This window comes from Burkholderia sp. BE12 (assembly GCF_002959955.1).
Taxonomy (GTDB): domain Bacteria; phylum Pseudomonadota; class Gammaproteobacteria; order Burkholderiales; family Burkholderiaceae; genus Burkholderia.
In genome coordinates this window covers 1-113,080 of record NZ_PREY01000018.1, presented here as the reverse complement: position 1 = coordinate 113,080, position 113,080 = coordinate 1, and the positions used below count along the sequence as shown (strand labels likewise).

Annotated in this window: 103 protein-coding genes and 2 pseudogenes (1 of these 105 cut by a window edge); 33 read left to right on the top strand and 72 right to left on the bottom strand. The window is 68.4% G+C overall.

The window, feature by feature from the left end:
• The 3 genes from cydB to C4B30_RS21005 form a co-directional block, all read left to right on the top strand.
• Positions 1-153, top strand: the end of a protein-coding gene (gene cydB, locus C4B30_RS21020; RefSeq protein ID WP_027785483.1) for a cytochrome d ubiquinol oxidase subunit II. 984 nt of this gene lie to the left of the window's left edge; the window shows 153 of its 1,137 coding nt (coding positions 985-1,137); its start codon lies off the left edge, out of view; it ends in the stop codon at positions 151-153.
• Between the two features lie 61 nt (positions 154-214).
• Positions 215-337 carry a cytochrome bd-I oxidase subunit CydX gene (gene cydX / locus C4B30_RS21015; protein ID WP_006483737.1) on the top strand — a complete coding sequence of 41 codons (123 nt, stop codon included), beginning with the start codon at positions 215-217 and terminating at the stop codon, positions 335-337.
• Positions 338-915: 578 nt separating this feature from the next.
• On the top strand, positions 916-3,402 hold the full coding sequence (locus tag C4B30_RS21005; protein ID WP_027785484.1) for a family 20 glycosylhydrolase: 2,487 nt from the start codon (positions 916-918) through the stop codon (positions 3,400-3,402).
• Positions 3,403-3,560: 158 nt separating this feature from the next.
• Here C4B30_RS21005 and nagE read toward each other — a convergent pair whose 3' ends face one another.
• The 11 genes from nagE to C4B30_RS20950 all read right to left on the bottom strand — a co-directional run bounded on the left by nagE (position 3,561) and on the right by C4B30_RS20950 (position 19,766).
• A complete protein-coding gene (gene nagE, locus C4B30_RS21000; RefSeq protein ID WP_027785485.1) occupies positions 3,561-5,324 on the bottom strand; it encodes an N-acetylglucosamine-specific PTS transporter subunit IIBC in 1,764 nt (587 codons plus the stop codon).
• 87 nt (positions 5,325-5,411) lie between these two features.
• On the bottom strand, positions 5,412-7,994 hold the full coding sequence (gene ptsP / locus C4B30_RS20995) for a phosphoenolpyruvate--protein phosphotransferase (RefSeq protein ID WP_027785486.1): 2,583 nt from the start codon (positions 7,992-7,994) through the stop codon (positions 5,412-5,414).
• 15 nt (positions 7,995-8,009) lie between these two features.
• Complete coding sequence (locus C4B30_RS20990) at positions 8,010-9,026, bottom strand: SIS domain-containing protein (protein ID WP_027785487.1); 1,017 nt, start codon at positions 9,024-9,026, stop codon at positions 8,010-8,012.
• Positions 9,019-10,122 (bottom strand): N-acetylglucosamine-6-phosphate deacetylase, encoded by a 1,104-nt coding sequence (gene nagA / locus C4B30_RS20985; RefSeq protein WP_027785488.1) that lies wholly within the window; start codon positions 10,120-10,122, stop codon positions 9,019-9,021. The genes C4B30_RS20990 and nagA overlap by 8 nt, the downstream gene beginning before the upstream one ends.
• A gap of 115 nt (positions 10,123-10,237) precedes the next feature.
• Positions 10,238-10,972 carry a GntR family transcriptional regulator gene (locus tag C4B30_RS20980; RefSeq protein ID WP_027785489.1) on the bottom strand — a complete coding sequence of 245 codons (735 nt, stop codon included), beginning with the start codon at positions 10,970-10,972 and terminating at the stop codon, positions 10,238-10,240.
• 307 nt (positions 10,973-11,279) lie between these two features.
• Complete coding sequence (locus tag C4B30_RS20975) at positions 11,280-14,495, bottom strand: error-prone DNA polymerase (RefSeq protein WP_027785490.1); 3,216 nt, start codon at positions 14,493-14,495, stop codon at positions 11,280-11,282.
• Positions 14,496-14,501: 6 nt separating this feature from the next.
• A complete protein-coding gene (locus C4B30_RS20970; RefSeq protein ID WP_027785491.1) occupies positions 14,502-16,007 on the bottom strand; it encodes a Y-family DNA polymerase in 1,506 nt (501 codons plus the stop codon).
• Positions 15,940-16,647 (bottom strand): translesion DNA synthesis-associated protein ImuA, encoded by a 708-nt coding sequence (gene imuA / locus C4B30_RS20965; RefSeq protein ID WP_027785492.1) that lies wholly within the window; start codon positions 16,645-16,647, stop codon positions 15,940-15,942. The genes C4B30_RS20970 and imuA overlap by 68 nt, the downstream gene beginning before the upstream one ends.
• A gap of 321 nt (positions 16,648-16,968) precedes the next feature.
• Positions 16,969-17,763, bottom strand: coding sequence for an ABC transporter ATP-binding protein (locus tag C4B30_RS20960; protein ID WP_027785493.1), 795 nt, complete (start codon positions 17,761-17,763; stop codon positions 16,969-16,971).
• A 1-nt stretch (position 17,764) separates the two neighbouring features.
• A complete protein-coding gene (locus C4B30_RS20955) occupies positions 17,765-18,661 on the bottom strand; it encodes an ABC transporter permease (protein WP_027785494.1) in 897 nt (298 codons plus the stop codon).
• Positions 18,662-18,800: 139 nt separating this feature from the next.
• Positions 18,801-19,766, bottom strand: a complete 966-nt coding sequence (locus C4B30_RS20950; protein ID WP_027785495.1) for an ABC transporter substrate-binding protein — start codon at positions 19,764-19,766, stop codon at positions 18,801-18,803.
• Positions 19,767-20,098: 332 nt separating this feature from the next.
• Between C4B30_RS20950 and C4B30_RS20945 the strand changes: the two genes are divergently transcribed.
• A complete protein-coding gene (locus C4B30_RS20945; RefSeq protein WP_027785496.1) occupies positions 20,099-20,407 on the top strand; it encodes a VF_A0006 family four-cysteine protein in 309 nt (102 codons plus the stop codon).
• Between the two features lie 79 nt (positions 20,408-20,486).
• Here the strand turns inward: C4B30_RS20945 and C4B30_RS20940 are convergent, their stop codons facing one another.
• Together C4B30_RS20940 and C4B30_RS20935 are read right to left on the bottom strand one after the other, a co-directional pair.
• On the bottom strand, positions 20,487-21,302 hold the full coding sequence (locus tag C4B30_RS20940; RefSeq protein WP_006477742.1) for a MetQ/NlpA family ABC transporter substrate-binding protein: 816 nt from the start codon (positions 21,300-21,302) through the stop codon (positions 20,487-20,489).
• A gap of 213 nt (positions 21,303-21,515) precedes the next feature.
• Positions 21,516-23,153, bottom strand: a complete 1,638-nt coding sequence (locus C4B30_RS20935) for a methyl-accepting chemotaxis protein (RefSeq protein ID WP_027785497.1) — start codon at positions 23,151-23,153, stop codon at positions 21,516-21,518.
• A gap of 240 nt (positions 23,154-23,393) precedes the next feature.
• Between C4B30_RS20935 and C4B30_RS20930 the strand changes: the two genes are divergently transcribed.
• Complete coding sequence (locus C4B30_RS20930; RefSeq protein WP_027785498.1) at positions 23,394-23,684, top strand: YciI family protein; 291 nt, start codon at positions 23,394-23,396, stop codon at positions 23,682-23,684.
• 139 nt (positions 23,685-23,823) lie between these two features.
• Here C4B30_RS20930 and C4B30_RS20925 read toward each other — a convergent pair whose 3' ends face one another.
• From C4B30_RS20925 to C4B30_RS20905, 5 genes are read right to left on the bottom strand one after another with little or no spacing between them, the layout of a single operon-like run.
• Positions 23,824-24,441 carry an SCO family protein gene (locus tag C4B30_RS20925; protein WP_027785499.1) on the bottom strand — a complete coding sequence of 206 codons (618 nt, stop codon included), beginning with the start codon at positions 24,439-24,441 and terminating at the stop codon, positions 23,824-23,826.
• Between the two features lie 18 nt (positions 24,442-24,459).
• Positions 24,460-25,362: a heme o synthase gene (gene cyoE / locus C4B30_RS20920; protein ID WP_027785500.1), complete on the bottom strand. Its 903-nt coding sequence runs from the start codon at positions 25,360-25,362 to the stop codon at positions 24,460-24,462.
• An 8-nt stretch (positions 25,363-25,370) separates the two neighbouring features.
• Positions 25,371-26,483: a COX15/CtaA family protein gene (locus C4B30_RS20915; RefSeq protein ID WP_027785501.1), complete on the bottom strand. Its 1,113-nt coding sequence runs from the start codon at positions 26,481-26,483 to the stop codon at positions 25,371-25,373.
• Positions 26,484-26,508: 25 nt separating this feature from the next.
• Positions 26,509-27,135, bottom strand: a complete 627-nt coding sequence (locus C4B30_RS20910) for an SCO family protein (protein ID WP_027785502.1) — start codon at positions 27,133-27,135, stop codon at positions 26,509-26,511.
• 60 nt (positions 27,136-27,195) lie between these two features.
• The gene (locus C4B30_RS20905; protein WP_034185444.1) at positions 27,196-27,906 is read right to left on the bottom strand and encodes an SURF1 family protein; all 711 of its coding nucleotides are present in this window, start codon (positions 27,904-27,906) and stop codon (positions 27,196-27,198) included.
• A gap of 84 nt (positions 27,907-27,990) precedes the next feature.
• On the opposite strand from C4B30_RS20905, the gene C4B30_RS20900 reads away from it, so the two are divergent.
• A complete protein-coding gene (locus tag C4B30_RS20900) occupies positions 27,991-28,200 on the top strand; it encodes a twin transmembrane helix small protein (protein ID WP_006752055.1) in 210 nt (69 codons plus the stop codon).
• A gap of 182 nt (positions 28,201-28,382) precedes the next feature.
• Here the strand turns inward: C4B30_RS20900 and C4B30_RS20895 are convergent, their stop codons facing one another.
• The 8 genes from C4B30_RS20895 to C4B30_RS20865 form a co-directional block, all read right to left on the bottom strand.
• The gene (locus C4B30_RS20895) at positions 28,383-29,240 is read right to left on the bottom strand and encodes a cytochrome c oxidase subunit 3 (RefSeq protein WP_027785504.1); all 858 of its coding nucleotides are present in this window, start codon (positions 29,238-29,240) and stop codon (positions 28,383-28,385) included.
• A gap of 152 nt (positions 29,241-29,392) precedes the next feature.
• Positions 29,393-29,593 (bottom strand): DUF2970 domain-containing protein, encoded by a 201-nt coding sequence (locus C4B30_RS20890; protein ID WP_027785505.1) that lies wholly within the window; start codon positions 29,591-29,593, stop codon positions 29,393-29,395.
• A 16-nt stretch (positions 29,594-29,609) separates the two neighbouring features.
• Positions 29,610-30,221, bottom strand: a complete 612-nt coding sequence (locus C4B30_RS20885) for a cytochrome c oxidase assembly protein (protein WP_027785506.1) — start codon at positions 30,219-30,221, stop codon at positions 29,610-29,612.
• Between the two features lie 35 nt (positions 30,222-30,256).
• Complete coding sequence (locus tag C4B30_RS35685; RefSeq protein WP_006486385.1) at positions 30,257-30,397, bottom strand: cytochrome oxidase small assembly protein; 141 nt, start codon at positions 30,395-30,397, stop codon at positions 30,257-30,259.
• A 91-nt stretch (positions 30,398-30,488) separates the two neighbouring features.
• Positions 30,489-32,096, bottom strand: coding sequence for a cytochrome c oxidase subunit I (gene ctaD / locus C4B30_RS20880; protein WP_027785507.1), 1,608 nt, complete (start codon positions 32,094-32,096; stop codon positions 30,489-30,491).
• A gap of 43 nt (positions 32,097-32,139) precedes the next feature.
• A complete protein-coding gene (coxB, locus tag C4B30_RS20875) occupies positions 32,140-33,747 on the bottom strand; it encodes a cytochrome c oxidase subunit II (protein ID WP_027785508.1) in 1,608 nt (535 codons plus the stop codon).
• A 56-nt stretch (positions 33,748-33,803) separates the two neighbouring features.
• A complete protein-coding gene (locus C4B30_RS20870; RefSeq protein WP_051421408.1) occupies positions 33,804-34,328 on the bottom strand; it encodes a DUF2244 domain-containing protein in 525 nt (174 codons plus the stop codon).
• A 195-nt stretch (positions 34,329-34,523) separates the two neighbouring features.
• Positions 34,524-35,489, bottom strand: a complete 966-nt coding sequence (locus C4B30_RS20865) for a methyltransferase domain-containing protein (protein ID WP_027785510.1) — start codon at positions 35,487-35,489, stop codon at positions 34,524-34,526.
• 81 nt (positions 35,490-35,570) lie between these two features.
• On the opposite strand from C4B30_RS20865, the gene C4B30_RS20860 reads away from it, so the two are divergent.
• Together C4B30_RS20860 and trmL are read left to right on the top strand one after the other, a co-directional pair.
• A complete protein-coding gene (locus C4B30_RS20860; protein ID WP_027785511.1) occupies positions 35,571-36,368 on the top strand; it encodes a ComF family protein in 798 nt (265 codons plus the stop codon).
• Positions 36,369-36,470: 102 nt separating this feature from the next.
• Positions 36,471-36,941: a tRNA (uridine(34)/cytosine(34)/5-carboxymethylaminomethyluridine(34)-2'-O)-methyltransferase TrmL gene (gene trmL, locus C4B30_RS20855; protein ID WP_027785512.1), complete on the top strand. Its 471-nt coding sequence runs from the start codon at positions 36,471-36,473 to the stop codon at positions 36,939-36,941.
• Positions 36,942-36,977: 36 nt separating this feature from the next.
• Here trmL and C4B30_RS20850 read toward each other — a convergent pair whose 3' ends face one another.
• The 5 genes from C4B30_RS20850 to C4B30_RS20830 form a co-directional block, all read right to left on the bottom strand.
• On the bottom strand, positions 36,978-37,502 hold the full coding sequence (locus C4B30_RS20850) for an O-acetyl-ADP-ribose deacetylase (protein ID WP_027785513.1): 525 nt from the start codon (positions 37,500-37,502) through the stop codon (positions 36,978-36,980).
• Between the two features lie 92 nt (positions 37,503-37,594).
• The gene (locus C4B30_RS20845; RefSeq protein ID WP_027785514.1) at positions 37,595-38,593 is read right to left on the bottom strand and encodes an NAD(P)H-dependent glycerol-3-phosphate dehydrogenase; all 999 of its coding nucleotides are present in this window, start codon (positions 38,591-38,593) and stop codon (positions 37,595-37,597) included.
• Positions 38,594-38,618: 25 nt separating this feature from the next.
• The gene (secB, locus tag C4B30_RS20840; RefSeq protein ID WP_027785515.1) at positions 38,619-39,110 is read right to left on the bottom strand and encodes a protein-export chaperone SecB; all 492 of its coding nucleotides are present in this window, start codon (positions 39,108-39,110) and stop codon (positions 38,619-38,621) included.
• Between the two features lie 107 nt (positions 39,111-39,217).
• Positions 39,218-39,478, bottom strand: a complete 261-nt coding sequence (gene grxC, locus C4B30_RS20835) for a glutaredoxin 3 (protein WP_006477722.1) — start codon at positions 39,476-39,478, stop codon at positions 39,218-39,220.
• Complete coding sequence (locus C4B30_RS20830; protein WP_027785516.1) at positions 39,475-39,897, bottom strand: rhodanese-like domain-containing protein; 423 nt, start codon at positions 39,895-39,897, stop codon at positions 39,475-39,477. Before C4B30_RS20830 ends, grxC begins: the two co-directional genes overlap by 4 nt.
• Before the next feature lie 135 nt (positions 39,898-40,032).
• Between C4B30_RS20830 and gpmA the strand changes: the two genes are divergently transcribed.
• From gpmA to C4B30_RS20815, 3 genes are all read left to right on the top strand, one after another.
• Positions 40,033-40,779 (top strand): 2,3-diphosphoglycerate-dependent phosphoglycerate mutase, encoded by a 747-nt coding sequence (gene gpmA / locus C4B30_RS20825; RefSeq protein WP_027785517.1) that lies wholly within the window; start codon positions 40,033-40,035, stop codon positions 40,777-40,779.
• Positions 40,780-41,053: 274 nt separating this feature from the next.
• Positions 41,054-42,607 carry a S41 family peptidase gene (locus C4B30_RS20820; protein ID WP_027785518.1) on the top strand — a complete coding sequence of 518 codons (1,554 nt, stop codon included), beginning with the start codon at positions 41,054-41,056 and terminating at the stop codon, positions 42,605-42,607.
• Between the two features lie 100 nt (positions 42,608-42,707).
• Positions 42,708-43,460, top strand: a complete 753-nt coding sequence (locus tag C4B30_RS20815; protein WP_027785519.1) for a HesA/MoeB/ThiF family protein — start codon at positions 42,708-42,710, stop codon at positions 43,458-43,460.
• A gap of 68 nt (positions 43,461-43,528) precedes the next feature.
• Here C4B30_RS20815 and ptsP (C4B30_RS20810) read toward each other — a convergent pair whose 3' ends face one another.
• From ptsP (C4B30_RS20810) to C4B30_RS20780, 7 genes are all read right to left on the bottom strand, one after another.
• Positions 43,529-45,301 carry a phosphoenolpyruvate--protein phosphotransferase gene (gene ptsP, locus C4B30_RS20810; protein ID WP_027785520.1) on the bottom strand — a complete coding sequence of 591 codons (1,773 nt, stop codon included), beginning with the start codon at positions 45,299-45,301 and terminating at the stop codon, positions 43,529-43,531.
• Positions 45,302-45,502: 201 nt separating this feature from the next.
• On the bottom strand, positions 45,503-45,772 hold the full coding sequence (locus C4B30_RS20805; RefSeq protein ID WP_006477716.1) for an HPr family phosphocarrier protein: 270 nt from the start codon (positions 45,770-45,772) through the stop codon (positions 45,503-45,505).
• A gap of 73 nt (positions 45,773-45,845) precedes the next feature.
• On the bottom strand, positions 45,846-46,316 hold the full coding sequence (locus C4B30_RS20800) for a PTS sugar transporter subunit IIA (protein ID WP_027785521.1): 471 nt from the start codon (positions 46,314-46,316) through the stop codon (positions 45,846-45,848).
• A 231-nt stretch (positions 46,317-46,547) separates the two neighbouring features.
• Entirely contained in the window at positions 46,548-47,504 is a 957-nt protein-coding gene (gene gshB, locus C4B30_RS20795; RefSeq protein ID WP_027785522.1) for a glutathione synthase, read from the bottom strand.
• A gap of 27 nt (positions 47,505-47,531) precedes the next feature.
• Positions 47,532-48,821 carry a glutamate--cysteine ligase gene (gene gshA / locus C4B30_RS20790; RefSeq protein ID WP_027785523.1) on the bottom strand — a complete coding sequence of 430 codons (1,290 nt, stop codon included), beginning with the start codon at positions 48,819-48,821 and terminating at the stop codon, positions 47,532-47,534.
• 243 nt (positions 48,822-49,064) lie between these two features.
• Positions 49,065-50,588 carry an ammonium transporter gene (locus C4B30_RS20785; RefSeq protein WP_027785524.1) on the bottom strand — a complete coding sequence of 508 codons (1,524 nt, stop codon included), beginning with the start codon at positions 50,586-50,588 and terminating at the stop codon, positions 49,065-49,067.
• Between the two features lie 37 nt (positions 50,589-50,625).
• Positions 50,626-50,964, bottom strand: coding sequence for a P-II family nitrogen regulator (locus tag C4B30_RS20780; protein WP_006398175.1), 339 nt, complete (start codon positions 50,962-50,964; stop codon positions 50,626-50,628).
• A gap of 355 nt (positions 50,965-51,319) precedes the next feature.
• Here C4B30_RS20780 and C4B30_RS20775 point away from each other — a divergent pair, with 355 nt between their 5' ends.
• From C4B30_RS20775 to C4B30_RS20770, 3 genes and pseudogenes are all read left to right on the top strand, one after another.
• Positions 51,320-51,571 carry an accessory factor UbiK family protein gene (locus C4B30_RS20775; protein WP_006489451.1) on the top strand — a complete coding sequence of 84 codons (252 nt, stop codon included), beginning with the start codon at positions 51,320-51,322 and terminating at the stop codon, positions 51,569-51,571.
• A 271-nt stretch (positions 51,572-51,842) separates the two neighbouring features.
• A pseudogene (locus C4B30_RS36320) lies at positions 51,843-52,248 on the top strand (magnesium chelatase domain-containing protein); the annotation flags it as partial.
• Positions 52,249-52,316: 68 nt separating this feature from the next.
• Positions 52,317-53,453: pseudogene (locus C4B30_RS20770) on the top strand (YifB family Mg chelatase-like AAA ATPase); the annotation flags it as partial.
• Positions 53,454-53,786: 333 nt separating this feature from the next.
• Here C4B30_RS20770 and C4B30_RS20760 read toward each other — a convergent pair.
• Complete coding sequence (locus tag C4B30_RS20760) at positions 53,787-54,359, bottom strand: hypothetical protein (RefSeq protein ID WP_027785526.1); 573 nt, start codon at positions 54,357-54,359, stop codon at positions 53,787-53,789.
• Positions 54,360-54,516: 157 nt separating this feature from the next.
• Here C4B30_RS20760 and C4B30_RS20755 point away from each other — a divergent pair, with 157 nt between their 5' ends.
• On the top strand, positions 54,517-55,053 hold the full coding sequence (locus C4B30_RS20755; RefSeq protein ID WP_027785527.1) for a peroxiredoxin family protein: 537 nt from the start codon (positions 54,517-54,519) through the stop codon (positions 55,051-55,053).
• A gap of 98 nt (positions 55,054-55,151) precedes the next feature.
• Here C4B30_RS20755 and C4B30_RS20750 read toward each other — a convergent pair whose 3' ends face one another.
• The 9 genes from C4B30_RS20750 to C4B30_RS20710 form a co-directional block, all read right to left on the bottom strand.
• Complete coding sequence (locus tag C4B30_RS20750) at positions 55,152-56,504, bottom strand: sigma-54-dependent transcriptional regulator (protein WP_027785528.1); 1,353 nt, start codon at positions 56,502-56,504, stop codon at positions 55,152-55,154.
• Between the two features lie 82 nt (positions 56,505-56,586).
• Complete coding sequence (locus C4B30_RS20745; protein WP_027785529.1) at positions 56,587-58,596, bottom strand: sensor histidine kinase; 2,010 nt, start codon at positions 58,594-58,596, stop codon at positions 56,587-56,589.
• Positions 58,597-58,600: 4 nt separating this feature from the next.
• The gene (locus C4B30_RS20740) at positions 58,601-59,890 is read right to left on the bottom strand and encodes a dicarboxylate/amino acid:cation symporter (RefSeq protein WP_027785530.1); all 1,290 of its coding nucleotides are present in this window, start codon (positions 59,888-59,890) and stop codon (positions 58,601-58,603) included.
• Between the two features lie 368 nt (positions 59,891-60,258).
• A complete protein-coding gene (locus C4B30_RS20735) occupies positions 60,259-61,944 on the bottom strand; it encodes a cation acetate symporter (protein WP_027785531.1) in 1,686 nt (561 codons plus the stop codon).
• An 11-nt stretch (positions 61,945-61,955) separates the two neighbouring features.
• Positions 61,956-62,261 (bottom strand): DUF485 domain-containing protein, encoded by a 306-nt coding sequence (locus C4B30_RS20730; protein ID WP_027785532.1) that lies wholly within the window; start codon positions 62,259-62,261, stop codon positions 61,956-61,958.
• A gap of 103 nt (positions 62,262-62,364) precedes the next feature.
• Positions 62,365-63,570 (bottom strand): CaiB/BaiF CoA transferase family protein, encoded by a 1,206-nt coding sequence (locus C4B30_RS20725; protein WP_027785533.1) that lies wholly within the window; start codon positions 63,568-63,570, stop codon positions 62,365-62,367.
• Between the two features lie 29 nt (positions 63,571-63,599).
• A complete protein-coding gene (locus C4B30_RS20720; protein ID WP_027785534.1) occupies positions 63,600-64,736 on the bottom strand; it encodes an acyl-CoA dehydrogenase family protein in 1,137 nt (378 codons plus the stop codon).
• A gap of 14 nt (positions 64,737-64,750) precedes the next feature.
• Positions 64,751-65,947, bottom strand: coding sequence for an acyl-CoA dehydrogenase family protein (locus C4B30_RS20715; protein ID WP_027785535.1), 1,197 nt, complete (start codon positions 65,945-65,947; stop codon positions 64,751-64,753).
• A 29-nt stretch (positions 65,948-65,976) separates the two neighbouring features.
• On the bottom strand, positions 65,977-68,103 hold the full coding sequence (locus C4B30_RS20710; RefSeq protein ID WP_027785536.1) for a 3-hydroxyacyl-CoA dehydrogenase NAD-binding domain-containing protein: 2,127 nt from the start codon (positions 68,101-68,103) through the stop codon (positions 65,977-65,979).
• Between the two features lie 159 nt (positions 68,104-68,262).
• Here C4B30_RS20710 and C4B30_RS20705 point away from each other — a divergent pair, with 159 nt between their 5' ends.
• Together C4B30_RS20705 and ggt are read left to right on the top strand one after the other, a co-directional pair.
• Complete coding sequence (locus C4B30_RS20705; RefSeq protein ID WP_027785537.1) at positions 68,263-69,225, top strand: LysR family transcriptional regulator; 963 nt, start codon at positions 68,263-68,265, stop codon at positions 69,223-69,225.
• Positions 69,226-69,302: 77 nt separating this feature from the next.
• On the top strand, positions 69,303-71,177 hold the full coding sequence (gene ggt / locus C4B30_RS20700; RefSeq protein ID WP_027785538.1) for a gamma-glutamyltransferase: 1,875 nt from the start codon (positions 69,303-69,305) through the stop codon (positions 71,175-71,177).
• A 234-nt stretch (positions 71,178-71,411) separates the two neighbouring features.
• Here the strand turns inward: ggt and C4B30_RS20695 are convergent, their stop codons facing one another.
• The 7 genes from C4B30_RS20695 to C4B30_RS20665 form a co-directional block, all read right to left on the bottom strand.
• Positions 71,412-72,827, bottom strand: coding sequence for an amidase family protein (locus C4B30_RS20695; protein WP_027785539.1), 1,416 nt, complete (start codon positions 72,825-72,827; stop codon positions 71,412-71,414).
• Between the two features lie 288 nt (positions 72,828-73,115).
• Positions 73,116-74,090, bottom strand: a complete 975-nt coding sequence (locus C4B30_RS20690; protein ID WP_027785540.1) for an ABC transporter permease subunit — start codon at positions 74,088-74,090, stop codon at positions 73,116-73,118.
• Positions 74,090-74,887 (bottom strand): taurine ABC transporter ATP-binding protein, encoded by a 798-nt coding sequence (locus C4B30_RS20685; protein WP_027785541.1) that lies wholly within the window; start codon positions 74,885-74,887, stop codon positions 74,090-74,092. Before C4B30_RS20685 ends, C4B30_RS20690 begins: the two co-directional genes overlap by 1 nt.
• Positions 74,888-74,927: 40 nt before the next feature.
• On the bottom strand, positions 74,928-75,944 hold the full coding sequence (gene tauA, locus C4B30_RS20680; protein WP_027785542.1) for a taurine ABC transporter substrate-binding protein: 1,017 nt from the start codon (positions 75,942-75,944) through the stop codon (positions 74,928-74,930).
• Between the two features lie 255 nt (positions 75,945-76,199).
• Positions 76,200-77,192, bottom strand: a complete 993-nt coding sequence (lipA, locus tag C4B30_RS20675) for a lipoyl synthase (protein WP_006477693.1) — start codon at positions 77,190-77,192, stop codon at positions 76,200-76,202.
• Positions 77,185-77,931 carry a lipoyl(octanoyl) transferase LipB gene (gene lipB / locus C4B30_RS20670; RefSeq protein ID WP_027785543.1) on the bottom strand — a complete coding sequence of 249 codons (747 nt, stop codon included), beginning with the start codon at positions 77,929-77,931 and terminating at the stop codon, positions 77,185-77,187. Before lipB ends, lipA begins: the two co-directional genes overlap by 8 nt.
• 83 nt (positions 77,932-78,014) lie before the next feature.
• Complete coding sequence (locus tag C4B30_RS20665; RefSeq protein WP_027785544.1) at positions 78,015-78,341, bottom strand: DUF2917 domain-containing protein; 327 nt, start codon at positions 78,339-78,341, stop codon at positions 78,015-78,017.
• A 102-nt stretch (positions 78,342-78,443) separates the two neighbouring features.
• Between C4B30_RS20665 and C4B30_RS20660 the strand changes: the two genes are divergently transcribed.
• Positions 78,444-79,433, top strand: a complete 990-nt coding sequence (locus tag C4B30_RS20660; protein ID WP_027785545.1) for a transcriptional regulator GcvA — start codon at positions 78,444-78,446, stop codon at positions 79,431-79,433.
• Positions 79,434-79,457: 24 nt separating this feature from the next.
• On the opposite strand, the gene C4B30_RS20655 is transcribed toward C4B30_RS20660, so the two are convergent.
• The 10 genes from C4B30_RS20655 to C4B30_RS20610 form a co-directional block, all read right to left on the bottom strand.
• Positions 79,458-79,766, bottom strand: coding sequence for an HP0495 family protein (locus tag C4B30_RS20655; protein ID WP_027785546.1), 309 nt, complete (start codon positions 79,764-79,766; stop codon positions 79,458-79,460).
• Positions 79,766-80,692 carry a D-amino acid aminotransferase gene (locus tag C4B30_RS20650; RefSeq protein WP_027785547.1) on the bottom strand — a complete coding sequence of 309 codons (927 nt, stop codon included), beginning with the start codon at positions 80,690-80,692 and terminating at the stop codon, positions 79,766-79,768. The genes C4B30_RS20655 and C4B30_RS20650 overlap by 1 nt, the downstream gene beginning before the upstream one ends.
• Before the next feature lie 48 nt (positions 80,693-80,740).
• On the bottom strand, positions 80,741-82,051 hold the full coding sequence (locus C4B30_RS20645; protein ID WP_027785548.1) for a D-alanyl-D-alanine carboxypeptidase family protein: 1,311 nt from the start codon (positions 82,049-82,051) through the stop codon (positions 80,741-80,743).
• Between the two features lie 503 nt (positions 82,052-82,554).
• The gene (locus tag C4B30_RS20640) at positions 82,555-83,199 is read right to left on the bottom strand and encodes an alpha/beta hydrolase (RefSeq protein ID WP_006485236.1); all 645 of its coding nucleotides are present in this window, start codon (positions 83,197-83,199) and stop codon (positions 82,555-82,557) included.
• Positions 83,200-83,212: 13 nt separating this feature from the next.
• Complete coding sequence (locus tag C4B30_RS20635) at positions 83,213-83,530, bottom strand: (2Fe-2S) ferredoxin domain-containing protein (RefSeq protein WP_027785549.1); 318 nt, start codon at positions 83,528-83,530, stop codon at positions 83,213-83,215.
• 158 nt (positions 83,531-83,688) lie between these two features.
• Positions 83,689-84,840, bottom strand: coding sequence for a VanZ family protein (locus tag C4B30_RS20630; protein WP_027785550.1), 1,152 nt, complete (start codon positions 84,838-84,840; stop codon positions 83,689-83,691).
• A gap of 19 nt (positions 84,841-84,859) precedes the next feature.
• Complete coding sequence (locus C4B30_RS20625) at positions 84,860-85,480, bottom strand: ABC-type transport auxiliary lipoprotein family protein (RefSeq protein ID WP_027785551.1); 621 nt, start codon at positions 85,478-85,480, stop codon at positions 84,860-84,862.
• A gap of 38 nt (positions 85,481-85,518) precedes the next feature.
• On the bottom strand, positions 85,519-86,448 hold the full coding sequence (locus C4B30_RS20620) for an MlaD family protein (protein ID WP_027785552.1): 930 nt from the start codon (positions 86,446-86,448) through the stop codon (positions 85,519-85,521).
• A gap of 17 nt (positions 86,449-86,465) precedes the next feature.
• Entirely contained in the window at positions 86,466-87,440 is a 975-nt protein-coding gene (locus tag C4B30_RS20615; RefSeq protein ID WP_234015450.1) for an ABC transporter ATP-binding protein, read from the bottom strand.
• On the bottom strand, positions 87,437-88,561 hold the full coding sequence (locus C4B30_RS20610) for an MlaE family ABC transporter permease (protein ID WP_027785554.1): 1,125 nt from the start codon (positions 88,559-88,561) through the stop codon (positions 87,437-87,439). Before C4B30_RS20610 ends, C4B30_RS20615 begins: the two co-directional genes overlap by 4 nt.
• 406 nt (positions 88,562-88,967) lie before the next feature.
• Between C4B30_RS20610 and C4B30_RS20605 the strand changes: the two genes are divergently transcribed.
• From C4B30_RS20605 to C4B30_RS20580, 6 genes are all read left to right on the top strand, one after another.
• A complete protein-coding gene (locus C4B30_RS20605; RefSeq protein ID WP_027785555.1) occupies positions 88,968-91,037 on the top strand; it encodes a bifunctional 2',3'-cyclic-nucleotide 2'-phosphodiesterase/3'-nucleotidase in 2,070 nt (689 codons plus the stop codon).
• An 8-nt stretch (positions 91,038-91,045) separates the two neighbouring features.
• A complete protein-coding gene (locus C4B30_RS20600; RefSeq protein WP_027785556.1) occupies positions 91,046-91,891 on the top strand; it encodes a tetratricopeptide repeat protein in 846 nt (281 codons plus the stop codon).
• A 60-nt stretch (positions 91,892-91,951) separates the two neighbouring features.
• Entirely contained in the window at positions 91,952-92,650 is a 699-nt protein-coding gene (locus C4B30_RS20595) for a hypothetical protein (RefSeq protein WP_227789628.1), read from the top strand.
• Positions 92,651-92,774: 124 nt separating this feature from the next.
• A complete protein-coding gene (locus C4B30_RS20590) occupies positions 92,775-93,695 on the top strand; it encodes a biotin--[acetyl-CoA-carboxylase] ligase (protein WP_027785558.1) in 921 nt (306 codons plus the stop codon).
• Positions 93,692-94,492 (top strand): type III pantothenate kinase, encoded by an 801-nt coding sequence (locus C4B30_RS20585; RefSeq protein WP_027785559.1) that lies wholly within the window; start codon positions 93,692-93,694, stop codon positions 94,490-94,492. The genes C4B30_RS20590 and C4B30_RS20585 overlap by 4 nt, the downstream gene beginning before the upstream one ends.
• Before the next feature lie 213 nt (positions 94,493-94,705).
• On the top strand, positions 94,706-94,948 hold the full coding sequence (locus tag C4B30_RS20580; RefSeq protein ID WP_027785560.1) for a hypothetical protein: 243 nt from the start codon (positions 94,706-94,708) through the stop codon (positions 94,946-94,948).
• A 16-nt stretch (positions 94,949-94,964) separates the two neighbouring features.
• Here the strand turns inward: C4B30_RS20580 and rfaE2 are convergent, their stop codons facing one another.
• The 6 genes from rfaE2 to C4B30_RS20545 form a co-directional block, all read right to left on the bottom strand.
• Positions 94,965-95,450: a D-glycero-beta-D-manno-heptose 1-phosphate adenylyltransferase gene (gene rfaE2 / locus C4B30_RS20575; protein WP_027785561.1), complete on the bottom strand. Its 486-nt coding sequence runs from the start codon at positions 95,448-95,450 to the stop codon at positions 94,965-94,967.
• A gap of 150 nt (positions 95,451-95,600) precedes the next feature.
• Positions 95,601-96,479 (bottom strand): diiron oxygenase, encoded by an 879-nt coding sequence (locus C4B30_RS20570; RefSeq protein ID WP_011353352.1) that lies wholly within the window; start codon positions 96,477-96,479, stop codon positions 95,601-95,603.
• A gap of 465 nt (positions 96,480-96,944) precedes the next feature.
• Positions 96,945-98,171, bottom strand: a complete 1,227-nt coding sequence (locus C4B30_RS20560; RefSeq protein ID WP_027785562.1) for a patatin-like phospholipase family protein — start codon at positions 98,169-98,171, stop codon at positions 96,945-96,947.
• Positions 98,172-98,195: 24 nt separating this feature from the next.
• A complete protein-coding gene (locus tag C4B30_RS20555; protein ID WP_027785563.1) occupies positions 98,196-98,951 on the bottom strand; it encodes a PhaM family polyhydroxyalkanoate granule multifunctional regulatory protein in 756 nt (251 codons plus the stop codon).
• Between the two features lie 81 nt (positions 98,952-99,032).
• Complete coding sequence (locus C4B30_RS20550) at positions 99,033-99,860, bottom strand: enoyl-CoA hydratase/isomerase family protein (RefSeq protein WP_027785564.1); 828 nt, start codon at positions 99,858-99,860, stop codon at positions 99,033-99,035.
• A 131-nt stretch (positions 99,861-99,991) separates the two neighbouring features.
• Positions 99,992-100,984 (bottom strand): fumarylacetoacetate hydrolase family protein, encoded by a 993-nt coding sequence (locus C4B30_RS20545; RefSeq protein WP_027785565.1) that lies wholly within the window; start codon positions 100,982-100,984, stop codon positions 99,992-99,994.
• 129 nt (positions 100,985-101,113) lie between these two features.
• Between C4B30_RS20545 and C4B30_RS20540 the strand changes: the two genes are divergently transcribed.
• From C4B30_RS20540 to metH, 5 genes are all read left to right on the top strand, one after another.
• Positions 101,114-101,980 (top strand): IclR family transcriptional regulator, encoded by an 867-nt coding sequence (locus C4B30_RS20540; protein WP_027785566.1) that lies wholly within the window; start codon positions 101,114-101,116, stop codon positions 101,978-101,980.
• A 114-nt stretch (positions 101,981-102,094) separates the two neighbouring features.
• A complete protein-coding gene (locus C4B30_RS20535) occupies positions 102,095-103,357 on the top strand; it encodes a DUF3108 domain-containing protein (RefSeq protein ID WP_027785567.1) in 1,263 nt (420 codons plus the stop codon).
• Between the two features lie 244 nt (positions 103,358-103,601).
• Entirely contained in the window at positions 103,602-103,859 is a 258-nt protein-coding gene (locus C4B30_RS20525) for a BTH_I0359 family protein (RefSeq protein ID WP_006477667.1), read from the top strand.
• Between the two features lie 202 nt (positions 103,860-104,061).
• Positions 104,062-105,129 (top strand): homocysteine S-methyltransferase family protein, encoded by a 1,068-nt coding sequence (locus tag C4B30_RS20520; RefSeq protein WP_027785568.1) that lies wholly within the window; start codon positions 104,062-104,064, stop codon positions 105,127-105,129.
• Positions 105,130-105,169: 40 nt separating this feature from the next.
• A complete protein-coding gene (gene metH, locus C4B30_RS20515; RefSeq protein ID WP_027785569.1) occupies positions 105,170-107,887 on the top strand; it encodes a methionine synthase in 2,718 nt (905 codons plus the stop codon).
• Between the two features lie 111 nt (positions 107,888-107,998).
• On the opposite strand, the gene C4B30_RS20510 is transcribed toward metH, so the two are convergent.
• Positions 107,999-108,322: a DUF1840 domain-containing protein gene (locus tag C4B30_RS20510; protein ID WP_027785570.1), complete on the bottom strand. Its 324-nt coding sequence runs from the start codon at positions 108,320-108,322 to the stop codon at positions 107,999-108,001.
• A 199-nt stretch (positions 108,323-108,521) separates the two neighbouring features.
• Here C4B30_RS20510 and argS point away from each other — a divergent pair, with 199 nt between their 5' ends.
• The 4 genes from argS to C4B30_RS20490 all read left to right on the top strand — a co-directional run bounded on the left by argS (position 108,522) and on the right by C4B30_RS20490 (position 112,851).
• Positions 108,522-110,303: an arginine--tRNA ligase gene (gene argS / locus C4B30_RS20505; RefSeq protein WP_027785571.1), complete on the top strand. Its 1,782-nt coding sequence runs from the start codon at positions 108,522-108,524 to the stop codon at positions 110,301-110,303.
• 151 nt (positions 110,304-110,454) lie between these two features.
• Positions 110,455-111,345, top strand: coding sequence for an SPOR domain-containing protein (locus tag C4B30_RS20500; protein ID WP_027785572.1), 891 nt, complete (start codon positions 110,455-110,457; stop codon positions 111,343-111,345).
• A 74-nt stretch (positions 111,346-111,419) separates the two neighbouring features.
• A complete protein-coding gene (locus C4B30_RS20495) occupies positions 111,420-112,058 on the top strand; it encodes a thiol:disulfide interchange protein DsbA/DsbL (protein WP_027785573.1) in 639 nt (212 codons plus the stop codon).
• 19 nt (positions 112,059-112,077) lie between these two features.
• On the top strand, positions 112,078-112,851 hold the full coding sequence (locus tag C4B30_RS20490; protein ID WP_027785574.1) for an SDR family oxidoreductase: 774 nt from the start codon (positions 112,078-112,080) through the stop codon (positions 112,849-112,851).
• Positions 112,852-113,080 lie beyond the last annotated feature (229 nt).

Below are 113,080 nucleotides of genomic sequence, written 5' to 3'. Positions count from 1 at the left end.
TCGACGTCGAGCCACATGACGCTGCAGGTGATGCTGTTCGCGGTGATCGTGTTCCTGCCGATCATCCTGATCTACACGAGCTGGGTGTACCGCGTGATGCGCGGCAAGGTCACGCACCAGTCGCTCGAAGAGAACAAGCACTCGATGTATTGACGCATTGAACCGGGCCGGGCGCGCAGGCGCGCTCGCCCACCGTTTCGCAAGGAGTCGGATCATGTGGTATTTCAGCTGGATTCTCGGTATCGGCGTCGCGCTGTCGTTCGGCATCGTCAACGCGATGTGGCTCGAAGCGCGGCAGAAGCCGCAGGAAGCGCCGGTGCGTGCACGCCGCGACTGACGCACCAACGCGCGATACGCGCGCGGCCGATCGCGCCGGCCGCCGCCGTCCGGAAGGAAAGAACCTCGCTTCGCGCGAGGTTTTTTTTCGTCCCGGCCGCGCTGGCAGGCATCGCACGGCGATGCCAATTTAGCGCCAGATTGATACCACTTGAATACCAATAAAAGGTTTCATAAGATCGTTGGACACGGCCGCTGACAGGCCGATTCCTTCTGGGTGGGGGGAGACATGCGAATCCCGTATGTGGCGTGCGCCTGCGCGCCGTGTCGACGTGCGTGTGCCACGGCGCGCGCCGTCGTCGCGCTCGTGCGCGACCGGACGAATGCCGCCGGCTGCCGCCACCTCGCCGGCGTGGCGATTGCCGCGTACCGCCGATGAATCCGCGCCCGGCGCCGCGCCGGTCCGATCGGCACGCATGCCCGCCTCCCGTTCCGTAACGCACGCTCCCGCGTGCCGAATGCGCGCGGGGCACCCGCATCGCCCCGCGTGCTGGTATCTCCCGCAGCTCCACTGAAAGACCCGCTCGCAGCGACGTCGCGTCACGACGTCGCTACGCCCCCTTTTTCTCAGGAGTTCGAATGAAGCTTACCTTGCCCTCCCTCATTGCCGGTCTGCTGATCGCGGCGCTGTCGCCGGCCGCGATCTCGGCGGTGCCGGCGTCGGCCGCCGCTGCCACGAGCGCCGGCACCGCGCAATCGGCCGCCGCCCAGGCGGCCAGTCTCGCGACGCTGCTGTCGAACGGCCTCGCGTTGCGCGTGGCCGTCGACAACAACCACGCGGCCGCGGCCGGCGTGCCGTGCGCCGATCTCGGCGCCGACGGCGCCGCCTGCGCGACCGGCCGCCTGATCCTGCAGAACCGCGGCCACCAGGCGATCGCCGACGGCGGCTGGAAGCTCTACCTGCACAGCATCCGCCGCCTGCTGCGGATCGATCGCCCGGGCTTCGCGCTGCGGCGGCTCACCGGCGACCTGTACGAACTGACGCCGCAGCCGGGCTCGGTGCGGCTCGCGCCCGGCGAGCGCATCGAGCTGCCGTTCGTCGCCGAATACTGGCTGCTGCGCTACAGCGACGTGATTCCGCGCCCGTATGTCGTCGTCGACGGGGCGCCGCCGGCCGTGCTGCGCTACAACGACACCGACAACGAACTGCGCTACGTCGAATCGCTGCCGGCCGACGCGCAGAACAACTCGACCGGCAACGCGCCGCCGGTGGCCGCACGGCCCGATCCGGGCCGCGCGCTGCCGAGCGTGAAGCGCGAACAGCCGCTGCCCGGCACGCTCGAGCTGCGCGGCGTCGAACTCGCGCTGCCCGACCTGCCGGACGCACAGGTCGCGGCGCTGCGCGAGCGCGCGGCGACCCTCGGGCTCGACGGCGCGCGCGTGCCGGTTCGCGGCGCCATCGCGCCGCGCCGGCTGCCGGCCGACATCGCGACACCGGGCGGCTACCGGCTCGCGATCGGGCCGCGCGGCGTGCTGATCGAAGGCTACGATCGCGCGGGCCTCTACTACGGCGTGCAGACGCTCTACTCGCTCGCGCCGGCCGGCGGCGGCCCGATCCCGGCGATGCTCGTCGAGGACGCGCCGCGCTTCACGCATCGCGGCATGCACGTCGACCTCGCGCGCAACTTCAAGCATCCGGCGACGCTGCGCCGCCTGATCGACCAGATGAGCGCGTACAAGCTCAACCGCCTGCACCTGCATCTGTCCGACGACGAAGGCTGGCGCATCGAGATTCCCGGCCTGCCCGAGCTGACCGAGATCGGGGGACGCCGCTGCCACGACCCGAGCGAGACGCGCTGCCTGCTGCCGCAGCTCGGCTCCGGCCCCGACAACCGCTCGGGCGGCGGCTACCTGACGCGCGACGACTACGTGGCGCTGGTTCGCTACGCGGCCGCGCGCTTCGTGCAGATCATCCCCGAGATCGACATGCCCGCGCATGCACGGGCGGCCGTCGTGACGATGGAGGCGCGCTACCGGCGGCTGCATGCGGCCGGCCGCGAGCAGGAAGCGAACGCGTACCGGCTGCTCGACCCGCAGGACACGACGAACCTGACGACGGTGCAGTTCTACGATCGGCGCAGCGACCTGAACCCGTGCGTGCCGGGCGCGCTCAACTTCGCGTCGAAGGTGATCCGCGAGATCGCGGCGATGCACGCGGACGCGCAGGCGCCGCTGCAGACCTGGCACTACGGCGGCGACGAAGCGAAGAACATCTTCCTCGGCGGCGGCTTCCAGCCGCTGAACGGCACCGACCCGAACAAGGGGCGCATCGATCTGGCCGCGCAGGACAAGCCGTGGGCGCGCTCGCCCGCGTGCACGGCGCTGCTCCAGCGCGGCGAGATCAAGTCGATCGACGAACTGCCGACGCGCTTCGCGAAACAGGTGAGCGCGGCGGTCAACGCGAACGGGATCGGCACGATGGCCGCGTGGCAGGACGGCATCAAGCATGCGAACGGGCCGCAGGATTTCAGCACGCGCCACGTGATGGTGTCGCTGTGGGACACGATCTTCTGGGGGGCGTCGGACAGCGCGCGCGACCTGAGCGGCAAGGGCTATCTGACGGTACTCGCGCTGCCCGACTACCTGTACTTCGACTTCCCGTACACGCTCAATCCTCGCGAGCGCGGCTACTACTGGGGCTCGCATGCAACCGACGAGTACAAGGTGTTCTCGTTCGCGCCGGAGAACCTGCCGCAGAACGCCGAAGTGATGGGCGACCGTGACGGCAATCCGTTCGAGGTGACGGGCACGGGCCCCGCGCCGCGCATCGAAGGCATGCAGGGCCAGGCGTGGGGCGAAGTGATGCGCAACGACACCTTCCTCGAATACATGGCCTATCCACGGCTGCTCGCGCTCGCCGAGCGCGCGTGGCACCGGGCCGACTGGGAGCTGCCGTATGCGGCCAGCGTGCGTTTCAAGCGCGGCGACACGCACCACGTCGACATCGCCGCGCTGCAGCGCGACTGGGCCGGCTTCGCGACGCTGCTCACGCAGCGCGAATTGCCGAAGCTCGACCGCGCCGGCGTCGGCTACCGGAAGCCGACCTTCACGCTGACGAATCCGTGAACGGCTGAAGGTATCGGGTAATGCGCGATGCGGGCAAACGCATCGCGCCTCGCCCGCCCCCCAAAAAAAACGGCTTGCGACGCGTGCGTCGCAAGCCGTTTTCGTTTGACCGCCGGCCCGGATCCGCCGCGCGGATCGATCAGGCCGGCTTCACCGCATCACGCCGGTTGTGCGGCCGCCCCGCCGCCCGACGGCGGCAGGCGCGCGCCGAGCTGTTCGGCATAGCGAGCCGCCGCGTTGCCGCAGACGATGTGGAACGTGTCGAGCGACACCCATGCGACGTCGAGCGTGCCGAGACGCTCCTGATCGACCGCCGACGGATCGCGCACGACCACGCGCAGGCGCGTGGTGGCCACCACCTCGAGCGACGCGACGTTGGTCGCCCCGCCGAACACCGCGAGCCAGCGGGCCGGCTCCGGATCGAGCGGGCCGGCGGCCGCGCCCGTGACGGGCTGCGCGGCAGCGCCGGTTGCGGCCGATGCGGCACCGGTCGCGCCGCCGCCGATCGCGGCACGCATCTCGTCGGCGATGATGTCGGCCTCGGGCCCGATGATCACCTGCACGCTGTTGCCGCCGCGCTTGAGCACGCCGCGTGCGCCGATCGACTTCAGTTCCGGCTCCGATACCTTCTCCGGATCGACGACGCTCAGGCGCAGGCGCGTCGTGCACGCGTCGACGACCGACAGGTTGGCCGCCCCGCCGAGCGCGGCGATGTAGCGTTGCGCACGCGGTGCGGCAGCCGTTGCAGCCGCGCCCGGCGCGACGAAGCCGCCCGATGCGTACGACTCCGCGGCTGCATCGGTCGATGCCGGCTCACGGCCCGGCGTGGCCATGTTGAACTTGCGGATGAAGAAGCGGAACAGCCCGTAGTACGCGACGCCGTACGCGATGCCGAGCGGAATCGCGATCCAGCCCTTCGTCGACAGCCCGTAGTTCAGCACGTAGTCGATCGCGCCGGCCGAGAACGTGAAGCCGAGCTTCACGCCGAGGATCTGGCAGATCGCGAGCGACAACCCCGTCAGCACCGCGTGGATCACGTACAGCACCGGCGCGAGGAACATGAAGCTGAACTCGATCGGCTCGGTCACGCCGGTCAGGAACGACGTCAGCGCCATCGAGAACAGCAGGCCGCCGACCATCGCGCGGCGCTCCTTCGGCGCTTCATGCAGCATCGCGAGACACGCCGCCGGCAGGCCGAACATCATGATCGGGAAGAAGCCGGCCATGAAGGTGCCCGCGGTCGGGTCGCCCGCGAAGAAGCGGTGCAGGTCGCCGTGCACGATCTCGCCGCCGGCGGGCGGCGTGAAGTTGCCGAACACGAACCACGCGAGCGAGTTGATGATGTGGTGCAGGCCGGTGACGAGCAGCAGACGGTTCAGGAAGCCGAACACGAACGCACCGATCGCGCCCGCCGTCGTCAGCCACTGGCCGGCCGCATCGATCGCATGCTGGATCGGCTGCCAGACGTACCCGAACGCGATGCCCAGTATCACGCAGACCAGCCCCGTGATGATCGGCACGAACCGCTTGCCGCCGAAGAACGCGAGGTAGTCCGGCAGCTTGATGTCCTTGTAGCGGTTGTACAGCAGGCCCGCGACGACACCCGCGATGATCCCGGACAGCACGCCCATGTTCAGCTTGGGATCGATGTCCTTCATGATCGCGGTTTCGATCAGGTAACCGATCGCGCCCGCGAGCGCCGCCACGCCGTTGTTGTCCTTCGCGAAGCCGACCGCCACGCCGATCGCGAACAGCAGCGGCAGGTTGTCGAAGATCGCGCCGCCGGCGTCGGCGATCATCTTGATGTTGAACACGTCCGGCTGGCCGAGCCGCAGCAGGATGCCGGCGACCGGCAATACCGCGATCGGCAGCATCAGCGCCCGGCCCAGGCCCTGTATTTTCAGAAACGGATTCCCGTTCATTCAGTCCTCCAATCCTTGTCTCGTCATTAATCGTCGTTGAACTACTTGCCTTCGTCGTGAAACCGGTCGCGAACCTGCCGTCGACGCTCAGTCGAGCGGCCAGACCTCGCGGCTTGCTGCCCTTACCGCCTGTGCCGAATCGAGCGCGAGCAGATCCTGCGCGCGCTGACGGCACAACTGGTAATCGAGACGGCGCACACGCGCCTTGATGCCCGGCACCGACACCGGGTCGACCGACAGTTCGGTCACGCCGAGGCCCACCAGGACCGGCACCGCCAGCGGATCGCCGCCGAGCGCGCCGCATACGCCGACCCACTTGCCGTGCTTCGCGGCGCCGCGCACCGCGATGTCGATCAGGCGCAGCACGGCCGGATGCAGGCCGTCGGACTGCGCGGCCAGGTCGGCCTGGCAGCGGTCCATCGCGAGCGTGTACTGGGTCAGGTCGTTGGTGCCGATCGACAGGAAATCCGCGTGCTGCGCGAGCTGGTCGGCCAGCAGCGCGGCCGACGGCACCTCGATCATCACGCCGACCTCGATCGGCTCGGTGCGGCCCTGCGCGCGCGCGAATTCGTCGATGCGCTTTCTCAACCGCACGATCTCGCCCGCGTCGGTCACCATCGGCAGCAGGATGCGCACCGCGCCGAACGGCTTCACCGCGAGCAGGCCCTGCAATTGATCGTCGAGCAGATCGGGGCGCACCTGCGCGAGACGGATGCCGCGCAGGCCGAGCGCCGGGTTCGGTTCGGGCGGCAGCGTCAGGTAGTCGACTTCCTTGTCCGCGCCGACGTCGAGCGTGCGGATGATCGCCGTGCGGCCCTGCAGCGCGTCGATGATCGACTGGTAGCTCTGCTGGTGTTCGACCGCCGTCGGCGCGGCCTGGCGATGGATGAACATCAGCTCGGTGCGCAGCAGGCCGACCGCGTCCGCGCCGTTGTCGACCGCGGTGTTCGCGTCGTCGAGCGTCGCGATGTTCGCGGCGACCTCGATCGCGCGGCCGTCGACCGTCGCGGCCGCCTCGCCGGCCTGTTGCCGGTTCGCCTCGCGCACGCCGTCCAGGCGCTGGCGCTCGTGCCGCGCGCGCTCGACGTCGAGCGCGGTCGGGGCATGTTCGAGCCGGCCCGCGCTCGCATCGACGACGACCTGCGTGCCGTCCGGAATCGCGTACAGCGCATCGCCGACCGCCACCAGCGCCGGAATGCCGAGCTGCCGCGCGATGATCGCCGCGTGCGACGTCGCACCGCCGCGCGCCATCACGAGCGCGGTCACGCGCTCGCGATCGAGCGACGACAGGTCGGACGGCGTAAATTCCTCGGCCGCGAGCACGGCCTCGTCGGGCAGCACACGCGCGGCGCCGTTCGTGTGGCCGAGCGCGCGCAGCACGCGTTTCTCGATGTCGCGCAGGTCGGCCGCGCGTTCGGCGAGCAGCGCGTCGTCGAGCTTCGACAGCGTGTCGATCTGCGTGCGGATCGTCGCGCGCCACGCGAAGCCCGCGCCCTTGCCGAGGCTGATCAGGTCGCGCGCCGCGTCGATCAGCGTCGGATCCTCGAGCAGCACGCGGTGCACCGCGAAAATCCCTGCTTCGCCGACCGCGCCGCGCGCCGAGGCGCTGCGTACCGTTTCGTCGAGTTCGGCGTCGACGGCCTTCAGCGCCTGATCGAGCCGTCGGCTTTCCGTAGCGGGCGTGCCGGATGCCTGCTCGGGCGGCACGATGTCCGCATCGTCGAGACGCACCAGCGCGCCGACCGCGATGCCGGGCGCCGCGCATACGCCCGCGAGCGTGTTCGGATCGATGGGTGCGCCGACGTTGCGTGCGACCGTCCGCGGCGCGGGCGATTTCAGCCGCGCCGGCTGTTCCTCGACTTCGCCGTGCGCTTCGCGCAGCAGCTCGCGCTCGACCGCATCGACGGCCTGTTGCGCGTGCGCGCCGCGGCCGACCAGTTCGACCGTCGCGCCTTCGCCGGCACCGAGGCCGAGCAGGCCGACGACGCTCGCGATCGACGCCTTGCGGCCATCGAACAGCACGTCGACGGCCGCGTCGAACCCGCGCACGGCTTCACGCGCCCGGGCCGCCGGCCGCGCATGCAGGCCGCCAGGCTGCGCGAGCACGATCTCGCGGCGCACTTCGTTGTGCGCGGCCGCGCCGGCCTGCGCCGCCTGCGCGGCGGCCTCGCCCTTGCCGCGCAGCGCGAGCAACGGCGTCTCGCCGGCGGTCGCGAAACCGCTCGCGCGATCGACCACCTCGAACGCGTCGGAATTCGCGATCGCGATCACCGACACGAGCGAATGCGCGTGGCGCGCCACCGTGTCCTGGTCGAACTCGATCAACAGCGCGCCCGCCTCGACGCGCGCGCCGGCTTCGACGTGCGCGATGAAGCCCTGCCCGTTCAGCTCGACGGTGTCGATGCCGATGTGCAGCAGCACTTCCGCGCCTTGCGGCGTCGTGATCGTCACCGCGTGGCCGGTGCGCGCCAAATGCGACACGACGCCCGCGCACGGCGCGACGAGCCGGCCCGCGAGCGGGTCGATGCCGATGCCGTCGCCGAACATCCCGCCGGAGAACACCGGATCGGGCACGTCGGCCAGGGCGACGATCGGCCCCGTCAACGGGCTGAGCAGAACGATCTGATCGGGGGTGGGGCTCTTCAACTGGGATTCCTCGGCGCGTCTCATCGGCTTTCTCGGCTATCAGTGCGTTTCGGTGACTTTGTTCAGGTGGCGCGGCGTGTCGGGATTGCGGCCGCGTGCGACGGCGAGATCCGCCGCCATCACGTAGAACGAAAGAATGGCGGCGATCGGGTCGAGCGCCGAATGGGCGGACTGCGCGAGCGGCAGCACGGTGCCCGATACGCCGGGCGTGCCGGCGGGCGCCGCGAGCAGCACGGCGGCGCCGCGGGCGCGCATGTCCGCGGCGAGCTGCAGCAGGCCGGCCTGCTCGGGCCCGGGCGGCGCGAACACGAGCAGCGGATAGTCGCGGTCGATCAGCTCCATCGGGCCGTGGCGCACTTCGGCGCTCGAGAACGCCTCGGCCTGGATGCCGGACGTTTCCTTCAGCTTCAGCGCGGCTTCCTGCGCGATCGCGAGGCCCAGGCCGCGGCCGATGACGATCATCCGTTCGACGCCCGCGAGCGCCGCGACGGCCTGCGACCAGTCGAGCCGGCCGGCCTGCGCGAGCACGTCGGGCAGGCCGCGCAGCGCGGTGATCAGCGCGGCGTCGCGCTGCCAGTACGCGACGATCTGCGCCGACAGCGACAGCATCGCGATATAGCTCTTCGTCGCGGCGACCGACAGTTCGGGGCCGGCGAGCAGCGGCAACTGATGCTCGCATGCGTCGGCGAGCGGCGACGGCAGGACGTTCACGGCGGCGACGGTTCGTGCGCCGGCTTCGCGCAGTGCGGCCATCGTATTGACGAGATCGGGGCTCTTGCCCGACTGGGAAAACGCGATCGCGAGCTGATCCTGCACCTTCAGCGGCGCCTGCTGCAGCGTCGCGACCGACATCGGCAGCGACGCGACCGGCACGCCGAGGCGGCTCATCGTCAGGCTCGCGAAATAGCTGGCGGCGTGATCCGAGCTGCCGCGCGCGACCGTCAAGGCGACGGCCGGCGGGTGGTCGAGCAACTGGCCGGCGAGCGCTTCGACGCGCGTGGTGTCGGCGATCTGCGCGGCGACGACCTGGGCGGACTCGCGCGCTTCCTTAAGCATATTCGACAATCGATTCTCCTTCGACGTAGGTCGCGGTGAGGTTCAGGTCGCGATCGAATACCGCGAGGTCGGCCCATGCGCCGCGCTCGAGGCGACCGCGATCGGCGACGCCGAGGTAGTCGGCCGCGTAGCGCGACATCCGGTTCGACACGTCGGCGAGCGGCAGGCCGAGCGACACGAGGTTGCGCAGCGCCTGGTCCATCGTCAGCGTGCTGCCGGCGAGCGTGCCGTCGGCGAGCCGCACGCCGCCGAGGCATTTCGTCACGTGCTGGCTGCCGAGCCGGTATTCGCCGTCGGGCATGCCGGTGGCGGACGTGCTGTCGGTCACGACGTACAGGCGCGGGATCGCGCGCAGCGCCGCGCGAATCGCGCCGGGGTGGACGTGCAGCAGGTCGGGAATGATTTCCGCGTATTCGGCATGCGCGAGCGCGGCGCCGACGAGGCCCGGGTTGCGGTGATGCAGCGGCGACATCGCGTTGAACAGGTGCGTGAAGCCGCATGCGCCGTGCTTGAGCGCGGCGACCGCGTCGTCGTAGGTCGCGAGCGAGTGGCCGAGCTGCACGCGCACGCCGCGCGCGGCCATCTCGCCGATGATCTCGATGTGGCCCGCGATTTCCGGCGCGAGCGTGACGACGCGGATCGGCGCGATCGACAGGTACTTCAGCACCTCATCGAGCACGGCCGACACGGCCGCGTCGGGCTGCGCGCCGAGCTTGCCGGGGTTGATGTACGGCCCTTCGAGATGCACGCCGAGCACGCGCGCGCCGCCCGGCGTGCGGGTGCGCGCGACGGTGCCGAGGTTCGCGACGACCTCCATCAGTTCGTCGCGCGGCGCGGTCATCGTCGTCGCGAGCAGGCTCGTCGTGCCGAATTGCGCGTGGGTGCGGACGATCGTTTCGATCGCGTCGCCGCCTTCCATCACGTCGGCGCCGCCGCCGCCGTGCACGTGCAGGTCGATGAAGCCGGGCAGGATGTACGGTGCGTCGTTCGTCGCGGGATCGGCGGGCGTGCCGTCGAGCGTGGTGATGCGGCCGTTCTCGCTATCGAGCGAGCCGTGAATCCAGCCGTCGGGGGTAAGGATGTTGCCAGTCAGCATGACGTTCTCTTGATGATCTGGTGACGCGGGCATCCGCGTCGTGATTTGCCAATTCGTTGCGATTCATCGCGCGCGATTGCGTTCCATCGCGCGTGGTGGCGGGCAGTCTCGCGCGTCAGCGTTTCAGTTCGGCGACGAAGTCGTAATAGTCGTCGCGGCAATACGTTTCGCTCATTTCGATCGCGCGCTGGTCGACGCCGTAGCCGATCCGCGTGATCACCAGCAGGGCCGAGCCCGGCTTCACCGCCATCCATTTCGCGATCGCGTGCGTCGCGTTCGCCGCGCGAAAGTGCTGCAGCGCGCGCACGACGGTCGTGCCGCGCGCCTCGAGGTATTCGTACAGCGACGCGCCGAGCACCTGCGGATCGGGCACCACCGCGGCGGGCAGCGTCGAATGCTCGACGGCCATCACGATGCCGTCCGCGCGGCGCAGCCGTTCGAGCCGCGCCACCGTCGCGCCCGGTGCGAGGCCGAGATGCGTGATCTCGTCGCGGCTCGCGGCGCGCAGCGTGCGCGACAGCCACACCGAATCGGGCACGAAGCCGCGCTGCCGCATCTTCGCGGTGAAGCCGACGAGATGCGACAGCGGATCGGCGACCCGCGGCGTGATGAAGCTGCCCGCGCCGCGCACCCGCTTGATCAGCCCCTGCTCCACCAGCAGCGCGAGCGCACGACGCGCGGTGATCCGCGACACGCCGATCGACACCGACAGCAGCCGCTCCGACGGCAGCGCCTCGCCGGCCCGCCACGCGCCTGCGTGGATCGCGCTCGCCAGCTTGCGGGCGAGCTGCAGATAGAGCGGCGTGTCGTCGAGGGGGTCGGGCGCCAGTTCGGACCAGCCGGTTTCCATGTGCCTCCGCGTGTCGGACGACGATCACGGACCGTCGAAAGTGAACGCATTATATAACCACCATAATACCAGTCAACGAACTGGTATTAGCGTCGTGGAAATCGCCGAAAGCCTTGTGCGGCAAGCGTTTTAGTGCCGGCAAAGCCTTTGTTTACAACGCAGTGCGGGATAGGGATTTACCCGAGGTGGTATGCAAGGGGACGGTTCCAGTGCGCGATTCAGCCGGGTTTCGGGTGTGGATATGAGACCGAAATAGAACCAGTTGAGCCAACTGGTATGCATCGCCGGGCGGCATGCGTCGGTGGAGTCAGTGAAATTCCCGGCTCGACGTACGCAGGCCACCAAGCAGCGGCGTCAGATCCTCGAAATGCTGCGCGACGAGGTGCCTCACGTCGCTCACGACCTGCCACACACCTGACGCCGCGAGCAGCCGCGAATCGAGTGTTTCACGACGCTGCCGCGCGAGCAGTTCGGGCCGGACGATCACGTTCACGCAGCCGGTTTCGTCCTCGAGCGTCATGAACATCACGCCTTTCGCAGTGCCCGGCATCTGTCGAGCGGTCACAAGCCCGCAGGCGCGCGCGAGCCGGCCGTCGGCGCGGTCGTGCAGCTCTGCCGCGGACGACAGCCGCCGCGCGCGCAGCGCGGTCCGCAGCAGCGCGACCGGATGGCGGTTCAGCGTAAGGCCGGTGGTGTCGTAATCGGCGAGGATCTCGTCGGCTTCGGACGGCGCGCCGAGCGCGGGCTTGTCCGGTTCGTCGATCGGCGCGGCGGCGAGCAGGTCGCGCTCCGGCGCGGCGGCGACGGCCTGCCATAGCGCATCGCGGCGATGACCGGCGAGCGTCGCGAGTGCATTCGCGGCGGCGAGCGCTTCGAGGTCGCGGCGTTCGAGTTGCGCGCGGCGGGCAAGTTCGTCGACATTCATGAATGGGCCAGCTACGCGCGCGGCTTCGATCCGGCGCGCGGCGGCTTCGCCGAAGCCACTTACGAGCGACAGACCGAGCCGCACAGCCGGCTGACCGTGTGGAGGTGGCTGGCCGGGCAGCGCTTCGAGCGATGCTTCCCAACCGCTTTGCGTCACGTCGATCGGCAGGACCTGCACGCCGTGGCGCTTTGCATCCTGCACAAGTTGCGACGGCGGATAGAAACCCATCGGTTGGCTGTTCAGCAGCGCGGCGAGAAAAATCGCCGGTTCGTGGCATTTGAGCCAGCTGCTCGCATAGGCCAGTTTCGCGAAACTGGCCGCGTGGCTCTCGGGGAAGCCGTATTCGCCGAAGCCCTTGATCTGCTCGAAGATCTGTTCGGCGAATTCGCGCGTGTAGTTCCGCTCGAGCATCCCGTCGACGATCTTGTTGTAATACTTCTCGAGGTTGCCCTTGCGTTTCCACGCGGCCATCGCCCGGCGCAGGTCGTCGGCCTCGCCGGGCGTGAATCCGGCGGCGACGATCGCAATCTGCATCACCTGCTCCTGGAAGATCGGCACGCCGAGCGTGCGTTCGAGCACTTCCTTGAGCGCGTCGCTCGGGTACGTGACCTCGCCCTTTTCTTCGCCTGCCATGATCCTGCGCCGTTTCAGATACGGATGCACCGCGCCGCCCTGGATCGGGCCGGGCCGCACGATCGATACCTGAACCACCAGATCGTAATAGTCGCGCGGCCGCAAGCGCGGCAGCATCGACATCTGCGCGCGCGATTCGATCTGGAACACGCCGACCGTATCGGCGCGGCAGATCATGTCGTAGGTCGCTTCGTCATCCTGCGGGATGTGCTTCAGCGTGAACGGCTTGCCGTCCTTCGCTGGGCCGCGCCACGCGGTGCGCAGGTCGAACGCGCGATGCAGCGCCGACAGCATGCCGAGCGCGAGCACGTCGACCTTCATCAGCCCGAGCGCTTCGAGGTCGTCCTTGTCCCACTGGATCACGCGCCGCCCGTCCATCGCCGCGTTCTCGACCGGCACGAGCCGCGTGAGCTTGCCGCGGCTGATCACGAAGCCGCCGGAGTGCTGCGACAGATGGCGCGGAAAGTTGAGCAGACGCGCGGCGAGTTCGGCCCATGCCTGAATGATCGGCGTGCCGGGATCGAGATCGACCGACGCGAATTGCTTCAGCAGATCGCGGCTGCCGTCGAACCAGCGGTGCCCTTTCGCGACGCGATCGATCAGCATCGGGTCGACACCGAGCGCCTTGCCGGTTTCGCGCAGCACGCCACGCGGACGATACGTCGAGACGGCAGCCGCGAGCGCGGCGCGATCGTGTCCGTATTTTTTGTAGATGTGCTGAATCACTTCTTCCCGACGCTGATGCTCGAAGTCGACGTCGATATCCGGCGGCTCGCCGCGCTCCACGCTGATGAAGCGCTCGAACAGCATCGTGCTCTGGTCGGGATTGACTTCGGTGATGCCGAGGCAATAACAGACCACCGAGTTCGCAGCCGAGCCTCGCCCTTGGCACAAGATGTTCTGGCTGCGCGCATATTTGACGATGTCGTAGACGGTCAGGAAGAACGGCTCGTATTTCAGTTTCTCGATCAGGGCAAGCTCATATCGAATCTGCTTCGCCACTTTCGCCGGTACACCATTCCAATAGCGTCGGGCTACACCTGCCCACGTCTCCTGCTTCAGGTAACTGGTCGGCGTGTGTCCGCGCGGCACGAGTTCGAGGGGATATTCATACTTCAGATCGGCGAGTTCGAAATTGCATGCATCGAGCATCGCACACGTCTCCGCGATCTCCACCGCCGAAAACAACTTCGCGATCCGCCCGCGCGAACGCAGATGCTGTTCCGCGTTCGGTGCGAGCGCATGGCCGCATTCAGAGACCGGCATCCCAACGCGGATCGCCGTCATCACGTCCTGCAGCGGCTTGCACGAGCGCCGGTGCATCGTCACGTCGCCCAGCGCGACGACGCGCACGCCGCGTCGCTCGCCGGCCTCGCGAATCTCGTCACGCTGCACACCATCCAGCGCGCGCTGCAATTGCACGAGCCCGAGCCGCGCCCGCTCGCCGAACGTCGCGCGGAACCACGCGACCTGCGCATCGAGCACATTCGCGCGAACGGGATACGCCGGCACGAGAATCGCGAAGCAATCGGGCATGCCGCGCAAGTGTGCGAATTCTGCCGGCGGCGCCGACAGCATTCGCGGCGTCAGCGTGTACGTCCCCTTAGGTGCCGCCATCCGCCGCCACGAAATCAGCTCGGAAAGATTGCCGTACCCCTCGCGGTTCTGCGCGAGCAGCACGAGCCCGAACGCACCGGGGCCCGGATCGTGGCCGGGCGCGACGTCATCCGGCGTGACGTCGAAGTACGATCCGATGACGAGCGGCAATTCTTTCGCCTTCGCCGCGACATGCATGCGCGGCGCACCCGCGAGCGAGCATTCGTCGGTGATCGCGATCCCGCGATAGCCGAGTTCCGCCGCACGCTCGATCAGTTCCTCCGCATGCGACGCGCCATGCAGGAACGAGAAATTCGAGCGGCAGAACAACTCCGCGTAATCGGGCAGCCCGCTGAAATCCGCAACCATCTTCGTTCACCCGAACAGGCCGTGCAGGAACCAGTGTGGTTCGGACTCGCTTCCCGCTCGCTCCCTGAACACCCAATAGCACGCACCGGCTTCGTCCTGCGCGACGTGGTAATCGCGCGCAGCGAGCTGACCGTCGAACCACCCTGCCTCGATCCGCTCCGGCGACGACATCATCCGCAGCGGCGTATGAAATACCGGCCGCTCGCCGCGCATCAGCAACGGCAGCGGTTCGGCAAGCAGCCACGCGGGACGCGGCGGCACGGCCGGCGGGCCACCTGCCGACTTGCCCGCTTGCGTATCGAGCGGCAGCCAGCGGTTCGCAACCTCGGGCCGGTAATCGGCGACAGGCGCCGCGTGCAATACATTCTCCGCACCGAGCCGCGCGACCAGCAGCTCGAACAACCGCTCGCGGGTTTCCCGCGTACCGCCCGGCTCGGGAAAGAGATCGTCGGCCGGCGGCGCGACCGATTCGACGCGCGTGGCCTTCAGACGCACCGCGATCACCGCGGCCGGCAACTCGACGCGTGCGAGCCGCTCGCCGAGCAGCCGCATGAAATGCACCTCGTCGCGCACGGGTGCGGCGAACGCGAGCTCCAGTGGCGTCGGCGGCACGGCCTGTCGGCCGCGCTCGTGCTCGAGATCGAACGTCATCGCGGCCAGCGATAGTTGCCGCGCGGCCAGCCAGCCGCATAGCTGCACGACGAGCCGCCGCGCGGCGAACAGCACGGCCTCCGCGTATTCGACACGCTCCGGCAATTCGAGCCGCACATCGAACACGGGCGGCACCGCCATCCATGCGAGCGGCTCGACCGCGTCGCCGTACGCGCGATCTAGCGCGGCCAGCAGCGCGGGACCGCAGCGCCGCTGCAGCCCCGCGCGCGGCAGGCGGCGCAGATCGGCGAGCGTGCGACAGCCAAGGCCGTCGAACCAGCCCGCATACGGACGCGCATCGGGCAACAGCACGCACGGCAGCCCGTCGAGCGTGCGGACGAACGAGGCCTGGCGCGCGACGCGGCGCCGGATCCGCGCACGAGCCGATACGCGTGCCAGCAGCCATGCGCCGCACCCGGTCGGTGCGGCGGACAGGCGCGCGGCATAGCCGAGCGCCGCAAGCGTTGCGCGCACCTGGCGGCACAGCGACGGCAGGCCGCCGAACAGCCGCAGGCTCGGGCCGACGTCGACGATGAGCGTGGCTTCGCTGTCGAGCGCGACGCACGGCGAAAAGCGCAGCAGCGCGAGCGCGACCGCGCGCAGCGCATCGGCTTCGCGTGCGGGATCGCGTTCGACGAGTTGCGTGTCGGGCGCGAGCGTGAGCACGCCGCCGCGCTTCATGCCCGCGCGCACGCCCTGCCGGCGCGCGGCCGCATCGGCGATCAGCACGACACCCTGTTCGAGCACCGCGCAGCCTGCGTCGTCAGCTTCACCTGCGTCGCCCGCGCTGCCGTCAGACGGCGGCGGGGCGCACACGTCGAGCGGCAGGCGCGGCAGATGGATGCCGAGCAAGACGCGCATAGCGGCTCTCCACGATGGGTGACGGCAAATCGAGCACGAGCGGCTCTCCGCGCGCGGGCCCGCGACGCTTGACGATGTCGAGCGACACGCCGCCCGGCACCGGATACAGCGCGACGCGCAGCACGGCCGGCGACGGCTGCCGCGCGGCCGACAGCGACCGCAGCATCACGAACAGCGTATCGCCGGTGCGCGCGGCCGCGAGATGCAGGCGCCGCAGCGCATCGGGCCGCGCGTCCTGCCAGAGCAGCAGCGCGCCGCAGCAGCCGGTCTTGAGCGCCTGCTCGGCGGCCCACAGCGCATCGGTGCGGCTTCCCGCGCGCAACCACAGCAGCGCGTCGGCCGGCACGCCGAGACTGGCGAGCGCGGTGGCATGCGGCGACTGCGGCGGGGCGACGAGCGCGAGCGGCCGCCGTGCGCTGACGCTGTGGGCGAGCGCGGGCGCGAGCAGCCGCATCTCGCCGCAGCCCGGCTGCGCGGCCAGCAGTTCGACGAGGCCGCCGACCGGCCAGCCGCCGCCCGGCAGTTCGGCGGACAGCGATGCGAAACCCGTGTCGATCGTGCGCGGACCGCCGCGCGCAAGCTGCGAGCCGCGCCACAGCGACGGATGAAGGGTTTCGGGGGACAGGGATGACGCGGACATCATGCGACTCGATGCTGTATGGATATACAGTATAGAGGATCGCGCCGGGCGCTGTCAGGTCTCAACAAAAAGGGACATGCAGATCGTCGGGAAGGCCCGGGAGGGCCGGAACGCACGCGTCCGCCGCCGCGGAATCGAAGGTCGTGCCGACATGACGGAACGGCCCCATTCCGCATACGAAAACGGACCGCTCGACCGACGCGAAACCTGCGCGCCGGCCGGGGCGGCCCGAGCAGCCGTCCGGTCGATCAGCCCGGATCAGCCAGAATCCAGCGAAAGCAGCCGGGAACACCCGAGAGACCCAGCCGAAAGCAGCCCAAATCACCCCAGCAACAACGCGTCGTCGTCGAGCTGCTCGTGCCGCACCTTCTCGAACATCTGCAGCAAGTCCGGCACGTCGAGTCCCTTGCGCGCGTCGCCCGCCACGTCGAGCACGACCTGCCCCTGGTGCAGCATCACCGTGCGGTCGCCGTAGTCGAGCGCCTGCCGCATGCTGTGCGTGACCATCATCGTCGTCAGCTTGCTGTCGGCGACGATGCGCGCGGTCAGCTCCAGTACGAACGCGGCCGTCTTCGGGTCGAGCGCGGCCGTGTGCTCGTCGAGCAGCAGGATGCGCGACGGCCGCAGCGATGCCATCAGCAGGCTCACGGCCTGCCGCTGCCCGCCCGACAGCAGCCCGATCCGGTCGGTCAGCCGGTTTTCCAGCCCGAGGTTCAGGAGCCGCAGCTTGTCGCGGAACAGCTCGCGCGACGGGCGATCGAGCGCGGCCCGGAAACCGCGCCGCACGCCGCGCGCCATCGCGAGCGCCATGTTCTCCTCGATCGTCAGCGCCTCGCAGGTGCCGGCCATCGGATCCTGGAACACGCGCGCGACGAGGTGCGCACGGTCCCACGCGGCCTTGCGCGTCACATCCGTGCCGTCGATCGCGATACGCCCCGAATCGACGCGCTGATCGCCGCTGACCGCATTGAGGAAAGTCGACTTGCCGGCGCCGTTCGAGCCGATCACCGCGACGAACTGGCCGTCGGGAATCTCGAGCGACAGCCCGCGCAGCGCGCGTGTCTCGATCGGCGTGCCGGGATTGAACGTGAGTTTCAGGTCTTGTGCGGACAGCATGTCATGCCCCTCCGTTCTTGCGCGCGAACAGCTTCTTGCGCGTCGCCGGCAGCACCAGCGCGATCGTGACGAGCGCGGCCGTCACGAGGTTCAGGTCCTGCGCCTTCAGGCCGATGAATTCGCTGTTCAGCGCGAGCGCGATGAAGAAGCGGTAGACGATCGCGCCGAGCACGACGGCGAGCGTCGTCAGCACCAGCCGGCGCGCGGGCAGCAGCGTCTCGCCGATGATCACCGCGGCCAGCCCGATCACGATCGTGCCGATCCCCATCGAGATGTCGGCGCCGCCCTGCGTCTGCGCGAACAGGGCGCCCGCGAGCGCGACGAGCGCGTTCGACAGCGCCATCCCGGCGAGCGTCGCGCGGCCGGTCGCGATGCCTTGCGCACGCGCCATCCGCGGATTCGCGCCGGTCGCGCGCATCGCGAGGCCGAGCTGCGACGAGAAGAACCAGTCGAGGCCGAGCTTCGCGATCACGACGACGATCGCGAGCAGCGCCGGGCGCAGCACGTAATCGGGCATCCAGTCGGGCTGCAGCATGGTGAACAGCGTCGGCTCGGTGATCAGCGGCACGTTCGGCCGGCCCATGATCCGCAGGTTCACCGAGTAGAGCGCGATCATCATCAGGATACTGGCGAGCAGATCCATGATCTTCAGGCGCACGTTCAGCCAGCCTGTGACGAAGCCGGCCAGCGCGCCCGCGACGATCGCGAGCAGCGTCGCGGAAACCGGGTCGTAGCCGGCCGAGATCAGCGTCGCGGCGACGGCGCCGCCGAGCGGAAAGCTGCCGTCGACGGTGAGGTCGGGGAAGTTGAGGATGCGAAACGAGATCAGCACCCCGAGGGCGACGAGGCTGAAGATCAGGCCGATCTCCAGCGCGCCCAGAAACGAGAACAGAGACATGATGGGGAAATCCTGTTGCTTCCCGGCCGGACGTGTACGGCCGGGCGAAACGAACGGACGGCCCCGGGTGGGAGCCGCCCGTCCGGCGATATCGTCGAGACCCGGATCGGGCCTGCAAGCGCGGCGGTCGGGCCGCGGCTTACTTGATGACCGTCTTCGCTTCCTTCACGAGATCCGGCGCCAGCGTGACGCTCTGCTTCGCGGCCGCGCCGGTGTTCACGAACAGTTCGAGGTTGTTGCTCGTCTCCGATGCGATTGCGCCCGGCTTCTCGCCCTTCAGGATCCGCGCGACGACCTTGCCGGTCTGGCGGCCCAGATCGCCGTAATTGATGCCGAGCGCCGCGATGCCGCCGCGCTTCACGCTGTCGGTATCGCCGGCGACGAGCGGAATCTTCGCTTCGTTCGCGACCTTCACCAACGCTTCGTACGCCGACACGACGTTGTTGTCCGTATTCGTGTAGATCACGTCGACCTTGCCGATCAGGCTCTTCGCGGCCGGGCCGATGTCGACGGTGCGCGGCGCGGCCGCTTCCTTGAGCGTCATCCCCTGCTTCGCGAGCAGTTCCTTGAGCGCCTTCACGACGACGACCGAGTTCGCCTCGCCCGGGTTGTAGACCATGCCGACCGTCTTCGCATTCGGCACGACGCGCTTGATCAGCGCGACCTGGCGATCGAGCGGCAGCTTGTCGGACACGCCCGTCACGTTGGTACCCGACGGGCCCCAGCCTTTCACGAGCTGCGCGGCGACCGGGTCGGTCACGCCCGAGTAGACGACCGGCACGCTCTTCGTCGCCGCGACGACCGACTGCGCGGCCGGCGTCGCGATCGCGACGATCACGTCGGGACGGTCGCCGACGAACTTGCGCGCGATCTGCGCGGCCGTGCCCGTGTTGCCCTGTGCGCTCTGGTATTCCCATTTGAGCTTGTCGTCGCCGTAGCCTTGCGCCTTCAGTTCGGCGCGCACGCCGTCGCGGATCGCGTCGAGCGCCGGATGATCGACGATCGACAGTACCTTGACCGTCTGCGCGTGCGCGGCGCCGGCCAGCGCGAGTGCGGCCGCGCCGGCCGTGATCGAGCGGATCGCGAAAGTCTTGAAACGATTCATGGGTGAGTCTCCCCCGTATTGTGTCGGTTCTGGATGATGGATTCCCGCCGCCGTCATGCGGGCGTCGCCGCACGTGCAACACGGCGGCGGCCGGCCCATGCGCCCCGGGAAGGCGTACAGCGGCGAACGCATGAGGATACCATTTCAGCAGACCACCGCCTGACTCCGAGCTTTCGCGCGAGCGGCCGATGCGCGGCACCGCCGCACCGCCATGAAATGCCTGGAAAGCCCGGCTGGCGGCGCTCCGCGCCGGTCCCGACGCAACGCGTCAGCCGCGTTCACAGCTTTACGTTATGCTGTCCGCCGACCCGATCCACTCTATCGGAGAGGACATGAAACGAACGATTCGTGCGATCGCATTCGCGGCCGTCGCGCTGGCGCTGCCGGGTGCGGCATTCGCGCTGACCGACAGCAGCGCGCAATACGACGACTGCATGCTCAATGCGCTGCGCGAGAGCCGCAACGGTGCCGCCGCGCAGCTGATCCAGCGTTCGTGCGACGCGCTGTACCGCAACAACGCGATGCTGCTGCCGCGCGAACGGCGCTTTCACGAGTGCGTCGTGCAATCGCTGCCCGGCGTGCGCGACAACTACGCGATCCAGCAGATCATGTCGATCTGCTCGCGGCGCGGCGAGATGTAGGCGCGGCTGCCACGCCAACGAAAAAAGGGCCTGCGCGATGCAGGCCCTTTCGTTCAGCGGTCCGACCGGTGAGCGGCGTTCAGAACGACGCGACCATCGATCCCTTGAACTGCTTCTTGATGAACTCCTTCACTTCCGGCGACTGGTACGCCTTGACCAGCTTCTTCACCCACGGCTGATCCTTGTCCTTCGCGCGCACGGCGATCAGGTTCGCGTACGGGCTCGTCAGCGCTTCGAGCGCGATCGCGTCCTTGGTCGGCTGCAGGTTCGCGGCGAGCGCGTAGTTCGTGTTGATCACGGCTGCGTCGACGTCCGACAGCACGCGCGGCAGTTGCGCGGCGTCGAGCTCGGAGATCTTCAGCTTCTTCGGATTCTCGGCGATGTCGAGCACCGTCGCGTTGTTGCCGCCCGTGCCCGCGCCGGCCTTCAGCTTGATCACGCCTTGCGTCTGCAACAGCAGCAGCGCGCGGTTCTCGTTCGACGGATCGTTCGGCACCGCGAGCTTCGCGCCTTGCGGCAGATCCTTCAGCGACTTGAACTTCTTCGAATACACGCCGATCGGCGAAATGTACGTCAAGCCGGCGCTGACGATCTTGTAGCCGCGCTGCTTCACCTGGCTGTCGAGGTAGGGCTGGTGCTGGAAGCTGTTCGCGTCGAGGTCGCCCGAATCGAGCGCCGCGTTCGGCTGCACGTAGTCGTTGAACTCGATGACCTTCACGTTCAGGCCTTCCTTCTCTTTCGCGACTTTCTGCACGACTTGCCACACTTCCGAATCCGGGCCGGCGACCGTGCCGACCTTGATCACCTTGTCTTCGGCGTGCGCGCCTGCCGACAGCGTCAGCGCGGCACCGGTAGCCAGTACGGAAAATACCTTCAGGAGACTGCGACGCTTCATCTGTTTCTCGCTTTCTTGCTTACTTGAAATGGGGCGCGATACGGGTATGTCCCGACTCGCAGGAAGGGCCAAATGGTGTCACAGGATCGACGCGAAGTGAAATACATCCCGCTCATATGGGTATGCACCGGCGCAGTGCTTTGGCGGCCGATGCACGACCCGGCCTTTAGTTGCATTTCCTTCTCGGTGCTTTACCCCATCGGCCGACATGCGTCACGCCGCCACCGTCTCGTTGGTCGCCTGTGCGCCGAAGGCCGGTTCGGCCGCCCGCGCGCCGGTCCCGCGCGGCGACGGGCCGCCGGTATTGCCGACCCGGAATGCGCCGACCGCATCACGCAGCCGCGCGGCCTGTTCCTGCAGCGATGCGGCCGCCGCGGCGGCTTCCTCGACCAGCGCCGCGTTCTGCTGGGTCACCTGGTCCATCTGCGTGACCGCGCGCCCGACCTGCGTGATGCCGCTCGCCTGCTCCTCGGACGCGGCAGCGATCTCGCCCATGATGTCGGTCACGCGCGCGACCGCCTGCAGGATCTCGCCCATCGTCGTGCCGGCCTGGCCGACCAGCGTCGACCCGTTGCGCACGCGCTCGACCGAATCGACGATCAGCTCGCGGATTTCCTTCGCGGCCGTCGCGCTGCGCTGCGCGAGCGAGCGCACCTCGCCCGCGACCACCGCGAAGCCGCGGCCCTGCTCGCCCGCGCGCGCGGCCTCGACCGCCGCGTTCAGCGCGAGGATGTTGGTCTGGAACGCGATGCCCTCGATCACGCCGATGATGTCGGCGATCTTGCGCGAGCTGTCGTCGATCTCGCCCATCGTGCCGATCACGCGGTTCACGACGTCGCTGCCCGTGCGCGCGATGTCCGATGCATTGTTCGCGAGCCCGCTCGCCTGCCGCGCGTTGTCGGCGTTCTGCTTCACCGTCGCGGTCAGTTGCTCCATGCTCGCGGCCGTTTCCTCGAGCGACGCGGCCTGCTCCTCGGTGCGCTGCGACAGGTCGTCGTTGCCGGCCGAGATCTGGCGGCTCGCCGACGCGATCGCTTCGGCCGACTGGCGAATCCCGCCGATCGTCGCCTGCAGCCGCGCCTGCATGTCGTGCATCGCGGCCATCATGCTCGTGCGGTCGCCCGCGCGCACCGGCACCGGCTGCGTCAGGTCGCCCTGAGCGATGCGCGTCGCGAGCGCGGCCGCTTCGTCCGGCTCGCCGCCGAGGCTGCCGCGCACGTTGCGGATGATCACCAGCATCGCCGCGCTGATCACGAGGCCGATCACGAACACCACGGCCAGATGGCCGAGCAGCGTCCGGTAGTAGACGGTGTCGATGTCCTTCAGGAACACGCCGCTCGAGATGTTCCAGTCCCATGGCGCGAACCGCGTGACGTAGCTGATCTTCGGCACGGCCGTCTCGCTGTGCGGCAGCCGCCCGCGATATTCGGCGAACCCGCTGCCGGTCGCCTTCGCCGCGTTCAGAATCGTCACGAACAGCGGCTTGCCGTCCGGATCGAGATAGTCGCCGACCTGCGTGTCGACGAGCTTCGGCAGCGTCGGATGCATCAGCACGACCGGCTTCGAATCCATCACGAACACATAGCCCGAATCGCCGTAGCGCATCGCGGCGAGGCGTGCGAGCGCGTCGCGCTTCGCGTCGGCCTCGGGCAGCGCGCCGTTCTGCGCGAGCGTGTAATAGGCCTTCACGATGCCCGCCGCCGAGTCGACAAGATTCGCGATGCCGGCCTTGCGTTCGGCGAGCATCGTCGCGCGCGTCTCGTAGGCGCTCCATGCGCCGACACCCAAAAGACCGATCCATACCAGCGCAAGCGCGAGCCACAGCTTGCGGTTCAAACTCATTCTGCTCATCTGCGTGCCTCTGTCGATGTCGATGCATCCGACGCGCGAACGGCCTGTCGCGCGCAAACGGTTGCTCCTTTATTTACGGCAGCGAGGCTTACATCTTGAATACACGTCGCCGCGGCGAACCGGCGAGCGACGGGCACGCCGCCCGTCGCGAGGCCGCGCCCGCGCGACAGCCCGCGTCCGCTGTGCTAAAAAGACCGGCTGGCCGGTGCGCGAAGCGCCGGCATCATTCCAGGGCCATCCATGTACGTCATCGACATCCACTACACCGCGTCGCTCGAGCGCATCGACGACGCGCTCGAACGCCACCGCGCGTACCTGCAGCCGCAGTTCGACAAGGGCATCTTCATCGCGGCGGGGCCGAAGGTGCCGCGCGAAGGCGGCGTGATCCTCGCGGCCCGCATCGATCGCGACGCGCTCGACGCGATCCTCGAGACCGACCCGTTCATCACCGAGGGGCTCGCCACGTATCGCGTGGCGGAATTCCGGATCACGCGCGCCGCCTCCGGCTTCAACGTGCCGGCGCTGCCGTAACGCGGCTTCGGCGCAACGCGCGAGCATGCCGACGCGCCGCCCGACGGGCAGCGCATGCACACAACGATGAGGGAAAGAAAACGTGACGACGCGGAACGGCCGTCACGCGATCGCCGGGCCGGCGCCCGGCGGCTGCCGGTCAGTCGACCAGCAGCTTCAGGTCGTGGACCCACGGGGCCGGGCCCTGGCCGTCGCGCACGAACAGGCGCAGCTTGCCGTCGCGGTCGAACACGTAGCTCGCGGCCGTGTGATCCATCGTGTAGTTGCCGGGCGTCTTGCCGGGCACCTTCGCGTAGTACACGCGGAAATCCTTCGTGACTTTCTTGAGTTGCGCTTCGTCGGCCGGCCGCAGGCCAATGAACGACGGATCGAACGCGGGCACGTACTGGCCGAGCAGCGCCGGCGTGTCGCGCTCCGGATCGACGGTGACGAACAGCACCTGCACGCGCTTCGCGGCATCCGGCCCGAGCTGCTTCAGCGCCTCGGACAATTCGGCCATCGTGGTCGGGCACACGTCCGGGCAATGCGTATAGCCGAAGAACATCACGACGGCACGGCCCTTGAAGTCGGCGAGGGTGCGGACCTTGCCGGTCGTATCGGGCAGCGAGAAGTCGCTGCCGAACTGCGTGTTGCCGGTGATGTCGAGATTCTGGAATTTCGGCGCGTTGTCGCATCCGGCGAGCAGCAGCGCTACCGTGAATGCGCACGCGAGCATCCAGCCCTGGCGCGCGCGGCGCCCAAACCGTGATTGGAGCATTGCGTTCAAACCGTGCGGTTACACGCCGAGCAGCGGGCGTGCATAGTGATCGACGAGCAGCGCGGCGAACAGCAGCGACAGATAGACGATCGAGTAGCGGAAGGCCTTGCGGGCGAGTGCGTCCGAATAGTCGCGATGGATCTTCCACGCATACGCGAGGAACACCGCGCCGAGCAGCACCGCGCTCGTCAGGTAGACGACCCCGCTCATCCCGGAGATGAACGGCATCAGCGTGACCGCGAACAGGATCACCGTGTACAGCAGGATGTGCAGCCGCGTGAACTTCTCGCCGTGCGTGACGGGCAGCATCGGCAGTCCGGCGTTCTCGTAATCCTTGCGGCGATAGAGCGCGAGCACCCAGAAATGCGGCGGCGTCCATACGAAGATGATCAGCACGAGGATCCACGCGTCGCCCGGCACCGCGCCGGTGACCGCGGCCCAGCCGAGCGCCGGCGGCATCGCGCCCGACGCGCCGCCGATCACGATGTTCTGCGGCGTCATCGGCTTGAGCAGCAGCGTGTAGATCACCGCGTAGCCGACGAACGTCGCGATCGTCAGCCACATCGTCAGCGGGTTCGTGAACGTATAGAGCGTCCATGCGCCGACGCTGCCGAGCACGGCCGAGAACAGCAGGATCTGCGGCGTCGTGATCTCGCCGCGCGCGGACGGGCGCCACGCGGTGCGACGCATCATCGCGTCGATCTTCTGCTCGACGAGGCAGTTGATCGCGAACGCGGCGCCGGCCAGCAGCCAGATGCCGACGGTGCCGCCGATCAGCACATGCCACGGCACCATGCCCGGCGTCGCGAGGAACATGCCGATCACCGCGCAGAACACCGCGAGCTGCGTGACACGCGGCTTCGTCAGCGCCATGTACTGGGAAAAGCGGTTACCGGACGATTGGGAGAGGGTGCTTTGCATGGGGGCGGTCACGCCGGGGCGGCGTCGCGCGCAGGCAGCGCGACACGGCCGGGGCGACTTGAAAGGATGCGAAAGTTTAACATGACGACGAGCAGCAGCAGGATCGCGGCCCCGCCGTTGTGCGCGACCGCCACCGGCAGCGGCCACTGCAGCACGATGTTGGTCAGGCCCGTCACGAACTGCAGCAGGACGACCAGCAGCACGCCGTTCGCGGGCCGCCGCAGCGATTCGAAGCGGCGCATCTTCAGCGCGAACGCGACCAGATACGCGACCACGACGAACGCGAACGTGCGGTGCGTCCAGTGGATCGCGACCAGCGCGTCCTGCGTGATCGCGTCGCCGTCCTTCGTCATCCCGAGCGCGCGCCACAGGTGGAAGCCGTGCTGGAAATCCATCGGCGGAATCCACTGGCCGTTGCAGGTCGGGAAGTCGGTGCACGCGAGCACCGCGTAGTTGGTGCTCACCCAGCCGCCGAGCGCGATCTGCACGACCAGCAGCACGAGCGCCGCGAGCGCGGCCGCACGGTAACGCCCGGCCTCCGGGTCATGCGACGGCAGCGGGGTCTGCCGCGCCGCGAGCCAGCCCAGCGTGCCGAGCAGCGTGAGGCCGAGCAGCAGGTGGATCGTGACGATCACCGGCTGCAGCTTCATCGTGACCGTCCATGCGCCGAACGCGCCCTGCACGAGAATCAGCAGCAGCAGGCTCGTCGGCCACCACGGCGACACGTGCAGCGGGCGGCGGCGCAGCCGCGCGGCCCACGCGATCACCACCTGCGCGATGATCAGCACGCCGATCGCCATCGCGAAATAGCGGTGGATCATCTCGATCCACGCCTTCGTCATGCTGACCGGCCCGGTCGGCATCGCCTGGTGCGCGGCCGTGATCGCCGCGTGCGCGATGAACGGCGACGACGTGCCGTAGCAGCCGGGCCAGTCGGGGCAGCCGAGCCCGGAATCGGTCAGCCGCGTGAACCCGCCGAACATCACGAGGTCGAGGGTCAGGAACGTGGTGATCCACACGAGCTTGCGGAACTTGTCGTCGTCGGCCTTCACCCACACGTACGACAGCGGCAGCAGCGCGATGCACAAGCCGATCAGGCCGAGTTGCAGTAGATACGACATCGGAATGGTGCCTCGTTCTCTCGCCTTAACCGATGCTCGACCACTTCAGCAGCTTCGTCACGTCCGACTTGATCTTGCTGGGATTCGGGTCTTTCGGGAAACGCATCATCAGGTTGCCGTTCGGATCGACCATGTAGATGTGGTCGCTGTCCTTCGTGCCGGCATCGGCCGGCAGCCACGCGGCCACCGCGGCCGGATCGGCGACGAGCCGGCGCGTGTCCGGATACGCGTCCAGCACCTTTTGCGGCGTCGCGCCCGCATCGCTGCGCAGCCACACCATCGTGATCCGGTGCCGCTCGCCCGCCTGCGTGACGCGGATCTGGCGCATGAAATAGAGCTTCTGCGCGCAGGCGTCGTCGCACGCGCTGCGGTCGGTCATCACGAACAGCCAGACACCGCGCAGCGACGACAGCGGCACCGTCTTGCCGGTTTCGTCGGTGACCTGCAGATCCGCCGGGATCGGGCGCTGCGGCTCGATCAGCGTGCCGTAGTTCGTCGATCCGCCCTTCGGCTTGATCACGTAATAGGTGAAGTACGACGCGATCATCGGTGCGGCGCACACGAGACCCAGCAGCACGAGCATCCAGCGGCCGCGCTTGCGGGCCGCGGGCGACACCGGCGCAGCGGCCGGACCTTGACGGGAAGATTGCATGGACAAATCAGACCTCTCGAAACGAACCCGCGGCGCCGGCGCCGCGTCCTGGCATGACGCTCACGCGCCGGCCGACTTCTTCGCCGCACGCCGCGCGGCGTACAGGCCGAAGCCGAGCGCGGCCGCCGCCATCGCCCACCACTGAAACATATAACCGTAATTGCGCTCGACGCCGGTCGTCGCCGCCGGCCAGTCGCGCACGAGCTTGTCGCCGTCGTCGCTCGTCTGCTGGATCACGAACGGCTGCAACGGCAGCCCGGTTTCCTTCGCATACGCGGCGACGTCGAGGTTCTGCCGGATCTTCTGGTGCGCGGCCGACCCGCCTTCGCCGAGCTCGAACGCGCGCGACGCATCGGCGCGCGCGATGCCGACGATCTCGACGTCGCCCGCCGGCGTCGCGAACGGCTCGATCGCTGTGCGATCGGCGACGTTGCGCGGCAGCCAGCCGCGGTTCACGAGCACGACGCCGCCGCCCGTGAGTTTAAACGGCATCACGACGTAAAAACCCGGCTGGTCGTTATACGGCCGATTGTCGAGGAACACCGCTTGCTCGGGCATGAAACGGCCTTTTGCCCGCACGCGATGAAACTCGATCGACGCGAGCGGAACCGGCTGCGCGCCGATATCGATCGGCGCCGCCTGCTCGTAGCGCGCGATGCTCGCCTGCAGCGCTTCCTTCTGGTGCGCGCGGTCGCGTTGCCAGAAACCGAGACGGATCGTGACGGCGACGACGACGAGAATCAGCAGCGCGGGCAGCCAGCGAATCTTCATCGTGCGCCCCGCCCGGCACATGCGCGAAAGCGAAGTGCGATAATTATCCTCTCCCTTTCGAATTGCCGTCGTCCGGTTCGTGTCATGCACATACTCGTTCCCATCGCCTTCGTCCTCATCATCGCCAGCATGGGCTCGGCGCTCTACTTCATGATGCACGACCGCGGCCATACGAAGCGCATGGTCTGGTCGCTCGCCACCCGCGTCGGGCTGTCGGTGTCGCTGTTCCTGTTCATCCTGTTCGCGAACTGGATGGGCTGGATCCATTCGACCGGCCTGCCGATCGGACGTTGATGGCGTTGCCGTGCCGGCGGCTGTCACCGCTGTGACATTTCGCCGCACGGCCGCGCCACCAAGCAAAAGCGCCGCCTGACTGAGTCGCGGCGGCGCCGGGGTGGTGGCGCCCGCGGCTTCGCCGCCGCGCCCACCCACCAATGAAAACGACCCGCGCATCGCTGCGCGGGCCGTTTTTCCATTTACAGCCAGTAGACGACGACGTACAGGCCGAGCCAGACGACGTCGACGAAGTGCCAGTACCACGCGGCGCCTTCGAAGGCGAAGTGATGATCGGGCTTGAAGTGACCACGAATCATCCGCACCAGCACCACCGCGAGCATCGTGCCGCCGAGGAACACGTGGAAGCCGTGGAAGCCGGTCAGCAGGAAGAACGTCGAACCGTACACGCCCGAGTTCAGCGTCAGGTTCAGTTCGTTGTACGCGTGGTAGTACTCGAAGCCCTGCAGGAACAGGAAGCAGATCCCGAACACGAGCGTCGCGGCCAGCCAGGCAATCGCCTTCTTGCGATGATCGTCGCGCAGCGCGTGGTGCGAGATCGTCAGCGTCACGCCCGACGACAGCAGGAACGCGGTGTTCAGCGTCGGGATCGGCCACGGGCCCATCGTCTTGAAGTGACCGGCGAGCGCGGCGGGGCCTTCGTTCGGCCACACGGCGGAGAAGTCCGGCCAGATCAGCTTGTAGTCGAGGCTGCCGAGCTGGTGCAGCGCGATTTCGCGCGCATAGAACAGCGCGCCGAAGAACGCGCCGAAGAACATGACTTCCGAGAAGATGAACCAGCTCATGCTCCAGCGGTACGACTTGTCGACGTTCTTGCCGTAATGACCGCCCTCCGATTCGGCGATTGCGTCGCCGAACCAGTGATACAGCGTGAAGAGCAACCACAGCAGGCCGAGCAGCGCCGTAAACGGCGCCCAGTCGTGACCGTTGATCCACAGCGCTACCGACCCGAGCATGACCAGCAGGCCGATGGCCGCGCTGATCGGATGCTGCGACGGATGCGGCACGAAATAGTACGGGGTCTGGTTTTGACCGCTCATGCTTGATTCTCCACTTCAGTCCAATTTGTGTACCGGAAACCGCTCCGGCTTTATTTCTTGCGCGGCGAGACCGCCGCCGCGCTTTCCCGCACGCCGCGCCGTGGCGCCGCGCACTGCATTCTTTCGTGGCCGCGGGCCGCTAGCCGCGCGCCTCAGCCCACGACGGCACGCACGATCAGGATCAGCACACCGATGAACACGCCGGCCGCGATCAACGCGACGATCAGCACGTGCAACGGATTGAGCTGCGTCGCGTCGGCCTCCAGGTCGCGCCGCTTGCGCACTCCGAAGAACGACCACAGCACCGCTCTCAGTGCCTGACCGAACGTTCCACTCCGCTTGACCTCCGTCATCGCCCCGCCTCCATCGTCATGCGTCCGGCTTTGCCGCACCCTGCGCCGCCGCCGTACTGCGCTGCGCCGGTGCCGGCGTGGCCGGCGTATTCAGTTCGAAGAACGTGTACGACAGCGTGATCGTCTTCACGTCCTTCGGCAATTTCGGGTCGATCACGAACACCACCGGCATCTTGCGCGATTCGTTCGCGGTCAGCGTCTGCTGCGTGAAGCAAAAGCACTCGATCTTCTTGAAGAACTCCGTCGCCTGCTTCGGCGCATAGCTCGGAATCGCCTGCGCCACGACCGGCCGGCCCTGCCCGTTCGTCACGTCGTACACGATCGTCGTCAGTTCGCCCGGATGCACGTCGAGACTGTTGTGCTCCGGCCTGAACCCGAGCGGCCCGCGTGCATTCGCATCGAACTCGACCGACACCGTGCGGCCATAGTCGACCTGCGAATTCTTCACCTCGCGCTCGCTGACATCGCGCTGCACCAGGTTGTTGATGCCGGTGATCTGGCAGATCGCCCGATACATCGGGATCAGCGCGAAGCCGAAACCGAACATCAGCCCGGCCACGACGAAGAGCTTCACCAGCATCGAACGATTGAACGCACGATCCACGGCGCCCTCTTCCGGCTTCGACATACGACGACTTCCTCGCTACTGCGTCAATTACTGCATCAGTGGGTGGACAGCCACCACTGCTTGATCACGACACCCACAAAAAAAACGGCGGCGATGACGAGCAGGGTGAGGCCGAGCCGCTTGTTGCCCGCGCGGATCTGCTCGGGCGTTCGTCTTTCTTGTGGATTCCGGGTCATCTGCAACTTCGCTGAAACTTCGCTGATCCATCGATTCGGCGCCCGCCGCGCCTGCCTGCGGGGCAGGCAGCGGCGGAACGCCGGGTGAAACTTACTCGACGTGCGGCGGTTGCTCGAACGTGTGGAAGGGAGCCGGGCTCGGCACCGTCCACTCGAGGCCCGTCGCGCCATCCCACGGCTTGTCCGACGCCTTTTCCAGCTCGCCGCCGCCGCGGTAGGCCGGCAGCGCGACCGCGAACAGGAAGTACACCTGCGCGAGGCCGAAGCCGAATGCGCCGATCGTCGCCACCTGGTTGAAGTCCGTGAACTGCGCCGGGTAGTCCGCATAGCGGCGCGGCATGCCCGCGAGACCGACGAAGTGCATCGGGAAGAACGTCAGGTTGAAGAAGATCATCGACGCCCAGAAGTGGATCTTGCCGCGCGTCTCGTTGTACATCCAGCCCGTCCACTTCGGCGCCCAGTAGTACCAGCCCGAGAACAGCGCGAACAACGAGCCGGCCACCAGCACGTAGTGGAAGTGCGCGACCACGAAGTAGGTGCCGTGATACTGGATGTCGAGCGGCGCCATCGCGAGCATCAGGCCCGTCAGGCCGCCGAACGTGAACACGAACAAGAAGCCGATCGCGAACAGCATCGGCGTTTCGAACGTCATCGAGCCGCGCCACATCGTCGCGAGCCAGTTGAACACCTTCACGCCCGTCGGCACCGCGATCAGCATCGTCGCGTACATGAAGAACAGCTGGCCGGTGACCGGCATGCCCGTGGCGAACATGTGGTGCGCCCAGACCATGAACGACAGGATCGCGATCGATGCCGTCGCGTACACCATCGAGCTATAACCGAACAGCGTCTTGCGCGCGAACGCCGGGATCACCTGCGACACGATCCCGAACGCCGGCAGAATCATGATGTACACCTCGGGGTGGCCGAAGAACCAGAAGATGTGCTGGTACATCACCGGGTCGCCGCCGCCTGCCGCGTTGAAGAACGACGTGCCGAAGTGGCGGTCGAACAGCACCATCGTGATCGCGCCTGCCAGGACCGGCATCACGGCGATCAGCAGGTAGGCGGTGATCAGCCACGTCCACGCGAACATCGGCATCTTCATCAGCGTCATGCCCGGCGCGCGCATGTTCAGGATCGTCACGACGATGTTGATCCCGCCCATGATCGACGACGCGCCCATGATGTGGACCGCGAAGATCGCGAAGTCCATGCCCGGGCCCATCTGCGTCGACAGCGGTGCGTACAGCGTCCAGCCGGCCGCCGTCGCGCCGCCCGGCGCGAAGAACGAACCGACCAGCAGCACGGCCGCGACCGGCAGCAGCCAGAAGCTGAAGTTGTTCATCCGCGCGAACGCCATGTCGGATGCGCCGATCTGCAGCGGAATCATCCAGTTCGCGAAGCCGACGAAGGCCGGCATGATCGCGCCGAACACCATGATCAGGCCATGCATCGTCGTGAGTTCGTTGAAGAACTCCGGACGCATGATCTGCAGGCCCGGCTCGAACAGCTCGGCACGGATGCCGAGCGCCATCACGCCGCCCGACAGGAACATGATGAACGAGAACAGCAGGTACAGCGTACCGATGTCCTTGTGGTTGGTGGCGAACAGCCAGCGACGCCAGCCGTGCGGGGCTCCGTGCGCGTGGTCGTCGTGCGCGTGGTCCGCGGCTACGTCGTGCCCGATGCTAGACATGAGAATCTCCTAATGCGAATACGTCGACTAACTCAGCGACACGTCAAGCCGCCGGGCCGATCTCGACACGCCGGGCTTCCTTCGCGTCAGCCCCGCCCGTGATCGTTTCCGGCTTTTTGAGAATAATGTGGTCTTCCGCCACGCCTGCTGTCTTCAGCGCATCGCGCACGGCCTGAGCCCGATGCTTCGCCAGTTCGGCGTTCGCGTCGGCCGAGCCCGACTTGTCGGTGAAACCCGACAGCGCGAGCTTCGCGTCCGGATGCGCCTTCGCATAGTCGGCCGCGGCGGCGATCGCCGCCTTCGCGTCGGCCGGCAGCACGCTCTTGCCCGTCTCGAAGTAGATCGTCGACAGCGCGGCCGATGCCGCCGCCGATGCCGCCGCCGACTGCTCGGCACCCGACGCGGCTTGCGCCGGTGCCGAAGCCGCTTCCGCCGGCGCCGCGGCCGTTGCCGCGCCCGCCGCGTCTTCCGGCATCTTGCCGTTGCGCGCGTCAGCCACTTGCTTCGGCTGCAGCAGGTCGTTCTTGTGGTTGCCCCACGAGTTGCGTTCGTACGTGACGACCGAGGCGATGTCGAGGTCCGACAGCGACGCCCACGACGGCATCGCGCCCTTGCCGTGCAGCACGCGCTCGACGTGAGCCGCGATCGGGCCGTTCGCGATCGGGCTGCCGTCCATCGCCGGGAACGCGCCGAGGCCCTTGCCGTTCACCTGGTGGCAGGCCGCGCAATTCGCCTTGTAGACTTCCTCGCCGTGCGCGACGAGTTCGGCCATCGTGTAGACCTTGTTCGGATCGACCGCTGCGCTGGCGAGCTTCGCCTTCTGCGCCGTGACCCACTTCGCGTAGTCGTCGTCCGACAGGACTTCGACGACGACCGGCATGTACGCGTGTTCCTTGCCGCACAGCTCGGTACAGAACCCGCGGAACGTTCCGACCTTGTCGGCCTTGAACCACGTGTCGCGCACGAAGCCGGGGATCGCATCCTGCTTCACGCCGAACGCGGGCACGTACCACGAGTGGACGACGTCGTTCGCGGTCGTGATGATGCGGATCTTCTTGTTGACCGGCACGACGAGCGGATTGTCGACTTCCTGCAGATAGGTGTCGGTGATCGGCTTCTTGCCCATCACTTCGTCGCGCGGGGTGGTCAGCGTCGACAGGAAACCGATGCCCTCGCCCGGGCCCTTCACGTAGTCGTAGCCCCACTTCCACTGGTAGCCGGTGACCTTGATCGTGAGATCGGCGTTCGTCGTGTCCTTCATCGCGACGACGGCCTTCGTCGCCGGCAGCGCCATCAGCACGACGATGACGAACGGCACGATCGTCCAGATGATCTCGACGGTCGTGCTTTCATGGAAATTGGCGGCCTTGTGGCCCTTGGATTTGCGGTGCGCGAAGATCGAATAGAACATCACGCCGAACACGCCGACGAAGATCACCGTACACAGGATCAGCATCATCGTGTGGAGATCGTAGAGCTCCTCGGCGATTTTCGTGACCGGCGGCTGAAAGTTGATCTCGTTGACACGGGGGCCGCCCGGGCTATCACCGACCGCCAGGGCCGCACCGGCAAAGAGCAATCCGCTGCATGCCAGCACGCCCGCGAGGGCTCGCTTGATTGTTTTCATAGCATCCTTACCCAAAATTTCCATTCAAACCCTCCCCCGTCGCAAGCCGCCGGCCTGTTCCGGCCGATGACTGCGCCTCGTCAGCCGCAGCGCCTGAGCGACACGCGCAGTTCGTCGGCGAACTGCGCACGCTTGTACTGCGCGAGATGCTGCCCGATTACGACGGTCTGCCCGCGCGATACCAGCCGAATCGGATCGCGTGGCGTCGCACCCGGCTCGACCCGCACCCAGCGCGGGTTGAATTCGATCTGCGTGAGCCGCTCCGCATCCATCCGCTCGATCACGAGCCGGTGCGGAAACAGCCTGATGCGCTCGTAATCGACCGCATGGCGAGCATAGATCGCAAATGCGACACCCACCGCCAGCAACTCGATGCCGGTGAAGGGCATGACGAGCCAGACCCCTCTCCACATCAGCAACGCCGCGATCGCCAGCGAGAAGCCCGCGAGCGACGCGTAAAACAGCACGAACTGGCGTGGCGACACCGAACAGTTGCGTTTCATGAGCCAGTCTTCGAGGACCGGTTCGCTGTCCGCCGTCTCCGCCAAAACCCTCGCTGCTCCCATCGCCGCCTCACGCGAATGGCATGCGATGCATGCCTGCATCGGACTCGTCGCCCCGTATTGCGGGGACCCCGGGACGACAAGCTGACGCATTATAGGCGGGTTCAATGGCATCCACAAGCAAGCGCCTATCGCCCGCCAAGCCAAGCGCGACAAGCTTTCCGGCCGTTTTGGGCGCTAATTCGACCCCGCTTTGCGCCGCTAATTTCGGACATAACAAAACCCCTCTTTACCGCTTTACCGATTCTTCGGACGCCCCTTGCCGATATCCTCGATGCGCACGATCCCGTGCCCTTCCGCGGTCGTGCGCGGCACGGCCTTCCACGCGTGGCCGTAGATCACCTCGAAGGTCAGCGGGATCGTGCCGTCCTCGCGCCGGCGCGCGTCCAGCGCGTCGCCGAGCGCCGCGCGAAAGCGCCGCGTCGCGTGCTGGGGCGCCATGCGCTCGAACGGGTAGGCGCCCCAGCGGCGCACGTCGGCCAGCAGGGAATCAGCGGATTTGTAGGTGACGGTCAGCACTTCCTGGTCCATCACGGGAATCTCGAAGCCGCTCTCGACGAGCATGTCGCCGAGGTCGTGCATATCGACGAAATCGATCACGCGCGCGGTGGGCGGCGCAATGCCGAGCGCCGCTTCGGCATCCGCGCAGGCCGCGCGCAGCTCGCGCAGCGTGTCGGGGCCGAGCGTGCTGAACATCAGCAGCCCGTTCACGCGCAGCACGCGCTGCCATTCGGGCAGCACGGCGTCGGGACGCGAATGCCAGTGGAGTGCGAGATTCGACCAGATCAGGTCGAACGCGCCGCCGGGAAACGGCAGCGCGGCGAAGTCGGCCTGCGCGACGCGCGGGCCGCGCTGGCCCAGCGCCCGGCCGAGCGATGCCGGCAGCCAGCGGCGCCAGGTGGTCTGCTCGACTTCGCGCTGACCGGCCCGCGCGAGCATCGCGCCGGACAGGTCCACGCCGAACACCGGCGCTTCCGGAAAGCGCGCGCGCAGCGCCGGGAGATCGTCGCCCGGGCCGCAGCCCGCATCCAGCACGGCCGCGGGGCTCACCTTGATGTATTCGAGACGCTCGTTCATCCGCTGCGCGATCTCGCGCGGCAGGAACGCAACCGCGTCGAACGTGGCGGCACGGCGGTCGAAGATCCGCCGCAGGCGCCGGGTGTCATTGGCCGGACGGCCGGTTGAAGTCGAAGCTGGGGACATGTCGGGCACACTGGCGAAGAGCCCGAAGTATACTCGCTCGCCTCGCAAGCTTCATCGAGGCGGCGTGCCAGGAGTGTTGCGATGGTCCGTGGTTCCGCCGAGCGCACGATGCGCGTCGTTTTGTCGCAGGTCAGAATACGGGTCGCGCGCGTTGCCGCGATCGCGTTGCCGAATCGGTGCGCGCTATGCGGCAATTTGTCACATGTCGTGATTTGCGGCGCCTGCGATGCCGCGTACTGGAATGAAGCGCGGCTGCGCTGCGACGTCTGCGCGTTGCCGCTCGGCGTCGGGCAGGCGCGATCGCCCGGCGGCGGTCGCATCGGCGCCGGCCGCGCGGCCGCGTACCGGTGCGACGCGTGCCGCACCGCGCCGCCGCCATTCGATGCGACGCTCGCGCTCGCCGATTACCGCGCGCCGCTCGACGGGCTCGCGCGCGGCCTGAAGTTTCATGCACGGCTCGCGCTCGGCGGCGAATTCGCGGCCCGGCTCGCACGGCTAGTCGACGATACGCGTGGCGCGCGCGACTTCGACCTCGTCGCGCCGGTGCCGCTGTCGCACCGGCGGCTCGTCGCTCGCGGCTACAACCAGGCGTGGGCGATCGCGCGTCCGCTCGCGCGCCGGCTCGGCGTGCAAGCGGAGGCAGCGTTGCTCGCGCGCGTCGCCGATACCGCGCCGCAGTCGCGGCTCGACCGGCACGCACGACGCGACAACGTGATGGCGGCTTTCGCGGTGGCAGGCGGCGTCGCCGGGCGCCACGTCGCGCTCGTCGACGACGTGATGACGTCCGGCGCGACGCTCGCGGCGGCCGCGCAGGCGCTGAAGGCGGCGGGCGCCGCGCGCGTGACGAATCTGGTTGCGCTGCGCACCGCCAGGGATTAATTAGATAGAGAGGCCGGCCGCCGGCGTGCGGCCGTCACGAACCGGCCGGCCGGATGCACGCGCGCCTTTGCGCCGCTCCGGCCGCCCCAGCCAAACCGAAACATGTTCAACGTCGTTCTCGTCGCCCCCGAAATTCCGCCGAACACCGGCAACGTGATCCGTCTGTGCGCGAACACCGGTGCGCGCCTGCACCTGATCGAGCCGCTCGGCTTCCCGCTCGACGACGCGCGGATGCGCCGCGCCGGCCTCGACTATCACGAGTATGCGCAGATGCGCGTGCACCGCGACTGGGACGCGTTCGTCGCCGCCGAAGCGCCCGACCCCGCGCGGATGTTCGCGTTCACGACGCGCGGCTCGGGCCGCTTCCACGATCGTGCGTTCCTGCCCGGCGACTGGTTCGTGTTCGGCTCCGAAACGCGCGGCCTGCCCGCCGAGCTGCTCGAACGTTTTCCGAACGAACAGCGCGTGCGCCTGCCGATGCGGCCGGACAACCGCAGCCTGAACCTGTCGAACACGGTCGCGGTGGTGGTGTTCGAGGCGTGGCGTCAGGCCGGCTTCGAAGGTGGCGCCTGACGCGCTCGCCGGATACGACCCGCGGCGCCGAACGCGTCAGGTTCGCGCGAGCCGCGCGCGGTACAGGTCGTAGATGTCGGGGGAAAAGCAAGCGAACACGACGCGGGCAAGGTTCGGCGCCTGCGCGAGCATCTCGGCGACGGTACCGACCGCGATGTCGACGGCGGCTTCAGCCGGATAACGGTAGATCCCGCAACTGATCGCCGGAAACGCGATCGACGTCGCGGCGACTTCTTCGGCCAGCTCGATCGCGCGCCGGTAGCACGACGCAAGCAGCTCGGCCTCGCCGCGCGCGCCGCCGTACCACACGGGGCCGACCGCATGAATCACGTAGCGCGCCGGCAACCGGTGGCCGCGCGTGAGCTTCGCGTCGCCGGTGTCGCAGCCGCCGAGCGTGCGGCACTCGGCGAGCAGCCCGGGGCCGGCCGCGCGATGAATCGCGCCGTCGACGCCGCCCCCGCCGAGCAGCGAGCCGTTCGCGGCGTTGACGATCGCATCGACGTCGAGCGTCGTGATGTCGACGACCTGCGCATCGAGCGTGGTGGAATGGATCTGCAGCATGACGACCTCGCGGAACGCCGGAGACGCTTCAAGCGTAGCTCGCTTTGGCGCCGCGCGCCCGGCGCGACCGTGCCGGGCGATGCCCGCCCGTGCTACTCCGCGCGCGCGTCGCGGCGCAGCAGGCCGCTGACCGCGTCGCGCGGCGCGATGCCGTCGAACAGCACGCCGCACACGGCTTCCGTGATCGGCATTTCGATCGACTGCGCGCGTGCGAGCGCCAGCACGGCCTGCGCGCAGCGCACGCCTTCGGCCACGTGGCCGAGCGCGCCGAGGATGTCGTTCAGCGTGCAGCCGGCCGCCAGTTGCAGGCCGACCGTGCGGTTGCGCGACAGGTCGCCCGTCGCGGTGAGGATCAGGTCGCCGAGGCCCGTGAGGCCCGTGAAGGTTTCCGCGCGGCCGCCGAGCGCCACGCCGAGCCGCGACATTTCGGCGAGGCCGCGCGTGATCAGCGCGGCGCGCGCGTTCAGCCCGAGGCCGAGACCGTCGGAAATGCCGGTCGCGATCGCCAGCACGTTCTTCACCGCGCCGCCGACCTCGACGCCGACCACGTCGTCGCCCGTATAGATCCGCATCGCGCCGTGATGGAACGCGGCGAGCGTGCGCTCGCGGCATTCGGCCGACGTGCTCGCCACCGTCAACGCGACGGGCAGCGACTGCCCGACCTCGCGCGCGAAACTCGGGCCCGACAGCACGCCGTTGCTCCGTTGTTCGGGCAGCTCGGCCGCGATCACCTGATGCGGCAGCAGATGCGTGTCGGCGTCGAAGCCCTTGCAGACCCAGACGATGTGCGCCGGCACGCAGCCTGCGTCGCGCATCGCGCGACACAGCGTGCGCAGCCCGGCCACCGGCGCGGCGATCACGCACAGCGCGTCGTCCGCGGCGCCATGCGCGAGCGCGGCGCCGAGATCGGCGTCGTAGCGCAGCGCGTCAGGCAGCGCGATGCCGTCCAGATAGCGGGAATTTTCGTGCCGGGCCTGCAGCCCGGCGATGAGCGCGGCATCGCGCGCCCACAGAAGCGTATCGTGCCGCGCGGCCAGATGGCCCGCGAGCGCGGTGCCCCAGGCACCGGCGCCGAGAACGGCTACTTTCATACCCAGCACCGGTCCGAGCGAAGCGTCAGTTCAGCGTCGTGCCATTCGGCGCGCCGTTCGGCGCTGCTGCGCCGCCGGCCTGCTGCTGAAGCTGCGCGAGACGCTGCTCGTACAGCGCCTGGAAGTTGATTTCCGCCAGGTGGATCGGCGGGAAGCCGGCGCGCGTGATCGCGTCGGCGATGTTCGAGCGCAGGTACGGGAACAGGATCGTCGGGCATGCGATGCCGACGAGCGGGTCGAGTTGTTCGTCCGGAATGTTGCGAATGTCGAAAATGCCGGCCTGCTTCGCTTCGATCAGGAACGCGACCTTGTCCTTCACCTTCGCGGTGACGGTACCCGACACGACGACTTCGAACACGCTTTCCGCGAGGCGGTCAGCCTTGACGTCGACTTCGACTTCAACCGACGGCATGTCCTGCTCGAGGAAGATCGCCGGCGAATTCGGCTGCTCGAGCGACATATCCTTCAGGTAGACGCGCTGGATGTTGAAGAACGGTTGGTTTTCGACGTCGGACATGGTGTTTCCCTAAAAGTGGTGACGGGGCGGCCCGGCTGTTCGCCGGCCGCCACGGATGAATCCTGCGCGCCCAAGCCGCGGCGCGGCCGGCGGCCATTCTGCCCTAATCAGGCCGCTTGCAGAAGCGGCACGAGGCCGCCTTCGCGGTCGAGCTTCGACAGATCGTCGTAGCCGCCCACGTGCGTGTCGCCGATATAGATCTGCGGCACCGTGCGGCGCCCCGTGCGCGTCATCATTTCCTCGCGGCGGGCCGGATCGCGGTCGATCAGCACCTTCTCGATCTGCTCGACACCGCGCAGCTTCAGCAGGCGCTCGGCCTGCATGCAATACGGACACACCTGTGTGCTGTACATCAAAACCTTGTTCACTTCGCCACTCCTTGTTTGACGACCGGCATCCCGGCCTGCTGCCAGGCGGCCACGCCGCCTTCGAGCACGTGCACCTCGGCGTAACCCGCCGCCTCGACCTCGCGCGCCGCCTTCTGCGACTGCTGGCCGTTCTGGCAGACGAGCAGCACCGGGGTGCTCTTGTTCTTCGCGACCTGCGCAATTTTCGCGCCGATCTCGCCCGCCGCGACCTGACGCGCCGACGGCAGGTGGCCGGCGGCGAAATCGGAGGCGGCGCGCACGTCGATCACGACCGCGTTGCGACGGTTGATGAGTTGCGTGGCCTCCGCGGCAGACAGGCCGCCGCGGCCGCGGCGGAGTGCGGGCCATGCGAGCAGGCCGCCGGAAACCACCAGGATCGCGATAAGGGCCAGGTTGGTGTAATTGGTAAAGAACGTCACGGAATTCCGCCGGAAGAAGAGAAATCGGATGAGGACAATCCTGCCATTATAAAATAACCGCCTTGCGCGATGGCGGGCCCGGTCAGGGTGCCGCGCGACGCGCCCCGCTTCCCTTCACTACCGACCGCAAGATCCATGTACAAACTCGTTCTCATCCGCCACGGCGAATCGACGTGGAACAAGGAAAACCGCTTCACCGGCTGGGTCGACGTCGACCTGACCGAACAGGGTCGCAACGAGGCCTACCAGGCCGGCGAATTGCTCAGGGAGGCCGGCTACACGTTCGACATCGCGTACACGTCGGTGCTCAAGCGTGCGATCCGCACGCTGTGGCACGTGCAGGACAAGATGGACCTGATGTACCTGCCGGTCGTCCACTCGTGGCGCCTGAACGAGCGCCACTACGGCGCGCTGTCGGGCCTGAACAAGGCGGAAACGGCCGCGAAGTTCGGCGACGAGCAGGTGCTCGTGTGGCGCCGCAGCTACGACACGCCGCCGCCCGCGCTCGAGCCGACCGACGAGCGCGCGCCATTCAACGACCCGCGCTATGCGAAGGTGCCGCGCGAGCAGCTGCCGCTCACCGAGTGCCTGAAGGACACGGTCGCGCGCGTGCTGCCGTTGTGGAACGAGTCGATCGCGCCGGCGGTGCGCGCCGGCAAGCAGGTGCTGATCGCCGCGCACGGCAACTCGCTGCGCGCGCTGATCAAGTACCTCGACGGCATCTCGGACAGCGACATCGTCGGCCTGAACATCCCGAACGGCGTGCCGCTTGTCTACGAACTCGACGAGAACCTGAAGCCGATCAAGCACTATTACCTCGGCGACCAGGAAGCGATCGCGCAGGCGCAGGCCGCCGTCGCGAAGCAGGGCAAGGCGGGCTGACGCCCGGCGCGGCGGGCAGGCCGCGTTCCGGCGCGGCGTGCAGGGCCCCGGCCTCGCCGTCGACGCCGGTCCGCACGCCGCGCGAACCTTCGCGGCCCTGCCGCGGTCGAATGCGCTTTCGAACCCCGCAGCGCGCCCGGCGGCGGCCCGCCGGGCCCTTTGCGGCCTTTTCGACGCTTTTCGCGCCGTTCCACTGAGTTATCGGACGAACAGTTATACTTGTCCGCTACATCCCCGCTACCGCCACGCGCTTCCCGACCGCACCAGACTCTCTATGCGAATGAATTTGAAGAACATCGGCCTGATTGCCGCGGGCCTCGCCACGGGCGTGTTCGCCACGCTGCAGGTTTCCGCATCGGCCGAGCAGACCGCCACGGCGCCGCTTCCCCTCGACCAGCTCCGCCTGTTCGCGGAAGTATTCGGGCAGATCAAGCGCGAGTACGTTGAACCGGTCGACGACAAGAAGCTGCTGACGGCCGCGATCAAGGGCATGGTGTCGAGCCTCGATCCGCACTCGTCGTTCCTCGACAAGACCGACTATGACGAGCTGCAGGAGCAGACGAAGGGCCGCTTCGCGGGCCTCGGCATCGAGATCTCGCAGGAAGACGGCCTCGTCAAGGTGATCTCGCCGATCGAGGACACCCCCGCGTTCCGCGCCGGCATCCGTCCGGGCGACCTGATCACGCGCATCAACGACAAGCCGGTGCGCGGCATGACGCTCGACAAGGCCGTGAAGCAGATGCGCGGCGAGCCGGGTACCAAGGTCACGCTGACGATCTTCCGCAAGAGCGACGACCGCACGTTCCCGGTCACGGTCACGCGCGCGATCATCAAGGTCCAGAGCGTGAAGCTGAAGATGCTCGACCCGGGCTACGCGTACATCCGCATCACGAGCTTCCAGGAGCGCACGACGCCGGATCTCGCGCAGAAGCTGCAGGACATCGCGCGCCAGCAGCCGAACCTGAAGGGCCTGATCGTCGACCTGCGCAACAACGGCGGCGGCCTGTTGCAGAGCGCGGTCGGCGTGGCCGGCGCGTTCCTGCCGCCCGACTCCGTCGTCGTGTCCACCAACGGCCAGATTCCCGATTCGAAGCAGGTCTACCGCGATACGTACGACAACTATCGCCTGCCGTCCTTCGACGGCGATCCGCTGAAGAATCTGCCGCCGATCTTCAAGACCGTGCCGATGATCGTGCTGACGAACGCGTATTCGGCGTCCGCGTCGGAAATCGTCGCCGGTGCGCTGCAGGATTCGAAGCGCGCGCAGATCATGGGCAAGACGACGTTCGGCAAGGGTTCGGTGCAGACGGTCCGCCCGATGACGGCCGACACCGCGCTGCGCCTGACCACCGCGTACTACTACACGCCGAGCGGCCGTTCGATCCAGAACAAGGGCATCACGCCCGACATCCCGGTCGATCAGTACGCGGACGGCGATCCCGACGACGTGCTCGTGACGCGTGAGGTCGACTATTCGAACCACCTCGCGAACACGCAGGATCCGAACGAGAAGAAGGAACAGGAAGAGCGCGATCAGCGCCGGATGGATCAGCTGCGCGTCCTCGAAGAGCAGAACGACAAGAAGACGCCGGAGCAACGCCAGAAGGATCGCGATCGCAAGCCGATCGAGTTCGGCAGCGCCGACGACTTCATGATGCAGCAGGCGCTCAACAAGCTCGAAGGCAAGCCGGTCCAGGAATCGAAGTCGCTGATCGCCGAGAGCGTGACGAAGAGCCCGGCCGGCAAGGCCGCCGCGGCTGCGAAGGCATCGGGCGCAAGCGCCGCGAAGCCGGCTTCCGCACCGAAGCCGGCATCCGCGCCGAAGTAAGCGCCGGCCGGCATCCAACGGGCCATCGCGGGAAGACCGCGATGGCCCGTTTTTCATGCGCGCCTAAAATAACGAACGTCCGCCTCGCTCACGATTGCCCATGAACGACGATCAACTCCTTCGCTACTCCCGCCACATCCTCGTCGACGAGATCGGCATCGAGGCGCAGCAGCGCTTTCTCGACGCGCATGCGATCGTCGTCGGCGCGGGCGGCCTCGGCTCGCCGGCCGCGATGTATCTCGCGGCATCGGGGGTCGGCACGCTCACGCTCGTCGACGCCGATACGGTCGACCTCACGAACCTGCAGCGGCAGATCCTGCATGTGACGGCATCGGTCGGCCGCAGCAAGGTCGAATCGGGGCGCGACGCGCTCGCGCAACTGAACCCCGAGGTGACGGTGAACGCGGTCGCGGCGCGCGTCGACGATGCGTGGCTCGACACGCACGTGCCGCACGCAAGCGTCGTGCTCGACTGCACCGACAACTTCGCGACGCGGCACGCGATCAACCGCGCGTGCGTCGCGCACGGCGTGCCGCTCGTGTCGGGCGCCGCGCTGCGCTTCGATGGCCAGATCAGCACGTTCGACTTCCGCGACGCGGCCGCGCCCTGCTATGCGTGCGTGTTTCCGGAAGACCAGCCGTTCGAGGAAGTCGCGTGCGCGACGATGGGCGTGTTCGCGCCGACCGTCGGGATCATCGGCGCGATGCAGGCGGCCGAGGCGCTGCGCGTGATCGGCGGCATCGGCAAGACGCTGAACGGGCGGCTGATGATGCTCGATTCGCTGCGGATGGAATGGACGACGATGAAAATCGCGCGCCAGGCCGACTGCCCCGTGTGCGGGGGCCGGCACTGACGCGCGACGGGCATGCGCGGGGCCGCGCATGCGTGACGCTTCGCTATAATTAGCGGCGCCGAAACCGCCTAAGCGGCCGCATCCGCCCGCGGCTCGGCGACCGACAGCCGCTGCAGCGCCGCCTGCACCTCTTCCGGCTCGAACGCGGCCAGCACGTCGGCCGTCGGCTTTTCGAGCGCCTTCAAATGCGCGCGCAGGATTTCCTGCTTGACGACGAGCAACTGGCTCGGGTGCATCGAGAACTCGGTGAGCCCCATTCCGAGCAACAGGCGCGTGAGCGCCGGGTCGCCCGCCATCTCCCCGCACACCGACACCGACACGCCCGCGCGCTTCGCTTCGCGCAGCGTGTACGCGATCAGATGCAGCACGGCCGGATGCAGCGGGTCGTACAGGTGCGCGACCGCGTTGTCGGCGCGATCGATCGCGAGCGTGTACTGGATCAGGTCGTTCGTGCCGATCGACAAGAAATCGAAGCGCTTCAGGAACAGCGGCAGCGCGATCGCCGCGGCCGGAATCTCGATCATCGCGCCGAGGCGCACGTTCGGATCGTATGCGAGCCCCGCGTCGTCGAGCTGGCGCTTCGCCTCGCGGATCAGGTCGAGCGTCTGGTCGATCTCCTGCGCGTGCGCGAGCATCGGGATCAGGATCTTCACCTGGCCGAACGCGGACGCGCGCAGGATCGCGCGCAACTGCGTGAGGAACATCTGCGGCTCGGACAGGCTCCAGCGGATCGCGCGCAGGCCGAGCGCCGGGTTCGGCGCCGTTTCGTAGCCTTCGTCGAGCGCCTCGAGCGGCTTGTCCGCGCCGACGTCGATCGTGCGGATCGTCACCGGCATGCCCTTCATCCACTCGACGGCGCGCTTGTACGCGGCGAACTGCTCCTCCTCTTCGGGCATCTCCTTCTGATGCATGAACAGGAACTCGGAGCGGAACAGGCCGACGCCGACCGCGCCGGCCTCGACGGCCGCCTTCGCGTCGTCGGGCAGCTCGATGTTCGCGTACAGGTCGATCTTCGTGCCGCACAGCGTTTGCGTCGGCGAGAACTTCAGGCGCTGCAGCTTGCGTTGCTCCAGCAGCTTCTCGGACTGGCGGTACGAATACTCCTCGAGGACGATCGGCGCCGGATCGACGATCACGATGCCCTGGTCGCCGTCGACGATGATCAGGTCGTCCTGGCGAATCAGCGCGCTCGCATGCTGCACGCCGACCGCGGCCGGAATGCCGAGGCTGCGCGCGACGATCGCCGTGTGCGACGTGCGCCCGCCGAGATCGGTGACGAACGCCTGGAACGACTGCGTCTTGAACTGCATCATGTCGGCCGGCGCGATGTCGTGCGCGACGACGATCATCTCGCTCGTGCCGTTCCTGGCCGCGCGGCCGAGCGCTTGCGACGCGGACGGCGCACCGGCGAGCGCCTTCAGCACGCGCTCGACCACCTGCTCGATGTCGGCCTTGCGCTCGCGCAGGTATTCGTCCTCGATGTCGTCGAAATGGCGCGTGAGCAGTTCGAGCTGCTCGGTCAGCGCCCATTCGACGTTGTAGCGGCGCGTGCGGATCAGGTCGATGGTTTCCTGCACGAGCATCTCGTCGCTCAGGATCATCGTGTGGACGTCGATGAATGCGCCGACTTCGCTCGGCGTGTCGACGCTCAGGTCGGCGCGCAGCGCTTCGAGCTCGCGACGCACGACGTCGAGCGCCGTGCGGAATCGCTCGACCTCGGCGTCGGTCTGGTTGGTCTCGATCAGGTAATGGGCGACGTCGAGCGCCGCCGGCGCGATCAGATACGCTCGCCCGATCGCGATACCTCGTGAGACGGGAATGCCTTGCAGCGTGAAGGACACGCGCACCTCCTCTGGACAAGTAAAGCCGCGGCACACTGCTGCGATGCGCTTATGACCCCGGTTAGCGATTATAAATTCCGCGACTCCCTACTGACTGCATGCAGCGCAGCATTGCGCTTTCCGCATCAATGCTTCCGACGAAAAAAATGCCGCGACATCCGCGGCATTCTGACTGGAAACGGCAATGATTCCGCGCAGCGCTCACTGGCCTTCGCCGAACTTGTCGGCGATCAGCTTCAGCAGTGCGTCCATCGCTTCCCGCTCGTCGGGCCCTTCGGTCTCGATCGTCACGGTGCTGCCGATGCCGGCCGCCAGCATCATCACGCCCATGATGCTCTTCGCATTGATCTTGCGCCCGTTGCGTGTCATCCAGACTTCCGACTGGAAGTTGCCGGCCAGTTGCGTAAGCTTGGCCGATGCGCGCGCATGGAGCCCCAATTTATTGACGATGGTGGTTTCTTGTTGAAGCATGATTCTCGGTCGGGTCGGTCGGGACCACCGGCGGCGCGCGCCGGCGGGTCGGTCTAAAACGGAAAACGGACGCTCAGTGCGATTCGGTGCGCGGCTGCGGTTCGGGCGGAATCGGCGCGCACTGGCCGCAGCCGGTTTCCGTCGGCGGCGGCGGCGTGCCGGACGACACCTCGTGGACGCCCTTCGCGCCGCCGGACAGCGCCTTGTCGACCAGCTTGTCGAGCGGCACGGTGCGGTAGCAGACGGCCCGCACGAGCATCGGCAGGTTCACGCCCGCCAGCACGCGCACGTTGTCGAGCTTCGCGAGCTGGCCCGCGATGTTCGCGGGCGTCGCGCCGTACATGTCGGTCAGCACGACCACGCCGTTGTCTTCCCGCAGCCGTGCGAGTTCCGCGTGCGCAAACGCCATCACCTGGGTCGGATCGCTGTCCGCGGTCACGTCGATGCAGCCGATGCGGGCGGGCACGCCGCCGTAGATGTGCGCGATGCAGTCCCGCAGCGCGGTGGCGAGCGGAGCGTGCGCGATGATCAGAATCCCGGCCATGTCAGATCGCTCCCGGCCGCCCGTGGCGGGCCGATACCCCGCGGCGGGGCAATGAGCGTAGCGAGTATGGGGAACGTTTCATGTTCAGCCTTGCAACAGTGTCGGCCCGACCGCCGGGCCTTCGGTGCGCCGATCACGGCACCGGGCAAGCGGGCATTGTAGCAGGCCGGTCAAGCTGCTCCGGCGACGGGGGACCTGCGCGGCCGCCGCCGGGGTTGCGCGGGAGGCGGCCTACGCGGCCGCGCGCTCCAGCGCGTCAATGAACATCGCGGCGACGTCGAAGCCCGTCTGCTCCATGATCTCGCGAAAGCACGTCGGGCTCGTGACGTTCACCTCGGTCAGCCAGTCGCCGATCGCGTCGAGGCCGACCAGCAGCAGCCCGCGCGACGCAAGCACGGGCCCGAGCGTCGCGGCGATCTCGCGATCGTGGGCCGTCAACGGCTGCGCGACGCCGAGCCCGCCCGCGGCGAGATTGCCGCGCACCTCGCTGCCCTGCGGAATCCGCGCGAGCGAATACGGCACCGGCTCGCCGCCGATCAGCAGGATGCGCTTGTCGCCGGCCTTGATCTCGGGGATGAACTTCTGCGCCATCACCGAGCGCGTGCCGTCGTGGCTCAGCATCTCGACGATCGAACCGAGGTTCATGCCGTCCGGCTTCACGCGGAACACGCCCATGCCGCCCATTCCGTCGAGCGGTTTCAGGATCACGTCGCCATGCTCGGCGTGGAACGCGCGCAGCCGCTTCGCGTCGCGCGTGACGAGCGTCGGTGCGACGAACTGCGGAAACTCGCCGATCGCGAGCTTCTCCGAATGATCGCGGATCGACTGCGCCCGGTTGAACACGCGGGCGCCCGCGCGCTCGGCCAGCTCGAGCAGCCACGTCGACGTCACGTACTCCATGTCGAACGGCGGATCCTTGCGCATCAGCACCGCGCCGAACGATTCGAGACGGCGCGCATCAACCGCGCCCGCGTCGAACCAGGTGTCGCGATGCAGATCGTCCAGTTCGCCGACGAACGTGATGCGCCGCACGTCGGCCTCGACGGCCGAGCCCGTCCACGCGAGGTGGCGCGGTTCGCACGCGTACACCGCATGCCCGCGCCGAGCGGCCTCCGCCATCATCGCGTAGGTCGAATCCTTGTAGATCTTGAAATGCTCGAGCGGGTCGGCGATAAAAAGAATGTCCATGCGGGTCCTGTACGTAGCGAAGGTCCGTTACACCTGGATGGCTTCGGGGTCGGTCTTTTCCAGTTCGATCGACGACGCGATCAGCGACAACCGCGCGACGACGCCGTACATGTAGAAACGGTTCGGCGGCGCGGCCCCCGGCTTCGCGCCGGCATCCGGCAGCGCGGTGTGCTCGAAGCCGAGCGGCACGTAGTGCATGCCGGGCGCGTTCAGGTTCTGGTCGCGCTCGCGGCCGCCGTGCGTGCGGTAGAAGCCGCCGACCACGTAGCGGTCGATCATGTACACGACCGGCTCGGCCACTTCGTCTCCGACGCGCTCGAACGTGTAGACGCCTTCCTGCACGATCACGTCGTGCACCGCGAGGCCGGCTTTCGATTCGGCCATCTGTGCGCGCTCGGCCTTCGTCATGCGGCCGATCTCGGCCGCGTCGTGCACGGTCATCACGCCGCGGCCCGCGGTGCCCGCGTCGGCCTTCACGACGACGTACGGTTTCTCGCTGATCCCGTATTCGCGATACTTGCGCGCGATCTTCTTCAGCACGCCGTCGATCGCGTCGGCGAGCGCCTGCTCGCCTTCATGCGCCTGCCAGTCGACGCCTTCCACATGCGCGAAATACGGATTCACCATCCACGGATCGACGCCGACCATCTTCGCGAACTTCTTCGCGACGTCGTCGTAGCACGCGAAGTGCGTCGACTTGCGGCGCACGGCCCAGCCCGCGTGCAGCGGCGGCAGCAGATACTGCTCGTGCAGGTTTTCCAGCACGGCCGGGATGCCGGCCGACAGGTCGTTGTTCAGCAGGATCGAGCACGGATCGAAATTCTTCAGGCCGAGGCGGCGCTGCGAACGCTCGAGCGGTTCGAGCACGATCTTCTGGCCGTCGGCCAGCGTGATCGGCGTCATGTCGGTGATGCTCGGGTCGAGCGAGCCGAAACGCACGTTCAGGCCGGCCTGACGCATGATCGTCGCGAGGCGCGCGACGTTTTCCAGGTAGAACGCGTTGCGGGTCGGCAGCTCGGGAATCACGAGCAGATTCTTCGCGTCCGGGCAGATCTTCTCGATCGCGGCCATCGCGGCCTGCACGGCGAGCGGCAGCACTTCGGACGGCAGATTGTTGAACGCGCCGGGAAACAGGTTCGCGTCGACGGGCGCCAGCTTGAAGCCGGCATTGCGCAGGTCCACCGAACAATAGAACGGCGGGGTGTGTTCCTGCCATTCGAGCCTGAACCAGCGTTCGATCGCAGGCGTCGCGTCGAGGATCTTCTGCTCGAGCTCGAGCAGCGGACCGTTCAACGCGGTAACGAGGTGGGGAACCATGAATCACTCGCGAGCGGGAGAATGAAGATTGTAGAGCAATTGCCCTGCCCATTTGGGGATTGTTCCCGGCTTCGCAAGGGTTTGGAGGAAGTTTTCGGCTATTGACCCGATAGCGCGCAGGGTTATCCGCTACGGCAGCGGGTGACGGGAGAAAAAAAGCCCGCCGGGTAGGCGGGCCGAAGTCGCTGCGCTCATTCGGAGCGGGCGCCGCCGTCGCGGCGGCGCGCCGTCGATTCGTGTGACTTATTCCACGTGCTCGCCGTGCAGCACCACGTCGAGGCCTTCGCGCTCTTCCTCTTCGGACACGCGCAGGCCGATCGTCAGATCGATCAGCTTCAGCAGCACGAAGCTCAGCACGCCGCTGTACACGAGCGTGATCAGCACGCCCTTGGCCTGCAGCAGCAGGCTGCCGTCCATGCCGCCGATGTCCTTGACCGCGAATACGCCGGTCAGCAGTGCGCCGAGAATCCCGCCCACGCCGTGCACGCCGAACGCGTCGAGCGAATCGTCGTAGCCGAGCTTCGACTTGAGCCACGTCGCCGACCAGAAGCACACGACGCCCGCCGCGATACCAATCACGAGCGCGCCCGCCACGCCGACGAAGCCGGCCGCCGGCGTGATCGCCACCAGACCCGCGACCGCGCCCGACACGATGCCGAGCACCGACGGCTTGCCCTTCGCGATCCATTCGGCAAACATCCAGCCGAGCGCCGCGCAGGCCGTCGCGACCTGCGTCGTCAGCATCGCGAAGCCGGCACGGCCGTCGGCGGCGACCGCGGAACCCGCGTTGAAGCCGAACCAGCCGACCCACAGCATCGAGGCGCCGATCATCGTCAGCACGAGGTTGTGCGGCGCCATCGATTCGCGCCCGTAGCCGACGCGCTTGCCGAGCACCAGGCACGACACGAGGCCCGCGATACCGGCGTTGATGTGCACGACGGTGCCGCCCGCGAAGTCGAGCACGCCGTCCGCCGACAGCCAGCCGCTCGGCTCCCACACCATGTGCGCGATCGGCACATAGACGATCAGCGACCAGAGCGCCATGAACACGAGCATCGCCGAGAACTTCATGCGATCGGCGAACGCGCCGCAGATCAGGGCCGGCGTGATGATCGCGAACGTCATCTGGTAGACGAAGTAGACCGACTCGGGAATGGTCGTCGCGAGATGGCTGACCGTCAGCGTCGTCGCCTTGTCGCCCTTCACGTAGGACATACCGTGCAGGAACACGCGCGACAGGCCGCCGATGAAGCCGTTGCCCGGCGTGAACGCGAGGCTGTAGCCGACCACCGTCCAGAGCACCGTGATCAGCGCGGTGATCGCGAAGCTTTGCATCACGGTCGCGAGCACGTTCTTCTTGCGGACCATGCCCGCGTAGAACAGCGCGAGGCCGGGGACCGTCATGAACAGCACGAGCGCGGTGGACGTCAGCATCCATGCGGTGTCGCCCGCGCTGATCTTCGACGAATCGACCGAGAACGGCGCGGTGGGTGCGGCCGGCGCGGCCGGTGCGGAAGCGGCGGCGGCCGATGCCGCTGCGGCGGCCGATGCGTCGGTCGTGCCCGAAGCCGGAGCGGCGGCGGCAGCGGCGGATGCGTCGGCGGCCGGCGCCGAAGCGGCCGGTGCGGCAGCGGCCGATGCGTCGGAAGCAGTGGCGGCGGGCGCGGAAGCAGCCGCGGCGGACGCCGCGTCGTCGGCGAGCGCGGAGCCGACGCCGGTCGCGATCAGCGAGCCGGTCATCAGCAGGGACATCAAAAGTTTGCGCATCTTGGGTTTCCTCTTGTCGCTTGTCTTGTCTGTTCTGTTAGAGCGCGTCCGCGCCTGTCTCCCCGGTGCGAATCCGGATCACTTGTTCGATCGGCGTGACGAAGATCTTGCCGTCGCCGATCTTGCCCGTGCGCGCGGCCCGCTCGATCGCCTCCACCGCCTGGTCGACGAGATCGTCGGAGACGGCCGCCTCGATCTTCATCTTCGGCAGGAAATCGACCACGTATTCGGCGCCGCGGTACAGCTCGGTATGCCCTTTCTGGCGCCCGAACCCTTTCACCTCCGTCACCGTGATGCCCGAGACGCCGAGCGCCGACAGCGCCTCGCGCGTCTCATCGAGCTTGAACGGCTTGATGATTGCGGTAATGAGTTTCATGAAGTCCTCTCGCTGGGTTGTCCCGTCGAATTGGTTGGAATGTTGTAACGGACTCTTCTCAGCAACTCGCATGCCATGTTGATCCGAGCACCGTCTCGAAGGGCTTCATGGCGGGGTCGCATCCCGTGATGTAAGGCGCGGAAGCCCGGCCGAATGGCCAACATGGCCCGGTTTGCTGGCGCGGCGAAAGGATCGTTGCTAGAGTGCACGCACGTCCCGAATCGCCGGGGCATTCACCCATGCGGGCGCCATGCCCGGAATTCGCGCCTCCGGCGCACCATTTCCGGTCATGCGTGCATCATGGGCACGTACGCAACTGAAGATGCACATTTTTTGTGCAAGGAAGGGGAATTACATGAAGCAACCCAGCGACGTTTTCAACGATCTGCAGTCGCGTGTCAGCGATTTGCTGAAAAACTCGCCGGCCAAGGACGTCGAGCGCAACGTGAAGGCCATGCTGTCGCAAGGCTTCTCGAAGCTCGATCTCGTCACGCGCGAGGAATTCGATACCCAGGCACAGGTGCTCGCCCGCACCCGCGTGCGCCTCGAGGAACTCGAAAAGCGCGTCGCGGAACTCGAGCAGAAGCTCGCCGCCCCGCAGGCCTGACGCCCCACCCGGCCGCAAGGTCCGGGCGCGGGCCGCCTCGTGCGGCCCGCGCCCGCCACCCCGAAGCCGTTTCGCCTTTCGCCACGCTTCGTCGTCCGTCGTTCCTCGCAGCACCCTCCGCTCTTCGCAGTTCGTCGCTCTTCGCAGTTCGTCGTTCGCAACACCCCGTTCTTTTCCCGCGCCACGCCGGCAAGCGCGCATCCGATTCCTCCGATTCCCGCGGCATGCGGCCCCGAACGGCCGTCGTCCGCCTGTTTACAGGAGCCTCGCCATGTCGCTCGCCGTGGTGCGCAGTCGCGCGCCCGCCTCCGGCCGCGCGCCGGACGTCACCGTCGAAGTCCATCTCGCCAACGGGTTGCCGTCGTTCTCGATCGTCGGGCTGCCCGATCTCGAAGTCCGCGAAAGCCGCGAGCGCGTACGCGCCGCGCTGCAGAACTGCGGATTCGAATTCCCGGTGCGCCGCATCACCGTCAATCTCGCGCCGGCCGACCTGCCGAAGGAATCGGGCCGCTTCGATCTGCCGATCGCGCTCGGCATCCTCGCCGCGAACGGCCAGATCCCGGCCGACGCGCTGGCCGGCCGCGAATTCGCGGGCGAGCTGTCGCTGACGGGCGCGCTGCGGCCGATGCGCGGCGCGTTCGCGATGGCGTGCGGCGCCGCGCGGGACAGGCGGGCGGAGGATTCCGGCGCGGGGCTCGCCGGCGGCCCCGGCCTGGGCCCGGATTCCGGCGTCCCGCGCGATTCGACCGCGACAGCGCGTCCGCCCGAGTTGTACCTGCCGCTCGACAGCGCCGCCGAGGCCGCGCTCGTGCCGGGCGTGACCGTATTCGGTGCGCGCGATCTACCGGCGCTGTGCGCGCATCTCGCCGATGCACCGGACGGGCGGCTCGCGCCGGTCGCGGCGCCCTGTCTCGACGGCCTGCCGGCACCCGCCGGGCCCGATCTCGCGGACGTCATAGGCCAGCGCGGCGCGCGTCGCGCACTGGAAGTCGCCGCCGCGGGCGGCCATCACATGCTGATGGTCGGGCCGCCCGGGGCCGGCAAGTCGATGCTGGCGGCACGGCTGGCCGGCCTGCTGCCGCCGCTGACCGACGACGAGGCGCTGACCTCGGCCGCGCTCCTTTCCGCGAGCCGGCTCGGCTTCTCGCCCGCGCAATGGCGCCGCCGGCCGTTCCGCGCACCGCATCACTCGTCGAGCGCCGCCGCGCTGGTCGGCGGCCGCAACCCGCCGCAGCCGGGCGAAATCACGCTCGCGCACCTCGGCGTGCTGTTTCTCGACGAACTGCCGGAATTCGACCGGCACGCGCTGGAAATGCTACGCGAGCCGCTCGAAGCCGGCCGCATCACGATCTCGCGCGCGGCCCAGCAGGCCGACTTCCCCGCCGCGTGTCAGTTGATCGCCGCGATGAACCCGTGCCCGTGCGGCTGGCACGGCGATCCGTCCGGGCGCTGCCGCTGCTCGCCGGACGTGGCCGCCCGCTATCTGCGCAAGCTGTCGGGGCCGCTGCTCGACCGCATCGACATCCAGATCGACCTGCCCGCGCTGTCGCCGGCCGAACTCGCAACCCGCGCGACGGCGCCCGGCGAGCCGAGCGCCGCGGTGGCCGCCCGGGTCGCGCGGGCGCGTGCACTGCAGCTCGATCGGCAGGGCAAGACGAATCACATGCTGAGCGGCCGCGAAACCGACGAGCTGTGCCGGCCGACCGACGAAGGCGAGCGGCTGCTGCGCGAAGCCGGCGAGCGCTTCGGCTGGTCGGCGCGTGCGTATTTCCGCGTGCTGAAAGTCGCGCGGACGATCGCCGACCTGGCCGGCGACCCGCTGCCGACGGCCGCGCAGATCGCCGAGGCGATCCGCTACCGGCGCGCGCTGACGACGCTGTGAGCGGCGTTGGAGGACAAAATCAGGCTGTCAAGACTTGACTTATACACAATTTCGCGAATCCGGCCCCGGATCACGGCTCGTCGCGGCCTTTGCCGGGCAGAATTCGTATCCCGTTGTTTTTATTGATTTTTATCAGAATGCGAACGGACGACCAAACGGGCCGGAAGGCCGTCCCGCGTGGCTCTGCGGGAAATATCGGCAACTTTTCAACAAAGTTATCCACATGCGCTGTGGATAGCCGAAAAACCCTCGCAAAATCCGGCGATTAGCGTCGAAAGCTGCGAATGAACTTTCAGTTGTCACGGGGTGTCTGAGCGCCCTCGCCGGCCGTCGTCAATCGAGTTTGAAGGAGCCGAAAAACTGGTCGAGCTGCTCCTGCGCGAGCGGCCCGTCGGCGATCACGACTGCCTGGTAAGCGTGCCGGCCGCGTGCCACGAGCCGCGCGACGATCGTCTTGCGCGCGCGATCGCCGCCGGCCGCGGCACCCGCGATGCGCAACTCGAGCCCGTTCACCGCGCCGCCGGCCGCGAGCGGCACGGGCACCGCCGCCGTCTGCGGCGCACCTTCGAGGTTGCGCGACAGCCCCGTCCGCAGGAAGTCGAGCGCCGCGCGGCGCGTGTCGTCGCGATCGTCGGGCAACGTCAGCGTGCCGACCGCAAACACTGCACCGTCGACGTGCGCGGCCTGCATTCGCATCGGCATCGACGTACCGCCGAGCGCCACCGGCTGCTCCTCGACGGTCGGCTTCGCCGGCAGGTCGATCGTGTAGCCGGCGTCGTTGTGCAGCGTGCGCCAGTCGTACGACGGCGAGCACGCGGCCAGCGCGGCGCTCAGGCAGGCCAGCGCGGCGAAGTGTCGCAGCGGGCGAAAAAGGGGGCGCAACGAATCGGTGACTTCCTTCGGCATGGCGTGAATTGGGGCAGGCAAAACGATCATTATCCGTCGAACCGGAAAACCGGCATACGCGGCGGCCGCCGGTGCGCGCGCCGCATTCGCGCTAAAATGGGCGCCGAATTTCGACGTCCTTTGCATCGATCAGCGTCATCGACTCCGAGAGCACCAGATGAACACCACGCCTTCCGCCCGCCGCAGTACCGGCCCCGTGCGCTACCTCGTCGCGGCCGCCGTCGTCGCGGCGATCGCCGTCGCCGGCTTCTTCGCATTCAACGGCAAGTCCAGCGTGCCGGACGCGACGTTCACGCTGCTGTCGGGCCAGAAGGTCTCGACCGCCGGCGACCTGAAGGGCAAGGTCTATCTCGTGAACTTCTGGGCGACGAGCTGCGCGACCTGCATGCAGGAAATGCCGCAGATGGTCGACACCTACAATCGCTTCAAGGGCCAGGGGCTGGAATTCGTCGCGGTCGCGATGAACTACGATCCGCCGATGTACGTCGCGAACTACGCGCAGACGCGCCAGTTGCCGTTCAAGGTCGCGCTCGACGATGGCAGCGTCGCGAAACAGTTCGGCAACGTGCAACTCACGCCGACGACCTTCGTCGTCGACAAGGACGGCAAGATCCTGAAGCGCTACGTCGGCGCACCGCAATTCGCGGAACTCGACGCGCTGCTCAAGAAGGCGCTCGACGGCAACGCGGCCTGAGCGCCGCCGGATCCGGCTGGAAGGCACGCGCACCGCGCCCTTCCAACAAGAAACGGACCGCATGACCGGGCAACCCGGTTCCGCGGTCCGTTTGCTTTTCAGCGCTCGGTTTCGCCTTTCGCCGACAACCCGTAGCGCTTCATCTTCTCGTACAGCGTCGCCTTGCCGACATGCAGCCGGTCGGCCGTTGCCGCGACCGCGCCGCCCGTCTGGTTCAGCGCCTCGGCGATCACCGCGCGCTCGAATTGCTCGATGCGCTCCTTCAGCGTCTGGTCGTTGTCGGCGCCGTCGCCCGCACCCGTTTCCGGCGGCATGTCGGCCACGCCGAGCACGAAGCGGTCGGCCGCGTTGCGCAGCTCGCGCACGTTGCCCGGCCAGTCGCGCTGCATCAGGCTCGCGCGCTGTCGGTCGGTCAGCACCGGCGCGGGCCGCCCGTAGCGCACGGCCGCATCGAGCATGAAGTGCTCGAACAGGGGCACGATGTCCTCGCGGCGCTCGGCGAGCGGCGGCAGCGCGATCGTCACGACGTTGAGCCGGTACAGCAGGTCGCGCCGGAACGTGCCTGCCGCGACGAGCTCGCTCATGTCGCCCTTCGCGGCCGCGACCACGCGGCAGTTCACGCGGATCGGCTGGTTCGAGCCGAGCCGCTCCAGCACGCCGTCCTGCAGCACGCGCAGCAGCTTCACCTGCAACGCGAGCGGCATGCTTTCGATTTCGTCGAGGAACAGCGTGCCGCCGGACGCATATTCGAGCTTGCCGACGCGCCGTTTCGCGGCGCCGGTGAACGCGCCGGGCTCGTAGCCGAACATCTCGGACTCGAACATCGGCTCGGGCAGCGCGCCGCAGTTCACGGCGATGAACGGCTTGTCGCGGCGCGGCGACAGCTCGTGCAGGCTGCGTGCGATCAGCTCCTTGCCGGCGCCCGTGTCGCCGTTGATCAGTACCGACGCGTCGGTCGGCGCGATGTTCGCGATCAGCTTGCGCACCTGCTCGATCGCGGGGCTGCGGCCGATGATGCGCGGCGCGACGACGTTCTGTCCGGCCAGTTCGCGCCGCAGCGCATGGTTCTCGAGCACGAGCTCGCGGCGCTCGAGCGCGCGGCGCACCGTCTCGATCAGGCGCTCCGCCGCGAACGGCTTTTCGATGAAGTCGTACGCGCCGTCGCGCATCGCCTGCACGGCCATCGAGATGTCGCCGTGCCCGGTGACGAGAATCACCGGCACGTCGGGCACGCGCTCGCGGCACTGCGCGAGCACGTCGAGCCCGCTCGCGCCGGGCAGCCGGATGTCGCTGACGATCGCGCCGGCGGTATCCGCGACGATCGCCTTCTCGGCCGCTTCGGCCGACTCGAAGCCGACGACGTCGAAGCCCGCCAGTTGAAGGCTCTGCACGCTCGCCCGGCGCACGAGCGCATCGTCTTCGATATAGATCACTTGCAGCCGGTTGGCCATCGTACTCACTTGCTCCTGACGAGCCGCGCGGCACGCGCGGCTCTCGTTGATGCCGGTCGTTCGCCGACCGGGCCTGCTCATGCTAATGCGAGCCCGCCGGCTCGGACACGGAGTCCGGATGATGCGTGCGCGCGCGCCGCAGCGTCAAGACGAACAGCGCGCCGCCCGACGGTGCGTTGCGTGCGGTCAGCGCGCCGCCCGCGTCGCTCGCGATCGACGACGAGATCGCGAGGCCGAGCCCGAGCCCGCGCCCCATTTCCTTGGTCGTGAAGAACGGCTCGAACAGGCGCGGCAGCAAATCGGGCGCAATGCCGGAGCCGTTGTCGCGCACCTCGACCGCGAGCGTCGCGGCCGACACCGCGATCGTCACCTCGATGGCCGGCGCCGCGACGCCGGCCACCGCGTCGAGCGCGTTGCCGAGCAGGTTGATCAGCACCTGTTCGAGGCGCAGATCCTCGCAGCGCGCGACGAGTTCGGGATAGTCGTGCGCCAGATCGAGCGGCACGTCGCGCGCGGGCGAGACGGTCGCGTCCTGCAGCGTCAGCGTGAGCGCGACGCCGCGCAGGCGCTCGTCGAGCAGCGATAGCACGCTGCGCAGCGCGCGCACGACGAGTGCCTGCTCGTTGCGCGGCTTCGCGCGGCCGACGAACAGCTTCAGCTGGTTGGTGATCTTGCCCATGCGCTCGGTGAGCGCGGCGATCGCCTCGAGATTCTCGCGCGCGGCGGCCTGCTCGCCGCGATCGAGCAGCACGCGCGTGTTGTCCGAGAAGCTGCGCAGCGCCGCGAGCGGCTGGTTCAGTTCATGCGTGATGCCGGCCGCCATCTGGCCGAGCGCCGCGAGCTTGCTCGCCTGGATCAGTTCGTCGTGCGCGGCGCGCAGTTCCTGCTCCGCGCGGATCCGGTCGCCGACCTCCTTCTGCAATTGCTCGTTCGCCTCCGACAGGTCGGCCGTGCGCTCCTCGACGCGCCGGTTCAGCTCCGCGTATGCCTGTTGCAGCAGCGCGCGGCCGCGGATCATCTCGCGCACGCGGGCGCGGCGCATCCGCCAGTAGAACGCGAGCAGCGCGACCGACACGAAGCCGAAACCGGTGACGATCGTGGCGTTGCGCGCATCGGCATCGATCGGCGCGATCGGCGCGAGCGTGACGAGCAGCCAGTCGGGCTCGCCGATCCGGCGCTTGCTGGCGAGGAAGCGCGGCGCGCGCCGGCCGGCGCCGAGGCGCACGATTTCCGCATCGGCGCCGAGCGTCTGCTCGACGCGCAGCGGCAGCGGCGTGACCGGTTGCTGCGCGTACTGGCGCGTTTCGTAGATCGACGCGGCGACGGGCCCCGTGAGCGGGCGCAGCGTGTGGTACTTCCATGCGGGCACGGACGACAGGAATACGACGCCGTGATCGTCCGCGACGACGAGCGGCTCGGACGCGTCGGCGCCCTGGAACCATTCGAGGTTGAGCTTCACGACGACGACGCCCGCGATCCGGCCGTCGCGCCACACGGGCTGCGAGATGTAGTAGCCGGGGTCGCGCGAGATCGTGCCGATCCCGAAGAAGCGGCCGACCTGGCCGTTCATCGCATCGAGGAAATACGGGCGGAACCGGTATTCGATCCCGACGAAGCTGTCGGGCGCGCGCCAGTTGCTGGCGGCGACGCACAGGCCGTCCGCGCCGATCACGTAGGTGACGGTCGCGTGCGCGTGCTCGTTGAGGTCTTCGAGATAACGGTTGACGCGGGCGGTGTAATCGCCGCGCTTCGGCTCGGCGAGGAGGTCCTGCACGTACGGATGGCTGCCGAGCAGATAAGGCAACGACTCGTAGCGGTCGAGCGTGCTCTTGAGCGCGTTGGTGGTGCGATCGACGCGCACCGCGGCATTGCGCTGCAGCTCGGCGACGCCGCGCTGCCAGGTGATCGTCCACGTGAGCGCGCACGCCGCGGCGAGCGCGGCGGCAAGCACGACGAGGATGAGCAGGCGGCGCGTCACGGTCGAGGCTTCCTGGCGATGCGGATCGCCTATTGTGTCATAGGCCTGCGCATCGATGCCCCGGCCGCCGCGGGCCGCATGGCCGGCGGACGGCGCCGCCGCCTGCTCGCTCATCGCGTCAGACGCCGGCCGTCTCGGTCGGCGCGACTTCGGCGCCGCCCTTCAGCGCCTGGCGCAGCTTGTTGCGGTCGAGCTCCTTCTCCCACGCCGACACGACGACGGTTGCCACGCCGTTGCCGACGATGTTGGTCAGCGCCCGGCATTCGCTCATGAAGCGGTCGATGCCGAGGATCAGCACCATGCCCGACAGCGGGATCGTCGGCACGACGGCCAGCGTCGCGGCGAGCGTGATGAAGCCCGCACCGGTCACGCCGCTCGCGCCCTTCGACGTCAGCATCGCGACGGCCAGCAGCGTGAGCTGCTGCATCCACGTCAGCTCGATGTTGGTCGCCTGCGCGATGAACAGCACGGCCATCGTCATGTAGATGTTGGTGCCGTCGAGGTTGAACGAATAGCCGGTCGGCACGACGAGGCCGACGACCGAACGCGAGCAGCCGGCTTTCTCGAGCTTCTCCATCAGCTGCGGCAGCGCGGCTTCCGACGAGCTCGTGCCGAGCACGATCAGCAGTTCTTCCTTGATGTACGACACGAAGCGGATGATCGAGAAGCCCGTGAAGCGCGCGATCGTACCGAGCACGACGAGCACGAACACGACCGACGTCAGATAGAACGTGCCGATCAGCTTGAGCAGCGGCACCAGCGAGCCGACGCCGTACTTGCCGATCGTGAACGCCATCGCGCCGAACGCGCCGATCGGGGCCAGCTTCGTGACGATGTGCACGATGCCGAACAGCACGCGCGTCAGGCCGTCGATGAAATCGGTGACCACGCGACCGCGCTCGCCGAGGTGCGCGAGCACGCTGCCGAACAGCAGCGCGATCAGCAGGATCTGCAGGATTTCACCCTGGGCGAACGCGTCGACCATCGTGTTCGGGATGATGTGCATCAGGAAGTCGACCGTCGACTGCCCGTGCGCCTTCGCCGCGTACGACGCGACGGCCTTGCCGTCGAGCGTCGCCGGATCGATGTTGAAGCCGACGCCCGGACGCAGCAGGTGCGTGGCCGCGAGGCCGAGCAGCAACGCGAAGGTCGACACGATCTCGAAGTACAGCAGCGCCTTGCCGCCGACGCGGCCGACCTTCTTCATGTCCTCCATGCCGGCGATGCCGGTGACGACCGTACAGAAGATGATCGGGCCGATCACCATCTTGATCAGCTTGATGAACCCGTCGCCGAGCGGCTTCATGTCGGTGGCGAGCGCCGGGTAGTAGTGGCCGAGGATCACGCCGACGATGATGGCGAAGATCACCTGCACATAGAGCACTTTGTAGAAGGGTTTCTTCTTCACGATGATTCCTGCTGAAGTAGATGATGAGCCGGTGGAAACGGCGTCACGCGCGCAGGGATGAATGAGAACGGGGGCAATCCCCCCGGAGCCAATCGCCCGCGCGGCTGCCGTGCCGCAACAAGCGATGCCTCAGAACATCCGGAAGGGGAGGAAGGCGCTGGTCATCGATTGTCTCCTTGATTTAATAGTCAGGCCGAGGGCGGCCATGCGCTTTACATTGCAAGGTCGATGCCAGGTTTCCGGAACCCCTCAAGCCGTTGTTTTCATTGTATTTCCCATAATGCGGCAGGCAAGGAAATCCGGGATTCCGGATTTCCGGAAAATATCCGTCCGGCGATCCGGACGGATCGGCACATTGATCCGACGAATCAGTGCTGCACGGCCCGGCTCGCGAGCACGCCCGTCTGCGCGTAGAACTCCTGCCGCGCGAACGCGTCGCGCTCGCGGCGCGCGCGCTCGCCGCGATCCGCAAGCGAGCCGACGACGATCCCGACGAACGCGAGCGGCACCGACACGAGCGCCGGGTTGTCGAGGAACACCGGCGCGTGGGCGTGATGCAGCACGTCGACCCACACCGACTTCGACAGCACCGTGAGCGCGACCGCCGACACGAGGCCGAGGCCGCCGCCGAGCACCGCGCCGCGCGTCGTCATCCCGCGCCAGAAGATCGACATCGCGAGCACCGGGAAATTCGCGCTCGCGGCCACCGCCGCGACGAGCCCGACCATGAACGCGACGTTCACGTGCTCGAACAGGATCGACAGCGCGATCGCGACGGCCGACAGCACGATCGTCGCCGCGCGCGAGATGCGCATTTCCAGCCGCTCGTCGGGCTTGCCGCGCGCCCACATCTGCGCATACAGGTCGTGCGAGATCGTCGTCGCGCCGGCGAGCGTCAGGCCCGCGACCACCGCGAGGATCGTCGCGAACGTGACGGCCGCGATGAACCCGTAGAACCAGTTGCCGCCGACCGCCTGCGCGAGCTTCACCGCGACCATGTTCGAGCCGCCGAGCAGGTCGTGCGTCAGGTTGAACGTGCCGTTCGCGCCGAGCCGGAAGAATTCCGGATGCTGCGCGAGCAGCACGATCGCCGAGAAGCCGATCACGAAGGTCAGCAGGTAGAAATAGCCGATGAAGCCCGTCGCGTAGAGCACCGACTTGCGCGCCTCCTTCGCGTTCGGCACCGTGAAGAAGCGCATCAGGATGTGCGGGAAGCCGGCCGTGCCGAACATCAGCGCGATGCCGAGCGACAGCGCATTGGCCGGATCGCGGATCAGCTTGCCGGGCCCCATGATCGACAGCGCGCCCGGATGCACGGCCACCGCGCGGCGGAACATCTCGTCGATGCTGAAGCCGAATTCGCCGAGCGCGAGCAGCACGAGCAGCGTTGCGCCGCACAACAGCAGCACGGCCTTGATCATCTGCACCCAGGTCGTTGCGGTCATCCCGCCGAAGAACACGTAGACGACCATCAGCACGCCGACGATCAGTTCGGCCGTGCCATATGACAGCCCGAACAAAAGCTGGATCAGCTTGCCCGCACCGACCATCTGCACGACGAGGTACAGCACCACGATCGTCAGCGAATTCGCGGACGTCAGCAGCCGGATCGGCCGCTGCGCGAAGCGGTACGCGACGACGTCGACGAACGTGAACTTGCCGAGGTTGCGCAACGGTTCGGCGATCAGGAACATCACGAACGGCCAGCCCACCAGGAAACCGATCGAATAGATCAGCCCGTCGAAGCCGAACATGAACACCATGCCGGACAGCCCGAGGAACGACGCGGCCGACATGTAGTCGCCCGCGATCGCGAGCCCGTTCTGCAGCCCGGTGATGCCGCCGCCGGCCGTGTAGAAGTCGCGTGTCGAGCGCGTGCGGCGCGCGGCCCAGCGCGTGAGCGCGAGCGTCGCGAACACGAACGCGAAGAACATCCCGATCGCGACCGGGTTCAGCTCGACCTTGTCGGGCATCGGGCCGGCGACGCCGGTCGCATGGGCGGCGGAGGAAACGAGAACGGCCAGCGCGACGAGCGCGCTCGAAATGCATCGCATGTCGGCCTCCGTTACGAGCGCTGCAGGATCGCGTCGACGCGGCGGTCGAACGCATGGTTCGCGCGCAGCACGTAGCACGCGGTCAGGCCGATCGCGACGAGGATGATCGCGACGCCCGCGGCGATCCCGACCGTCGTCGTCGCGCCGCGGTACAGCGGCGCGGCGAGCACGTGCGGCGCGAGCGCGACGAGCAGGATGAAGCCGTAGTACGTGGCGATCATCAGCGCCGTCAGCGTGAAGCTGAAGCGGCGCCGTGCCCGCACGAGCTGCTGGTAGTCGCGGCGCGCCGTGACCGTTTCGATGACGGAAAGCTCCATGTTGTCTCCAATATCGTCTCGTCGTATCGCGAGCGCTGTCTTGTGGATGGTCGGCGCGTATCGACTGCTCCGCCCGCGCCGCGGCGGCAACCCATGAAATGCGTTACACGACGCGATCCGCACGCAGCCGCGCGACCTCGTCGGCCGACATCCCGAGCCAGCCGCCGAGCACCGCCTCCGTATCCGCGCCGAGCACCGGCGGCGCACCGCGCACCGGCAGCCGCGCGCCATCGAAGCGGTACGGCGGCGCGAGCACGTCGACCCCGCCCGCGACCGGATGCGGCTGCCGCGTGACGAGCCCGGCGCGGGTCGCGCGTTCGGACGTCAGCGCTTCGTGCAGCCCGAGCACTTCGCCGCACGGAATGCCCGCATCGGCGAGCGCCGCCAGCAGCGCCGCACGCGAGCGGCGCGCCAGTTCGCGGCGAATCTCGGGCAGCAGGTCGGCACGATTCTCCGAGCGGCCGAGGTTGGTCTTGTAGCGTTCGTCGGCCGCGAGATCGGGCCGCTCGATCGCGTCGCAAAAGCGCGCGAACTGCGTGTTGTTGCCGACCGTGATCACGAGCGGGCCGTCGGCCGCATCGAACACGCCGTACGGCACGATCGACGGATGCGCGTTGCCGTAGCGCGGCGGGTCCTCGCCCATCAGCAGCGCGTCGAGCCCGTAGTACGCGGTGATCATCAGCCCGCAGTCGAACAGCGCCATCTCGATGCGGCGACCGCGCCCCGTCGCATGGCGTTCGTACAGCGCGGCGAGGATCGCCTGCGCCGAATACATGCCGGTGAACAGGTCGACCGCCGCGACGCCGAACTTCAGCGGCGGCTGGCCGGCCTCGCCGTTCAGCGCCATCAGCCCGGCCTCGCCCTGTACGACGAGGTCGTAGCCCGGCCGCGCGGCCTCGGCGCCCGATCGGTCGTAGCCCGAGATCGCGCAGTGCACGAGGCGCGGATTCAGCTCGGCCAGCGCTTCGTAGCCGAGCCCGAGCTTCTCCGCGCCGCCGAACTTGAAGTTGTGGAGCACCACGTCGGCCTGGGCGGCCAGTTCGCGTGCGATGCGCTGGCCGGCTTCCGTCTGCAGGTCGACGCAGATCGACCGCTTGCTGCGGTTCACGCTGTTGAAATAGGTGGTTTCGGTGTCGCCGATCCGCAGCCCCCAGTCGCGCGTATCGTCGCCGCGCGCCGGATGCTCGACCTTGATCACTTCCGCGCCGAAATCGGCGAGCACCATCGCGCACCACGGGCCCGCGAGCACGCGCGAGAAATCGAGCACCTTCACGCCGGCCAGCGGCAACGCGCGCGCTTCGTTCGTCATCCTTGTCTCCTCCATTCGCGTTTGCACCGTTACCGTTTCGACAGCGCGATGTAGCGCGCGAGATGGTGATCCTCGTCGCCGAGCTGGTGATCGATCATCACGAGCCGCTTCGCGTAGTGCGACAGCGGCAATTCCCACGTCATCCCGATTCCGCCGTGCAGCTGGATGCTTTCCTCGGCGACGAGCGTGCCGATCCGGCCGATGCTGTATTTCGCCGCCGCGAGCGCGCGCTCGCGCACCGCGCGCGGCGCATCGAGCTGCGCGGCCGCGTTGATCACGGCCGAGCGCGCCTGCTCGACTTCGAGCAGCAGGTCGGCCATGCGGTGCTGCAGCGCCTGGAAGCTGCCGATCGGCAACCCGAACTGCCTGCGCGTGCGCAGATACTCGAGCGTCGCTTCCTTCGCGACGTCCATCGCGCCGAGCGCTTCCGCCGACAGCGCGAGCAGCCCGTAGCCGAGCACACGCTCGAGCAGCTCGGCGCCCGCTTCGCCGTCGTGCGTGCCGAGCGCCGCATCGGCCGGCAGCGCGACGCGTTCGAAGCGCACTTCGGCCGCGCGGCCGCCGTCGATCTTCCGGTAGTCGCGCAGCGACACGCCCGGCGCATCGGCCGGCACGACGAACAGGCCGATGCCGGCCGCGTCGTCGTCGCGGCCCGACACGCGCGCGCTGACGACGAAGAACGCCGCCTGCGCGGCCTGGTCGACGACGCCCTTCGCGCCCGTCAGCACCCAGCCGTCGCCCGAGCGTTCGGCGCGCGTGCGCACGGTCGTCAGTTCGTAGTGCGAGCCCGGCTCGTCGTGCGCGAACGCGGCGCTCGCGCGGCCGTCGATCAGCGCGGCGAGCCTGTCGCGATGCGCATCGCCGCCCGCGAGCGACAGCGCGCGGCCGGCCAGCAGCGCGCCGAGGAACGGCTCGACGACGAGCCCGCGCCCGAGGCATTCGAACACCACGGCGATGTCGAAGCCCGCGCCGCCGAAGCCGCCGTCGGCTTCGCTGAACAGCGCGCCGACCGTGCCGAGTTCGGCGAAGCGCTGCCACATCGCGCGGTCGAAGCCTTCGGCCGACTGCGCGATGCGGTCGCGCACCGGGAACGCGTACTGGTCGGCGATGAAGCGGTTCAACGTGTCCGCCAGCATCCGGCGGTCTTCTGTGTGCTGGAAATCCATCGTCGCGTCCCTCGTTACAGCCCGAGCATCATCTTCGCGATGATGTTCTTCTGGATCTCGTTCGAGCCGCCGAAGATCGACAGCTTCCGGTTGTTGAAATACTGCTGCGCGGCGCTGGCGGCTTCGTCGGGGCCGACCGGTTCGCCGGCGTGGTCGGCGTCGAGCGCCTCTTCGATGAACGGCTGCGCATACGGCCCCATCGCGCGCCGCATCAGCGCGGTGATCTCCTGGCGAATCTGCGTGCCGCGGATTTTCAGCATCGAGCTTTCCGCGCCCGGCACGCCGCCGCCCGCGACCGAGGCCAGCACGCGCAGGCTGGTCGTGCGCATGTTCTCGAGCTCGATCTCGACGCGCGCGACGCGTGCCGCGAAGAACGGATCGTCCGCGAGAGGCCGGCCGTTCTTCGTGACCTTCGCGGCCACCGCGCGCAGCCGGTCGAGGGCGGCGGTCGAGAAGCCGATTCCGGCGATGTTGGTGCGCTCGTACGTGAGCAGGTATTTCGCGTAGGTCCAGCCGCGGTTCTCTTCGCCGACGAGGTTTTCCGCCGGCACGCGCACGTCGGTGAAGAACACCTCGTTCACCTCGTGCTCGCCGTCGAGCGTGATGATCGGGCGCACGTCGACGCCCGGCGTATTCATGTCGATCAGCAGGAAGCTGATGCCTTCCTGCTTGCGCACGTCGGTCGCGGTGCGCACGAGGCAGAAGATCATGTTCGCGTAGTGGCCGAGCGTGGTCCACGTCTTCTGGCCGTTCACGACGTAGTGATCGCCGTCGCGCACCGCGCTCGTCTTCACCGCCGCGAGATCGGAGCCCGCGCCCGGTTCCGAATAGCCCTGGCACCACCAGTCGGTGCCGTCGAGAATGCGCGGCAGCCAGTGGCGCTTCTGCGCGTCGCTGCCGTACTTGATCAGCACGGGGCCGAGCATGTTCACGCCGAACGGCACGATGCGCGGCGCGCCGGCGAGCGCACATTCGTTGTCGAACAGGAACTTCTGCGCGACGCTCCAGCCGGGGCCGCCGTATTCACGCGGCCAGTGGCTCGCGAGCCAGCCGCGGGCATTCAGGATCGCGTGCCATTCGCGCATGTCGTCGCGCGTGAGGTGCAGGCCGCCCTTCACCTTGCGCGCGATGCGCTCGGGCAGTTCGGCTTGCAGGAAGCGCTGCACTTCCGAGCGGAAGGCTTCTTCTTCGGGCGTGAAATCGAGGTCCATCTTCGGTCCGTTGCAAATGCGGTTGGCGTTCAGTCGAGGCGGTTCAGGCTCGCGAAATCCGCGCCGCGCGCGACGAGATCGACGAGCAGCGGCGACGGCTTCCAGAACAGCGGATCTTCCTTCGCGAACGCGCGGATATCGGCGAGCACGTTCGCGAGGCCGACCGTGTCCGCGTAGTGCATCGGGCCGCCGCGATAGCGCGGGAAGCCGTAGCCGTACAGGAACACCGCGTCGACGTCGAGCGGGCGCAGCGCGATCTTCTCGTGCACGACGTTCGCGCCTTCGTTGATCATCGCGGCGAGATAGCGGCGCAGGATCTCGTCGTCGGTGAACATGCGCGGCGTGACGCCCTTCTTCGCGCGTTCCTGCGCGACGATCGCGTCGACTTCCGGATCGGGCGTGCCGACGCGCGCGCCGTCCGGATACAGGTAGTAGCCGCGGCCGGTCTTCTGCCCGAACCAGCCGCGCTCGCACAGCCGGTCGGAAATCTCCACGTAGCGCGCGTTCGGATCGCGCGTCGCCGCGCGGCGCTTGCGGGTCGCCCAGCCGATGTCGCCGCCCGCGAGATCGACCACCTGGAACGGGCCCATCGGGAAGCCGAACTCGCGCACCGCGCGATCGATCTGGTACGGCGACGCGCCGTCTTCCATCAGGTAGTCGGCGGCCGTCCGGTAGACGGCGAGGATCCGGTTGCCGATGAAGCCGTCGCATACGCCCGCGCGCACCGGCGTCTTCTTCAACTGCTTCGCAAGCGCGAACGCGGTCGCGACGACGTCCGCGCTCACGCGCGCCGGCACGACGATCTCGAGCAGCTTCATCACGTTGGCCGGCGAGAAGAAATGCAGGCCGATCACGTCGGCCGGCCGCTCGATGCTCGCGGCGAGCGCGTCGATGTCGAGATACGACGTGTTGGTCGCGAGCACCGCGCCCGGCTTGCACACGCGGGCCAGCTCGGCGAACACGGCCTGCTTCACGGCCATGTCCTCGAATACGGCTTCGATCACGACGTCGGCCTGCGCGAGCGCGTCGTACGACGTGCTGCCCTTGAAGCGCGCGAGCCGCGCCGCATGCGCGGCCGGCGTCATCCGCCCTTTCGCGACGAGGCCGTCGTACACCTTCTCGACGTGCGCCCGGCCGCGCGCGAGCGATGCTTCGTCGCGCTCGATCATCGTCACCGGCAGCCCGGCGTCGAGCGCCGCGACCGCGATGCCCGCGCCCATCGTGCCGCCGCCGACCACGCCGATCCGCTCGACCGGCCGTGCGCTCCCGCGCCGCGCCTCGGGCGCCTTCGCCGCTTCGCGCTCCGCGAAGAACGCATGCACGAGGCCCGCGCGCTGCGGGCTGTCGATGCACTGCAGGAACAGGCTGCGTTCGAACTTCATCCCCGCGTCGAACGACTGCGTGAGCGCGGCCTCGACCGCGTCGACGATCTTCGCCGGCGAGAAGAGGCCGCGCGACTTCTTCGGCAGTTCCGCGCGCGCCGTGTCGATCGCGACCTGCGCGGCCGCGCGGTCGGCCAGGCCCTGCGCGTCGCGCGTGCGGCGCACGGGGGCGCCGAGCGACACGAGTTCCTGCGCGTAGGCGAGCCCTTCGGCCAGCGTGTCGTCGCTGTGCGCGATGCGGTCGACGAGGCCGAGCGCGAGCGCTTCCTCGGCGCTCGCGTGGCGGCCCGTCAGCATCAGGTCGAGCGCGGCCTTCGCGCCGATCAGGCGCGGTGCGCGCTGCGTGCCGCCCGCGCCGGGCAGCAGGCCGAGCGTCACTTCGGGCAGCCCGAGCTTCGCGCCGGGCACCGCGAGCCGGTAATGCGCGGCCAGCGCGACCTCGAGCCCGCCGCCGAGCGTCGCGCCGTGCAGCGCGACCACGACCGGCTTGGCGCCCGATTCGATCCGTTCGCACACGTCGGGCAGCGACGGCGGCACGGGCGGCTTGCCGAATTCGCGGATGTCGGCGCCCGCGATGAAGTTGCGGCCGGCGCCGACGATCAGCACCGCGCGGATCGCGTCGTCGGCCTGCGCGGCGTCGATCGCGTCGGCGAGGCCGCGCCGTACGTCGGCGGACAGCGCGTTGACGGGCGGATGGTCGATCGTGACGACGAGCACCTTGTCGCGCCGCTCGCGCGTGACCGTGCCGGTGGGAGGGGTAGCGGGGGAATTCATGGCGTCTCCTGTCGAAGCTGTCGATGCAGCAGGCATGACCCGATTCTCGATTGATCGAGATTCATTGACAATTCCCGCAGGCCTTTACAAGCTGTCAAGTCTGACTTGACACTGAATGTTTTCCGAACGTTAAGCGGGGCAGATCATGAGACGACAGACATGGACCTGAACGCGCTGACGCTGCTCGTCGAGATCCTCGACGCCGGCAATCTCAGCAAGGCCGCGCAGCGGCTCAAGATGAGCCGGGCGAACGTCAGCTACCGGCTGAACCAGCTCGAGCGCTCGATCGGCCAGCAGCTCGTGCGGCGCACGACGCGACGCATGGAGCCGACCGAGATCGGACTGAAGCTGTACGAGCACGGCCGGCGCATCCGCAACGAACTGCTCGCCGCGCAGGAATCGGTGACCACGCTCGGGCAGGACCTGCAGGGCCGCGTGCGGTTGTCCGTGCCGAGCGGCTACGGGCAGATGGTGATGTCCGAATGGCTGCTCGCGTTCAAGCGGCGGCATCCGGGCATCGTGCTCGACGTCGTGTTCGAGAATCGGGTGGAAGATCTGATGCGCGACGAAGTCGACATCGCGATCCGCGTGATGTCGGAGCCGCCGCAGAATCTCGTCGCACGCGACATGGGCGCGGTGCGCTACATCGCGTGCGCGTCGCCCGCGTTCGCGGCTGCGCACGGGATGCCGTCGAGCCTCGGCGCGCTTGCAGCCGCGCCGGTCGTCACCGCGACGGTGATGGGCCGGCAACTCCGGATCGCCGCGTATCTCGGCGACGAGCGCCACGAGGTGCTGCTCGAGCCCACGCTGATTTCGGAGAACTTCCTGTTCCTGCGGCAGGCGATCCTCGCGGGAATCGGCGTCGGCATCGTGCCCGACTACGTGATGCAGGACGATATCCGGGGCGGCGCGGTCGTCACGTCGCTCGACGCGTACCGGCTCAGCATCTTCGGCACGCACATGTATATGCTCTACATGCCGAACCGGCACCACACGCGCGCGACGTCGACGTTCATAGAGTTCATCCTCGAACAGGCCGGAAAGACCGGCCGGGGCGGGCCCGGCGCGATGCGTCAGGGTTTCCTGTCGGGTGACAATCCGCCGGGCACGCGGCGACAATAGCGCGCCGGGGCGGGCAGCGCCGTTGCGCCAACGTCGACGCCGCCGTCTCCTTCGAATTCACTGCTGCCGAGGGTTCAATGTTCGACCGGATTCGTCCGCATTCGCGTCCCTGGACGCTGCTCGCCGCCGTCGCGCTCGTCGCGTTCAACGCCGGCTGCACGTCCCCGTCCGCGCCGTCGGGCGCCGTCGTCCCGGTCGCCGCCGCCTCGGGCGCGGCCGTCCCGCTGCCCGGCGTTCACGCGCCCGAACTGTCGTCCGGCTGGACGGACAAGCCGGGCTGGACCTCGCAGCACTTCATGATCGCGGCCGCGAACCCGCTCGCCACGCAGGCCGGCTACGACATGCTGAAAGCCGGCGGCACCGCGATCGACGCGGCCATCGCGACGCAGATGGTGCTCGCGCTGGTCGAGCCGCAATCGTCGGGCATCGGCGGCGGCGCGTTCATGCTGTACTTCGACGGCAAGACGACGCAGGCGTACGACGGCCGCGAAACCGCGCCGGCCGCCGCGACCGACCGCCTGTTCTACGGGCCGACCGGCCAGCCGATGGGCTTCTACGAAGGCGTCGTCGGCGGGCGCTCGGTCGGCACGCCGGGCGTGCTGCGCATGCTCGACGCCGCGCACCGCGCGCACGGCAAGCTGCCGTGGCGCCGGCTGTTCCAGCCGGCCATTCGGCTGGCCGAGCGCGGCTTCACGATCAGCCCGCGGCTCGCGATGCTGATCGCGAACGACAAGTACCTGAGCAACGACCCGGCCGCCCGCGCGTACTTCTACAATGCGGACGGCACGCCGAAGGCCGCCGGCACGGTGCTGAAGAATCCCGCGCTCGCGACCGTGCTGCGCCAGGTCGCCGACCGCGGCGCGAACGCGTTCTACACCGGCGCGATCGCGCGCGACATCGTCGCGAAGGTGCGCAAGCACCCGACCAACCCGGGCCTGCTATCGCTGCAGGATCTCGCGCGCTACAAGGCGAAGGTGCGCGCGCCGCTGTGCGCCGACTACCGGCGCTCGGTGGTATGCGGGATGCCGCCGCCGTCGTCGGGCGGCCTCGCGATCGCGCAGATGCTCGGCATCCTCGAGGCGATGCCCGACTGGCAGCAAATCGGCGCGCAGAAGCCGGTGCGCAACGAGACCGGCTACGAGCCGACGCCGTTCGCCGCGCACCTGTTCAGCGAAGCCGGGCGCCTCGCGTATGCGGACCGCGCGCGCTACGTGGCCGATCCCGATTTCGTGCCGCTGCCGGGCGGTAGCTGGGCGAACCTCACCGACAAGACCTATCTCGCGCAGCGCGCGCGGCTGATCGGCGACCAGAGCATGGGCGTCGCGCAGGCCGGCACGCCGCAGGGCGCGACGCTCGCGACGGCCGACGACCGCAGCCCCGAATTGCCGTCGACGTCCGATATCGCGATCGTCGACCGCTACGGGCAGGCGCTGTCGATGACGACCAGCATCGAGGATGCGTTCGGCTCGCGGCTGATGGTGCGCGGCTTCATGCTGAACAATCAGCTCACCGATTTCTCATTCGTGTCGAACGACAACGGCCGGCCGGTCGCGAACCGCGTGCAGCCCGGCAAGCGGCCGCGCTCCGCGATGTCGCCGGAGCTCGTATTCGACAAGAAGACGCAGCAGGTAACGATGATCGTCGGCTCGGCCGGCGGCCCCGCGATCATCAATCACGTCGCGAAGACGCTGGTCGGCGTGCTCGACTGGGGCATGACGATGCAGCAGGCGATCGCGCTGCCGAACTTCGGGTCGATGAACGGGCCGACGCAGCTCGAGCGCGGCCGCGTGTCGGACGCGCTGGCCGACGGGCTGAAGGGCCGTGGGCACGACGTGCGGGTCGTCGAGATGAACTCGGGGCTGCAGGGGATCCAGCGGCTGAACGTGCAGGGGCAGACGGTGTGGTTCGGCGGCGCGGACCCGCGGCGTGAAGGGGTCGCGATGGGGGATTGAGCGCCGCGGCGCGGCGCGATACCGTTCGCCCACTTCGCGGCAGCGCTTTGACTTGTCCTACGCGCGTCGCCCGCTTCCGCTTCGCCTCCCCGTCCAACCGCGACATCGCGATCGACACGCATCCTCCGCCATGCGCTCCGACAGCGTGTGCGCCTACTCGGGCAGCTCGGCGCAACGACCGCACTCGCCGATGTCGCATGCCGATCGGCAGCGTGCGCCCGCGCTGCGCGCCGTTCAGTGCAACGGACCGCGTCGCGGATCGATCGGCGTCGTCACGCCGCAACGCGCCTCGATCACCTCGCCCGCCGCAAGGCAACGGCTTTCCTGAAAGCGCCCGGCCACCAGCTGCACGCCGACCGGCAGCCCATCCACCGCGCCGACCGGCACGGACAGGCCCGGTAGGCCGAGAATCGCGGTGGCGAGCATCGGGCCTTGCGCATCCAGAATGCCCCGCATCGCGTCGTCTCCGCAGCGATCCGCATCGATCGGGAACGGGCGCTGCCAGGACACCGGCATCAGCAGCAACGGGTGACGGGCGAAAAAAATCTGCCAATGGCGCAGCACCGACGATCGCCGCGACAGCGCGTTCATGTAGCCGACCATGTCGAGCGGCTTCGCGAGATGCCTCATGCTCGCGCAAGCGACGCGGACCGCGTCGTCGCCGTAGGCGTCGATCGCACCGCCCATGCCGGCCTCCATTTCCGCCGTCGTCAACGCGAGCCACAGATCGGCCGCTTCCCGCAGCGCCGGCGGCGTCGCGTGCACGACGGAATAGCCGGCCGCATCGAGGCAGCCGGCGGCGAAATCGAGCGCATCGAGCACCGCCGGATCGGCCTCGATGCCGTCCATCTGCCGGCACAACGCGACGCGCGTCGGCCCCGCATCGGCACTCAACGGCGCCGGCACCCACCAGGGATCGTTGAGATCCGGCGCGGCGAGCGCCCGCAGCGCGAGGCGCAGATCGGCCACCGTGCGTGCAAGCGGCCCCTGTACCGACGCAAGCTGAACGGCCGGCGTCCGCTCGTGCGCCTGACTCGGATTGAACGCGGGCACACGCCCCTGGCTCGGGCGCAATCCCGCCACGCCGCACGCATACGCCGGATATCGAATCGAGCCGCCCAGATCGTTGCCGTGCGCGATCGCGCCCACGCCGGTCGCCACCGCGACAGCCGCGCCGCCGCTGGATCCGCCGGATGTCACGCCGGGCACCCACGGATTCAGCGTCCGGCCGTACAGCTCGTTGTCGGTAAACCAGCGCAGCGAAAACGCGGGCGTATTGGTACGGCCGATGATGATCGCGCCTGCCTTGCGCAGATTCGCGACGACCGGGCTGTCGGCGACCGCCACGACGTCGCGATAGGCGGCGACGCCATTGCTCGTCGCACGGCCGGCCATGTCGACATTGACCTTCACCGTCACGGGCACCCCGTGCAGCGGGCCGACTCGCGCCCCTCGAGCGATCCGCGCGTCCGCGTCGGCGGCGGCCTGCATCGCATCGTCGGCAAGCACGTCGACGACCGCGTTGGTCTGCGGATTGACGGCATCGAGCCGCGCAAGACAGCTCGCGACGACCTCCTGGGCCGAGCATTCTCGTTGCGTCAGGTTTGCCACGACCTCCGTTGCGCTCAGGCGCCACAGTTCCCTGTCCATCCGTATGGTCTCCTCGATGCGCTGCACCGCGCCTTCTTTGTTTGAGATAAAACTATCTTATGAAGAATTGGCGCGCACCGACAGACAATTTGTTTGTGGGTGTGGCAGTCAGCAGTTGCCGCCCGCGAGTGGGTTTTATATGGAGGAATGGCGGATCAGCCACCGAAGGCACGGCTGCAGCTGGTCGGGCGGGCGGCATCCGGGCCGCCACGCGCAGCCCGCGCCGAGCCATGCTGCCGTCGGCAACGCGATCCGATCGACGAACGCGAGGACGATCTCGACGCCCGCTCAGCCTCGCCCCTTCCACGGCACCATCCGCCGCTCGATCCACCGCATCGCGAGATCGAACAGCCACGCGATCGTGCCGATGATCAGGATGCCCATCACGACGATGTCGGTGCGCAGGAAGCTCGATGCGTTGAGCACCATCTGGCCGAGTCCGGCCGTCGCGGCGACCATCTCGGCCGCGACGAGCGTCGTCCAGCCGAAGCCGATCGCGATCCGCAGCCCCGTGAGGATCTCCGGCAGCGCGGCCGGCAGCACGACGTGGCGCACGATCTGCGCGAAGCTGCCGCCGAGCGAATACGCGGCGTTGATCTGCTCGATCGTCGCTGCGCGCACGCCGGCGCGCGCGGCCATCGCGATCGGCGCGAAGCACGCGAGGAAGATCACGACGAGCTTCGCCGTTTCGTCGATGCCGAACCAGATCACGACCAGCGGCAGGTACGCGAGCGGCGGCAGCGGCCGGTAGAACTCCAGCAGCGGATCGAGCACGCCGCGCGCGACGCGGCTCACGCCCATCAGGATGCCGGCCGGCACGCCGATCGCGGTCGCGAACAGGAACGCGCCGAACACGCGCGCGGCGCTCCACAGCAAATGCTCGGACAACGGCAGGCCGCCCTGGATGCGGCCGTGCCACGCATCGACGAACGCCGCCCATACCGCTTCCGGCGCGGGCAGGAAGAGCGGCGGCAGCCACTGACGATGCGTCGCGACCCACCACAGCGCGGCCAGCGCCGCGACCGTCGCCGCGCTCAGCCCGACCGTCTTCCCCTGCCCCGGCAACCGGTAACGGTGCGATGGGCGAGATGGGCGCGCGGCGCGCGCCGCCGCCTGACGCCGCGTCGTGCGATCGTCCTGCTCGAAACTCACATCTGTGCGATCGGCCGCCCACGAATCCTGCGTGCTCATGCTGTCCTGCCTGTTCAAAGTGCTGTTCCGGCCGCGCCCGACGGCCACGCCCTGCCGCGCCCATTCGCGCATCACGCGACCTCTCCGGCCGCTTCCTCGCGATGCAGATACGCGATCAGCCGCTCGCGCCATGCGATGAAATCCGGCGACGACTTCACCGCACGCGCATCGCGCGTTTCGACGTAGCGGCGCGCGAACGGCAGCTCGAAGGTTTCGGCGATGCGCCCGGGGCCCGGCGTCATCACGACGAGACGCGTCGCAAGAAAGAGCGCCTCCTCGACGTCGTGCGTGATGAAGAACACCGTCTTGCCGGTGCGCGCCCACACGTCGAGCACGAGCGCCTGCATCGTGCCGCGTGTCATCGCGTCGAGCGCGCCCATCGGCTCGTCCATCAGCAGCACGCGCGGGTCGCTCGCGAGCGCACGCGCGATGCCGACCCGCTGCTGCATCCCGCCCGACAGCTCGTACACGCGCGCATGGGCATGGCCGTCGAGCCCGACCAGCGCGAGCATCTCCCGCGCCCGCGCTTCGCGCTCGGCCTTCGACACGTGCGCGAAGCGCAGCCCGAGCGCGACGTTGTCGAGCACGTCGAGCCACGGCAGCAGCGCGTATTTCTGGAACACGACGCCGCGATCGGCGCCGGGGCCCGTGACCGGCACGCCGTCGACGCGCACGTCGCCGGTCGTCGGCGCGACGAAGCCGGCCATGCAGTTCAGCAGCGTCGTCTTGCCGCATCCGGACGCACCGAGCGCGACGACGAATTCACCGGCGTCGATGCGCAGGTCGACGCGCGCGAGCGCGTGCGTCGTCGGCCTGCCGCGCTCGCCCGGATAGGCAACCGATACCTGGCGGACTTCCAGCGTGCTCATGATCGAAGGGCTCCGCGATGAATGGGCTGAATGGCCGCGCTCAGCGCGTGGCCTTCTGCACGAACTGCGGATCGACGCCGGCCGAATAGTCGGCGAGCACCGTCTGGATCGTGCCTTGCGATTTGAGGAACGCGGCCGTGGCCGCGAGCGACTTCGCGGCGCCCGATTGCGCGCCGCCGCCGAGCCACGCCGGCGAAGCCTGCTCGGCCGCCGTCGGGAATGCGTAGAGCGCGAGACTGGCCGGCACGTCCTGCGCGTTCGCGCCCGACACCTTCGCCACCGCCGCGACCTGCGGCGAGCCGACCTTCCATGCCGCGGCATGCGCCCGGTAGTCGGCATCGGCGGCCGCGAGCACCTTCACGAAGCGCGTGACGAACTCGGGGTTCTCGCGTGCGAACTTGCGGCTCACGACGAAGCCGTCGAAAGTCGACTTGCCGCTTTCTTTCGCAACCCGGCCCGACGTCGTCAGCACGGTGCCCGACTGCTTGACCTTCGCGAGCACCGGATCCCAGATATAAGTCGCGTCGATGTCGCCGCGCGCCCACGCGGCCGCGACTTCGGGCGGACGCAGGTTGACGATCTTCACGTCGTTCGGATTCACGCCCGCGGCCTGCAGCGCAACGAGCGTATGGAAGTGCGACGTCGACACGAACGGCACGCCGATCTTCTTGCCCTTGAGCGCGGCGACGCTGGTCACGCCCGAGCCATTGCGCGCGACGAGCGCCTCGGCGTCGTTGATGTTGTCGAGCACCCAGAACAGCGAGATGTCGAGCCCCTGCGACAGGCCGGCCGCGATCGGGCTCGAACCGGCTTCGCCGAGCTGCACGGATCCCGATGCGAGCGCGCGGATCACGTCGGCGCCGCTGTCGAGCTTGCGGAACGTGACCTTGTAGCCGGTTGCCTTTTCGACTTCACCGCTCGCCTGCGCGTAGCGCCACGGCACGACCATGTCCTGGTACGCGATCACGACTTCGCGCGATTCGGCGTGTGCGGCGCCGAGCGCGGCAAAGGCGGTCAGCGCGACGACGGCGCGGCGGATGAAGCTGAAACGGGACATGCGGCTCTCCTTCGGAATGCGGGCATTGCTGCGGGAGAGCCGACTATAGGAGCTTTGCGCGCGGCGGAAGCGAACTTATCCTGCGAAGCTATCGATGCCGTTTCAGCTTTGCTTTTCATGCTCGACCGGCTTGCGCGTCCGGTCGGGTGACGATTGCCGTGCGCATGCGCCGATAACCGCCGCGCCAACGAAAAAGCCCGCATCGCTGCGGGCTTTCGGGACTGCTGGTCTTGCGGATGGGGGCAAACGCGGCGTTTAGACCACCCCTGCCCCATGCGCCTGCAAATCGGCGTGATAGCTCGACCGCACCATCGCGCCGACGGCCGCGTGCGTGAAGCCCATCTTGTACGCCTCTTCCTCGTACATCTTGAACGTATCCGGATGCACGTACGCACGCACCGGTAGATGGTGCTCGGACGGCTGCAGATACTGGCCGATCGTCAGCATGTCGACGTCGTGCGCGCGCAGGTCGCGCATCACCTGCAGGATTTCCTCTTCCGTCTCGCCGAGGCCGACCATCAGGCCCGACTTCGTCGCGACGTCCGGATGCAGCGCCTTGAAGTCCTTCAAAAGCTTCAGCGAGTGCGCGTAGTCCGAACCCGGGCGCGCTTCCTTGTACAGGCGCGGCACCGTTTCGAGGTTGTGGTTCATCACGTCGGGCGGCGCCGCGTTCAGGATCGAGATCGCGCGGTCGAGACGGCCGCGGAAGTCCGGCGTCAGGATCTCGATGCGCGTGTCCGGCGACTGCGCGCGCGTTTCGCGGATGCACTCGACGAAGTGGGCGGCGCCACCGTCGCGCAGGTCGTCGCGGTCGACGCTCGTGATCACCACGTACTTGAGCTTCAGCGCGGCGATCGTGCGTGCGAGGTTCTTCGGTTCATCCGCGTCGAGCGGATCGGGACGGCCGTGGCCGACGTCGCAGAACGGGCAGCGGCGCGTGCACTTGTCGCCCATGATCATGAACGTCGCGGTGCCCTTGCCGAAGCATTCGCCGATGTTCGGGCAGCTCGCTTCCTCGCACACGGTGTGCAGGTTGTGCTCGCGCAGGATCGTCTTGATCTCGTTGAAACGCGAGCTGCCGGTGGCCGCCTTCACGCGGATCCACTCGGGCTTCTTCAGCTTTTCGATCGGAATGACCTTGATCGGGATGCGCGCCGTCTTCGCCTGCGCCTTCTGCTTGGCGGTCGGATCGTAGGCCGGGGTCGCGGCCGTATCGGCCGGTGCGGGAGAAGCGGTAACGTCAGTCATTCGATTGTTCCAGTGCCTGCGGCTTGTCGGCGGCCGCGGATGCGCCGTCGAGGTTGGCGATCAGACGGCCCACCAGCGTGTGGGCGACGTCGTTCCAGTCGGCGGCAACCTCGAGGCTCGCCATGTCGACGGTTTCCAGTCCGGCATAGCCGCACGGGTTGATCGCAAGAAACGGGCGCAGATCCATCTTCACGTTCAGGCTCAGCCCGTGATAGCTGCAGCCGTTACGGATCTTCAGGCCAAGGGCCGCGATTTTCGCGCCCTCGTGCACGCCGGATGCCACGTAGATTCCCGGCGCGCCCGCCTTGCGGACCGAAGCGAGATTATACGCCGCGAGGGTTTCGATCACGGCCTCCTCGATCTTCGTCACGAGCGTACGCACCATCAGCTTGCGCCGGCGCAGGTCCAGCAGCAGGTAGACGACGATCTGGCCGGGGCCGTGATAAGTGATTTGCCCGCCGCGGTCGACCTTCACGAGCGGCACGCCGCTGTCGGCCACCAGCAGGTGCGCCGGGTCGCCGGCCTGGCCGAGCGTGTAGACGGGCGGGTGCTCGACCACCCAGATCTCGTCGCCGGTGTCGGCCGTGCGCGTGTCGGTGAACGCGCGCATCGCGTCGAAGCTCGCCTCGTAGGCCTCGCTGCCCCGCCAGCGCACGGTGACCGGCTGAACCGGCGATCCGGCAGGCGATGGGGAGACGGCGACAGGCGTGGACACGATGGAAACCGGCGAAACGGACATGGGCGGTAGTTTACCGAAAACCCATGGGTCTCGCCGGCCGGGGAAAGGGACGGATGGTCAGTATCCGTCTGAGGAAATGGCGGTCAAACCGTGCGCCATCCGTCGTGGACCAGCGCGGCGACGCGTTCGCGCAGCCGGCTCAGCCCGCCGAGCGCGACTTCCCGCGGCGGCCGCGACACCGAGAACGCGACGCATGCGCCCTCCCGGCCTTCCGCGCTGAGCCACAGCCGCTCGCCGCGGCGCAGCTTGAGCGTCTCGCCGTCGACCAGGAAATAGTCGTCGACGTCGTTGCTGCGCGTCGCCCAGACCGGCCCGCACTGGACGATCAGCCGCGTGCTGCGTTGCACCTTCATCGGGACGGTCTCGCCCGCGGGAATTTCGAATGTGATGCTTGAAGAAATTTCTTGCATGATCGCCTCCGCCAATAAGTGCTCCGATGGCTACAATCGTAGTCACTCAAAGGCGCCCGACCAAACGACCAATTTTCACGTCGATGTGAGGAAAATTAGCAAATGGACCTCCGCCAGCTCCCGGCGCTGAACGCGATTCGCGCGTTCGAAGCCGCCGCCCGTCACGAGAACTTCTCGCGCGCCGCCGACGAGCTGTTCGTCACGCACGGCGCGGTCAGCCATCAGGTGCGCGCGCTCGAGGAAGAGCTCGGCGTGCAGCTGTTCACGCGCAACGGCAAGCGGCTGTGCCTGACCGACGCCGGCATGCGCTACGCGCAGCAGATCCGCACCGCGCTGATGGTGATCGCCGACGCGACGCGCGACGTGCGCGCGAGCGACCGCAGCCGGCGGCTGGTGGTGTCGATGCTGTCGTCGTTCGCCGCGCGCTTCATCACGCCGCGCATCGGCACGTTCATCGAGCGGCATCCGGAAATCGACGTCGAGCTGCAGTCGACCAACTCGCTCACCGATTTCGCGCGCGACGACGTCGATCTCGCGATCCGCTTCGGCTTCGGCAGCTATCCGGGGCTTCACGTCGAGCCGCTGTTCGAGGAGGTGTTCTTTCCCGCCTGCGCGCCGACACTGAACGGCGGCAAGCTGCCGCAGACGCCCGCCGATCTCGCGCACTACCCGCTGCTGCGCTCGGACGACGAGCTGTGGCGGCCATGGTTCGACGCGGCCGGGCTCGATACGCTGACCGAGCCGAAACGGGGGATTCTGTACCAGGATTCGTCGAACCTGCTGCTCGCCGCGATCGAGGGCCAGGGGATCGCGCTGGTGCGCCGCTCGCTCGCGGTGCACGACCTGCTCGACGGGCGCATCGTGCGCCTGTTCGACATCGACGGGCCGAGCCCGTGGCACTATTTTTTCGTGTGTCCGCCGCCGCTGCTGAACACGCCGCGCGTGCAGGCGTTCCGGACCTGGCTGTTCGAGGAAGTCGCCGAATACAAGCGGCTGTGCGACGAGCTGGACGCGCGGCGCGCGGCGGGGAAATGCCCCGCCGAGTGCGCGCTGGAAGGCGGATGGAAAGGGATCAGCGGCCGTTTGCGCTGATCCCCGGGCCGTCGGAACGGGCCCTTAGAGCACGACCTTGACCATCGGATGGCCGGTCAGCGCGCGGTAGATGTTGTCGAGCTGCTCCTGGCTCGTCGCGCGCACGGTGATCGTGAGGCCCGTGTAATTACCGCTGCTCGACGCGCGCTCCTCGATCTTCTCGACGTCGATCTCGTTGTCGTGAACGGCCACGACCTTGAAGATCGTGTCCTTGAATTCGGGGTGCGCCTTGCCCATGATCTTGATCGGGAAATCGCACGGGAACTCCAGCAGCGACTCCTTCCGGGTTTCGATCGCGCCGGTGACCTCGACGGTTTTGGTCGGTTCGCTCATCACTTCCTCCGGGTCAGGTCAAACTGTTCAAACTCGCGTGCCTTCGCACGCTGGTACGCGTCATACAGCGCCGCGAACACGGGGCCCGGCTTGCCGCCCTGCACGGGCAGATCGTCGAGCGACGTCACGGGCAGGATTTCCTTGGTGGCCGACGTCAGCATGATCTCGTCGGCCGTGCGCAGTTCGACCTCGCTGATCTCGCGCGCGACGAACCGGATCCCGCACTCCTCGGCCAGTTGCTCGACCAGCGCGTAGCGGATCCCTTCGAGGATCTTGTTGCTGCGCGGCGGCGCGAACAGTTCGCCGTTCTTCACGATCCACACGTTCGACGACGAGCCTTCGGTCACGTTTTCGTCGCGCAACTGGATCGTCTCGAACGCGTCGCGTTCGGCCGCATGCTGCGCCATCAATACGTTGCCGAGCAGCGAGATCGACTTGATGTCGCAATGCAGCCAGCGGCGATCCTCGGCCGTCACGCAGCGCACGCCTCGCGCGCGCTCCTCTTCCGACGGCAGACGCAGCGGGCTCGCCATCGCGAACACGGTCGGCACCGCGTTCGCGGGGAACGCGTGGCCGCGCTTCGCGACGCCGCGCGTGACCTGCAGGTAGACGAGCACGTTGCCGTCGCGGAGGCCTTCGGCGTTCGCCGCGACCACCCGCTCGATCAGCGCGCGCCAGCCGGCCGCATCGTGCGGGCTGTCGATGCCGATCTTCTTCAGGCTGCGCGCGAGCCGATCCAGATGCTGTTCGATCCGGAACGGCACGTGCGCGCCGTCGTGCGCATACACGGGGACGACTTCATACACGCCGTCGCCGAAGATGAACCCGCGGTCGAGCACCGGCACACGGGCTTCGGACAGCGGCACCAGTTCCTCTTGCGACGAGACGCTGAGGTAGACGATCGGTTCGAATTCGGCTTGGCTCATGGCTATGACAGATGGGGATGAAGTCGTGAAAACAAAGGCCCGTCGTGCTTACTTCTTCTTGCTGAACATCAGCAGGATCGAGTCCCAGATACGTCCGAAGATACCCGCTTCCGGCACGGCCTGCAGCGCGACGACCGGGAATTCGGACAGCGTCTTGCCGTCGGCGACGATCTTCACGGTGCCGACCTGCTGGCCTTGCGCGAGCGGCGCGATCAGCGGCGCGTTGACGTCGACTTCGGTCTTGACCTTGTCGCCGAGGCCGCGCGGCACCGTCGCCCACTGGTCGACCTTCACGCCGACCTGCACGGTGTTGTCCTTGCCCTTGTAGAGGCGCGGCGTCGCGATCGCCTGGCCGCCCTTGAACAGGCGCACCGAATCGAACGCGCTGTAGCCGTAGTTCAGCATCTTCATGCTGTCCTGCGTCCGGTCGCTTTCCTTCTGCTCGCCCATCATCACCGACACGAGGCGGCGCTGGCCGTCGACACCCGGGATCGCGCGCTTGGCCGACGCGATCAGGCAGTAGCCGGCTGCCTGCGTATGGCCCGTCTTCAGGCCGTCGACCGTCGGGTCGAGCCACAGCAGCCGGTTGCGGTTGCCCTGGCGGATGTTGTTGTACTTGAATTCCTTCTCCGAGAAGATGCCGTAGTACTGCGGAAAATCGCGGATCAGGTGTGCGGACAGCCTCGCGAGGTCGCCGGCCGTCGTGTAGTGGTTCGGGTCGGGCATGCCGTTCACGTCGGCGAAGTGCGTGCCCTTCATGCCGAGGCGCGCCGCCTCGTCGTTCATCATCGTGACGAACTGCCCTTCGCTGCCGCCGACGAGCTCGGCCAGCGCGATCGCGGCATCGTTGCCCGACTGGATGATCATCCCGTACACGAGGTCATGCACGGACACCGGCTTGTTCGCCTCGATGAACATGCGCGACTCGTCGCGGCCGACGCGGCGCACCGCGTCGCTCGGCGTGACGATCTGCTCCATCGAGATCTTCTTCTTGTCGAGCGCCTCGAACACGAGATACGCCGTCATCAGCTTCGTCAACGACGCCGGCTCGACGCGTTCGTCCGCATTGCCCGATGCGAGCACCGTGTTGCTCGTCGCGTCGACGAGCACCCACGAGCGCGCGTTCACGCCCGGCGGCGGCACCGCGCCCGGCATGTAGGTCGCGGGCGCGCCGGTGGACTGCTCGGCGGCCGGCGCCGCATGCGCGGCCTTGGCCTTGGCGGCCGGCTTCGCCTCGGCGACGACGATGGTCGAGGCGAGCGCGACGGGCAGCATCACGCCGAGCGCGACGTTGCGCGCGGCGGTGCCGAAGGCGATGGAGGAAGCGAGGGACTTGAGGCCTTGGGAAGACAGACGCATGATCGATTCAGGCTGATGGCAGAAAGTGCGGTGCGAAACGCGCAGGGTTGAACGGCAAGGCGGCGGGCGTTTCGGGCACTCGCCCGACACCGTCGGGCGACGCGAAACGCGCCGGTTGGACTCGTGCGGACGCGTTCGGTTCGCGGCCGTCGCGAGCGGGCGGACAGGCGGCGAAACGAGCGCCGCATGGGCCCAGCCGGGCCGCGGGCAACGCGGAATGCGGCCATTATACGTGGCCGCGAACGGCGTTTTCGCGAACGGGGCAGCGGACGCCCGCATAGCGGCTTCGCGCGCATGGCGCGGCGACGCGTCGGGCGCGCGTGCCTGACGTCGCGCGAAAGGCGGGTGCAGGCGGCATGCCAGTCGGGTAGTGCCACCGTGCGGCAGGCGGGGCGCGGTGCGGCGCGATGTCGCGTGAAGTGTCGGGAAGGTTCGCGCATCCTCCGGCCGAAGCCCACGCGCGGTACGGGCTGCCGGCGCTTACGCCGGCGCCCACATGGACGCTATCGCCACGCGTCGACGATGATGCGCTTGAGCACGTGCAGCTTGCGATGGAGGAAGTGCTCGGCGCCGGGTATCACGACGACGGGCAGTTCCTGCGGCCGCGCCCAGTCGTACACCGACGCGATCGGCACCGTGTCGTCGGTTTCGCCGTGGATCACGAGCGTGTTCTCGGGCACGTCGGCCACCTGCCAGCGGCTCGCGGCCGTGCCGACGAACACCATCCGCTCGATCGTCTCGCCCGCGTCGCGCAGCCGCTTCGCGACGTGCGACAGCACGAAGGTGCCGAACGAGAAGCCCGCGAGCACGAGCGGGAGGTCCGCATACGCGGGCTGCGCGCGCATGTGCGCGAGCACCGCGAGCAGATCGTCGGCCTCGCCGGTGCCGTTGTCGTGCACGCCTTCGGTCGCGCCGACGCCACGGAAGTTCGACCGGTAGACGACATAGTTCAGCTGCACGAGCGTACGCGCGAGCGTCTGTGCGACCTTGTTGTCCATCGTGCCGCCGAACAACGGATGCGGATGCGCGACGAGCGCGATGCCGCGCGGCGCGGCGCCGCCCTCGCGCACGGCGTCGGGCAGGTCGACCGCGATTTCGATCTGTCCGATCGGGCCGGCGATCAGCGATTTCTGCGTATGAACGTTCATTCGCCCGGCCCGCTCAGATCTTCAGGCGGTCGACGACCTTGCCGTCGCGCAGGTGCGACTCGACGATCTCGTCGATGTCGGCCTGATCGACGTACGTGTACCACGTGCCTTCCGGATACACGACCATCACCGGCCCTTCCTCGCAGCGGTCGAGGCAGCCGGCCTTGTTGATGCGGACCTTGCCGGGCCCCGCGAGACCGAGTTCCTTCACGCGCTTTTTCGCGTATTCCTGCATGGTCTGCGCGTTGCATTGCGCGCAGCTCGGACGCTCGGCGCCGGGATCGCGCTGGTTCAGGCAGAAGAAGACGTGGTGCTGGTAGTAGGAATCCATGATGGTGACGAGCGGCCCGGCGCGAGGCCGTGCGCAAAGAGGGGCGATGAATTGCCGTTACGCGAAGCGGCAACGGAGGATGCGGACGATTATAGCGACCGGCGCACGCGGCTGCCCGCGGTACGGCCGCCGGACAGGCTCGGGCCCGGGCTGCCGCGTCAGCGGCGCAGCGCGGCCGGCAGCCACGCGTGCTCGACGCGTTGGCCGAGCCAGATCAGCGCCGCGTAGGGCCAGATCCATGCGAGCCAGCGCGCGATGCTGTTGAAGTGCACGTAGCGGCCCTGCCGCCACCCCGACAGCGTGAAGTCGAAGAACGGGTTGACCGGCAGCAGGTTCACGAGCGCGACGCCCGCCAGCAGCGCGAGCGCCGCGAGCATCGCGCGCCACGTCGCCGGCACGCGCAATGAGACGAGCGCCGCCGCGAAACCGAGCTCGATGCCGAGCCGCGCGCCGGGCGTCGCCCACACGACGACGAGGCCGGTGGCCGACTGCATGAACGTCGCGGCCGCCTTCAGCACGAGCGTGGCGACCACCAGCGCGATCAGCAGCCGGATGCGCGGCGCGCGCGGGCGCATCGCGAGCGACGCGATCGCCAGCGCGGCGAACAGCATCAGCCCGCCGAGCACGGCTTCCCACGCGGAATCCGACAACCAGCCGTCGACCCGCTCGGGCCATTCGCTGACGCGCCACGCGGCCGGCAGCCACGCGAGCAGCGTGTCCTGCATCGACGCATCGGCGCGCTCCCACAGTGCGGCCGGCCAGTCGCCGATGCCGAACAGGAATGGCGACGGAAATACGATCGCGAACGGCCACAGCGCGGCGAGCAGCAGCGGCGTCGAACCGTCGGCCTCCAGCCACGCGAAACGCAGCCGGCGCAACACCCCGCGGTCGAGCAGCGCACCGGTGGCCGGCGCGGCGAGCGCCGCGCCCAGCAGCGCGCCGAGCGCGTTGGCGCCGAGATCGAGATTCGACGCGACGCGCGTCGGCAAGTAGGTCTGCAGCGCTTCCATCGTGCCCGACAGCAGCACGCCGAGCCCGCCCGCGATCAGCGTCGCGGCCACGCCGCGCCAGCGCGGGTGCAGCGCGAGCACGCCGAGCGCGCCGAACGGCAGATAACCGAGCACGTTCGTGACCACGTCGAACGCCGTCACGTAACGCTGCATCGGCGCGAACAGGTAATCGAACGGACCGATGCCGAGCGACACCCAGCCTTCGAACGGATACAGCGACGCATAAACGATCAGCGCCGCGTAGGCGGCAAACGCCTGCCGCGCGAGCGGCGACGCGCGATGCGTGCCGGGCACGCTCATCGCGGCTGCCCGTCGGGCGTCACGGCGTGCCCGCGTACGCCTGCACGCCGACCCACGCGGCGATCTGCGACACGAGCTCGTCGCTGGCCATCGCGAGCGCACGCGCGCCGCCGGCCGCGTCGGGCGTGCTCGACGGCGCGCGCGCGACGAACGTGCGCTGGCCGAGCACCTTGCCGTCGAGCATCAGCGTCGCGCGCGCGGTCACCGCGCCGTGGCTTTGCGACTGCCCGTCGAAAACCTGTTCGAATTCGCTGAGGTCGACCTTGAGCGTCGGTGCACGCACGCCGTCGGAGCCTTCGAGCACCGCACCGCGCGACGACAGCGCGCCGCGCAGCCGTTGCGTGAGCAACTGGGCGGGCGGCGCGGTCCAGCGGCTGTCGCGATAGACGGCCACGTGCTGCGCATCGGCGTATGCGAGGCGGTACGCGAACTTGTCCGAGTCGAGCGCGTCGGGCGCGGCGACGTCGAGCACCTTCAGCGCGGGGCCCGAACCGGTGGTCACCGACGACGCGGGTCCGAGGTCGTAGCGGATGTTCGACAGCACCGCTTCGTTGCCGGCGCAGCCGGCCGCCAGCGCGAGCGTCAGCACGGCAAGCGCGGCCGCGGCCGGGCGCAGCGCGCGGTCAAGGATTCGTGGCATGGCGTATTCCTGCATGATGTTTCCGGTTTCGATGGGCGTCATTGGCCGGCCGTCGCGCCCGGCCAGACGAAGCCCGCTTCGCCGGGCCCCGGCGCCGCGCCGGGCGACCCGAACAACAGACTGCGCGGGTTGCGGCCGAGTTCACCGGCGACGTCCTTCAATTGCCGCGACGCGTCGCCGACGCTGCCGGCCAGCGCATTGAAGCGCGGCAGCGTGTCGTACTGCACGCGCGCGTTGAGGCCGTTCAGCGCGACGCCGACCTGCTCGGCGGCCGTGCCGGCCTTGTTCAGGTTCGACACGAGCGGCCCGTTCGGCTGCAGCAGCGTGTTCGCCGACGCCATCGCGCGGTTCACCTCGTGCATCGTCTCCGGCAGCGCGGTGACCGCCGGGCCGAGCTGCTTCGTCAGCGTCGCCGCGCTGTCGGCCGCGTGCTGCAGGCTCTCGGCGGTCGCGCGCAACTGCTCGCGCATCTCGGGCGACATCAGCGCGTTCGCGCTCTTCGCGGCCAGTTCGAACTGCCGCAGCAGCACGTCGCCGCGTTCCTGGATCTGGTCGAACAGGCTCGGCCGCATCGGGATCTGCGCGATCGACTTCGCGGACGACGGCAGCGGCGACAGATCGCGTCCCGTATCCTCGAGCTGCACGAACGCGATGCCCGTCACGCCCTGGAAGCCGAGGCTGCCGTAAGTCGACTGCGTGATCGGCGCGTCGTGATCGACGAGGATGCGGATCCGGATCTGGCCCGGATGCGTGCGGTCGAAGCCGATCGACTGCACCTTGCCGACGTCGAGGCCACGAAAGCGCACGGCCGCGTCCGGGAACAGCCCCGTCACGTTGGTGCGCGCGAGCAGGTCGTACGGCACGCGCACGGTGCGGTCGACGTTGAACCAGAACACGGTGCCCGCGATCGCGAGCGTCAGCGCGATCGTGAACAGGCCGGCCCAGAACGCATGTGATTTGTTTTCCATTCGCGGGTTCCTTGCTTCTACAGCTCGACGCTCGACAGCGCCGGTTCGAGGGCCGCCTTCGGCAGCTTCGCGCGCCGCTCGGGCGGCAGCGCCTGCAATGCGCGGCGCCCGCGCAGCCCCAGGAAATATTCGTGGATGAACGGATGGTCGACGTTCGCGGCCTCCTCGACGGGGGCGGCGACCAGCACCTTGCGGTCGGCCAGCACCGCGACGCGCGTCGACAGCGCGACCATCGTATCGAGGTCGTGCGTCACCATCACGACGGTCAGCCCGAGCGTGCGGTGCAGCGTCGCGATCAGCTCGACGAATTCGTCGGATGCCTGCGGGTCGAGGCCGGCCGTCGGCTCGTCGAGGAACAGCAGCTCGGGCTCCAGCGCGATCGCGCGCGCGATGCCGACCCGCTTCACCATCCCGCCCGACAACGCCGCCGGCATCTTCGACGCGTGCTTGCACGGCAGCCCGACCATCTCGAGCTTCAGCATCACGATGTCGTGCAGCAGGTCCGGCGGCACGCGGCCGAGTTCGCGCAGCGGCTGCGCGACGTTGTCGAACACCGTCATCGACGAGAACAGCGCGCCCTGCTGGAACAGCATCCCCGAACGCGTGCGCATCATCCGCGCGCTCGCGTCGTCGATCGTCGCCGTATCCTCGCCGAACACCTTGATCGTGCCCGACGTCGGCCGCTCGAGGCCGAGGATCTGGCGCACGAGCGTCGTCTTGCCGGAGCCCGAGCCGCCGACGATCGACACGATCTCGCCGCGCCGCACGTCGAAGTCGAGCTTCTGGTGAACGATGTTGCGCCCGTAGCGCTTGGTCAGGTTGCGCACCTCGATCACGAAGTCGGCGGCCTGCGCCGCGGCGGACGGCGGCGTGCCGATCGCGGCGGCGGCGATTGCCGCGGCGTGGGCGGCCGCGGCACCGGTCGGCGCACCATCGGCCGGCGCACCATCGGCCGGCGCGGCACCGGCCGGCGTTTCGTTCGATGCGTTCATCCGAGCCCCACGTTCTGGAACAGGATCGCGAACACCGCGTCGGCGAGGATCACGACCGTGATCGACGACACCACCGACGTGGTCGTGCCTTCGCCGAGGCTCTGCGAGTTCGCCTTGATCCGGAAGCCGAAATGGCACGCGACCAGCGCGATCAGCATGCCGAACACGACGCCCTTGCCGACGCCGATGTACAGGTTCGCGATCGGCACGACGCCCGGCAGCGAGCGCACGAAATAGTTGATGTCGATGCCGAGCACCAGCTTCGCCGCGAGCGCGCCGCCCGTCAGCGCGATGATGTTGGTCCACATCACGAGCAGCGGCATCGCGACGCCGAGCGCGAGCACGCGCGGCAGGATCAGCCGCAGCCCGTGCGGGATGCCCATCACGCGCATCGCGTCGAGCTCCTCGGTCACGCGCATCACGCCGATCTGCGCGGTGATCGCCGAGCCCGAGCGGCCCGCGACGAGAATCGCCGACAGCACGGGGCCGAGCTCGCGGATCACCGACAGCCCGAGGATGTTCACGATGTAGCGGTTCGCCCCGAACATCTGCAGCTGCTGCGCGGACAGGTAGCTGAGCACGATGCCGATCAGGAAGGCGACGAGCGCGGTGATCGGCAGCGCCTGCGCGCCGGCGCTGTAGATGTTCGCCGAGGTTTCCTTCCACGGCATCGTCCGCGGGCGGCGCAGCACCGACAGCGCATCGAGGATCACGAGGCCGAACATCGCGATGCCGCCCTGCAGGTGTTCGCCGAACGAGAAGAGCGCCAGGCCGAGCCGCGTGACGGGATCGAACCGCACGATGCGCTCGGGCGCCTCGCGCTGGCTGTCGAGCCGTTCGATGCGCTCGAAGATCGTGCGCTGCGTGGGGCTCAGCGCGACGCCGGCCGGCAGCTTGCGGCCCCACACGCGCCACAGCGCCTGGCCGCCGACGTGGTCGAGCCGCTCGATGCCGGACAGATCCCAGTCGCTCACGCGCCCGGCGGCGATGCTCGCGATGCGGCGCGCCACGGCGCCGCGGTTGCGCGCGAGCGAGAGCGCGGTCCACTGGCCGGTCAGGCGCACCGTCTGGCCCTGGCCGCCGGCGTCGACCGACAGGCCGGGAGGAGTCTCGAAGTCCAAGGGCAGGTTGTTTGCAAAAGGATGACAGCGGCCATTGTAGCGAACCACCCGGCGCCGCGACGTGAGGATTTCCGACGCGGCGCCGGGCGCGCGGCGCGCAGTCGAAAGCGGCGGCCGTGCGCCCTGGAGCCGAGTATCCGGACGGACCATGACGATGCTGCCGATGCGGGCATGCCCGGGACGACACCGGGCATGCTCGGGCGCCGGCCGGGACCGGCCGGGACCGGCCCGGACCGTCCGGAAGCCGCCGCCGGCCACGGCTCGCTGCCGGCATCGCGACCTTTCATTGTCCCGTCACGTTTCCTTTCGATACTCTCACGCGCCGCACGTCAGGCCGTCGGCGCGCCGCGCCGCCATTCGTGCGTACCTCGCATTTCATAAAGCAGAACACCGAACAGGACAACCGATGCGTCTCCCCCCGCTTTCCCGCCGTCACGTCCCGGCCGCCGCCGCGCTCGCCAGCCTCGCCTTCGTCCTCGCCGGCTGCGGCGGCGACGACGTCACCGCCACGCCGCCGTCGCAGCCCGAGGCCCAGGCGCCCGTCGGCACGACGGCCACGCTCGCGCTGCTCGAGACGACCGACCTGCACACCAACGTGCTGTCGTACGACTATTTCAAGCTTGCCGCCGACAATTCGCTCGGCTTCGAGCGCGTGTCGACGCTGATCGCGCAGGCGCGCAAGCAGTACCCGAACACGCTGCTGCTCGACAACGGCGACACGATCCAGGGCACCGCGCTGTCGGACTACCAGGCGCTCGTGAAGCCGGTGGGCTGCGACCAGACGCTCGCGATCTACAAGGTGATGAACGCCGCGAAGTTCGACGGCGGCGGCATCGGCAACCACGAGTTCAACTACGGGCTGCCGTACCTGTCGCAGGTGACCGGCAACACGTTCGAGGTCGACGGCCTGCCGGCGCCGGCCCAGCAGAAGAAGTGCGCGGGCCCGAACTTCCCGCAGGTGCTCGCGAACGTGATCAGCGCGAAGACCAACGCGCCGCTGTTCACGCCGTATACGATCCTGACGCGCACGGTGACGGCCACCACGCCGGACGGCAAGACGGTCAGCGCGCCCGTGAAGATCGGCATCATCGGCTTCACGCCGCCCGCGATCATGAACTGGGACAAGCGCTGGCTCGACGGCAAGGTCTACACGACCGGGCTGAAGGAGGCGGCCGAGAAGTACATTCCGGAAATGCGCGCGAAGGGCGCCGATCTCGTCGTCGCGATCTCGCACGGCGGCCTCGACAATGCCGCGTACTCGCCGACGATGGAAAACGGCAGCTGGTGGCTGTCGAAGGTGTCCGGCATCGATGCGATGCTGATCGGCCACTCGCACCAGGTGTTCCCGGACGCGAACAGCACCGTGTCGCAGTTCAACCTGCCGGGCGTCGACAAGGTCAAGGGCACCGTCAACGGCGTGCCGACCGTGATGGCCAACTACTGGGGCAAGCATCTCGGCGTGATCAAGCTCGGCCTGAAGTTCGACGGCAAGACGTGGGCCGTCGACAAGTCGCAGACGACCGTCGAGGCGCGGCCGATCCAGAACGCCGACAAGAGCTACGTCGCCGCCGATCCGTCGGTCTCCGCCGCGATCGCGGCCGAGCACCAGGCGACGATCGACTACGTGAAGACGCCGATCGGCTCGACCGACTACCGGATGAACTCGTACTTCGCGGACGTCGGCGATCCGGGCGCGATCCAGATCGTCAACGAGGCGCAGGCCGACTACGTGAAGACCTACGTGCAGGCGAACCTGCCGCAATACGCGTCGCTGCCGGTGCTGTCGGTCAGCGCGCCGTTCAAGAGCGGCTTCGGCGGCGGCACCGACTACACCGACGTCGCGCCGGGCGCGCTCGCGATCAACAACGCGGCCGACCTGTACCTGTATCCGAACACCGTGTACGCGGTGAAGGTGAGCGGCGCCGACGTGAAGAACTGGCTCGAGACGGCCGCGAAGCGCTTCAATACGATCGACCCGGCCAAGGCGACCGTGCAGCCGCTCGTCAGCACCTTCCCCGGCTACAACTTCGACATGTTCACGTCGGCCGATCTCGCCTATGAAATCGACGTCACGCAGCCGGTCGGCAGCCGCATCAGGAACCTGACGTACAAGGGTGCGCCGATCGATTCGAACGCGCAGTTCATCGTCGCGACCAACAACTACCGTGCGAGCGGCGGCGGCAACTTCCCGGGCCTCGACGGCAGCAAGACGATCTTCGCGTCGCCCGACGCGAACCGCGACGTGCTGATCGCGTTCATCAAGAAGCGCGGCGCGATCACGCGCGCGGCCGACGGCGCGCAGCGCAGCTGGCGGTTCACGAAGCTCGCGAGCTCGGTCGCGCACGTGCAGTTCGCGTCCGCCCCGAACCGCGTCGGCGACGCGGCGGCGGCCGGCCTGACCGGCATCACGCAGGTCGCTGCCGACGACGGCTCGGGCAAGAACCTCGCCACCTACGAGATCGACCTCACGCAATGAGACACGCGATGCAACCGATCCGGACGATGCGGCCCGCCGAAACCGGCTTCGCCGCTGCCGCGCGGCGCATGCTGCGCGCCAAACTCCCGCCCGCCGCGCTACTCGCGGCGGCGGCCGTGACCGTCGCGGCCGTCGTCGCGGCCGCCGGCCTGCGCGGCGCCGGCCCCGCGCCGAGCGCCGCGCAGCTCGATGAATGGCAGGCGATGGTCACGCAGGCGACCGAGCCGCACGCGCTGGCCCAGTTGCGCACGCTCGCGCGCCGCGGCTCGGGCGCCGCGCAGGCAGCGCTCGGCATCGCGCTCGTCGATGCGCACGAACCGGGGCTGCGCGACGAGGGGCGCGGCTGGCTGGAAACGGCCGCGACGGCGGACAACCAGGCCGACGCGCCGGCTGCCCGGCGCGCGCGGCTCGCGCTCGGCAAGGCGTTGCTGCTCGGCAGCGGCGAGCTCCCGAAAGACTATGCACGCGCACGCGCGCTGCTCGGCGCCGCGGCCGAACAGGGCGACCCGGCCGCCGCGTATTACCTCGGGCTGATCTACCGCAGCGGCTACGGCATCGCCGCCGACCCGGTGCGGGCCGCGCACTGGTTCGACATCGCGTCGCGCGCGGACATCCCGGCCGCCGATTTCATGCTCGCGAACGCGTACCGCGACGGCAGCGGCGTGCCGCGCGACGACGCGCGCGCGCTCGCGCTGTATCGCCGGGCCGCCGAACACGAGCTGCCGGAAGCCGTGCAGACCCTCGCGATGGCCTATCGCAACGGCGAACTCGGGCTTCGGCCCGACGCGGACGAATTCCACGCGCAGTGGATCGAGACCGCGCATGCGCTGAAGCACCCGGTAGTGGCACCGTGACGGACGTCGACGGCGCACGCACGACCGTGCGGTAGCGTAACGGCGACTTGCCCGACAAGCATGATCCGTCGCGTCGTGCGTCGAACGCGCACGACGGCGATCGATGCGCGGCGCGCGATACGCACTCCGGTCGCCGCGCCGCGCAGCCTGTCGGTTCTCGCAGCTCGATACACGTGCGGCGATGCCTTAACATGCTGCCTCGCATTCACAATAAAACCTGAGAGGCCTTCATCCATGTCGCATCGCCTGTCCGGCCTGCGCGCCGCCATCGGCGCCGCCGTCGCTGCCGTTCCGCTCGTTTCGCTCGCCGCGCCGCCCGACATCTTCAACGCCGCGCTGTGCAAGCCGCCGTTCACGTCGGACCTGATGGACGCGATCTACAACGCCGCCAAGGCGGCCGATCCGAAACCGGACAACTCGATGCTGGGTGCAGCGGTCTATCGCCTGCCCGAGCCGATCCGCCGCGACGGCTTCACGACGCAGCACGTCGTGTTCGTCGCCACCGGCATCGGCGTGCTCGTGGAAGGCGAAGTCGCCGACCAGCTCGCCAAACGCTACGAGCTCACCCGCGAGAAAGGCCACCTGCTCGGTGCGTCGTCCGTCGGCTATTCGCGCCGGCTGAACGTCCGCGGCCCGGGCGGTGCTCTGATCCTCGTGTCGGCCCGCCAGGGTCCGGCGCTCAAAGGCAACACGCTGCTCGCCTGCGAAATGACGAGCGAGGAAGACATCAAGGCGCTGGAACAACTGGGGCAGCACTGAGCGACTTGGCGCCGGTCCGGCGGGCGGCCCAGGCGCGGTGCGCGCCCGGACCGCGGCCGTACACCGGCCTGTCGCACGCACGGCCCGGCACGCGCCGACGCCCCCTGTCGCTACAATAGGCGCCATGAACGCCCCCACCTCCTCCGACACGCCTGAATCCGGCGACGCGCACATCGCGCGCAACCGGCTCGAGGCGCACCTGGACGCCGCGCCGCGCGCGTGGCCGCTCGACATCGTCGCCGCCACCGGCTCGACCAACGCCGACGTCGCAACGCGGCTCAAGGCGCTGCCGCGCAGCGCGAACGCGCTGCCCGCGCCGCTCGTGCGCGTCGCGTTCGAGCAGACGGCAGGTCGCGGCCGGCAAGGCCGCCCGTGGTTCGCGCAGCCCGGCAATGCGCTGCTGTGCTCGGTCGGCTGCATCGTGCCGCGCGCCATCGACGCGCTCGGCGGCCTCAGCATCGCGATCGGCGTCGCGCTCGCCGAAGGGCTAACCACGCTGCCGCTCGACGCGCGCATGCGCGTCGCGCTCAAATGGCCGAACGACCTGCTGCTGACGACCGACGACGACGGCACGCCGCGCATCGTCGGCAAGCTCGCCGGGATCCTGATCGAAACCGTCTGGACCACCGCCGAGGCGACCGCCGTCGTGATCGGCTTCGGCATCAACGTGCGCGGCGCGGAAGCCGTCGCCGCGCAGGTCGACGCGCTGCGCGCGCGCGAAGCGACACTCGCGAGCGGGCTGCCGCCCGCCGCGCTGTCGATCGCGTGCGCGTCGGCGAACCTCACCGATACGCTCGCCGCGTCGCTGAACGCGCTCACGCCCGCGCTCGCGCAATTCGGCGCCGACGGCCTCGCGCCGTTCCTGCCGCGCTGGCACGCGCTGCACGCGTACGCGGGCCGCGAAGTCGTGCTGCTCGAACAGGGCGTCGAACGCGCGCGCGGCATCGCGACGGGCATCGATGCGACCGGCCAGTTGCTGCTCGACACGCCGAGCGGCGTGCAGACGATCGCGGCCGGCGACGTGTCGCTGCGCGAAGCGCAATGAGCGAACCGCACCTGCTGATCGACGCCGGCAACAGCCGGATCAAGTGGGCGCTCGCCGACGCGCGGCGCACGCTCGTCGACACGGGCGCGTTCGGCCACACGCGCGACGGCGGCGCCGATCCCGACTGGTCGCACCTGTCGCGTCCGCGCGGCGCATGGATCTCGAACGTCGCGGGCGCCGACGTGGCCGCACGGATCGATGCGCTGCTCGATGCACGCTGGCCGGGCCTGCCGCGCACGACGATCCGCTCGCGGCCCGCGCAATGCGGCGTGACGAACGGCTATACGACGCCCGAACAGCTCGGCAGCGACCGGTGGGCCGGCCTGATCGGCGCGCACGCGGCGTTTCCGGACGAGCATCTGCTGATCGCGACGTTCGGCACCGCGACGACGCTCGAGGCACTGCGCGCGGACGGCCGCTTCACGGGCGGGCTGATCGCGCCGGGCTGGGCGCTGATGATGCGCGCGCTCGGCACGCACACCGCGCAGTTGCCGACGCTGACCACCGATATCGCCAGTGGTCTGCTCGCGGGCGCGCAAGCCGAACCGTTCCAGGTCGATACGTCGCGCTCGCTGTCGGCCGGCTGCCTCTACGCGCAGGCCGGCCTGATCGAGCGCGCGTGGCATGATCTCGTCGCTGCGTGGCAGGCACCCGTGCGGCTCGTGCTGGCAGGCGGTGCGGCGGATGACGTCGCGCGTGCGCTGACGGTCCCGCATACGCGGCACGACGCGCTGATCCTGTCCGGGCTCGCGCTGATCGCAGCGGATGCGGCCGGCCCGGCAACGGCGCAGGATTGACGAAGGCGCCGGCATCGCGCCGGCGCGTGGCCATGCAGGCCGAAGTGGAGCCAAGCGGACCGAAGCCGCCCGCGCCCCGCCGACGACGCAGTACGCGCGGCGCCGCGCCAGCGGCCCGCACGAACGGTCAACGGAAGCCATGAAAAAGCCGGCCATGCGGCCGGCTCGACTGAACGATGTGAATCACGTCGATGACGACAAGGAGTTTCGACGATGCTGCGCTGGCTGATCGCTGTTCTCTTTCTCGCCAACATGCTCGCGTTCGTGGTGGCGCGCGGCGTGTTCGGGCCGCTGCCGGCGGCCGGGCCGCGCGAACCCGGCGTGCTGTCGCGGCAGGTGCGGCCGGACGCGCTGCGCGTGACACCGCTGATGCGAGCGACCGACCAGCCCGTCGTCGGCGGCCCGATCGCGGCGCCGGCCGTCACGACCGTCCCGCTCGCGGCATCCGCGCCGTGACGGCGCCGCGTCGCGCTCAGGGCCGTTGCGCGCGCACCTTCTTCAGCAACGCGGTGGTCGAGCGGTCGTGCTCGAACGGAATCGCCAGCGCCCGGCCGCCCCAGCCGCGCACGAGCGCGGATTCCGGCAGCGCATCCATGTCGTAATCGCCGCCCTTCACGAGGATGTCCGGACGGACGGCCTCGATCAGCGACACGGGCGTCTTTTCCCCGAACGTCACGACCCAGTCGACGCTTTCCAGCGCCGCCAGCAGTGCCGCGCGATCCTCCTCGCGGTTGATCGGCCGGTCGTCGCCCTTGCCGAGCATGCGCACCGACACATCGCTGTTCACGCCGACGATCAGGCAGGCGCCGAGCGCTTTCGCATCGGCGAGATACGTGACGTGACCGCGATGCAGGATGTCGAACACGCCGTTGGTGAACACGACGGGCGACGGCAGCGACGCGCGCAGCGCGACGAGGGCATCACGGGTGATCAGCTTGCGTTCGAAGGTGGCGGACATGATGGAGATCGGACGGAATGAACAACGGCGCGCGCGACGGCGGCACCAGATAAAAAGCCCGCCGGACCGGCCGGGCGGGCTTCATGCGACGAACGCGGCACGGTGCCGCGAGCCGGGTGCGACTCGCGCCGCCGCCGGCACCTGCCGGCCTCAGGCCGGCTGCGCGGCCGACGACGGGCCGCTTTCGGCCTGCAGGCGGCCGGTGACTTCCTTGCGGTAGCGGTTCAGCTCCTGCGCGGTCGCGAACGTGCGCTCGAACAGGATCGACAGGTTGTGCAGGATCCGCTCGACGACCTTCTTCTCCCACTCGCCGTCGAACCGGATCTGCTCGTCGAGCCAGCGCTCGAGCCATTCCGGATCCGGCAGGCGCGACTGCACCGTGTCGCGCGGGAACAGCGCCTGGTTCACGTGCAGGTTGGTCGGGTGCAGCGGCTTCTCGGTGCGGCGCGCCGACGCCATCAGCACGCCGATCTTCGCGAATGCGGCGCGTGCGACGTCACCGCAGTTGTTCAGCGCTTTCTTCATGTAGCGCAGGTACGCGCCGCCATGACGCGCCTCGTCGCGCGAAATCGTTTCGTAGATCTGCTTGATGACGGGCTCGGTATGCCAGTCGGCCGCGCAGCGGTACCAGTGGTTCAGGCGGATTTCGCCGCAGAAATGCAGCATCAGCGTCTCGAGCGGCGGCGCCGGATCGAACTGGAAGCGCACCGCGTGCAGTTCCTCCTCGGTCGGCACCATCTCCGGCTTGAAGCGGCGCAGGTATTCCATCAGCACGAGCGAATGCTTCTGCTCCTCGAAGAACCACACGCTCATGAACGCGGAAAAGTCGCTGTCGTGCTGGTTGTCGCGCAGGAACATTTCCGTCGCGGGCAGCGCCGACCATTCGGTGATCGCGTTCATCTTGATCGTCTTCGCCTGCTCGTCGGTGAGCAACGAAGCGTCGAACTTGTCCCACGGAATGTCCTTCTCCATGTCCCAGCGGACAGCTTCGAGCGACCTGTAAAGTTCCGGATAAAGCATGGTGTTCATGATGGTCCCACCCCTGTTCTGCGCAATGCGACTTCTCTAAACGTGACTGTTGCCGCGCAAGCGCGCCACGCGCTTTTTGCAGCCAAGACTCTAATTTTACGCGGGAATCCGGCCCGCCGGACGCCGATTCCTCGTCTGGCAGCCAGGCGGCCGCGTTGCCGCCGTTGGGCATGCCGTCACCCCCGCTCCGTTCGGACGGAGCCGGGCGCGCGTGCCTGAGTGGGGGCCGGCGCTGGCCGGCTCGGTGGCGCGCCCGTCCCTTGCCGCAGGCGGGTTCCCCGAAAGGTCCCGTGCGGATGCCGGATCGGCGGGCTGCTCGATATGGTGTATACGGCGGCGGCCATGATAGCACGCGTGCATGACGGTTCCGAGACGCCTGGCCAGTGGTGCGCCGCCCACCGCGGTGCGGCGATCGGTCGCGGCCGACCGTCGCGAAAACACAACCTTACAGCACGCCTGCGCGTGTCAGACCCGCATTTCGCCCGTCGCGAGGCCGTCTTCCGGCGGCATGCCGGGTGCCGGCGCGGTGCTGCCGTCCGCGTGCGCGATCCAGCCGGCGAGCGTCTCCCGCTGCGCCCGGCCGTCGCGGTAGCCAAGCTCGATCAGCTCGCGCGTGAAGGCCTCCTCGAACAGCAGGTAGCTGGCGAACGACGCGCCGGCCGGCTGGCTGCCGCCGATCGCGCCGAGCAGCCCGCGCATCGTCGCCGGCATCTGCTTCAGGTGCTTCGCGGCAATCAGCTCGATGCGCTCGGACGGCGCGATCGCGAGCACGTCGACGTGCCGCCAGCCGCTGTCTATTTCGACCTGGTGCGGCAGGTGCTCGATCATCCGGTTGATGTGCTCGATCCGTTCGATGTCCGAGCCGATCGAGTCGAGGAACACGCTCGCGAGTACCTGCTGGCCGATTTGCGCGAGCGTCGGGTAGCCGCGCGGCCGCCCCGCGCCGTTCGCGGCCGGAATCTCGGGCCGCGGATCGGCTGCGCCGACGACGACGATCCGGTGCGCGCCGAAGTGGATCGCCGGCGACAGTGGCGCGATCTGCCGGATCGAGCCGTCGCCGAAGTATTCGATCTGCCCGTCGAGCACGAGCGGCACGGCCGGAAACACGAACGGAATGGCCGACGACGCGAGCAAGTGCGACGCCGACAGGTCGACGAGCCGCGCGGTGCGTTGCGCGCGCCGCCACGCCTGGATCGGCTCGGCGGCCTGATAGAACGTGAGGTGCCGGCCGCTCGAATAGCTGAGCGCGGTGATCGCGAGCGCGTGCAGCAGGCGCGCCTCGAGCATCTGCTCGATCCGGTGAAAGCTCAGTTCGCGCTGCAGCAGGTGCGCGAGCGGCGTGTTGTCGAGCAGCCCGCGCGGCGAGCGGCGCGCCGCCCAGCCGAACGTCATCGTCGCGAGCCAGCGCGCGCCGGCGGCCGCGACGCCGAGCCAGTCGGTGCGATACACGTATTCGGCGCGCAGCGGCTCCCAGAATTCGAGCAGGCGCCGCACGCCATGGGAAAAATCGTCCGCGTGGCTGGCGATCGACGTCGCGTTGATCGCGCCCGCCGACGAGCCGCACACGACCGCGAACGGCAGCGTGTGCCGCCGCGGATCGGCCTCGCGCGCGATCTCGGCCAGCGCCTTCAGCACGCCGACCTGGTATGCGGCGCGCGCGCCGCCTCCCATCAGAACGAGCGCGAGTCGCATGGCCGACCTCCTACCTGCGCCGCATCACGTCGAGCGCTTCGGCGGACGGGTTTCGGGCGACGAAGCGGCCGCCGCGCGGGCCGCCGCCGAACCGGACGGCTTCGCGCGCTTCGCGGCGGGCTTGCGCGGTGCGGCCGCGGCCGCAGCCGGCTTCGCGGCGGGTTCCGGCGCGGCAGCGGCCTCCGGCGGCGCGGCGCCCGGGGCAGCAGGCTGCACGCCCGGCTGCGCCATCGCGAGGCTCGCGAGCTGGTTGAATTGCGTCTGCAGCAGGTTCCACCAGCCGGCCGGGTCGAACGGCTGCTGCGCGGGGCCGCCTTCCGGCGCATCCGCGGCGGCCGATGCCGCCGCATCGGCCGCGGGCGCGGCCTCGCCCGTCGACGCGGTTTTCGCGGCCTGCGCGGCGGCAACGGCCGCTTCCTCGGCCGCCGACATCGAGCTTTGCGCGAACGCGCCGAACGCGCGCAGCGTCGCGAGCGTCGCGCGCTGCACCTCGAGCGCCTGGATCGCGGACTGCAACATCCCGAGATTGAGCTTCAGCCACTGCTCGACCGCGCGCAGATCGGTGATCCGCTTGTCGAGTTCCTCGACGTTCGTGAGCGGCGACATCATGTCGGACATGCTCGACAGCGACGGCGGCAGCCCGTGCGTCGCGCCCGGAAACGGCGCCATCCCGCCGAACGGCGACATCCGCATCATGTCCCACATCCGGTCCATCATGTCGGCGGGCTGGAACCCGGCAAAGCCGGCGAAAGGGTTGGCGCCGGAGGCATCGGTCGTCATACGGGCATCCTGGTTGACTGGGGGAGCGAGGCGGCCGCCGTGCGTCGCGCAGCCGCGCGTGGTTCGATCATAGCGCGCACGTCAGAACGGCGCGTCGCCGGGAAACGCGGGCGGGCGCCGCTCGCGCAGCGAACGGATGCCTTCCCGCACGTCGGGCCCCGAAAAACCCATGAATTCGAGCGCGAGCGACGTATCGAAGGTCGGCCCGGCGGTGCGCAGCCAGTTGTTCAGCGCGTACTTGGTCCAGCGGATCGCCGACTGCGAACCGTGCGCGAGCCGCTCGGCCACTTCGTACGCCTTCGGCAGCAGGTCGGCCGGCTCGACCGCGAGCGAGACCAGCCCGATCCGCTCGGCCTCCTCGCCGCTCACGGGCTCGCACAGCATCAGGTAGTACTTCGCCTTCGCCATCCCGCACAGCAGCGGCCACACGATCGCCGCATGGTCGCCGGCCGCGACGCCGAGGCGCGTGTGGCCGTCGATGATGCGCGCGTCCTTCGCGGCGATCGAGATGTCGGCGAGCAGCCCGGCGACGAGCCCCGCGCCGACGGCCGGGCCATGCATCGCCGACACGATCGGCTTGCTGCAGTTGATCACGTTGTAGACGAGGTCGCGCGCCTCGCGCCACACCCGTGCGCGCACGTCGAAATCGTTCGCCATGTCCTCGACGAGCGCGAGATCGCCGCCCGCCGAAAAGCCCTTGCCTTCGCCGCGGATCACCGCGACGCGCGTGTCGGGATCGCGATCGACGTCGCGCCAGATGTCGGCGAGCTCGCGATGCATGCGTGCGTTCGCGGTCGCGAGGCCGCTGCGGTTCGCGCCCTCGCCGCTCATCACGATGTCGAGCACGCCATGGTCGCGGCGCGTCACCTTCAGTGCTTCGTAACCGCCGTACGCGGCGAGATCGGCCATCTGCTGCTCCTTGTTCGAGGGGTTCGAACGCTTGAATCGAGTGTAGCCAAGCCCGCGCGGTCAAACATCGGGCGAAACCCGGCGCGCGGGCCGCGGCAGGGTTTCGCCGCTGCGCCGCATCCCCGCGCGGCTCATGCCACGCCGTCGGGCGGGGCGACCGACTGCTCGATCGCGCCGAAGATCGACTTGCCGGCCGCATCGAACATCTCGATGCGCACCGTATCGCCGTAGCGCATGAATTCGGTCTGCGGCGCGCCGTGCTCGATCGTCTCGAGGCAGCGCTTCTCGGCGATGCAGCAGTAGCCGCGCTTCGCGTCCTTGTTCGAGACCGTACCGGAGCCGACGATCGAGCCGGCACGCAGGTTGCGCGTCTTCGCCGCGTGCGCGATCAGCTGGCCGAAATGGAACACCATGTCGGTGCCGGCGTCGGGCTGGCCGACCTTCTTGCCGTTCCAGTGGACGATCATCGGGCGGTGCACGCGGCCTGCGCGCCACTCGTCGCCGAGCTCGTCGGGCGTGACGGCGACCGGCGCGAACGCGGTGGCCGGCTTGCTCTGGAAGAAGCCGAAGCCCTTCGCGAGCTCGTGCGGAATCAGGTTGCGCAGCGACACGTCGTTCACGAGCGTGACGAGCCGCACGGCCTTCAGCGCGTCGTCGGGCGACGCGCTCATCGGCACGTCGCCGGTGATCACCGCGACTTCCGCCTCGAAATCGATGCCCCATTCCTCGGACGGGCACACGACGTCGTCGCGCGGCCCCAGGAAATCGTCGCTGCCGCCCTGGTACATCAGCGGATCGGTCCAGAACTCGGGCGGCATCTCGGCACCGCGCGCGCGGCGCACGAGCTCGACGTGGTTCACGTACGCGGAGCCGTCGGCCCACTGGAACGCGCGCGGCAGCGGCGCCATGCAGTTGGCCGGGTCGAACGCGAACGCATTGCGCGCGCGGCCGTGGTTCAGCGCGTCGTACAGGTCGCGCAGTTGCGGCGCGTAGAACGCCCAGTCGTCGAGGACGCGCTGCAGCGTCGGCGCGATCGCATCGGCAATCGCCGCGGTGTGCAGGTCGCGCGACACGACGATCAGCTGGCCGTCGCGCGTGCCGTCCTTCAGCGAAGCAAGTTTCATAGGGAGGATCTGCCGTTGTAGTGACGATGGAGGGAATCTATTTTACGATGGTGAATCCATGCGGCGCGTCATGATGGCGCACGCCGTTTTCGCCCCGTTTCCTGCCGCATTTTCGCGCACCTCTTGCCCATGCCCGCCAGCCCGCTTCCCGACGACGATCTCGCCGACTCCGATACCGACGACGCCGCCTCCGGCGAACACGGCGAGAAGGTCCGTTCCGGCATCCAGTCGATCGAGGTCGGCTTCCGCCTGCTCGACGTGCTGACGAGCGAGCCGCGCGCGATGATGCTGCGCGATCTCGCGCAGCGCGCGGGCATGAGTCCGGCGAAGGCGCACCGCTATCTGGTCAGCTTCTCGCGGCTCGGCGTCGTGTCTCAGGATCCCGTCTCGGGCCGCTACGAGCTGGGCGGCTTCGCGCTGCAGATGGGCCTCGCGCGGCTCGCGCGCGTCGACGGCGTGAAGCTCGCGCGGATCGCGCTGACCGAATTCCGCGACCGTCTCGACCAGACGGTCGGCATCGCGGTATGGGGCAACCAGGGGCCGACGATCGTGCACTGGATGGAATCGAGCCATCCCGCGAAGGCGTCGCTGAAGCTCGGCGACGTGATGCCGCTGCTCGGCTCCGCGACGGGCCTGCTGTTCGCCGCGTACCTGCCGCGCGGCAAGACCGCCGCGATGCTCGAGCGCGAACTCGCCGATACGCGCCGCTCGCCGCACCACGGCGGCCCGCGCACGCTCGACGAAGTCGACGCGGTGCTCGCCGACGTGCGCGCGCACCAGGCCGCGCGCGTCGAAGGGATGCTGCTGCCGACGATCCACGCGTTCTGCATGCCGGTGTTCGACGCGGTCGGCGAACTCGCGCTCGCGATCGTCGCGCTCGGCCAGGAAGGCTCGTTCGACATCGCATGGGGCGGCGAGATCGACACCGCGCTGCGCGCATGCGCGCAGAAACTGTCTTACGAACTCGGCTATAGTCCCGACGCACGCGACGCCTGACGCATCCGGTTCGCGCCACGTCACGCATCGCGAACGCGCGGCGCATCCGATGGTCCGATTCCTGTGGCGCGCACCGCGCGCCCGACCTCACGCAAGCCCCCCGAGCCCGTTCCGATGCCCATGCAGCCCGCCGACCTTCGCCCGAGTCACGCCCCGCCCCGCCGCGGACTGCGCGTGGGCATCGCGCTCGTCGCCGTGCTGGTGCTGCATGCGCTCGCCGGGTTCTGGCTGATGCGCAACCGCGAATCGTTCACGCCGCCGCCGCCCGCCGACATCCCCGTGCAGATCGAGCTACTGAAACCGCGGCCGATCGAGCGGCAGCCTGCTCCGCCGGAGCCGAAGCCGGTCGAACGTCCGGCCGCGCCCAGGGCCGACGCGCCGAAGGCGGCCCCGCCGAAACCCGCACCGTCGCACGAGCCGGTCCTCACGTCGACGCAGACGGCCGAGCACGGCGAACCGCCGGCTGCCGCCGCGTCCGCCGCGAGCGGCACGGCGGGGACCTCGGGGGCGTCGAGCACACACGCCGCGTCGGCCGCCGGCGCCAGCGCCGCGACACCCGGCCCCGCGACGAGCGGCGTGAAATTCGCCGCGCCGCCGTCCGGCGACCTGCAGTACGACACGTTCTACAACGGCATGCAGAACATGATCGGCACGATCCACTGGCGCACCGACGGGCACACGTACGACCTGTCGGTATCGATGCCCGTGCCGTTCGTCGGCCCGTTCACCTATCGCAGCGAAGGCCGCATCGATGCCTTCGGCGTCGCGCCCGACCGTTACGTCGAGAAGCGCGGCAAGCGGCCGGAAGACATCGCGATCTTCAACCGCGAGATCCGGCAGGTCGTGTTCACGCGCACGCCGAACAACGCGCCGCTGCCCGACGGCGTGCAGGACCGCTTCAGCATGCTGATGCAGTTGTCGGGGCTCGTGCGCGGCAATCCCGCCGCCTACAAACCGGGCGTCACGCAGCAATTCTTCGTGATCGACAACAACAGCGGCGAGACCTGGCCGATCACCGTGATCGGCGACGAGCAGGTGCAGACGCAGACCGGCATCATCGCCGCGCGGCACTTCATGCGCCTGCCGCGCCGCGACGGCGACACGCGCCGCATCGACATGTGGCTCGCGCCGTCGCTCGGCTGGCTGCCCGCGCGGCTCGTGCAGAGCGAGCCGAACGGTGCGCAGATCGAGTTGCTGTGGCACGGCCGCCTCGCCGCACCGAACGTGCCTGCCGATGCCGCGCCAGCAAGCGGCGCAACGAACGCGCCCGCCGCCGCACCGTCGCCCGATGCATCGGCCGCGCCGCCTGCACAATCGGCGCAATCGGCCCCGCCCACGACGATGCAACCACCAGCCTCATCGACTGTCACACAGTGAACGCACACGAATCGGCAATTTCGACCGATTACAGATTTCCCGAAAATGGCCGATGACACTCTTTAACAACTATTTCAGTCCACCGGCTCACAATAAGAAACGTTTGATAGACATCGGCTTCTAACCGATACACCCCACGCAAACGGGAGAACGGGGTGTGCAGCGCAAGCCCCTTGAAACCGGCAAGGCTCGCCCCACCTAGGGGACAACAAGGCCAGATGCCACTGCGAAGAGGAGTGCCGCCATGCAAATGATCTACAACAGCCCCAACTACTGCGTCGTCGAATTTGCGCCGCAGGCCGGCCATCACCTGATGAATGCCGGCGGATACGAAATCGTCGACAAGAACGCGCAGCGCGAAATCTTCATCGACGGCGAACTTGCCGAACGATTCCGCGCGCACGTGAAGCAACTGATCGAGGATGAACCGTCGCTCGACGAAGTCGACGAATTCCTCGGACAATTCGACAGCCTGATGATGATGCCCGTCGTGCTGCACTGACGACCCGCGGCCCGGCGCGTCACGCGGCCGGGCCATTCGCCGCGCACCGACGCGGCGCCGCGTGCACTCCGATCATGCCCCCGTCCGGTTCGCCGGCGGGGGCTTTCATTTGGCGGGCCGTCCGGCGGGCGCGGGGAGGGTCGGCGCCCCCTTGACGCACCGGCTACAATGACGGTTTTCCGTCTTCGCCGGTCTCCCGCCCATGTCTGCGACTCCTCTCGCTGCTTCCGTCCCGCTCGACGCGCCCTACACGCGCGGCGCCGCCCTGCCCGCGCTGCTGAAATCGCGCATCCTGATCCTCGACGGCGCGATGGGCACGATGATCCAGCGCTACAAGCTCGACGAAGCCGCGTATCGCGGCGAGCGCTTCAAGGATTTCCCGCGCGACATCAAGGGCAACAACGAGCTGCTGTCGATCACGCAGCCGCAGATCATCCGCGAGATCCACGACCAGTACTTCGCGGCCGGCGCCGACATCGTCGAGACCAACACGTTCGGCGCGACGACCGTCGCGCAGGCCGACTACGGAATGGAAGATCTCGTCGTCGAGATGAACGTCGAATCGGCGAAGCTCGCGCGCGAATCGGCCGCGAAATACGCGACGCCCGACAAGCCGCGCTTCGTCGCGGGCGCGATCGGGCCGACGCCGAAGACGGCCAGCATCTCGCCGGACGTCAACGATCCGGGCGCGCGCAACGTCACGTTCGACGAATTGCGCACGTCGTACTACCAGCAGGCGAAGGCGCTGCTCGACGGCGGCGTCGACCTGTTCCTCGTCGAGACGATCTTCGACACGCTGAATGCGAAAGCCGCGCTGTTCGCCCTCGACGAGCTGTTCGAGGACACCGGCGAGCGCCTGCCGATCATGATCTCGGGCACCGTCACCGATGCGTCGGGCCGGATCCTGTCGGGCCAGACGGTCGAGGCGTTCTGGAATTCGCTGCGCCACGCGAAGCCGCTCACGTTCGGCCTGAACTGCGCGCTCGGCGCGGCGCTGATGCGCCCGTACATCGCCGAGCTCGCGAAGCTGTGCGACACCTACGTGTCGTGCTACCCGAATGCGGGCCTGCCGAACCCGATGAGCGACACCGGCTTCGACGAAACCCCGGACGTCACGTCGGGCCTGCTGAAGGAATTCGCGCAGGCCGGGCTCGTGAACCTCGCGGGCGGCTGCTGCGGCACGACGCCCGAACACATCGCCGAAATCGCGAAGGCGCTCGCCGACGTGAAGCCGCGCCGCTGGCCGAACCAGTACAGCGACAACGCCTGACCCGACCGCCCACGTCCTTCATCTCAGAATCCGCACCGCCATGACCGATCACATGATGCGCCTTGCCGGCCTCGAGCCGTTCAACGTCACGCCCGGGACGCTCTTCATCAACGTCGGCGAACGTACCAACGTCACCGGCTCGAAGGCGTTCGCACGGATGATCCTCAACGGCCAGTTCGACGAGGCGCTCGCCGTCGCGCGCCAGCAGGTCGAGAACGGCGCGCAGGTGATCGACATCAACATGGACGAGGCGATGCTCGATTCGAAGGCGGCGATGGTGCGCTTCCTGAACCTGATCGCGTCCGAGCCGGACATCGCGCGCGTGCCGATCATGATCGACTCGTCGAAGTGGGACGTGATCGAGGCCGGCCTCAAGTGCGTGCAGGGCAAGGCGATCGTGAACTCGATCTCGCTGAAGGAAGGCGAGGACGCGTTCCGCCACCACGCGAACCTGATCCGCCGCTACGGCGCGGCCGCGGTCGTGATGGCGTTCGACGAAACGGGCCAGGCCGACACGTTCAAGCGCAAGACCGAGATCTGCAAGCGCTCGTACGACTTCCTCGTGAACGAAGTCGGCTTCCCGCCGGAAGACATCATCTTCGACCCGAACATCTTCGCGGTCGCGACCGGCATCGAGGAGCACAACAACTACGCGGTCGACTTCATCGAGGCGACCCGCTGGATCAAGCAGAACCTGCCGCACGCGAAGGTGAGCGGCGGCGTGTCGAACGTGTCGTTCTCGTTCCGCGGCAACGACCCGGTGCGCGAGGCGATCCATACCGTGTTCCTGTATCACGCGATCCAGGCCGGGATGGACATGGGCATCGTGAACGCGGGCCAGCTCGGCGTGTACGCCGATCTCGACGCGGAGCTGCGCGAGCGCGTGGAGGACGTGATCCTGAACCGCCGTGAGGATTCCACCGACCGCCTGCTCGAAATCGCCGACAAGTTCAAGGCCGGCGGCGCGAAGAAGGAAGAGAACCTCGAGTGGCGCAATCAGCCGGTCGAGAAACGGCTCTCGCATGCGCTCGTGCACGGCATCACGACCTTCATCGTCGAGGACACCGAAGAAGTGCGCGCGAAGATCGACGCGGCCGGCGGCCGTCCGATCAACGTGATCGAAGGCCCGCTGATGGACGGGATGAACATCGTCGGCGACCTGTTCGGCCAGGGCAAGATGTTCCTGCCGCAGGTCGTGAAGTCCGCGCGCGTGATGAAGCAGGCGGTCGCGCACCTGATCCCGTTCATCGAGGAAGAAAAGCGCCTGCTCGCGGAAGCGGGCGGCGACGTGCGCGCGAAGGGCAAGATCGTGATCGCGACCGTCAAGGGCGACGTGCACGACATCGGCAAGAACATCGTGTCGGTCGTGCTCCAGTGCAACAACTTCGAAGTGGTCAACATGGGCGTGATGGTCCCGTGCAACGAGATCCTCGCGAAGGCGAAGGTCGAAGGCGCGGACATCATCGGGCTGTCGGGCCTCATCACGCCGAGCCTCGAGGAAATGGCGTACGTCGCGTCCGAAATGCAGCGCGACGACTACTTCCGCGTGAAGAAGATTCCGCTCCTGATCGGCGGCGCGACGACGTCGCGCGTGCACACGGCCGTGAAGATCGCGCCGCACTACGAAGGCCCGGTCGTCTACGTGCCGGATGCGTCGCGCTCGGTGTCGGTCGCGTCGAACCTGCTGTCCGACGAAGGCGCGGCGAAGTATCTCGACGAGCTGAAGTCCGACTACGAGCGCATCCGCGACCAGCACGCGAACCGCAAGCAGCAGCCGATGGTCACGCTCGCCGAGGCGCGCGCGAACAAGACCCAGGTCGACTGGGCCGGCTACCAGCCGGTGAAGCCGAAGTTCATCGGCCGCCGCGTGTTCAAGAATTACGACCTGAACGAGCTCGCGAACTACATCGACTGGGGCCCGTTCTTCCAGACCTGGGACCTCGCGGGCCCGTACCCGGCGATCCTGAACGACGAGATCGTCGGCGAATCGGCGCGGCGCGTGTTCTCCGACGCGAAGTCGATGCTCGCGCGCCTGATCCAGGGCCGCTGGCTGACCGCGAACGGCGTGATCGCGCTGCTGCCCGCGAACACCGTCAACGACGACGACATCGAGATCTACAGCGACGAGTCGCGCTCCGACGTGCTGCTCACGTGGCGCAACCTGCGCCAGCAGAGCGTGCGCCCGGTGGTCGACGGCGTGATGCGGCCGAACCGCTCGCTCGCCGATTTCATCGCGCCGAAGGAATCGGGCGTCGCCGACTACATCGGGATGTTCGCGGTCACGGCCGGCCTCGGCGTCGACGTGAAGGAGAAGCAGTTCGAAGCGGACCACGACGACTACAGCGCGATCATGCTGAAGGCGCTCGCCGACCGTTTCGCGGAAGCGCTCGCGGAAGCGATGCACGCACGCGTGCGGCGCGAGCTGTGGGGCTACGCGAGCGGCGAGACGCTCGACAACGACGCGCTGATCGCGGAAAAGTACGCGGGCATCCGCCCGGCGCCCGGCTACCCGGCCTGCCCCGACCACCTCGTGAAACGCGACATGTTCGACGTGCTGCACGCGGACGAAATCGGCATGAGCGTGACGGATTCGCTGGCGATGCTGCCGGCGGCGAGCGTGTCGGGCTTCTACCTCGCGCATCCGGACAGCCGCTATTTCTCGGTCGGCAAAATCGGGCAGGATCAGCTCGAGGACTACGCGCAGCGCATGGCGCTGTCGCTCGACGACGCCCGCCGCGCGCTCGCGCCGCAGCTCTGATCGACGCGAACGGGCGGCCCGGCCGCCTTTTGATCAGACAAAATAAAAAGCCCGCTCGAAAGCGGGCTTTTTCCTGTCTGGCGAACCTTTCGATCCGCCCGGCAAGGACGCTCAGAAACCCCAGTGCACGTCGGCCTCGGCGGCCTTCGCCTCGCGCAGCATCGTCAGGAATGGCGCGACGCGCTGGGCCAGGCTCGGCGGCACTTCATGGTGCGCGTGGTCGGCTTCGTCCTCGTGGAAATGGCCGGCATGCTCGGCGCGCGCCTGCTTCGCCTGCGCAACCGCGCCTTCCAGCTTTTCGATCGCGTGGTCCAGTTCGTCGTGCGTAATCACGCCGCGCTCGCCCAGCTGCTTGCCGACGACACCCAGCACGAAAACCGCGAAATCCTTCAGCACGTCGAGATCCTGTGCCGCCTTGCTCTTGAACGTAATCATGACAATTCCCTTTTCATCTTGTTGTGCCTGCGCGGCGAAGTTGGGGAAGCCGGCCGACCGGCGTCCGGCCTCGCGGACGCGGGCCGCCTGATCGGCATATTAGCACCTGTTAAAATTCTGCGATCCCTGAAACGCGCGCTTAAAAAGCGCGCCGGCGGCCCGACATTTCCGGCCGCCACCAACGAAGCCTTCTACCAGCATGCTGCCAGCACACAAACAGACCCTCGAAGCCCTGCTCGCGGATAGCGTCAAGCAGGTCGCACTCGCGCTGAAAGGCGCCGACGCGGCATTCGTCGCCCCGACCATCACGCTGGAGCGCCCGAAGGTCGCCGCGCACGGCGACGTCGCGTGCAACGTCGCGATGCAGCTCGCGAAGCCGCTGGGCGCGAACCCACGCCAGCTCGCCGAGCAGATCGTCGCCGCACTCACCGCGCAGCCGGCCGCGCAAGGCCTCGTCGAAGCCGCCGAGATCGCAGGGCCCGGCTTCATCAACCTGCGCCTGTCGGCCGCCGCGAAACAGGCGGTGATCGCCGCCGTGTTCGACCAGGGCCGCGCGTTCGGCACGTCGGATCGCGAGAAAGGCAAGCAGGTGCTGCTCGAATTCGTGTCGGCCAATCCGACCGGCCCGCTGCACGTCGGCCACGGCCGCCAGGCCGCGCTCGGCGACGTGCTCGCGAACGTGATCGCGAGCCAGGGCTACGCGGTGCACCGCGAGTTCTACTACAACGACGCGGGCGTGCAGATCGGCAACCTCGCGATCTCGACGCAGGCGCGCGCCCGCGGCCTGAAGCCGGGCGACGCGGGCTGGCCGGAAGCCGCGTACAACGGCGAGTACATCGCCGACATCGCGCGCGACTACCTGAACGGCGAAACGGTCGCCGCATCGGACGGCGAGCCGGTCAAGGGTGCGGGTGACGTCGAGGATCTCGACGCGATCCGCAAGTTCGCGGTCACGTATCTGCGTCGCGAGCAGGACATGGACCTGCAGGCGTTCGGCGTGAAGTTCGACCAGTACTACCTCGAGTCGTCGCTGTACAGCGAAGGCCGCGTCGAGAAGACGGTCGACGCGCTGATCAAGGCCGGCATGACCTACGAGCAGGACGGTGCGCTGTGGCTGCGCACGACCGACGAAGGCGACGACAAGGACCGCGTGATGCGCAAGTCGGACGGCACGTACACGTACTTCGTGCCGGACGTGGCGTACCACGTGACGAAGTGGGAGCGCGGCTTCACGAAGGTGATCAACATCCAGGGTTCGGACCACCACGGCACGATCGCGCGCGTGCGCGCCGGCCTGCAGGGGCTGCACATCGGGATCCCGAAGGGCTATCCCGACTACGTGCTGCACAAGATGGTCACCGTGATGCGCGACGGCCAGGAAGTGAAGATCTCGAAGCGCGCGGGCAGCTACGTGACGGTGCGCGACCTGATCGAATGGTCGGGCGGCGCGGCGGCGGGCCAGGAAGCGGCGCCCGACCTGATCGACGAGGCGACCATCACGCGCGGCCGCGACGCGGTGCGTTTCTTCCTGATCTCGCGCAAGGCCGATACCGAGTTCGTGTTCGACATCGACCTCGCGCTGAAACAGAACGACGAGAACCCGGTCTATTACGTCCAGTACGCGCATGCGCGGATCTGCTCGGTGCTCAACGAACTGAAGTCGCGCTACAACGTCGACGTCGCGCAACTGCCGGGCGCCGACCTGTCGCAGCTGACCAGCGCGCAAGCGGCATCGCTGATGCAGAAGCTGGCCGAGTACCCGGACATGCTCACGCATGCGGCGAACGAGCTGGCGCCGCACGCGGTCGCGTTCTACCTGCGCGATCTCGCTGGCGAATTCCACTCGTTCTACAATGCGGAGCGCGTGCTGGTCGACGACGAAGCGCCGCGCAATGCGCGCGCCGCGCTGCTCGCCGCGACCCGGCAGGTGCTGGAGAACGGCCTGGCGGTACTCGGCGTATCCGCGCCCGCCAAGATGTAAGGATGTCCGCGCGGCCCCGAACCGGGCCGCGAATGGCTGCGGCGGCAGCGCCCGTCGTCGGATGCCCGCCGCCGGATGCCCGCCGCCGGATGCCCGTCGCCGGATGCCCGTCGCAGCCTTTTCACGATTCTTTTTGCAGGTGACTCAAGCAATGGCACAACCACGCCGCACTTCGAAACAATCGAAACAAGCCGGAGGGACATTTCTTGGAATCGTGCTGGGCCTGATCGTCGGCCTCGCGATCGCCGTGGTGGTGGCGCTCTACATCACGCGTTCGCCGTCGCCGTTCGTGTCGAAGGTCGCGCCGCCGCCGGCCGACAACGGCGCGAGCCAGCCGCAGCAGTTCGACCCGAACCGCGCGCTGCAGGGCAAGACGCCCGGCCAGCCGGTGCCGCAGGCCGCGCAGCCCGCACCGCCGAACACCGCGCCCGGCCAGGCCGCGAACCAGACCCAGGGCGGCGGCCTGCTGCCCGAGCCGCAGATCGTCGAAGTGCCGCCGTCGGGTAACACGAACGGCGCCACCGGCTCGAGCAACACCACCGCGTCGAACAATCCGTCGTCGGGCAACGGCGTCGCCGTCGCACCGAAGCCGGCCGACACCACACCGCCGCCGAAGAAGACGCAACAGGCGCAGCAACAGCAGCAAGGCGGCGAGGACGACCTCGCACGCTTCGCCGCGCAGAAGCAGGCGCAGCAGGCCGCCGCGCAAAAGCAGCAACAGCAGCAGGCCGCGAACACGCCGAAGCCGACGTCGTCGGTCACGGCCGCGGCGGCAGCGAAGCCCCCGACCGCGAACGACGCGAACACCGGCTACTTCCTGCAGGTCGGCGCGTACAAGACGGAAGGCGATGCCGAGCAGCAGCGTGCGCGTCTCGGCTTCCAGGGCTTCGAATCGAAGGTGTCGAAGCGCGACGTCAGCGGCGTGACCTATTTCCGCGTGCGCGTCGGCCCGTTCTCGAAGTTCGAGGATATGAACTCGGCCCGTCAGCGCCTGTCCGATGCAGGTGTCGACACGGCGGTGATCCGCTTCACGAAGCAGTAAGCAGCCGGCCGCACCCACGCAGAACCCGTTACGTTACGTTTCGTAACCCGAGCAACTGATTCGACGTCCACAACATGAAAAAACTGCTTAGCACGCTCCTTCTGTCCCTCGGCCTGGCTGCCGGCCTGGCCCAGGCATCGCCCGCCGCGCCGGTGTCCGGCAAGGACTTCGAGGTGATGAAGTCGCCGCAGCCGGTGTCCGCGCCGGCCGGCAAGGTCGAGGTGATCGAGTTCTTCTGGTACGGCTGCCCGCACTGCTACGAGTTCGAGCCGACGATCGAGGCCTGGGTGAAGAAACAGGGCAACAACATCGACTTCAAGCGCGTGCCGGTCGCTTTCCGCGACGATTTCCTCCCGCACTCGAAGCTGTTCTATGCGGTGTCCGCGCTCGGCATCTCCGAGAAGGTCACGCCGGCGATCTTCAACGCGATCCACAAGCAGAAGAACTACCTGCTGACGCCGCAGGCGCAGGCCGACTTCCTGGCGACGCAGGGCGTCGACAAGAAGAAGTTCATGGACGCGTACAACTCGTTCAGCGTGCAGGGCGAGGTGAACCAGTCGGCCAAGCTGCTGAAGGACTACGCGATCGACGGCGTGCCGACGGTCGTCGTCCAGGGCAAGTACAAGACGGGCCCGGCTTACACGAACAGCATCCCGGGTACCGCCCAGGTGCTCGACTTCCTCGTGAAGCAGGTTCAGGACAAGAAGCTCTGATCCCCGCCCGCGCGCCGGCATGACTACTCCGCTGAAGGTCTTCATCACCGGCGCGTCGAGCGGCCTCGGCCTCGCGATGGCCGAGGAATACGCCCGCCAGGGCGCCACGCTCGCGCTCGTCGCGCGACGCACCGATGCACTCGATGCGTTCGCGCGGCGTTTCCCGAAGCTGTCCATCTCCGTCTATTCCGCCGACGTGCGCGACGCCGATGCGCTCGCGACGGCCGCCGCGTCGTTCATCGCCGCGCACGGCTGCCCCGACGTCGTGATCGCGAACGCGGGCATCAGCCAGGGCGCCGTCACGGGCCAGGGCGATCTCGCGGCGTTCCGCGACGTGATGGACATCAACTACTACGGGATGGTCGCGACGTTCGAGCCGTTCGTCGGCCCGATGACGGCCACGCGCCACGGCACGCTGGTCGGCGTCGCGAGCGTCGCCGGCGTGCGCGGGCTGCCCGGCTCCGGCGCGTACAGCGCGTCGAAATCGGCCGCGATCAAGTATCTCGAGGCGCTGCGCGTCGAGCTGCGCCCGGCCGGCGTCGGTGTCGTGACGATCGCGCCCGGCTACATTCGCACGCCGATGACCGCGCACAACCCGTACCGGATGCCGTTCCTGATGGACGCCGATCGCTTCGCCGCGCGCGCGGCGCGCGCAATCGCCCGGCAGCACGCGTTCCGCGTGATTCCGTGGCAAATGGGCGTCGTCGCGAAGGTGCTGCACGTGCTGCCGCGCTGGCTGTACGACCGCCTGTTCGAAAAGGCGCCGCGCAAGCCGAAGGCCGGCGCGCACTGACGGTCCGCAGAGGCGGCCCGTGCGATGCATGCCGGGCCGTATCGCTGCGCTGACGCGTCGAGGCTTCGGTTTTGCGACACCTTCCGCGGCGTCTTCACCGCGTCCGCCGCACGCCTTCTCCGCCTTCTCCGCCTTCTCCGCCTTCTCCGCCTTCTCCGCCTTCTCCGCCTTCTCCGCCTTCTCCGCCTTCTCCGCCTTGCCCCCTCTCTCTCTCTCTCATATCCCTCTC

Bases quoted from the DNA above. Each gene is read 5' to 3' on its own strand.
- cydX (WP_006483737.1), top strand. From the start codon at position 215: ATGTGGTATTTCAGCTGGATTCTCGGTATCGGCGTCGCGCTGTCGTTC.
- C4B30_RS21005 (WP_027785484.1), top strand. From the start codon at position 916: ATGAAGCTTACCTTGCCCTCCCTCATTGCCGGTCTGCTGATCGCGGCG.
- nagE (WP_027785485.1), bottom strand. From the start codon at position 5,324: ATGAACGGGAATCCGTTTCTGAAAATACAGGGCCTGGGCCGGGCGCTG.
- ptsP (WP_027785486.1), bottom strand. From the start codon at position 7,994: ATGAGACGCGCCGAGGAATCCCAGTTGAAGAGCCCCACCCCCGATCAG.
- C4B30_RS20990 (WP_027785487.1), bottom strand. From the start codon at position 9,026: ATGCTTAAGGAAGCGCGCGAGTCCGCCCAGGTCGTCGCCGCGCAGATC.
- nagA (WP_027785488.1), bottom strand. From the start codon at position 10,122: ATGCTGACTGGCAACATCCTTACCCCCGACGGCTGGATTCACGGCTCG.
- C4B30_RS20980 (WP_027785489.1), bottom strand. From the start codon at position 10,972: ATGGAAACCGGCTGGTCCGAACTGGCGCCCGACCCCCTCGACGACACG.
- C4B30_RS20975 (WP_027785490.1), bottom strand. From the start codon at position 14,495: ATGGTTGCGGATTTCAGCGGGCTGCCCGATTACGCGGAGTTGTTCTGC.
- C4B30_RS20970 (WP_027785491.1), bottom strand. From the start codon at position 16,007: ATGCGCGTCTTGCTCGGCATCCATCTGCCGCGCCTGCCGCTCGACGTG.
- imuA (WP_027785492.1), bottom strand. From the start codon at position 16,647: ATGTCCGCGTCATCCCTGTCCCCCGAAACCCTTCATCCGTCGCTGTGG.
- C4B30_RS20960 (WP_027785493.1), bottom strand. From the start codon at position 17,763: ATGCTGTCCGCACAAGACCTGAAACTCACGTTCAATCCCGGCACGCCG.
- C4B30_RS20955 (WP_027785494.1), bottom strand. From the start codon at position 18,661: ATGTCTCTGTTCTCGTTTCTGGGCGCGCTGGAGATCGGCCTGATCTTC.
- C4B30_RS20950 (WP_027785495.1), bottom strand. From the start codon at position 19,766: ATGAATCGTTTCAAGACTTTCGCGATCCGCTCGATCACGGCCGGCGCG.
- C4B30_RS20945 (WP_027785496.1), top strand. From the start codon at position 20,099: ATGAAACGAACGATTCGTGCGATCGCATTCGCGGCCGTCGCGCTGGCG.
- C4B30_RS20940 (WP_006477742.1), bottom strand. From the start codon at position 21,302: ATGAAGCGTCGCAGTCTCCTGAAGGTATTTTCCGTACTGGCTACCGGT.
- C4B30_RS20935 (WP_027785497.1), bottom strand. From the start codon at position 23,153: ATGAGCAGAATGAGTTTGAACCGCAAGCTGTGGCTCGCGCTTGCGCTG.
- C4B30_RS20930 (WP_027785498.1), top strand. From the start codon at position 23,394: ATGTACGTCATCGACATCCACTACACCGCGTCGCTCGAGCGCATCGAC.
- C4B30_RS20925 (WP_027785499.1), bottom strand. From the start codon at position 24,441: ATGCTCCAATCACGGTTTGGGCGCCGCGCGCGCCAGGGCTGGATGCTC.
- cyoE (WP_027785500.1), bottom strand. From the start codon at position 25,362: ATGCAAAGCACCCTCTCCCAATCGTCCGGTAACCGCTTTTCCCAGTAC.
- C4B30_RS20915 (WP_027785501.1), bottom strand. From the start codon at position 26,483: ATGTCGTATCTACTGCAACTCGGCCTGATCGGCTTGTGCATCGCGCTG.
- C4B30_RS20910 (WP_027785502.1), bottom strand. From the start codon at position 27,135: ATGCAATCTTCCCGTCAAGGTCCGGCCGCTGCGCCGGTGTCGCCCGCG.
- C4B30_RS20905 (WP_034185444.1), bottom strand. From the start codon at position 27,906: ATGAAGATTCGCTGGCTGCCCGCGCTGCTGATTCTCGTCGTCGTCGCC.
- C4B30_RS20900 (WP_006752055.1), top strand. From the start codon at position 27,991: ATGCACATACTCGTTCCCATCGCCTTCGTCCTCATCATCGCCAGCATG.
- C4B30_RS20895 (WP_027785504.1), bottom strand. From the start codon at position 29,240: ATGAGCGGTCAAAACCAGACCCCGTACTATTTCGTGCCGCATCCGTCG.
- C4B30_RS20890 (WP_027785505.1), bottom strand. From the start codon at position 29,593: ATGACGGAGGTCAAGCGGAGTGGAACGTTCGGTCAGGCACTGAGAGCG.
- C4B30_RS20885 (WP_027785506.1), bottom strand. From the start codon at position 30,221: ATGTCGAAGCCGGAAGAGGGCGCCGTGGATCGTGCGTTCAATCGTTCG.
- C4B30_RS35685 (WP_006486385.1), bottom strand. From the start codon at position 30,397: ATGACCCGGAATCCACAAGAAAGACGAACGCCCGAGCAGATCCGCGCG.
- ctaD (WP_027785507.1), bottom strand. From the start codon at position 32,096: ATGTCTAGCATCGGGCACGACGTAGCCGCGGACCACGCGCACGACGAC.
- coxB (WP_027785508.1), bottom strand. From the start codon at position 33,747: ATGGAAATTTTGGGTAAGGATGCTATGAAAACAATCAAGCGAGCCCTC.
- C4B30_RS20870 (WP_051421408.1), bottom strand. From the start codon at position 34,328: ATGCAGGCATGCATCGCATGCCATTCGCGTGAGGCGGCGATGGGAGCA.
- C4B30_RS20865 (WP_027785510.1), bottom strand. From the start codon at position 35,489: ATGTCCCCAGCTTCGACTTCAACCGGCCGTCCGGCCAATGACACCCGG.
- C4B30_RS20860 (WP_027785511.1), top strand. From the start codon at position 35,571: ATGGTCCGTGGTTCCGCCGAGCGCACGATGCGCGTCGTTTTGTCGCAG.
- trmL (WP_027785512.1), top strand. From the start codon at position 36,471: ATGTTCAACGTCGTTCTCGTCGCCCCCGAAATTCCGCCGAACACCGGC.
- C4B30_RS20850 (WP_027785513.1), bottom strand. From the start codon at position 37,502: ATGCTGCAGATCCATTCCACCACGCTCGATGCGCAGGTCGTCGACATC.
- C4B30_RS20845 (WP_027785514.1), bottom strand. From the start codon at position 38,593: ATGAAAGTAGCCGTTCTCGGCGCCGGTGCCTGGGGCACCGCGCTCGCG.
- secB (WP_027785515.1), bottom strand. From the start codon at position 39,110: ATGTCCGACGTCGAAAACCAACCGTTCTTCAACATCCAGCGCGTCTAC.
- gpmA (WP_027785517.1), top strand. From the start codon at position 40,033: ATGTACAAACTCGTTCTCATCCGCCACGGCGAATCGACGTGGAACAAG.
- C4B30_RS20820 (WP_027785518.1), top strand. From the start codon at position 41,054: ATGCGAATGAATTTGAAGAACATCGGCCTGATTGCCGCGGGCCTCGCC.
- C4B30_RS20815 (WP_027785519.1), top strand. From the start codon at position 42,708: ATGAACGACGATCAACTCCTTCGCTACTCCCGCCACATCCTCGTCGAC.
- C4B30_RS20805 (WP_006477716.1), bottom strand. From the start codon at position 45,772: ATGCTTCAACAAGAAACCACCATCGTCAATAAATTGGGGCTCCATGCG.
- C4B30_RS20800 (WP_027785521.1), bottom strand. From the start codon at position 46,316: ATGGCCGGGATTCTGATCATCGCGCACGCTCCGCTCGCCACCGCGCTG.
- gshB (WP_027785522.1), bottom strand. From the start codon at position 47,504: ATGGACATTCTTTTTATCGCCGACCCGCTCGAGCATTTCAAGATCTAC.
- gshA (WP_027785523.1), bottom strand. From the start codon at position 48,821: ATGGTTCCCCACCTCGTTACCGCGTTGAACGGTCCGCTGCTCGAGCTC.
- C4B30_RS20785 (WP_027785524.1), bottom strand. From the start codon at position 50,588: ATGCGCAAACTTTTGATGTCCCTGCTGATGACCGGCTCGCTGATCGCG.
- C4B30_RS20780 (WP_006398175.1), bottom strand. From the start codon at position 50,964: ATGAAACTCATTACCGCAATCATCAAGCCGTTCAAGCTCGATGAGACG.
- C4B30_RS20775 (WP_006489451.1), top strand. From the start codon at position 51,320: ATGAAGCAACCCAGCGACGTTTTCAACGATCTGCAGTCGCGTGTCAGC.
- C4B30_RS20760 (WP_027785526.1), bottom strand. From the start codon at position 54,359: ATGCCGAAGGAAGTCACCGATTCGTTGCGCCCCCTTTTTCGCCCGCTG.
- C4B30_RS20755 (WP_027785527.1), top strand. From the start codon at position 54,517: ATGAACACCACGCCTTCCGCCCGCCGCAGTACCGGCCCCGTGCGCTAC.
- C4B30_RS20750 (WP_027785528.1), bottom strand. From the start codon at position 56,504: ATGGCCAACCGGCTGCAAGTGATCTATATCGAAGACGATGCGCTCGTG.
- C4B30_RS20745 (WP_027785529.1), bottom strand. From the start codon at position 58,596: ATGAGCGAGCAGGCGGCGGCGCCGTCCGCCGGCCATGCGGCCCGCGGC.
- C4B30_RS20735 (WP_027785531.1), bottom strand. From the start codon at position 61,944: ATGCGATGCATTTCGAGCGCGCTCGTCGCGCTGGCCGTTCTCGTTTCC.
- C4B30_RS20730 (WP_027785532.1), bottom strand. From the start codon at position 62,261: ATGGAGCTTTCCGTCATCGAAACGGTCACGGCGCGCCGCGACTACCAG.
- C4B30_RS20725 (WP_027785533.1), bottom strand. From the start codon at position 63,570: ATGACGAACGAAGCGCGCGCGTTGCCGCTGGCCGGCGTGAAGGTGCTC.
- C4B30_RS20720 (WP_027785534.1), bottom strand. From the start codon at position 64,736: ATGGATTTCCAGCACACAGAAGACCGCCGGATGCTGGCGGACACGTTG.
- C4B30_RS20715 (WP_027785535.1), bottom strand. From the start codon at position 65,947: ATGGACCTCGATTTCACGCCCGAAGAAGAAGCCTTCCGCTCGGAAGTG.
- C4B30_RS20710 (WP_027785536.1), bottom strand. From the start codon at position 68,103: ATGAATTCCCCCGCTACCCCTCCCACCGGCACGGTCACGCGCGAGCGG.
- C4B30_RS20705 (WP_027785537.1), top strand. From the start codon at position 68,263: ATGGACCTGAACGCGCTGACGCTGCTCGTCGAGATCCTCGACGCCGGC.
- ggt (WP_027785538.1), top strand. From the start codon at position 69,303: ATGTTCGACCGGATTCGTCCGCATTCGCGTCCCTGGACGCTGCTCGCC.
- C4B30_RS20695 (WP_027785539.1), bottom strand. From the start codon at position 72,827: ATGGACAGGGAACTGTGGCGCCTGAGCGCAACGGAGGTCGTGGCAAAC.
- C4B30_RS20690 (WP_027785540.1), bottom strand. From the start codon at position 74,090: ATGCGCGAATGGGCGCGGCAGGGCGTGGCCGTCGGGCGCGGCCGGAAC.
- C4B30_RS20685 (WP_027785541.1), bottom strand. From the start codon at position 74,887: ATGAGCACGCTGGAAGTCCGCCAGGTATCGGTTGCCTATCCGGGCGAG.
- tauA (WP_027785542.1), bottom strand. From the start codon at position 75,944: ATGTCCCGTTTCAGCTTCATCCGCCGCGCCGTCGTCGCGCTGACCGCC.
- lipA (WP_006477693.1), bottom strand. From the start codon at position 77,192: ATGACTGACGTTACCGCTTCTCCCGCACCGGCCGATACGGCCGCGACC.
- lipB (WP_027785543.1), bottom strand. From the start codon at position 77,931: ATGTCCGTTTCGCCGGTTTCCATCGTGTCCACGCCTGTCGCCGTCTCC.
- C4B30_RS20665 (WP_027785544.1), bottom strand. From the start codon at position 78,341: ATGCAAGAAATTTCTTCAAGCATCACATTCGAAATTCCCGCGGGCGAG.
- C4B30_RS20660 (WP_027785545.1), top strand. From the start codon at position 78,444: ATGGACCTCCGCCAGCTCCCGGCGCTGAACGCGATTCGCGCGTTCGAA.
- C4B30_RS20655 (WP_027785546.1), bottom strand. From the start codon at position 79,766: ATGAGCGAACCGACCAAAACCGTCGAGGTCACCGGCGCGATCGAAACC.
- C4B30_RS20650 (WP_027785547.1), bottom strand. From the start codon at position 80,692: ATGAGCCAAGCCGAATTCGAACCGATCGTCTACCTCAGCGTCTCGTCG.
- C4B30_RS20645 (WP_027785548.1), bottom strand. From the start codon at position 82,051: ATGCGTCTGTCTTCCCAAGGCCTCAAGTCCCTCGCTTCCTCCATCGCC.
- C4B30_RS20640 (WP_006485236.1), bottom strand. From the start codon at position 83,199: ATGAACGTTCATACGCAGAAATCGCTGATCGCCGGCCCGATCGGACAG.
- C4B30_RS20635 (WP_027785549.1), bottom strand. From the start codon at position 83,530: ATGGATTCCTACTACCAGCACCACGTCTTCTTCTGCCTGAACCAGCGC.
- C4B30_RS20630 (WP_027785550.1), bottom strand. From the start codon at position 84,840: ATGAGCGTGCCCGGCACGCATCGCGCGTCGCCGCTCGCGCGGCAGGCG.
- C4B30_RS20625 (WP_027785551.1), bottom strand. From the start codon at position 85,480: ATGCCACGAATCCTTGACCGCGCGCTGCGCCCGGCCGCGGCCGCGCTT.
- C4B30_RS20620 (WP_027785552.1), bottom strand. From the start codon at position 86,448: ATGGAAAACAAATCACATGCGTTCTGGGCCGGCCTGTTCACGATCGCG.
- C4B30_RS20615 (WP_234015450.1), bottom strand. From the start codon at position 87,440: ATGAACGCATCGAACGAAACGCCGGCCGGTGCCGCGCCGGCCGATGGT.
- C4B30_RS20605 (WP_027785555.1), top strand. From the start codon at position 88,968: ATGCGTCTCCCCCCGCTTTCCCGCCGTCACGTCCCGGCCGCCGCCGCG.
- C4B30_RS20600 (WP_027785556.1), top strand. From the start codon at position 91,046: ATGCAACCGATCCGGACGATGCGGCCCGCCGAAACCGGCTTCGCCGCT.
- C4B30_RS20595 (WP_227789628.1), top strand. From the start codon at position 91,952: ATGATCCGTCGCGTCGTGCGTCGAACGCGCACGACGGCGATCGATGCG.
- C4B30_RS20590 (WP_027785558.1), top strand. From the start codon at position 92,775: ATGAACGCCCCCACCTCCTCCGACACGCCTGAATCCGGCGACGCGCAC.
- C4B30_RS20585 (WP_027785559.1), top strand. From the start codon at position 93,692: ATGAGCGAACCGCACCTGCTGATCGACGCCGGCAACAGCCGGATCAAG.
- C4B30_RS20580 (WP_027785560.1), top strand. From the start codon at position 94,706: ATGCTGCGCTGGCTGATCGCTGTTCTCTTTCTCGCCAACATGCTCGCG.
- rfaE2 (WP_027785561.1), bottom strand. From the start codon at position 95,450: ATGTCCGCCACCTTCGAACGCAAGCTGATCACCCGTGATGCCCTCGTC.
- C4B30_RS20570 (WP_011353352.1), bottom strand. From the start codon at position 96,479: ATGAACACCATGCTTTATCCGGAACTTTACAGGTCGCTCGAAGCTGTC.
- C4B30_RS20560 (WP_027785562.1), bottom strand. From the start codon at position 98,171: ATGCGACTCGCGCTCGTTCTGATGGGAGGCGGCGCGCGCGCCGCATAC.
- C4B30_RS20555 (WP_027785563.1), bottom strand. From the start codon at position 98,951: ATGACGACCGATGCCTCCGGCGCCAACCCTTTCGCCGGCTTTGCCGGG.
- C4B30_RS20550 (WP_027785564.1), bottom strand. From the start codon at position 99,860: ATGGCCGATCTCGCCGCGTACGGCGGTTACGAAGCACTGAAGGTGACG.
- C4B30_RS20545 (WP_027785565.1), bottom strand. From the start codon at position 100,984: ATGAAACTTGCTTCGCTGAAGGACGGCACGCGCGACGGCCAGCTGATC.
- C4B30_RS20540 (WP_027785566.1), top strand. From the start codon at position 101,114: ATGCCCGCCAGCCCGCTTCCCGACGACGATCTCGCCGACTCCGATACC.
- C4B30_RS20535 (WP_027785567.1), top strand. From the start codon at position 102,095: ATGCCCATGCAGCCCGCCGACCTTCGCCCGAGTCACGCCCCGCCCCGC.
- C4B30_RS20525 (WP_006477667.1), top strand. From the start codon at position 103,602: ATGCAAATGATCTACAACAGCCCCAACTACTGCGTCGTCGAATTTGCG.
- C4B30_RS20520 (WP_027785568.1), top strand. From the start codon at position 104,062: ATGTCTGCGACTCCTCTCGCTGCTTCCGTCCCGCTCGACGCGCCCTAC.
- metH (WP_027785569.1), top strand. From the start codon at position 105,170: ATGACCGATCACATGATGCGCCTTGCCGGCCTCGAGCCGTTCAACGTC.
- C4B30_RS20510 (WP_027785570.1), bottom strand. From the start codon at position 108,322: ATGATTACGTTCAAGAGCAAGGCGGCACAGGATCTCGACGTGCTGAAG.
- argS (WP_027785571.1), top strand. From the start codon at position 108,522: ATGCTGCCAGCACACAAACAGACCCTCGAAGCCCTGCTCGCGGATAGC.
- C4B30_RS20500 (WP_027785572.1), top strand. From the start codon at position 110,455: ATGGCACAACCACGCCGCACTTCGAAACAATCGAAACAAGCCGGAGGG.
- C4B30_RS20495 (WP_027785573.1), top strand. From the start codon at position 111,420: ATGAAAAAACTGCTTAGCACGCTCCTTCTGTCCCTCGGCCTGGCTGCC.
- C4B30_RS20490 (WP_027785574.1), top strand. From the start codon at position 112,078: ATGACTACTCCGCTGAAGGTCTTCATCACCGGCGCGTCGAGCGGCCTC.